The organism is Marinobacter fuscus (assembly GCF_003007675.1).
In the GTDB taxonomy this organism is placed as follows: Bacteria; Pseudomonadota; Gammaproteobacteria; order Pseudomonadales; family Oleiphilaceae; genus Marinobacter; species Marinobacter fuscus.
Map to the genome: position 1 here is coordinate 1 of NZ_PXNP01000009.1, position 113,912 is coordinate 113,912.

103 protein-coding genes, 1 tRNA gene and 5 pseudogenes (1 of these 109 running past the window's edge) are annotated in these 113,912 nt (G+C 58.9%); 56 read left to right on the forward strand and 53 right to left on the reverse strand.

Annotation, left to right across the window (positions count from 1 at the left end; all coding sequences use genetic code 11):
* From C7H09_RS20090 to C7H09_RS01085, 3 genes and pseudogenes are all read right to left on the reverse strand, one after another.
* A pseudogene (locus C7H09_RS20090) lies at positions 1 to 154 on the reverse strand (IS5/IS1182 family transposase); the annotation flags it as partial.
* 244 nt (positions 155 to 398) lie between these two features.
* A pseudogene (locus tag C7H09_RS20505) lies at positions 399 to 877 on the reverse strand (putative molybdenum carrier protein).
* 1 nt (position 878) lies between these two features.
* Positions 879 to 1,319, reverse strand: coding sequence for a metal-dependent hydrolase (locus C7H09_RS01085; protein WP_106760819.1), 441 nt, complete (start codon positions 1,317 to 1,319; stop codon positions 879 to 881).
* A 559-nt stretch (positions 1,320 to 1,878) separates the two neighbouring features.
* Between C7H09_RS01085 and C7H09_RS01090 the strand changes: the two genes are divergently transcribed.
* The 4 genes from C7H09_RS01090 to malK all read left to right on the forward strand — a co-directional run bounded on the left by C7H09_RS01090 (position 1,879) and on the right by malK (position 8,301).
* Entirely contained in the window at positions 1,879 to 2,604 is a 726-nt protein-coding gene (locus tag C7H09_RS01090) for a glycerol-3-phosphate dehydrogenase C-terminal domain-containing protein (protein ID WP_240616469.1), read from the forward strand.
* Positions 2,604 to 5,357, forward strand: coding sequence for an HTH-type transcriptional regulator MalT (gene malT / locus C7H09_RS01095; protein ID WP_106760820.1), 2,754 nt, complete (start codon positions 2,604 to 2,606; stop codon positions 5,355 to 5,357). Before C7H09_RS01090 ends, malT begins: the two co-directional genes overlap by 1 nt.
* A gap of 182 nt (positions 5,358 to 5,539) precedes the next feature.
* On the forward strand, positions 5,540 to 7,153 hold the full coding sequence (locus C7H09_RS01100) for an alpha-glucosidase family protein (protein ID WP_106760821.1): 1,614 nt from the start codon (positions 5,540 to 5,542) through the stop codon (positions 7,151 to 7,153).
* Between the two features lie 32 nt (positions 7,154 to 7,185).
* The gene (malK, locus tag C7H09_RS01105; protein ID WP_106760822.1) at positions 7,186 to 8,301 is read left to right on the forward strand and encodes a maltose/maltodextrin ABC transporter ATP-binding protein MalK; all 1,116 of its coding nucleotides are present in this window, start codon (positions 7,186 to 7,188) and stop codon (positions 8,299 to 8,301) included.
* A gap of 257 nt (positions 8,302 to 8,558) precedes the next feature.
* Here the strand turns inward: malK and malG are convergent, their stop codons facing one another.
* From malG to malE, 3 genes are all read right to left on the reverse strand, one after another.
* Positions 8,559 to 9,449 (reverse strand): maltose ABC transporter permease MalG, encoded by an 891-nt coding sequence (malG, locus tag C7H09_RS01110; RefSeq protein WP_106760823.1) that lies wholly within the window; start codon positions 9,447 to 9,449, stop codon positions 8,559 to 8,561.
* Between the two features lie 10 nt (positions 9,450 to 9,459).
* Complete coding sequence (malF, locus tag C7H09_RS01115; RefSeq protein WP_106760824.1) at positions 9,460 to 10,953, reverse strand: maltose ABC transporter permease MalF; 1,494 nt, start codon at positions 10,951 to 10,953, stop codon at positions 9,460 to 9,462.
* Between the two features lie 153 nt (positions 10,954 to 11,106).
* Positions 11,107 to 12,306 carry a maltose/maltodextrin ABC transporter substrate-binding protein MalE gene (gene malE, locus C7H09_RS01120; RefSeq protein ID WP_106760825.1) on the reverse strand — a complete coding sequence of 400 codons (1,200 nt, stop codon included), beginning with the start codon at positions 12,304 to 12,306 and terminating at the stop codon, positions 11,107 to 11,109.
* 263 nt (positions 12,307 to 12,569) lie between these two features.
* Between malE and C7H09_RS01125 the strand changes: the two genes are divergently transcribed.
* Together C7H09_RS01125 and C7H09_RS01130 are read left to right on the forward strand one after the other, a co-directional pair.
* A complete protein-coding gene (locus C7H09_RS01125; protein ID WP_206074246.1) occupies positions 12,570 to 14,423 on the forward strand; it encodes an alpha-amylase in 1,854 nt (617 codons plus the stop codon).
* Positions 14,420 to 15,304: an aldo/keto reductase gene (locus tag C7H09_RS01130; protein WP_106760827.1), complete on the forward strand. Its 885-nt coding sequence runs from the start codon at positions 14,420 to 14,422 to the stop codon at positions 15,302 to 15,304. Before C7H09_RS01125 ends, C7H09_RS01130 begins: the two co-directional genes overlap by 4 nt.
* An 11-nt stretch (positions 15,305 to 15,315) precedes the next feature.
* Here the strand turns inward: C7H09_RS01130 and C7H09_RS01135 are convergent, their stop codons facing one another.
* Genes C7H09_RS01135 through edd form a run of 3 tightly spaced genes read right to left on the reverse strand, consistent with a single transcriptional unit; the run spans position 15,316 to position 18,694 of the window.
* Positions 15,316 to 15,915, reverse strand: a complete 600-nt coding sequence (locus C7H09_RS01135) for a uracil-DNA glycosylase family protein (RefSeq protein ID WP_106760828.1) — start codon at positions 15,913 to 15,915, stop codon at positions 15,316 to 15,318.
* On the reverse strand, positions 15,912 to 16,877 hold the full coding sequence (locus C7H09_RS01140) for a glucokinase (protein WP_106760829.1): 966 nt from the start codon (positions 16,875 to 16,877) through the stop codon (positions 15,912 to 15,914). The genes C7H09_RS01135 and C7H09_RS01140 overlap by 4 nt, the downstream gene beginning before the upstream one ends.
* A complete protein-coding gene (edd, locus tag C7H09_RS01145) occupies positions 16,874 to 18,694 on the reverse strand; it encodes a phosphogluconate dehydratase (RefSeq protein ID WP_106761167.1) in 1,821 nt (606 codons plus the stop codon). The genes C7H09_RS01140 and edd overlap by 4 nt, the downstream gene beginning before the upstream one ends.
* A gap of 198 nt (positions 18,695 to 18,892) precedes the next feature.
* Between edd and gap the strand changes: the two genes are divergently transcribed.
* Both gap and pyk (C7H09_RS01155) read left to right on the forward strand, forming a co-directional pair.
* Positions 18,893 to 19,897, forward strand: coding sequence for a type I glyceraldehyde-3-phosphate dehydrogenase (gap, locus tag C7H09_RS01150; protein ID WP_106760830.1), 1,005 nt, complete (start codon positions 18,893 to 18,895; stop codon positions 19,895 to 19,897).
* Between the two features lie 46 nt (positions 19,898 to 19,943).
* The gene (pyk, locus tag C7H09_RS01155) at positions 19,944 to 21,392 is read left to right on the forward strand and encodes a pyruvate kinase (RefSeq protein WP_106760831.1); all 1,449 of its coding nucleotides are present in this window, start codon (positions 19,944 to 19,946) and stop codon (positions 21,390 to 21,392) included.
* Positions 21,393 to 21,520: 128 nt separating this feature from the next.
* Here pyk (C7H09_RS01155) and C7H09_RS01160 read toward each other — a convergent pair whose 3' ends face one another.
* The 3 genes from C7H09_RS01160 to zwf are packed head-to-tail and all read right to left on the reverse strand — an operon-like array spanning position 21,521 to position 24,406.
* Positions 21,521 to 22,168 (reverse strand): bifunctional 4-hydroxy-2-oxoglutarate aldolase/2-dehydro-3-deoxy-phosphogluconate aldolase, encoded by a 648-nt coding sequence (locus tag C7H09_RS01160; protein WP_106760832.1) that lies wholly within the window; start codon positions 22,166 to 22,168, stop codon positions 21,521 to 21,523.
* Between the two features lie 56 nt (positions 22,169 to 22,224).
* A complete protein-coding gene (gene pgl / locus C7H09_RS01165) occupies positions 22,225 to 22,944 on the reverse strand; it encodes a 6-phosphogluconolactonase (protein WP_106760833.1) in 720 nt (239 codons plus the stop codon).
* Positions 22,931 to 24,406, reverse strand: coding sequence for a glucose-6-phosphate dehydrogenase (gene zwf / locus C7H09_RS01170; protein ID WP_106761168.1), 1,476 nt, complete (start codon positions 24,404 to 24,406; stop codon positions 22,931 to 22,933). The genes pgl and zwf overlap by 14 nt, the downstream gene beginning before the upstream one ends.
* A gap of 218 nt (positions 24,407 to 24,624) precedes the next feature.
* Here zwf and C7H09_RS01175 point away from each other — a divergent pair, with 218 nt between their 5' ends.
* From C7H09_RS01175 to C7H09_RS01190, 4 genes are all read left to right on the forward strand, one after another.
* A complete protein-coding gene (locus C7H09_RS01175; RefSeq protein ID WP_106760834.1) occupies positions 24,625 to 25,497 on the forward strand; it encodes a MurR/RpiR family transcriptional regulator in 873 nt (290 codons plus the stop codon).
* 275 nt (positions 25,498 to 25,772) lie between these two features.
* Positions 25,773 to 27,110: a maltoporin LamB gene (gene lamB / locus C7H09_RS01180; RefSeq protein ID WP_106760835.1), complete on the forward strand. Its 1,338-nt coding sequence runs from the start codon at positions 25,773 to 25,775 to the stop codon at positions 27,108 to 27,110.
* Positions 27,111 to 27,330: 220 nt separating this feature from the next.
* Positions 27,331 to 30,489 (forward strand): pullulanase-type alpha-1,6-glucosidase, encoded by a 3,159-nt coding sequence (gene pulA, locus C7H09_RS01185; protein ID WP_106760836.1) that lies wholly within the window; start codon positions 27,331 to 27,333, stop codon positions 30,487 to 30,489.
* 61 nt (positions 30,490 to 30,550) lie between these two features.
* A complete protein-coding gene (locus tag C7H09_RS01190) occupies positions 30,551 to 30,979 on the forward strand; it encodes an early set domain-containing protein (protein ID WP_106761169.1) in 429 nt (142 codons plus the stop codon).
* Between the two features lie 71 nt (positions 30,980 to 31,050).
* Here the strand turns inward: C7H09_RS01190 and C7H09_RS01195 are convergent, their stop codons facing one another.
* Positions 31,051 to 31,392, reverse strand: coding sequence for a hypothetical protein (locus C7H09_RS01195; protein ID WP_240616470.1), 342 nt, complete (start codon positions 31,390 to 31,392; stop codon positions 31,051 to 31,053).
* Positions 31,393 to 31,526: 134 nt separating this feature from the next.
* On the opposite strand from C7H09_RS01195, the gene ovoA reads away from it, so the two are divergent.
* Positions 31,527 to 33,680: a 5-histidylcysteine sulfoxide synthase gene (ovoA, locus tag C7H09_RS01200; RefSeq protein ID WP_106760837.1), complete on the forward strand. Its 2,154-nt coding sequence runs from the start codon at positions 31,527 to 31,529 to the stop codon at positions 33,678 to 33,680.
* 58 nt (positions 33,681 to 33,738) lie between these two features.
* Here ovoA and C7H09_RS01205 read toward each other — a convergent pair whose 3' ends face one another.
* Complete coding sequence (locus C7H09_RS01205; protein ID WP_106760838.1) at positions 33,739 to 35,421, reverse strand: class I SAM-dependent methyltransferase; 1,683 nt, start codon at positions 35,419 to 35,421, stop codon at positions 33,739 to 33,741.
* Between the two features lie 67 nt (positions 35,422 to 35,488).
* Positions 35,489 to 36,805 (reverse strand): protein NO VEIN domain-containing protein, encoded by a 1,317-nt coding sequence (locus C7H09_RS01210; RefSeq protein ID WP_106760839.1) that lies wholly within the window; start codon positions 36,803 to 36,805, stop codon positions 35,489 to 35,491.
* A gap of 323 nt (positions 36,806 to 37,128) precedes the next feature.
* On the opposite strand from C7H09_RS01210, the gene C7H09_RS01215 reads away from it, so the two are divergent.
* The 9 genes from C7H09_RS01215 (at position 37,129) to C7H09_RS01255 (ending at position 47,840) form a co-directional block, all read left to right on the forward strand.
* Positions 37,129 to 37,917 (forward strand): uracil-xanthine permease family protein, encoded by a 789-nt coding sequence (locus C7H09_RS01215; RefSeq protein WP_206074247.1) that lies wholly within the window; start codon positions 37,129 to 37,131, stop codon positions 37,915 to 37,917.
* An 11-nt stretch (positions 37,918 to 37,928) separates the two neighbouring features.
* Positions 37,929 to 38,339 carry a solute carrier family 23 protein gene (locus C7H09_RS19920; RefSeq protein ID WP_240616490.1) on the forward strand — a complete coding sequence of 137 codons (411 nt, stop codon included), beginning with the start codon at positions 37,929 to 37,931 and terminating at the stop codon, positions 38,337 to 38,339.
* 320 nt (positions 38,340 to 38,659) lie between these two features.
* Positions 38,660 to 41,734: a formate dehydrogenase-N subunit alpha gene (gene fdnG, locus C7H09_RS01225; RefSeq protein ID WP_165794765.1), complete on the forward strand. Its 3,075-nt coding sequence runs from the start codon at positions 38,660 to 38,662 to the stop codon at positions 41,732 to 41,734.
* 2 nt (positions 41,735 to 41,736) lie between these two features.
* Positions 41,737 to 42,666: a formate dehydrogenase subunit beta gene (fdxH, locus tag C7H09_RS01230; RefSeq protein ID WP_106760842.1), complete on the forward strand. Its 930-nt coding sequence runs from the start codon at positions 41,737 to 41,739 to the stop codon at positions 42,664 to 42,666.
* On the forward strand, positions 42,656 to 43,291 hold the full coding sequence (locus C7H09_RS01235) for a formate dehydrogenase subunit gamma (protein ID WP_106760843.1): 636 nt from the start codon (positions 42,656 to 42,658) through the stop codon (positions 43,289 to 43,291). The genes fdxH and C7H09_RS01235 overlap by 11 nt, the downstream gene beginning before the upstream one ends.
* 121 nt (positions 43,292 to 43,412) lie before the next feature.
* A complete protein-coding gene (fdhE, locus tag C7H09_RS01240; protein ID WP_106760844.1) occupies positions 43,413 to 44,375 on the forward strand; it encodes a formate dehydrogenase accessory protein FdhE in 963 nt (320 codons plus the stop codon).
* Between the two features lie 15 nt (positions 44,376 to 44,390).
* Complete coding sequence (gene selA / locus C7H09_RS01245; RefSeq protein WP_106760845.1) at positions 44,391 to 45,806, forward strand: L-seryl-tRNA(Sec) selenium transferase; 1,416 nt, start codon at positions 44,391 to 44,393, stop codon at positions 45,804 to 45,806.
* Complete coding sequence (selB, locus tag C7H09_RS01250) at positions 45,803 to 47,728, forward strand: selenocysteine-specific translation elongation factor (protein ID WP_106760846.1); 1,926 nt, start codon at positions 45,803 to 45,805, stop codon at positions 47,726 to 47,728. Before selA ends, selB begins: the two co-directional genes overlap by 4 nt.
* A gap of 16 nt (positions 47,729 to 47,744) precedes the next feature.
* A tRNA-Sec gene (locus C7H09_RS01255) sits at positions 47,745 to 47,840 on the forward strand.
* A gap of 30 nt (positions 47,841 to 47,870) precedes the next feature.
* On the opposite strand, the gene C7H09_RS01260 is transcribed toward C7H09_RS01255, so the two are convergent.
* Together C7H09_RS01260 and C7H09_RS01265 are read right to left on the reverse strand one after the other, a co-directional pair.
* The gene (locus C7H09_RS01260) at positions 47,871 to 48,338 is read right to left on the reverse strand and encodes a glycine cleavage system protein H (protein WP_106760847.1); all 468 of its coding nucleotides are present in this window, start codon (positions 48,336 to 48,338) and stop codon (positions 47,871 to 47,873) included.
* Complete coding sequence (locus tag C7H09_RS01265; protein WP_106760848.1) at positions 48,335 to 48,721, reverse strand: DsrE family protein; 387 nt, start codon at positions 48,719 to 48,721, stop codon at positions 48,335 to 48,337. Before C7H09_RS01265 ends, C7H09_RS01260 begins: the two co-directional genes overlap by 4 nt.
* 134 nt (positions 48,722 to 48,855) lie before the next feature.
* Here C7H09_RS01265 and C7H09_RS01270 point away from each other — a divergent pair, with 134 nt between their 5' ends.
* A complete protein-coding gene (locus C7H09_RS01270; protein WP_240616471.1) occupies positions 48,856 to 49,854 on the forward strand; it encodes a lipid A deacylase LpxR family protein in 999 nt (332 codons plus the stop codon).
* A gap of 281 nt (positions 49,855 to 50,135) precedes the next feature.
* On the opposite strand, the gene uraD is transcribed toward C7H09_RS01270, so the two are convergent.
* On the reverse strand, positions 50,136 to 50,651 hold the full coding sequence (uraD, locus tag C7H09_RS01280; RefSeq protein ID WP_106760851.1) for a 2-oxo-4-hydroxy-4-carboxy-5-ureidoimidazoline decarboxylase: 516 nt from the start codon (positions 50,649 to 50,651) through the stop codon (positions 50,136 to 50,138).
* Positions 50,652 to 51,062: 411 nt separating this feature from the next.
* Between uraD and C7H09_RS01285 the strand changes: the two genes are divergently transcribed.
* Positions 51,063 to 51,815, forward strand: coding sequence for a GntR family transcriptional regulator (locus C7H09_RS01285; RefSeq protein ID WP_106760852.1), 753 nt, complete (start codon positions 51,063 to 51,065; stop codon positions 51,813 to 51,815).
* 34 nt (positions 51,816 to 51,849) lie between these two features.
* Here C7H09_RS01285 and pyk (C7H09_RS01290) read toward each other — a convergent pair whose 3' ends face one another.
* The 6 genes from pyk (C7H09_RS01290) to C7H09_RS01315 all read right to left on the reverse strand — a co-directional run bounded on the left by pyk (C7H09_RS01290) (position 51,850) and on the right by C7H09_RS01315 (position 58,491).
* A complete protein-coding gene (pyk, locus tag C7H09_RS01290) occupies positions 51,850 to 53,307 on the reverse strand; it encodes a pyruvate kinase (protein ID WP_106760853.1) in 1,458 nt (485 codons plus the stop codon).
* Entirely contained in the window at positions 53,304 to 54,605 is a 1,302-nt protein-coding gene (locus C7H09_RS01295) for a glycerate kinase type-2 family protein (protein WP_106760854.1), read from the reverse strand. The genes pyk (C7H09_RS01290) and C7H09_RS01295 overlap by 4 nt, the downstream gene beginning before the upstream one ends.
* 61 nt (positions 54,606 to 54,666) lie before the next feature.
* Entirely contained in the window at positions 54,667 to 55,554 is an 888-nt protein-coding gene (locus tag C7H09_RS01300) for a 2-hydroxy-3-oxopropionate reductase (protein ID WP_106760855.1), read from the reverse strand.
* A 31-nt stretch (positions 55,555 to 55,585) separates the two neighbouring features.
* The gene (gene hyi / locus C7H09_RS01305) at positions 55,586 to 56,365 is read right to left on the reverse strand and encodes a hydroxypyruvate isomerase (protein WP_106760856.1); all 780 of its coding nucleotides are present in this window, start codon (positions 56,363 to 56,365) and stop codon (positions 55,586 to 55,588) included.
* 75 nt (positions 56,366 to 56,440) lie between these two features.
* Positions 56,441 to 58,216, reverse strand: coding sequence for a glyoxylate carboligase (gene gcl, locus C7H09_RS01310; RefSeq protein WP_106760857.1), 1,776 nt, complete (start codon positions 58,214 to 58,216; stop codon positions 56,441 to 56,443).
* Between the two features lie 65 nt (positions 58,217 to 58,281).
* Complete coding sequence (locus C7H09_RS01315) at positions 58,282 to 58,491, reverse strand: ureidoglycolate lyase (RefSeq protein ID WP_240616472.1); 210 nt, start codon at positions 58,489 to 58,491, stop codon at positions 58,282 to 58,284.
* On the opposite strand from C7H09_RS01315, the pseudogene C7H09_RS01320 reads away from it, so the two are divergent.
* The 4 genes and pseudogenes from C7H09_RS01320 to C7H09_RS01335 all read left to right on the forward strand — a co-directional run.
* A pseudogene (locus C7H09_RS01320) lies at positions 58,474 to 58,947 on the forward strand (molybdopterin cofactor-binding domain-containing protein); the annotation flags it as partial. The gene C7H09_RS01315 and the pseudogene C7H09_RS01320 overlap by 18 nt on opposite strands.
* Positions 58,932 to 59,804, forward strand: a complete 873-nt coding sequence (gene xdhC / locus C7H09_RS01325; RefSeq protein ID WP_106760858.1) for a xanthine dehydrogenase accessory protein XdhC — start codon at positions 58,932 to 58,934, stop codon at positions 59,802 to 59,804. The pseudogene C7H09_RS01320 and the gene xdhC, both read left to right, overlap by 16 nt.
* A gap of 94 nt (positions 59,805 to 59,898) precedes the next feature.
* Entirely contained in the window at positions 59,899 to 60,330 is a 432-nt protein-coding gene (locus tag C7H09_RS01330; RefSeq protein ID WP_106760859.1) for a GlcG/HbpS family heme-binding protein, read from the forward strand.
* Between the two features lie 44 nt (positions 60,331 to 60,374).
* The gene (locus C7H09_RS01335; RefSeq protein ID WP_338064006.1) at positions 60,375 to 60,806 is read left to right on the forward strand and encodes a hypothetical protein; all 432 of its coding nucleotides are present in this window, start codon (positions 60,375 to 60,377) and stop codon (positions 60,804 to 60,806) included.
* 10 nt (positions 60,807 to 60,816) lie between these two features.
* Here the strand turns inward: C7H09_RS01335 and C7H09_RS01340 are convergent, their stop codons facing one another.
* Together C7H09_RS01340 and C7H09_RS01345 are read right to left on the reverse strand one after the other, a co-directional pair.
* Positions 60,817 to 61,440 carry a cytochrome b/b6 domain-containing protein gene (locus C7H09_RS01340; protein ID WP_106760860.1) on the reverse strand — a complete coding sequence of 208 codons (624 nt, stop codon included), beginning with the start codon at positions 61,438 to 61,440 and terminating at the stop codon, positions 60,817 to 60,819.
* On the reverse strand, positions 61,437 to 63,038 hold the full coding sequence (locus C7H09_RS01345) for a tetrathionate reductase family octaheme c-type cytochrome (RefSeq protein WP_106760861.1): 1,602 nt from the start codon (positions 63,036 to 63,038) through the stop codon (positions 61,437 to 61,439). The genes C7H09_RS01340 and C7H09_RS01345 overlap by 4 nt, the downstream gene beginning before the upstream one ends.
* A 208-nt stretch (positions 63,039 to 63,246) precedes the next feature.
* On the opposite strand from C7H09_RS01345, the gene C7H09_RS01350 reads away from it, so the two are divergent.
* On the forward strand, positions 63,247 to 63,687 hold the full coding sequence (locus C7H09_RS01350) for a DsrE family protein (RefSeq protein ID WP_106760862.1): 441 nt from the start codon (positions 63,247 to 63,249) through the stop codon (positions 63,685 to 63,687).
* A gap of 49 nt (positions 63,688 to 63,736) precedes the next feature.
* On the opposite strand, the gene C7H09_RS01355 is transcribed toward C7H09_RS01350, so the two are convergent.
* Positions 63,737 to 64,285 carry a rhodanese-like domain-containing protein gene (locus tag C7H09_RS01355; protein ID WP_106760863.1) on the reverse strand — a complete coding sequence of 183 codons (549 nt, stop codon included), beginning with the start codon at positions 64,283 to 64,285 and terminating at the stop codon, positions 63,737 to 63,739.
* Between the two features lie 248 nt (positions 64,286 to 64,533).
* Here C7H09_RS01355 and C7H09_RS01360 point away from each other — a divergent pair, with 248 nt between their 5' ends.
* From C7H09_RS01360 to C7H09_RS01375, 4 genes are all read left to right on the forward strand, one after another.
* Positions 64,534 to 65,583, forward strand: a complete 1,050-nt coding sequence (locus C7H09_RS01360) for a cytochrome-c peroxidase (protein WP_106760864.1) — start codon at positions 64,534 to 64,536, stop codon at positions 65,581 to 65,583.
* Between the two features lie 154 nt (positions 65,584 to 65,737).
* Positions 65,738 to 66,475 (forward strand): oxygen-insensitive NADPH nitroreductase, encoded by a 738-nt coding sequence (gene nfsA / locus C7H09_RS01365; protein ID WP_106760865.1) that lies wholly within the window; start codon positions 65,738 to 65,740, stop codon positions 66,473 to 66,475.
* A gap of 341 nt (positions 66,476 to 66,816) precedes the next feature.
* On the forward strand, positions 66,817 to 68,019 hold the full coding sequence (gene pcaF, locus C7H09_RS01370; protein ID WP_106760866.1) for a 3-oxoadipyl-CoA thiolase: 1,203 nt from the start codon (positions 66,817 to 66,819) through the stop codon (positions 68,017 to 68,019).
* Between the two features lie 105 nt (positions 68,020 to 68,124).
* Entirely contained in the window at positions 68,125 to 69,309 is a 1,185-nt protein-coding gene (locus tag C7H09_RS01375; protein WP_106760867.1) for an acyl-CoA dehydrogenase, read from the forward strand.
* Between the two features lie 253 nt (positions 69,310 to 69,562).
* On the opposite strand, the pseudogene C7H09_RS20470 reads toward C7H09_RS01375, so the two are convergent.
* Positions 69,563 to 70,339 (reverse strand): annotated as a pseudogene (locus tag C7H09_RS20470) (MFS transporter).
* Between the two features lie 323 nt (positions 70,340 to 70,662).
* On the opposite strand from C7H09_RS20470, the gene C7H09_RS01390 reads away from it, so the two are divergent.
* The gene (locus C7H09_RS01390; RefSeq protein ID WP_106760870.1) at positions 70,663 to 71,226 is read left to right on the forward strand and encodes a PadR family transcriptional regulator; all 564 of its coding nucleotides are present in this window, start codon (positions 70,663 to 70,665) and stop codon (positions 71,224 to 71,226) included.
* Between the two features lie 188 nt (positions 71,227 to 71,414).
* A complete protein-coding gene (locus tag C7H09_RS01395) occupies positions 71,415 to 71,864 on the forward strand; it encodes a MarR family winged helix-turn-helix transcriptional regulator (protein WP_106760871.1) in 450 nt (149 codons plus the stop codon).
* A gap of 15 nt (positions 71,865 to 71,879) precedes the next feature.
* On the opposite strand, the gene C7H09_RS01400 is transcribed toward C7H09_RS01395, so the two are convergent.
* The 6 genes from C7H09_RS01400 to C7H09_RS01425 form a co-directional block, all read right to left on the reverse strand.
* Complete coding sequence (locus C7H09_RS01400; RefSeq protein WP_106760872.1) at positions 71,880 to 72,551, reverse strand: LutC/YkgG family protein; 672 nt, start codon at positions 72,549 to 72,551, stop codon at positions 71,880 to 71,882.
* On the reverse strand, positions 72,548 to 73,990 hold the full coding sequence (locus tag C7H09_RS01405; RefSeq protein ID WP_106760873.1) for a LutB/LldF family L-lactate oxidation iron-sulfur protein: 1,443 nt from the start codon (positions 73,988 to 73,990) through the stop codon (positions 72,548 to 72,550). The genes C7H09_RS01400 and C7H09_RS01405 overlap by 4 nt, the downstream gene beginning before the upstream one ends.
* Positions 73,987 to 74,814, reverse strand: a complete 828-nt coding sequence (locus C7H09_RS01410) for a (Fe-S)-binding protein (RefSeq protein WP_106760874.1) — start codon at positions 74,812 to 74,814, stop codon at positions 73,987 to 73,989. Before C7H09_RS01410 ends, C7H09_RS01405 begins: the two co-directional genes overlap by 4 nt.
* A 208-nt stretch (positions 74,815 to 75,022) precedes the next feature.
* On the reverse strand, positions 75,023 to 76,549 hold the full coding sequence (locus C7H09_RS01415) for a tripartite tricarboxylate transporter permease (RefSeq protein WP_106760875.1): 1,527 nt from the start codon (positions 76,547 to 76,549) through the stop codon (positions 75,023 to 75,025).
* Positions 76,549 to 76,995 (reverse strand): tripartite tricarboxylate transporter TctB family protein, encoded by a 447-nt coding sequence (locus C7H09_RS01420; protein WP_106760876.1) that lies wholly within the window; start codon positions 76,993 to 76,995, stop codon positions 76,549 to 76,551. Before C7H09_RS01420 ends, C7H09_RS01415 begins: the two co-directional genes overlap by 1 nt.
* A complete protein-coding gene (locus tag C7H09_RS01425; protein ID WP_106760877.1) occupies positions 76,992 to 77,969 on the reverse strand; it encodes a Bug family tripartite tricarboxylate transporter substrate binding protein in 978 nt (325 codons plus the stop codon). The genes C7H09_RS01420 and C7H09_RS01425 overlap by 4 nt, the downstream gene beginning before the upstream one ends.
* Positions 77,970 to 78,209: 240 nt before the next feature.
* Here C7H09_RS01425 and C7H09_RS01430 point away from each other — a divergent pair, with 240 nt between their 5' ends.
* Complete coding sequence (locus C7H09_RS01430) at positions 78,210 to 79,823, forward strand: ATP-binding protein (protein WP_240616473.1); 1,614 nt, start codon at positions 78,210 to 78,212, stop codon at positions 79,821 to 79,823.
* Positions 79,820 to 80,512: a response regulator gene (locus tag C7H09_RS01435; RefSeq protein WP_106760878.1), complete on the forward strand. Its 693-nt coding sequence runs from the start codon at positions 79,820 to 79,822 to the stop codon at positions 80,510 to 80,512. The genes C7H09_RS01430 and C7H09_RS01435 overlap by 4 nt, the downstream gene beginning before the upstream one ends.
* Before the next feature lie 24 nt (positions 80,513 to 80,536).
* Here C7H09_RS01435 and C7H09_RS01440 read toward each other — a convergent pair whose 3' ends face one another.
* Positions 80,537 to 81,295, reverse strand: coding sequence for a putative 4-mercaptohistidine N1-methyltransferase (locus tag C7H09_RS01440; protein ID WP_106760879.1), 759 nt, complete (start codon positions 81,293 to 81,295; stop codon positions 80,537 to 80,539).
* A 309-nt stretch (positions 81,296 to 81,604) separates the two neighbouring features.
* Here C7H09_RS01440 and nadN point away from each other — a divergent pair.
* From nadN to C7H09_RS01475, 7 genes and pseudogenes are all read left to right on the forward strand, one after another.
* Positions 81,605 to 83,311: pseudogene (gene nadN / locus C7H09_RS01445) on the forward strand (NAD nucleotidase); the annotation flags it as partial.
* Positions 83,312 to 83,514: 203 nt separating this feature from the next.
* Entirely contained in the window at positions 83,515 to 84,519 is a 1,005-nt protein-coding gene (locus tag C7H09_RS01450) for an LLM class flavin-dependent oxidoreductase (RefSeq protein WP_106760881.1), read from the forward strand.
* A 13-nt stretch (positions 84,520 to 84,532) separates the two neighbouring features.
* The gene (locus C7H09_RS01455; protein WP_106760882.1) at positions 84,533 to 85,060 is read left to right on the forward strand and encodes a YqiA/YcfP family alpha/beta fold hydrolase; all 528 of its coding nucleotides are present in this window, start codon (positions 84,533 to 84,535) and stop codon (positions 85,058 to 85,060) included.
* A 151-nt stretch (positions 85,061 to 85,211) separates the two neighbouring features.
* Entirely contained in the window at positions 85,212 to 86,240 is a 1,029-nt protein-coding gene (locus C7H09_RS01460) for a TRAP transporter substrate-binding protein (protein ID WP_106760883.1), read from the forward strand.
* Positions 86,241 to 86,349: 109 nt separating this feature from the next.
* Complete coding sequence (locus C7H09_RS01465; RefSeq protein ID WP_106760884.1) at positions 86,350 to 86,943, forward strand: TRAP transporter small permease; 594 nt, start codon at positions 86,350 to 86,352, stop codon at positions 86,941 to 86,943.
* A 34-nt stretch (positions 86,944 to 86,977) separates the two neighbouring features.
* Positions 86,978 to 88,264, forward strand: a complete 1,287-nt coding sequence (locus C7H09_RS01470) for a TRAP transporter large permease (protein ID WP_106760885.1) — start codon at positions 86,978 to 86,980, stop codon at positions 88,262 to 88,264.
* Between the two features lie 30 nt (positions 88,265 to 88,294).
* Entirely contained in the window at positions 88,295 to 88,738 is a 444-nt protein-coding gene (locus C7H09_RS01475) for a universal stress protein (protein WP_106760886.1), read from the forward strand.
* Between the two features lie 61 nt (positions 88,739 to 88,799).
* Here the strand turns inward: C7H09_RS01475 and C7H09_RS01480 are convergent, their stop codons facing one another.
* The 4 genes from C7H09_RS01480 to C7H09_RS01495 are packed head-to-tail and all read right to left on the reverse strand — an operon-like array spanning position 88,800 to position 92,676.
* Positions 88,800 to 89,648 carry an ABC transporter permease gene (locus tag C7H09_RS01480; RefSeq protein ID WP_106760887.1) on the reverse strand — a complete coding sequence of 283 codons (849 nt, stop codon included), beginning with the start codon at positions 89,646 to 89,648 and terminating at the stop codon, positions 88,800 to 88,802.
* Positions 89,649 to 89,651: 3 nt separating this feature from the next.
* Complete coding sequence (locus tag C7H09_RS01485) at positions 89,652 to 90,512, reverse strand: ABC transporter permease (RefSeq protein ID WP_240616474.1); 861 nt, start codon at positions 90,510 to 90,512, stop codon at positions 89,652 to 89,654.
* Positions 90,509 to 91,603 carry an ABC transporter ATP-binding protein gene (locus C7H09_RS01490; RefSeq protein WP_106760889.1) on the reverse strand — a complete coding sequence of 365 codons (1,095 nt, stop codon included), beginning with the start codon at positions 91,601 to 91,603 and terminating at the stop codon, positions 90,509 to 90,511. The genes C7H09_RS01485 and C7H09_RS01490 overlap by 4 nt, the downstream gene beginning before the upstream one ends.
* Before the next feature lie 5 nt (positions 91,604 to 91,608).
* Positions 91,609 to 92,676 carry an extracellular solute-binding protein gene (locus C7H09_RS01495; RefSeq protein ID WP_420844163.1) on the reverse strand — a complete coding sequence of 356 codons (1,068 nt, stop codon included), beginning with the start codon at positions 92,674 to 92,676 and terminating at the stop codon, positions 91,609 to 91,611.
* A 190-nt stretch (positions 92,677 to 92,866) separates the two neighbouring features.
* Between C7H09_RS01495 and phnD the strand changes: the two genes are divergently transcribed.
* The 5 genes from phnD to C7H09_RS01520 are packed head-to-tail and all read left to right on the forward strand — an operon-like array spanning position 92,867 to position 97,227.
* Complete coding sequence (gene phnD, locus C7H09_RS01500) at positions 92,867 to 93,814, forward strand: phosphate/phosphite/phosphonate ABC transporter substrate-binding protein (protein ID WP_106760891.1); 948 nt, start codon at positions 92,867 to 92,869, stop codon at positions 93,812 to 93,814.
* An 18-nt stretch (positions 93,815 to 93,832) separates the two neighbouring features.
* A complete protein-coding gene (phnC, locus tag C7H09_RS01505; protein WP_106760892.1) occupies positions 93,833 to 94,651 on the forward strand; it encodes a phosphonate ABC transporter ATP-binding protein in 819 nt (272 codons plus the stop codon).
* On the forward strand, positions 94,651 to 95,469 hold the full coding sequence (gene phnE / locus C7H09_RS01510; RefSeq protein ID WP_029654270.1) for a phosphonate ABC transporter, permease protein PhnE: 819 nt from the start codon (positions 94,651 to 94,653) through the stop codon (positions 95,467 to 95,469). The genes phnC and phnE (C7H09_RS01510) overlap by 1 nt, the downstream gene beginning before the upstream one ends.
* Positions 95,466 to 96,275 (forward strand): phosphonate ABC transporter, permease protein PhnE, encoded by an 810-nt coding sequence (gene phnE, locus C7H09_RS01515; RefSeq protein ID WP_106760893.1) that lies wholly within the window; start codon positions 95,466 to 95,468, stop codon positions 96,273 to 96,275. The genes phnE (C7H09_RS01510) and phnE (C7H09_RS01515) overlap by 4 nt, the downstream gene beginning before the upstream one ends.
* A gap of 7 nt (positions 96,276 to 96,282) precedes the next feature.
* Complete coding sequence (locus C7H09_RS01520) at positions 96,283 to 97,227, forward strand: HAD-IIA family hydrolase (RefSeq protein WP_106760894.1); 945 nt, start codon at positions 96,283 to 96,285, stop codon at positions 97,225 to 97,227.
* Between the two features lie 6 nt (positions 97,228 to 97,233).
* Here C7H09_RS01520 and C7H09_RS01525 read toward each other — a convergent pair whose 3' ends face one another.
* From C7H09_RS01525 to C7H09_RS01550, 6 genes are all read right to left on the reverse strand, one after another.
* The gene (locus C7H09_RS01525; RefSeq protein ID WP_106760895.1) at positions 97,234 to 98,271 is read right to left on the reverse strand and encodes an extracellular solute-binding protein; all 1,038 of its coding nucleotides are present in this window, start codon (positions 98,269 to 98,271) and stop codon (positions 97,234 to 97,236) included.
* Positions 98,268 to 99,038, reverse strand: coding sequence for a spermidine/putrescine ABC transporter permease PotC (potC, locus tag C7H09_RS01530; RefSeq protein ID WP_106760896.1), 771 nt, complete (start codon positions 99,036 to 99,038; stop codon positions 98,268 to 98,270). Before potC ends, C7H09_RS01525 begins: the two co-directional genes overlap by 4 nt.
* Positions 99,035 to 99,892, reverse strand: coding sequence for a spermidine/putrescine ABC transporter permease PotB (potB, locus tag C7H09_RS01535; protein ID WP_106760897.1), 858 nt, complete (start codon positions 99,890 to 99,892; stop codon positions 99,035 to 99,037). The genes potC and potB overlap by 4 nt, the downstream gene beginning before the upstream one ends.
* Positions 99,885 to 101,006: a spermidine/putrescine ABC transporter ATP-binding protein PotA gene (gene potA, locus C7H09_RS01540; RefSeq protein ID WP_106760898.1), complete on the reverse strand. Its 1,122-nt coding sequence runs from the start codon at positions 101,004 to 101,006 to the stop codon at positions 99,885 to 99,887. Before potA ends, potB begins: the two co-directional genes overlap by 8 nt.
* 133 nt (positions 101,007 to 101,139) lie before the next feature.
* Positions 101,140 to 102,210 carry a TRAP transporter substrate-binding protein gene (locus C7H09_RS01545; RefSeq protein WP_106760899.1) on the reverse strand — a complete coding sequence of 357 codons (1,071 nt, stop codon included), beginning with the start codon at positions 102,208 to 102,210 and terminating at the stop codon, positions 101,140 to 101,142.
* 104 nt (positions 102,211 to 102,314) lie between these two features.
* The gene (locus C7H09_RS01550) at positions 102,315 to 103,088 is read right to left on the reverse strand and encodes a cation diffusion facilitator family transporter (RefSeq protein ID WP_106760900.1); all 774 of its coding nucleotides are present in this window, start codon (positions 103,086 to 103,088) and stop codon (positions 102,315 to 102,317) included.
* A 96-nt stretch (positions 103,089 to 103,184) separates the two neighbouring features.
* On the opposite strand from C7H09_RS01550, the gene C7H09_RS01555 reads away from it, so the two are divergent.
* Positions 103,185 to 104,066 carry a LysR family transcriptional regulator gene (locus C7H09_RS01555; RefSeq protein WP_106760901.1) on the forward strand — a complete coding sequence of 294 codons (882 nt, stop codon included), beginning with the start codon at positions 103,185 to 103,187 and terminating at the stop codon, positions 104,064 to 104,066.
* 10 nt (positions 104,067 to 104,076) lie between these two features.
* Here the strand turns inward: C7H09_RS01555 and C7H09_RS01560 are convergent, their stop codons facing one another.
* The 3 genes from C7H09_RS01560 to rarD form a co-directional block, all read right to left on the reverse strand.
* Complete coding sequence (locus C7H09_RS01560; protein ID WP_106760902.1) at positions 104,077 to 105,753, reverse strand: methyl-accepting chemotaxis protein; 1,677 nt, start codon at positions 105,751 to 105,753, stop codon at positions 104,077 to 104,079.
* Positions 105,754 to 105,955: 202 nt separating this feature from the next.
* Positions 105,956 to 106,180 (reverse strand): DUF3565 domain-containing protein, encoded by a 225-nt coding sequence (locus C7H09_RS01565; protein WP_106760903.1) that lies wholly within the window; start codon positions 106,178 to 106,180, stop codon positions 105,956 to 105,958.
* Positions 106,177 to 107,073 (reverse strand): EamA family transporter RarD, encoded by an 897-nt coding sequence (gene rarD, locus C7H09_RS01570; protein ID WP_106760904.1) that lies wholly within the window; start codon positions 107,071 to 107,073, stop codon positions 106,177 to 106,179. The genes C7H09_RS01565 and rarD overlap by 4 nt, the downstream gene beginning before the upstream one ends.
* A 90-nt stretch (positions 107,074 to 107,163) precedes the next feature.
* Here rarD and C7H09_RS01575 point away from each other — a divergent pair, with 90 nt between their 5' ends.
* Positions 107,164 to 107,544, forward strand: a complete 381-nt coding sequence (locus tag C7H09_RS01575) for a rhodanese-like domain-containing protein (protein WP_106760905.1) — start codon at positions 107,164 to 107,166, stop codon at positions 107,542 to 107,544.
* Between the two features lie 4 nt (positions 107,545 to 107,548).
* On the opposite strand, the gene C7H09_RS01580 is transcribed toward C7H09_RS01575, so the two are convergent.
* The 3 genes from C7H09_RS01580 to C7H09_RS01590 form a co-directional block, all read right to left on the reverse strand.
* Entirely contained in the window at positions 107,549 to 108,007 is a 459-nt protein-coding gene (locus C7H09_RS01580) for a YchJ family protein (RefSeq protein WP_240616475.1), read from the reverse strand.
* Complete coding sequence (locus C7H09_RS01585; RefSeq protein ID WP_240616476.1) at positions 107,988 to 108,791, reverse strand: substrate-binding periplasmic protein; 804 nt, start codon at positions 108,789 to 108,791, stop codon at positions 107,988 to 107,990. Before C7H09_RS01585 ends, C7H09_RS01580 begins: the two co-directional genes overlap by 20 nt.
* 240 nt (positions 108,792 to 109,031) lie before the next feature.
* The gene (locus tag C7H09_RS01590) at positions 109,032 to 109,457 is read right to left on the reverse strand and encodes a hotdog fold thioesterase (RefSeq protein ID WP_106760906.1); all 426 of its coding nucleotides are present in this window, start codon (positions 109,455 to 109,457) and stop codon (positions 109,032 to 109,034) included.
* A gap of 134 nt (positions 109,458 to 109,591) precedes the next feature.
* Between C7H09_RS01590 and C7H09_RS01595 the strand changes: the two genes are divergently transcribed.
* A complete protein-coding gene (locus tag C7H09_RS01595) occupies positions 109,592 to 110,053 on the forward strand; it encodes a c-type cytochrome (RefSeq protein ID WP_106760907.1) in 462 nt (153 codons plus the stop codon).
* Positions 110,054 to 110,072: 19 nt separating this feature from the next.
* Here C7H09_RS01595 and C7H09_RS01600 read toward each other — a convergent pair whose 3' ends face one another.
* Together C7H09_RS01600 and C7H09_RS19820 are read right to left on the reverse strand one after the other, a co-directional pair.
* Positions 110,073 to 110,753 (reverse strand): cytochrome b/b6 domain-containing protein, encoded by a 681-nt coding sequence (locus C7H09_RS01600; protein ID WP_106760908.1) that lies wholly within the window; start codon positions 110,751 to 110,753, stop codon positions 110,073 to 110,075.
* The gene (locus C7H09_RS19820; RefSeq protein WP_165794766.1) at positions 110,750 to 110,911 is read right to left on the reverse strand and encodes a hypothetical protein; all 162 of its coding nucleotides are present in this window, start codon (positions 110,909 to 110,911) and stop codon (positions 110,750 to 110,752) included. Before C7H09_RS19820 ends, C7H09_RS01600 begins: the two co-directional genes overlap by 4 nt.
* A gap of 25 nt (positions 110,912 to 110,936) precedes the next feature.
* Between C7H09_RS19820 and C7H09_RS01605 the strand changes: the two genes are divergently transcribed.
* From C7H09_RS01605 to pomA, 4 genes are all read left to right on the forward strand, one after another.
* Positions 110,937 to 112,262 (forward strand): DASH family cryptochrome, encoded by a 1,326-nt coding sequence (locus C7H09_RS01605; RefSeq protein ID WP_106760909.1) that lies wholly within the window; start codon positions 110,937 to 110,939, stop codon positions 112,260 to 112,262.
* Between the two features lie 207 nt (positions 112,263 to 112,469).
* The gene (locus tag C7H09_RS01610) at positions 112,470 to 113,051 is read left to right on the forward strand and encodes a tRNA-uridine aminocarboxypropyltransferase (RefSeq protein WP_106761174.1); all 582 of its coding nucleotides are present in this window, start codon (positions 112,470 to 112,472) and stop codon (positions 113,049 to 113,051) included.
* Between the two features lie 56 nt (positions 113,052 to 113,107).
* The gene (locus C7H09_RS01615; RefSeq protein WP_106760910.1) at positions 113,108 to 113,536 is read left to right on the forward strand and encodes a YkvA family protein; all 429 of its coding nucleotides are present in this window, start codon (positions 113,108 to 113,110) and stop codon (positions 113,534 to 113,536) included.
* A gap of 60 nt (positions 113,537 to 113,596) precedes the next feature.
* On the forward strand, positions 113,597 to 113,912 hold the 5' portion of the coding sequence (gene pomA, locus C7H09_RS01620; RefSeq protein ID WP_106760911.1) for a flagellar motor protein PomA. Its footprint extends 461 nt past the window's final position; only the first 316 of its 777 coding nucleotides appear in the window; its start codon is at positions 113,597 to 113,599; its stop codon lies off the right edge, out of view.

Genomic DNA, 113,912 nt, shown 5'->3' on the forward strand with positions numbered 1-113,912 from the left:
TGCCTTCGTAGCGGGCGTAAAACGCACTCAAATCCAGCTCCTCGACAACATCACTGACAAAATAGGCCAGGTGGCCATCAGGCAGCCACTCGTTCAGGCTTGGGGGAAGGAGCAATTCCTGGTCGGGCGAGTACGGGCGGAAAGTGGTTCCCATCAGACGTCCTGTTGCCGAAAAATTTTCGGTTTATTATGCCAGAAACGAGCTTCTGCCGCGCAGACTCCTAGGTCTTGATAGCCCTGTTTATGGAGTTCATGAATAGCAGCCAAAAGCCTAACGCATCTGCGGATCAAAGCATTCTCGATCATGGCATCCCATCTTTCACAACTAAACAAAGGGTGGCCTTAAGGGTTCGCCACCACGATCACTGAGGGCAAGCCGGCAAATCGTCTACTCCCCGTCAACTTTTTGCAGTCTCAAATAGCAACTGGGAGATGACTTCAAAGACGTAGGGGTAGATGTCAGGGCACTGCGAGGCCCTCGGACCTGCAACATTTAACACCCCTATCTCGTTCAGAAGGCAGAATTCACGGACTCTCCCTGCAGCAAGTACTGGATCCGCGAGAGAAATATCAATTAGCTTTACCGGTTTCCTCTCCTTCAAGGCTAAAGAAACAGTCAGCGCTGTACCGCCTTTAAGTTCGTCGCGATAAACGACGAGCGTGCCGTCGCCAGTCTGAACATTTTCCGAGTTCGCGCTCTATACCCCCCCGAGACTTCCGCAAGCGGGTACCGCTCTGGTATCTGCCCATCTTCTGCCAGGCGACCTTTCGGACAATAACCTGCGATCGGTTGATTCCGGTCTATAGCCGCATCAAGTGCCGCGCGGTCAGCACCAGTCTGACCACCACTAATGATTTTCGTTGGATACTGCTTCATATCAGACGTCGCCAATCTTCAATCCCTTGAACCGCCATAATATGCCACCAGCTTTAGCTGGACTGGGCCGATTTCCAACCTCTCCGTTCGCCCAGTCGAACCGGTCATTGATTCTGACGAATAGTCGAAACATAGGCTGCATTTCTGAATGCACCAGCATGTCCAGAAAGACATGAGTAACCCCGCCCAGATACGCCCCGATGACCCACTTGCGAGACCGAAAACCAATCGCCGCTAGAATGCTAGCCAAGATCAAAGATGCCAGCAGGCTGTGGGTGATTGGGCCGTGAAGCTCAGGCCGGCTCAGCCCGAAGCCATAATAAAGAATAGCATTGCCATCCATCCAGAGGTTAATCAGCGTGAATGAAACCAGGCTAACCTTGCCGGGTAAGAAGTGATTAACCGGAGCAAGAACCCCAAAGTGGAGGGGTGTTAGAGGCATAAACGACGACTCCTAGATGATCTCTTGAAGCGGCGAACCCACATTTTAGTCAACGGATGCTGCGATAGTTCTGGCGGCTACAATACCAAGACTTACCCTTCGATACTGTTCCAAGACGGAGCGAAGAGGACCTTCAACCCCTTGGAAAAGGCCTAGGATAAGTCGGTCACCAAGGTGGGTAATAGCATAAACGACTTTGTTAAGGTGAGACGCCACGTTGGAGCTGCATCTCCCCCTCGTAGTTTTTACTCACCAAACCTAATCGAAATTTAGGGACGAGAATGCTATTGTTTATTCAATTCAACAATCTAGGCCACCATGGATCCTGAAAGGGCGTCCGGTTTCCGGACACCGAAATCCTGACAATTCGGCACTGCCCGACCTGACGAAATCGGATCCAAATATCCATTTAGAATGCCTGGAGGGCACCGATCAAATGTCCTGTTTCCGGACATCGGTTACCTGACAGAGATGTGCCACACTTCGGTGCTAATTGGCTTAAAATGCTGATATATCGGGGTTTTGGAGGCTGGTGTTTTTTGCTTTAGGTATTTGATCTTTGAGACTTTTCACCGATTCAGACCGGTTGCTGCCTACCTTCGAAGGCGCACTCCGGAGGCAGAGGTCAGAGGTTCGAATCCTCTCTTCGCAGGCGCGGATTTCCCCAGAGGAAACCGACTATCTGCTGTCCATCGTCAACCAGTATTTCCGCTGGCAACTGTCCGCCACCGACGTGGTCTGGAGTTACTCCGGTGTCCGGCCATTGATGGACGACGAGGGCGGCACCGCCCAGTCCGCCTCTCGCGATTACTCATTCGAGGTTGATGATCAGGACGGACAGCCCCCTTTGATCTCGGTATTCGGGGGTAAGATCACCACCTACCGGAAACTGGCCGAAGCCGTCACCGATCAGGTCAGTCACTATTTCCCCGGTGCCAGCCGTTCCTGGACGCGAACGGCCGTTCTGCCGGGCGGCGACTTCGATACCCAGGAACAACTGGCCACCGAACTCGCGGCCGATTTCCCCTGGCTGGAAGATGCAGTGATCCATCGCTTTGTGCGAAGCTATGGCACCAGGAGCTACCTCATTCTGGAAGGCTGCCAGAACAGGGACGACCTCGGCCACTGGTTTACCGACACTCTGTCGCGTCGGGAGGTGGATTATCTGATGACCCACGAGTGGGCCATCACACCCGAGGATCTGCTCTGGCGGCGGACAAAACAGGGCCTGTATATCAACGATGAACAACAGCAGGCCCTCAGCCAATACATGCGGCAAGGTTAATGACAACAACAAAACTGAACCCCGAACTGACCTTCGTTGACGCCAAAACCACAGCGCCCATTGCCCCGGTGGGGCTGATGGCCAGAGAAAAGTTCAACGATTTGCTACACATCCCCGAGCCGGTGAGCCTGTTACTGGTTACTGCACCAGCGGGCTACGGCAAAACCACCAGTATTGCCGAACGGCTTGACGCCCTTGAGGCAAGAACGGCCTGGTACCGGCTGGAAGAAAGCGACAACGACCCAGGCCGCTTTGCTGCCTACCTGGCGCGAACGCTGAACCGATCCGTTGCCCCGGAGCTCTCTGTTCCTGGCCGGTTGCGGAATGCCGGCTACGATTCCCTTGAAAGCGTCCTGAGCGACCTGCTGGGCGAACTGCCTCAGGAAGAGGAGCCACTCTACCTGGTACTGGACGATTACCACCTGATCAGTAACCCGGATATCCATCAGGCAATGCGGTTCCTGCTTCGGCATTTGCCCCCGCATCTGACTCTGGTGATCATTTCCAGGACGATGCCGCCACTTGGCATCGCACAATTGCGAATGAAGGGCCAGATGACGGAGATCACCAGCAAACACCTGGCTCTGGACGCCGATGAAGCTCAGCGTTATCTGGAACAGCGTTTACCCTTTGAGGTGTCCCGTGAGCACATCGAACGGGCCGTACGACGGGTTGAAGGCTGGATCTCGGCACTGCAACTGCTTTCCGCGTCCTCCCATACCAGTGTTGAGTTCAGCGAGTTCGTTGATCAACTGGAACTGGGAAACCATCACATCTTCGAGTATTTCGATGAACTGGTTGGCCAGAGCCTGACCGAGCAACAGCGACGCTTCCTGCTCAGAACCTGCATTCTCGACCGTTTCAATGCCGCTATGGTGATGCGGGTGATGGACGACAACGATGGCCAGTCCCTGCTCAACAGCCTGCTGGCCATGGGCCTTTTTATCATGCCTGCGGATAACGGCGGGCTGTGGTTCCGCTATCATCAACTGTTTGCAGTGTATCTACGCCACCTGCTCTCCTGCACAACCCAGGAGAACCAGCGTTCACTGCACCAACGTGCAACCGATGCCTGGCTTGAGCTGAATCACGCCGAGGAAGCCGCCAGGCACGCCGTAGCGGCCGCAGACCCGGAGCGTATACGGCAAGTGCTGGACGAACATGGCCGGAAGTTCTTTACCGAAGGCCAGTTCAGCCTGCTACAGAAGTGCCTGGATGCCCTGCCCCAGTCGTTTATCTCTGAAAACCCGACCTTCACCCTGCTCCGCGCTTGGGTGGCCCAGGGTCAGTACAAATTTGATGAGGTCGAGGATTGGCTGTCCGCCGCTGAAAACCATCTGAAAGCCACCATGAGCGAAGAACAGCAGAAGGCCATCCATGGCGAATTCAGTGCCATCCGTGCCCAGGTTGCCATGAATTACGGCAATGGCAACCGGGCCCTGGCACTGGCCTCGGAGGCGGTGGAACAGGATGCACGCTATCTGCCCACCTCCCGGGTGGCCGCAGCTTCGGTGATGGGCGAAGCCCTGTTCGTTCAGGGCGAATTACAGGACGCCCTGGATCGCATGGAGGACACCGAACACATGGCCCGCAGCCAGTACGCCCACCAGAACGTGATCTGGGCGTTGTGCCAGCAAAGTGAGATCAGTGTTGCCATGGGCCTGCTGCAGAAGGCCTACAACATTCAGGAAAAGGCATTCCGGTATGCGGAAGAGAACCGGCTGAACCACCTGCCCATCCTGGAATTCCTGTTCCGCATTCGCAGTCAGATCATGTGGGAATGGCACCACCTGGAAAGCGCCGAACGCTGCGCCCTGCAGGGTATCGAGATTCTGGAAGCCCAGGGCGAGCGTTGGTTTGTCCAGAGTTACACCACCCTGGCCAAGATTGCCCAGGCCCGGGGCCGCCAAAGCCTTTGCGCCGACTACATTACCAAGATCCAGAAAATGCTGGCTGCCGGCGATTATCACCTTGACTGGGTCGCCAATGCCCACGCCACCATGCTCAGCTATTGGGACGCCGTGCGTGATCAGGATGCCATCCAGCGCTGGCTGACCATTGCCCCAGCCTTTGAGGCGGCCACGGCCACCAACCATTTCCATCAGTGTAATGGCCGCAATCGCGCCCGGGCGCTGATGAGCCTTGGCCAGCTGGCCCAGGCTGAACCCATCCTTCAGTCCCTGCGGGAAGTCGCCGAACGAACCGGGCTCAAAACCGACCTGAACCGCAACCACATTTCGATGGCGCTGCTGTACTGGCAACAGGAAGACCGTACACAGGCGTTGGAACACATGAAGCTGGCCCTTGAGTTGGCCAGCACCACCGGTGCTGTAGGCAGCTTCCTGCGCCTTGGCAAGGTTCTGATTGTTATGCTCAAGGCGCTGATCAACGATGGCCTGATTGAAGGCATGGAACTGCAGCGGGCCGAAAGGCTGATCCAACTGGCACAACAACAGCGGGATTTCAGCCGGGCGATCCGGATTTCCCTTGATGAGGCCATCATCCAGGACATTATCGACCGGCCGGATGTCCCGGAGCTCATCCGTACCTCACCTTTGACCCGGCGCGAGTGGCAGATTCTCAGCCTGATTCACGCCGGCCTATCCAACGACCAGATTGCCGAGCACCTGAAAGTGGCCTCCACCACCGTCAAAACCCACATTCGCAGCCTCTATCAGAAGCAGAACATCAGCCACCGTTCAGAAGCCATTGAATTGGCCCGGGATCTACTGAGCAAAATCCAGGGGGAGTAGCCCGCCACCTCGCTCCCCCTCCCTACGCCCCTCTCCTCCCCCCGCCTACGCCAACAAATATTCAGGCAGGAGGATGAAGGGGCGACGCCTCCGGCGCACCATTGATCGGGTGTTATCTGGTGGGACCCCATCTCCACCCCGATAAAAAGAATCCATCACCACCAGGGTGTAAGCGAGGCAAGATGATCAGAAATCCAGACTGGTGGCGTGGCGCCGTAATCTATCAGGTTTACCCACGCAGTTTTTACGACTCCAATGGCGACGGTATTGGCGATCTGCCGGGCGTAACCGCCAAACTCGACTACATCGCCAGCCTGAATGTAGACGCCATCTGGCTGTCTCCGTTCTTTACCTCTCCCATGAAGGATTTTGGCTACGATGTATCCGACTATCGAAATGTCGACCCCATCTTCGGCACCCTGTCCGATCTGGACAAGCTGATTGCGGAGGCCCACAAACGCGGCCTGAAAATCATGATCGACCAGGTCCTCAGCCACTCCTCAGACCAGCACCCATGGTTTGCGGAAAGCCGTCAGTCCCGCACCAACGCCCGGGCCGACTGGTATGTCTGGGCAGACCCCAAACCTGATGGATCCCCGCCCAACAACTGGCTGTCGGTATTTGGCGGCTCGGCCTGGGCCTGGGACAGCCGTCGCAAGCAGTATTACCTGCACAATTTCCTGACCAGCCAGCCAGACCTGAATTTCCATAACCCGGAAGTCCAGGAACAGGTGCTGTCGGACGTAAAATTCTGGCTTGACCGTGGTGTGGATGGTTTCCGCCTGGATGCCATCAACTTCTGTTTCCATGACCAGCAACTGCGGGACAACCCGCCCAGTAAGGCTGTCAAGGAAGGCTCCATTGGCGTGCGCAAAGAAAATCCCTACGCCTACCAACACCACAAGTTCGACAAGACCCGACCGGAAAACCTGCAGTTCCTGAAAAAGCTTCGGGCACTGCTGAACGAGTACCCGGAAACCACAACCGTAGGTGAGATCGGCGACGACGATTCCCTGCAGACCATGGCCGACTACACCAGCGGCGGTGACAAACTGAACATGGCCTATTCGTTCGACCTGCTGACCGAACAGCATGGCGCCGACTTCTTCCGCAAAACCGTTGATGGTATCGAAAAGAAACTCACCGACGGCTGGCCCTGCTGGGCAATCGGCAACCACGACGTTGCCCGGGTCGCAACCCGCTGGAAGGCAGAATCCGAGGAGCAGCTGAAAGCCTACATGGTCATGCTGCTGACCCTGCGTGGTAGCGTCTGCATCTATCAGGGCGAAGAACTGGGCCTGACCGAAGCGGAACTGCAATACGAAGACCTGGTCGACCCATACGGCATCACCTTCTGGCCGGAGTTCAAAGGCCGGGACGGATGTCGTACGCCGATGGTTTGGCACCACAAGGAAAGCCATGGTGGTTTTTCGGACGCCCGCCCCTGGCTGCCGGTTTATCATGAACACTACAGTGCCGCCGTTGCCCTGCAGCATGCCGAGGAGAATTCGGTGCTCACAGCCTACCGGGCCTTCCTCGGCTGGCGGCGCACGCAACCGGTGCTTCTGAAAGGTGACATCGAATTTCTCGACAGCCCGAAGGACACGCTGGTGTTCACACGAAGCCACGGTAAACAAACCCTGCTGATTGCCCTGAACCTGAGCAACCGGCCGGCCACCATATCCTTGTCGTCCGCGGCCGCACCGGTAGAAAGCACACCGGAGTTCATCGGCGGCCAGTGGCAAGGTAACGAACTTAAGCTGGAGCCCTGGGGCAGCGACATTGCCCGGCTCTGACTGGTGACTCTACCAACAAAAAGATTGACGTTATGGCCAGTGTAACTCTGAGAAACATCTGTAAAAGCTACGACGAAACCCAGGTTACCCGCAATGTAAACCTGGATATCCAGGACGGTGAATTTGTGGTTTTCGTCGGCCCCTCCGGCTGCGGCAAATCGACGTTGTTACGCATGATTGCGGGCCTGGAAGACATCACCTCGGGTGATATGTATATCGGAAACGACCGGGTCAACGACCTGCCACCCAAAGCCCGCGAAGTGGGCATGGTGTTCCAGTCCTACGCCCTGTACCCGCACATGAACGTGGCGGAGAACATGGCGTTTGGCCTCAAGCTCGCCAAAACCAGCAAGGCCGAGATAGACCGCCGGGTTCAGGATGCCGCCACTCTGCTCCAGCTCGACAAACTACTGGAGCGGAAACCCAAGGATCTGTCCGGCGGACAGCGACAGCGTGTAGCCATTGGCCGCACCATCGTGCGTGAGCCCGCCGTTTTCCTGTTCGACGAACCACTTTCCAACCTGGATGCCTCCCTGCGGGTACAGATGCGCATTGAAATCTCCCGCCTGCACAAACGCCTGGGCGCCACCATGATCTACGTAACCCATGATCAGGTGGAGGCCATGACCATGGCAGACAAGATTGTGGCGCTGGATAACGGCTGTATCGCCCAGGTAGGCAAGCCCATGGAGCTCTACCACTACCCTGCTACCCGCTTTGTGGCAGGTTTTATAGGCTCTCCGAAGATGAACTTCATCGACTGCCAGGTCGCCTCTGCCACCAGCCAGTCTGTTACCGTCACCCTTCCGGGTAATCACAAGCTGGAATTGCCCGTGAACGGTCACGGTCTGCTGGAGGGCGAGAACGTCACACTGGGTATTCGCCCCGAGCACCTGACTGAAAGCCAGGAAGCCGACATGTACCTGCAGGGCGAGGTGCACGTTGTTGAACGTCTGGGTTACCAGACCCTGGTCCATCTGGACGTGAACAACGTGGAGGGTGTGCTGACCATGCGCACCGATGGCGGCAATCCCGTTCAGGAAGGAGCTCCGATGACACTGGGACTGAATGCCAACAAGTGCCATCTGTTCCGGGAAGACGGCGCTGCCTGCCCCCGCCTCTACCAGGAGCCCTGTATTGATTTCTGAGGCCCTGCCCCGCTTCTGATCCGATCTGCAATACACTCTCTTTGGCCGGTATTCGTACCGGCCTTTTTTGTTTTCAGAAGGTCAGTACCCGGTAGTGCAAACAAAAAAGCCCGGTCAGCAGGGGGGGGATAAGCCTGACCGGGTCGCGAAATGGCATGCAGGAAGACGCAGTTGTCGCGGAAGGGCCGTTCGGGATCCAACCTTCTGGCCCGAGGGAACGGGCGGCGCCGGGATTGGGCACCGCCCCGGGTTTGACGTCAGCCTTTGACACCGCCAGCGGTAAGACCGCCAACAATCCACTTCTGGCAGTAAAGGAAAATCACGGTTATGGGCAGGCCGGACAACACTGCCGCAGCCGCAAAATCACCCCACAGGTAGTTCTGCTCATAGAGATATTGCTGGGCCCCCACGGCGAGGGTCAGCTTGTCGGTATCCACCAGCAGTACCGAGGCCATCGGGTATTCCATGATGGTCATGATAAACGCCAGGATGAACACCACCACCAGAATCGGCACCGAAAGCGGCAGCAGAATGTATCGGAACGCCTGCCAGGTGGTGGCACCGTCAACAATCGCCGCTTCTTCCAGAGAGCGGTCGATGGAATCGAAATAGCCCTTGATGGTCCAGATATGCAGGGCCATGCCACCCAGTGAGGCCACAATCACGGCCCCGTGGGTATTCAGCCCCAACCAGCTCACATGATTACCGATCTGATCGAACAGTGCGTAAAGCGCCACCAGAGACAGCACCGGCGGAAACATCTGGAAGATCAGCATAGACTTCAGCACAAAACCTTTACCGGCGAAGCGCATCCGGGCAAAAGCGTAGGCACTGGTGGTGGACAGGGCCAGAATGAGCACCGACGAAACCACCGCCACCTTGATGGAATTCCAGAGCCACAGCAGGACCGGGAACGGCGGCTGTGTGGTAACACCGGCTTCATCGGTGTAGGGAATCCCGAGCGCCAGATACCAGTGCTCCAGGGATGGATTCTCCGGCAGTAAGCTGCCGGAGGCAAAATTACCACTGCGGAAGGAAATGGAGATCACCATTAGCAGTGGGAACAGGATAATCGCAATGAACGCCAACATTCCCAGATGGGAGACCAGCACACGATACCTGGTGGAACGAGGTTGAACCATTGCCATGGAAAGCTCCTTACACCTTGATTTTGGACAGTTTCAGGTTGATCAGAGACAGCGCACCCACCACGATGAAGATCGCCGTGGCAATGGCCGCTGCCAGGCCAAAGTTCTGCCCGGAATCCTGGAATGCGATGCGGTAGGTATAGCTCACCAACAAATCGGTGGTACCTGCCGGTGTGCTGGCCCCAATGATGTCAGGGGCACCGCCGGTGAGCAGCGCAATCAGGACAAAATTGTTGAAGTTGAAGGCAAAGCTGGCAATCAACAGCGGCATCAATGGCTTGATGATCAGCGGCAGCGTGATGTTGAACAGATTGTTGATTGGCCCGGCACCATCCATTGCGGATGCTTCATACAGATCCCTGGGGATTGCCTGCAGCAGGCCCATGCACAACAGCATCATATAAGGGTAACCGAGCCAGGTATTCACAATCAGAATCATCGTTCTGGCCAGATCCGGATCACTGAACCAATCCGGGCGGACACCAAAAAGCCCTTCCAGTACCAGATTGATCTCACCGAAGTTCTGGTTGAACAGCCCCTTGAATACCAGGATCGAGATAAACGCCGGCACGGCATAAGGCAAAATCAGCATGGTGCGATAGAACCCTTTACCCCGTATCTGGTCCCATTGCAGCAGATTGGCCAACACCAGTCCCAAAGCCAGAGTAAACAGCACCGTGGCCAGGGCAAAAGACAGGGTCCAGACAAAGATCTGCAGGAACGGGCCACTGATGCTCGGGTCAGTGACCACTTTAACGTAGTTGTCCCAACCGATATTAACGGTCCAGCCCGGCACCAGCTTCTGACCCTCCGCATTCACATAGAAGCCCGTATCGTGATTGGGGAAGTAGGTTTCACCGGTCTGGTTGTTGGTAAGCGTGCCATTGTCATGGCGGGTAAACTGGGGGTGAATGGCCGCAAAGGAACGCAGGCTCGCCTGGCTCAGTTCACGGTTATCGTCGGTCACGAGTTTGAGTTCCGAGAGCGACTGCCGCAACTGGATGATGTCGCGGATCGCCAGCGGCTCTCCCTCAGGCATAGCGTCTGCGGGAAACACCGGGGCCCGGGTTTCTCCGTCAGCGAGGTCCACCGGCGGTGTCACCAGCGCCTGGTGCTCACCCTCCAGATAAAATACGTAGCCGCCCTCCCTCTCGAAGGCTTTGTAATCGTAACTAACGGCTTCCGACTGGTAGGTTCGGCTCAACAGGTTCTCGTTCACCTGTTCAAAGCTCAACAGATTACTGGCGCTGTAGTTAGTGAATCCGATACCGACGGTGTACATCAGCGGGAAAATCACAAATAACCCCATGCCAGCAATGGCAGGGAAAATATACCGGTGCGCATACAGACGTTTGCTGACAAATACAGCCACAGCCGAGGCCGTCAGCACCAGGAACAGCATGGCAAACACGAATTCGTGCTGCACATACAGGGCCAGAATCAGATAGAGCGCAGCGGCAACCAGAGCAGCCAGGGCGCCCCACTTCAGGAATACTCGAATCATGGAAGATCTGCTTTCGATTCCGGGAGAGGACAGGGTTTCCGTTATCATTGTAGTCAGCCCGATTGGCACCGTCGCCCGGCCGGCGACGGCAGGTTCTCAGTCACATCAGGTGTCGGGCGGGGCCTTCCCTGGCCCGTAACCCGAGCGCCGGTCTCAGCGGGTAATGCGCTGGGCGGCTGCGTTCAGGGCATCTTCAACCGGCTGGCGGCCAGAAGTCATGTTCTGGAGCGCGGGCCCCATGGATGACCAGAATGCCCCCATGGCCGGCACATTGGGCATGGGCTCGCCCAGCTGCGCATTCTCGAAGGTGGCCTTGATGTTGGGATCCGAAGAAAGCTCATCCATGAACGCCTTGTTGGCGACTGCGCCCAGGGCAACATCGTCGTTCACCATCTTCAGGCCCTTGACCGAGAGCGCGTAATTCTCCAGAAATTCTACCGCCAGATCCTTGTTCGGGCTCGCAGAGTTGAGCGTTGCTGCCATCACACCGACCATGGGCTTGCTCGGTTCGCCATTCACCGTTGGCAGTGTGGTCACACCGAAGTTGATACCACTCTTGCGAGCATTGGCCCAGGCCCAGGGGCCATTGATCATCATGGCGGTTTCGCCCTTGTTGAAGCTGGATTCCATGGCACTGTAATCCGCGCCACGAGGCATCACACCCTCTTCGATGAGCCGCACCAGCGCGTTGGCACCGGCCATGGCACCCTGGTTATTTACGCCGGTGTCACTGACGTTAACCGAACCATCGGCATTCTCGGCGAAAATATAGCCGCCATCGGCCGCCAGCATGGGCCAGGTGAAGTAGGTATTGTTGTAATCCCACAGAATCGCCCGTTTGCCGTCCTCCGCCAGGGTCTTGTGTACGGCGGGAATGTCTTCAAAGGCCGTTGGTGGCTCCGGCAACAGATCCTTGTTGTAGATCAGGCCTATCGATTCAACGGCCATCGGGTAGCCATACTTCTTGCCATCCACGGTGACGGCATCCCAGGTGAATTCGTAGTTGGCGTCGATCACCTTCTGGGACGGCTTGATCTCGGAAATGATGCCACTCTGGGCCCACTCGCCAAAACGATCGTGGGCCCAGATAAAGATATCCGGTCCATTGCCGGTAGCGGCAGACTGCTGGAATTTATCGGTGGCACTGTCCGGGTGAGCAACCTCAACCGGAATGCCGGTTTCCTCGGTAAACCAGTCACCGACTTGCTGCAGGCCGTCATAGCCCTTGTCGCCATTGATCCAGACAACCAGTTTGCCCCCCTCAATCTCGGCAAGAGCTGGCGCAGCCATGCCCAGGCTGGCGGCAACCACAGAAATGGCAAGGGTGCTGCGAATAAAGGTTCGACGATTCATCAGGTTATTCCTCTGTGTCTGATTACTTTTTTGTTCTTATCCGGCCTGCCACGAGGTTGCCTGGCCGGGTCTGACGCAAATCTTTCTTTTGCGAGTATCTGCACTGTGTTGCAAAACGGTGCTGCAGGCATCACCCCTTATATCATTCCCCGAGGCGTAGTATGGGGGAGTAGACCGGCGTAGAAAATTCCTTCTCCCGGTGCGGGCCGAAGTCTGGTTACATGGCAGCAACAACAACCAGAACCCGTCCGGAGTGTCGCGCCATGCAGCCATCCATTACAACTGCAGCCCTATCCACCGTTATTGCCGCACTTGTGCTGAGCGGTTGCACCAGTACCAGTACCAGTACCAGTACCAGTACCAGTACCAATAGCAGCACGATACCTGCAGGGCCACAGACTCGCCTGCAGGGGGATACCTTCTGCGAAGCGGCGACCACAGAACTGGTCATCCCCGTCGCCGGTACCTTTTCCGACGGCCAACGGGTTCGCGACTATTACACCGGCCGTACCGCCGTTGTCCGTGACGGCCAGGTCACCATGGCCCCCGGAGAACAGGCCGAAGGACTGGTACTGCTGGAGGCGGCCAACTCAGAAACCGGACAGTTTACCTGGGGTGGCGCGACGGTGTACTTCGCCGTCACTGACCGTTTTGCCAATGGCAACCCGGACAACGACAATAACTATGGCCGAAAACCGGACGGGAAAAACGAAATTGGCACCTTCCATGGCGGCGACTTTGCAGGCCTGGCACAACGGCTCGATTACCTGCAGGCACTGGGCGTAAATGCTCTTTGGATTACACCACCGTTTGAGCAGATCCATGGCTGGGTGGGCGGAGGTGACCGTGGTGATTTCCGGCATTACGGCTACCACGGCTATTACGCCCTGGATTTCACCGTGCCCGACGCCAACTTCGGTACCCGGGAAGAATTCCGGACTCTGGTGCAGCAAGCCCACCAGCGGGGCATTCGGGTGGTAATGGATGTGGTTATGAACCACCCCGGCTACAGCACACTTCAGGATATGCAAACCTTTGGCTTCGGCTCACTTTACGACGGATTCGAAAAGCACCTGCCCGAGCGTTGGGGAGACTGGAGGCCGGAATCCTGGGAGAACTTCCACGCCTACCACGCGTTCATTGACTATGACCACCCGGACTGGTCCGGCTGGTGGGGCAAGAACTGGGTGCGGGCCGGTATTGCCGACTACGAAACGCCGCCGAGGGCCTCCATTGATGAAGTGCGCGGGTCACTGGCTTTCCTGCCAGACTTCAAGACCGAATCTGACCAGGCCGTTGGCCTTCCCGAGTTCCTGAAAAACAAACCGGCCACCCGGGCCACAGAACTGGAAGACGCCACTGTGCGTGACTATCTGATCACCTGGTTAACGGATTGGGTCCGGGAATTTGGTATTGATGGCTTCCGCGTTGATACCGCAAAACATGTGGAGCCAGAAGCCTGGGCCGAACTCAAGGCAGCCGCCCAACAGGCCCTGGAGGATTATCGTCGAGCTAACCCGGGCGAGGCCCTGCCAGCGGAGGAGTTCTGGATGGTGGCCGAGGTGTTTCCACATTCCGTTCAGAAAAGCAGCTACTTTGATGCTGGCTTCGACGCTGTGATCAACTTCGACTTACAGGAAGAGGCTGCCGCCGGGGCCCGCTGCCTGCCGGCCATGGAATCGGTCTATGCCGATTACGCCAACCGCTTGAATGGCGACAATCCCTTCAATGTCCTGAGCTACATTTCCTCTCACGACACGACCCTGTTCAGCCGTATTGCCGATAGGGATCCACAGTTGCAGAAACGCGCCGCTGCGGCCCTGTTGCTGACGCCCGGCGCTGTTCAGCTGTATTACGGCGATGAATCCGGGCGCGAGTTCGGACCCACCGGTTCGGATGCGCACCAGGGCACCCGTTCGCCCATGAACTGGCAGGCCATCGATTCAGGCCAGGTAAACAGCATCCTGGAACACTGGCGCATCCTGGGACAATTCCGGGAGCGCCATCCGGCCATCGGTGCAGGCAGCCATCGCATGATCAGCAAGAGCCCCTATGTGTTTTCCCGACAATACGGCGATGACCGCGTTATCATTGCCTTTGGAGCCCACCAGCCATGAGTACAGAACACGGCACCTGGTTACCCGATACACCCCTGATACTTGGCACGATGCGCCTTCTCGACCACCCGGAACTGCTCCGCGCCCGGACTCTTGCGGGCTGGATCAGCCATCAGGTCGACCAGGGTCTTGACGTGTTTGACCACGCCGATATTTACGGCGATGGCGCTTGCGAGCGCCACTTCGGGAAAGCGCTGGCCACAGCGCCGGGCCTGAAACAGAAGGTACGTGTTGTCACCAAGGCGGGCATCGTACTGGGCCATCTCGACACCAGCCGCTGGCAGACCAAGCATTACCAGGCCGAGGCCGACTACTTGCGGCAGGCCATTGATGGAGCCCTGCAACGATTGCAGCTGGAACAGATTGATACCTTTCTGATTCATCGTCCGGACCCACTCATGGATGCCGGGGCGGTTGCGAGCATACTGGAGCAGGCCGTCGCGAACGGAAAGATCAGCCATATTGGCGTGTCCAATTATCTGCCGGATCAATGGCGATGGCTGCAACAGCACACCTCGCTACCACTGGTCTGTAACCAGTCCGAGCTGTCGCTGGCCCATGCCGATGCGCTCTTCAACGGCCAGCACGACGCCATGCTCTGCGACCGGCTGAGGTGGCTTGCCTGGTCACCGCTGGCCGGCGGACAACTGGCGAAAGCCGTGCCGGAGGAGCTGGTGAGCGAGGCGAGAGAGCAAACCGGCCTTTGCCTTAACGGCCTGGCCGTCGCCTGGATCCGTCAGTTACCGGGTAGCCCGATACCGGTGCTGGGCTCCCTGAAACCGGAAAGAATTGCGGCGGCTTCCGCCGGGGCATGTACATCGCTGCCCCGCCCCTTGTGGTATCGACTACTGGAAGCGGTACGGAGCGCGCCGGTGCCCTGATCGAACATGAATTACCCGGCGAGCACCTCGGCCACTCGCTCCTGCAGGGCTGGTACCACCTCCAGTTCAAACCAGGGATTCTTTCGCAGCCAGAGGTTATTCCGCGGGCTGGGATGGGGCATGGGAATGATCGCAGGCCAGAACTGCTGCCAATGCCGCACATTCTCGGTTACCGCACGCCTTGCGCCTGGAATATGCCAGGCATGAGCGTATTGACCGATCAACAAGGTCAGGCGAATCTCCGGCAAACGATCGAGCAACGCCTGGCGCCAGGCCGGCGCACACTCCGGGCGCGGTGGAAGATCTCCGGATTTGTCCGTCCCCGGATAACAGAACCCCATGGGCAGGATGGCGAGTTTCTGTTCATCGTAGAAGGTATCGCGGGTAATGCCCATCCATTGGCGCAGCCGGTCGCCACTGGGATCGTTGAACGGCAGACCGGTTTCATGAACCCGTCGGCCCGGCGCCTGCCCGACGACCAGAATACGGGAAGATTCACTGAGCTGGACCACCGGCCTGGGCTCGTGCGGCAAGGCACCGGCGCAAATCCGGCAGGCCCGGACCTGCCGGACCAGCTCATCAAACGACAGCTCCGCCAGAGTTCTGGTCATACCTCGGGATTGCCCAGTGCTTCGGCAGCCCCCAGCAGACCGGTATAGGCCTCGGTTACCACATAGACTGGTGTGAATTCCAGTAACGGGCGCATGCGCCCCTTGTCTTCAAAGCCGTTACGGAACGGGCTCTCCAGAAAAAACTCGATGAATCTGGGCAGAATGCCGCCACACAGGTACACGCCACCCAGACTTCCCAGCGTCAGCACCGCGTTGCCTGCGGTACGCCCAAGAATCTCGCAGAAGTGCCGAAGGGCTTCCCTGGCCAAGGCATCGGAGGCGTCCACAGCCGCTGCTGTGATCTTCTCCGGAGCATCCAGCGGCGCCGCCACACCACGGATTTCGGCGTGGGCCTGATAAAGGTTCAGCAGACCCTGGCCGCACAGAATGCGTTCCACCGATACCCGGCCAAAGCGGGCGCGCAGTATCTGCAGTACCTGCATTTCGAGATCATCCGTTGGCGCATAGTCGACGTGACCGCCCTCAGTCATCAGCGGAACCCAGCCGTTATGGATGGGCACCAGACCCGACACACCAAGGCCGGTACCCGGCCCCATCACCAACCGCGGGCGGCGGGGGTCGCCCGGGCCACCGCAGACATGCACCAGATGGGATTCCGGCACATGGGGCACGCCCAGGGCCATGGCGGTGAAGTCGTTGATCACCTTGAAAGCCGACCAGCCAAACTGCTGACGGACGTCTTCGATGTCAAAACGCCAATGGTTGTTGGTCATCCGTACCTGGGTACCCTGTACCGGCGATGCCACCGCCAGGCAAGCCTGCCCGACCGCCTCAACACCCGCGCGGCGCAAATAGTCAACAATTGCCGCATCCAGATTCTCGTAGTCACTGCAGGGCAGCACTTCGATGGCCTGCGGCTGCACCTCGCCCTCGCGGACCAGCGCAAAGCGGGCGTTGGTGCCGCCAATGTCGCCAACCAGGGAATAGGATGTTGCGGTCATGCGTCATGATTCCAGAAAAAACTCGCCCCTTCTTCGGGGTTGCTGGACGACCGGCGCAGCCAGCCAAACAGCTCCCGACCAAAGCCATGATGATACGCGCTCAGGTCCGCCTTTTCAGCTGCCCGTGCGGCAAATTCCTGATCGCTGACGGCGATGCTCAGGTTGCCAGCGACGGCGTCCAGGCGGATCACGTCACCGTCCTGTACCCGGGCCAGTGGCCCGCCGTCCAGCGCTTCCGGATACACGTGAATGGCCGCCGGCACCTTGCCGGAGGCCCCCGACATACGACCATCCGTCACCAGGCCAACTTTGAATCCGCGGTCCTGCAGCACCCCCAAATAAGGTGTCAGTTTATGCAGCTCGGGCATACCGTTGGCTTTCGGCCCCTGGAAACGAACCACTACGATGCAGTCCCGGTCCAGATCGCCCGCCTCAAACGCCGCCTTGAGATCATTCTGGTCATTGAATACCACGGCGGGCGCTTCGATCACGTGGTGTTCCGGCGCAACCGCCGACACCTTGATGACGCCCCGGCCCAGGTTACCGTCCAGAACTTTCAGGCCTCCGTTCTGGGCGAAAGGCTCGGCGGCGCTGCTCAACACATCCGGCGCAAGGCTCTTTTCAACGGCCGGTTTCCAGACCAGGCGTTCGCCGTCCATCTCCGGCATCTGGGTATAACGCTCCAGGCCATGGCCCACCACCGTGTTGACATCGTCATGCAGGAACCCGGCGTTCAGAAGTTCACGAATCAGGAACGGCGTGCCGCCGGCTTCGTGGAAGGCGTTGATATCTTCCTGGCCGTTCGGGTAGATGCGGGTCATGGACGGCACGGCTGACGACAGTTCGGAGTAATCGTCCCAGTTGATGATAATGCCCGCAGCCCGGGCAATGGCGATCCAGTGGATGGTGTGGTTGGTGGAGCCACCGGTCACCAGAAGCGCTACCAGCGCGTTGACGATGGATTTCTCATCCACCATGTCCGCCAGCCCCAGTTCGCCGCCGTGGGGTTTGGACAGCTTGATCACCTGTTCAGTGGCCGCGCGGGTCAGCGCCTCGCGCAGCGGAGTGCCCGGATTGACGAAACCAGAGCCCGGAAGGTGCAGCCCCATGACTTCCACAAGCAGCTGGTTGCTGTTGGCGGTGCCGTAAAAGGTGCAGGTACCCGGGCTGTGGTAGGACTTGCTCTCCGCCTCCAGCAGCTCATCACGACCAATTTTGCCTTCAGCATAGAGCTGGCGGATGCGCTGCTTTTCTTTATTGGGCAGGCCAGAAGGCATGGGGCCGGCGGGCACCAGAATGGTCGGCAGGTAGCCGAAGCTCAGGGAGCCAATCAACAGGCCCGGTACGATCTTGTCACAGACACCCAGAAGCAGTGTGGCATCGAACATGTTGTGGCTGAGCGCCACAGCGGTGCTCATGGCGATGGTGTCCCGGGAGAACAGGCTCAGCTCCATGCCCGGCTGACCCTGGGTCACACCATCACACATGGCTGGGGTGCCGCCGGCAAACTGCGCCACCGAACCCATGCCGTGGGCAGCTTCGCGGATGATATCCGGGAACTTTTCATAAGGCTGGTGGGCCGAAAGCATATCGTTGTAGGCCGATACGATGGCCACATTGGCCTTGTTCATGAATTTCAGGGTGTCTTTGTCCGCCTGACTGCAGGCGGCAAATCCGTGGGCCAGATTACCGCAGGACAACGTGCTGCGATGGGGCGATTGCGCCTTGAGCGCTGCCATCCGGGCCAGATAGTCCTGGCGGGTGGCACGGCTGCGCTCGATGATGCGCTGGGTGACCTTGTCTACGATGGGGTGCATGGCGAACTCCATATGGGTTGTTGCAGTGATCAGGCACTGCAATCCGTTTGTTATGACTGTCGTCTTTGTGAATGTAATTTTACCTATTTATTTTGAACTTTGAACCCGAATAACGTTCATTTTTCGTTTTTTTGTTGTTATATTTACTACATCGCAAGCCGTAATCGAACAAAAAACAGCCAATACAGGAGTCGAGTCATGACCATCCGCATTGCCATTAACGGTTTTGGCCGCATCGGCCGCAACGTACTCCGCGCCCTTTACGAAAATGACTACCGCAAACAGATGCAGGTGATTGCCATCAACGACCTGGGTGACGCCGAAACCAACGCTCATCTATTAAAGTACGACAGCGTTCATGGCCGCTTTGACGGCGTTGTCAGCCATGACGCCGAGTCTCTGACGGTGAATGGCGATCGCATTGCCACCACCGCCATTCGCAACCCCGAAGACCTGCCCTGGAAAGACTACCATGTGGATGTGGTGTTCGAATGCACCGGACTGTTCACCAAGCGGGACAAAGCCGCCGCCCATCTTAAAGCGGGCGCACGCAAAGTCATCATTTCTGCACCCTCACCCGATGCAGACGCCATGGTAGTGTACGGCGTTAACCACGATATTCTGAATGCCGGGCACGACGTGATCTCCAACGCTTCCTGCACCACCAACTGCCTGGCGCCGGTGGTTGAGGCCCTGCACAAAACCGTGGGCATCGAGAGTGGCCTGATGACCACCATTCACTCCTACACCAACGACCAAAAGCTGAGTGACGTCTACCACACCGACCTGTACCGTGCGCGCTCTGCCACCCAGTCGATGATCCCGACCAAGACCGGCGCTGCTGCAGCCATTGGCAAAGTGATACCGGACCTGAACGGCAAGCTCGACGGCCTGGCCGTGCGGGTGCCCACCATCAACGTGTCTCTGGTGGACTTCGGCTTTATCGCCGGCCGCGACACCACCGTTGAGGAAATCAACGAGGCCGTCAAAGCCGCGGCAGAGAACAACCCGGTACTGGGCTACAATGTTGAGAAACTAGTCAGCGTTGATTTCAACCACAATGCCCTGTCCAGCGTCTTTGACGCCAACCATACCCGGGTCATTGGCCGTCACGTGAAAGTCATGGCCTGGTACGACAATGAATGGGGCTTCTCGAACCGGATGCTGGACAACGCGATCGCGCTCATGAATGCCAGCAAGTAACCGGGCAAGACCGGCCGCATTTCACCGGAACAAAAGGAACATACACATGCTCAGGCGCACCAAAATTGTCGCCACCCTCGGCCCCGCTACGGATTCCCCGGAGTCACTGGCCTCCATCATCAAGGCCGGGGTTGACGTTACCCGGCTGAATTTCTCCCACGGCAGTGCTGACGAGCACATCGCCCGGGCCCGCCGGGTTCGGGAAGCGGCCGCCGCCCAGGGCCGTTTTGTCGCTCTGCTGGCAGACCTGCAGGGTCCGAAACTGCGGATTGCCCGCTTCACCGACAACAAGGTGTTTCTCGAAGCCGGCCAGACCTTCGTACTGGACGCGGCCATGGACAAGGAAGCCGGCAATGCCGAGCGGGTTGGCATTGATTACGAGCAACTGATCAATGACGTCAAAGCCAGCGATATCCTGGTGCTGGACGACGGCCGCATTGAAATGGAAGTGCAAGCGGTCGATAGCCAAAGCATTACTTCGAAGGTGCTGATCGGCGGCCCCCTGTCCAACAACAAGGGCCTGAACAAGCGCGGCGGCGGCCTCTCTGCCGAAGCGCTGACCGAGAAAGACAAGCAGGACATCGTAACCGCCGCCCGCCTGGGTGCGGACTACGTGGCGGTGTCGTTCGTGCGCACTGCCGAAGACATGCACACCGCCCGCCGGTTGCTGAAAGAGGCAGGCTCGGAAGCCGGCCTGGTGGCCAAGATCGAGCGGGCCGAGCTGGCCCACGACGATGCCGCGCTGGACGCAGTGATTGAAGCGTCGGACGCCGTTATGGTGGCCCGGGGCGACCTGGCGGTGGAAATCGGCGATGCGGAACTGGTGGGCGTGCAGAAGCATATCATCAGCCGCGCGCGGGTGCTGAACCGTGCCGTGATCACCGCCACCCAGATGATGGAATCGATGATCACCAACCCGATGCCGACCCGAGCTGAAGTATCAGACGTGGCCAATGCGGTGATGGACTACACCGATGCGGTGATGCTGTCCGCCGAGACGGCCGTGGGCGACTACCCCACCGAAGCGGTGGAAGCCATGGTGCGCATCTGCCTGGGGGCTGAACGCCACCCCACCATGCACCAGTCCAAGCACCGGATTCACGAAAGCATGGAACAGGTGGATGAAGCCATCGCACTGTCTGCCATGTATGCGGCCAACCACCTGAACGGCGTCACGGCGATTATCTGCATGACGGAAACCGGTGCAACGCCCCGGCTGATGTCCCGCATCAAATCCAGCCTGCCAATCTTCGCGTTCTCCCGGCATCACACCACCCAGCATCGGGTGGTGATGTATCGCGGTGTTCAGACGGTTCCGTTTGATTCCGCCAAACTGCCAAACGAGCAGACCAATGCCGAAGCCATTGCTGAGCTGCAACGGCGTGGTGTGGTGAAGGATGGTGATCTGGTGGTCATCACCAAGGGCGATTACGTCAACGCCCAGGGCGGCACCAACACCATGAAAATCGTTCGCGTGGGCACTGACATCCGCTAACGAAAAAGCGGGCCCTGCGGCCCGCTTTTTCCCTCTGGCTCTCACCAGAATTCATGTTGACGACACATGACCGTTTGCCAGTTACCTCCCGGTAACTGGCTTTTTTGTGCCTATCGCTCAGACCGGATTCAAAGATCCGCCAGGCTGGCGCGGGCAATATCGGTGATCTCACCCCAACGACCTGCGGCAATAGCGTCAGCGGGTGTCAGCCAGGAACCGCCTACCGCTTTTACGTTCTTCAGCGCCAGGTAATCCGCGGCTGTCTTGCGGTTAATTCCGCCGGTCGGGCAAAAGGTCACATCCGGGAACGGGCCGCTGAACGCCTTGATGGCCGGTATACCACCAGACACCTCCGCCGGGAAAAACTTGAATTCCCGGTAGCCAAAGGCGTAGCCCATCATCAGTTCCGATACGGTGGAAATGCCGGGCAACAGTGGGGCCTCAGAGGTCACACCAAACTCCAGAATGGCCTCAGTCACGCCCGGCGTGATGACAAACTGGGCACCGGCGGATTCCACCTGGCGATACTGCGCGATACTGGTCACAGTACCCGCGCCTACCCAGGCCTCGGGAATGGCTTTGCGAATCTGCTCGATGGCGCGCACGCCATGCTCTGTGCGCAGGGTGATCTCCAGAACGCGAATGCCGCCGTCTACCAGAGCGCGGCACAGGGGCAGCGCGTCCTCGGCATTCTGGATGGCAATGACCGGCACCAGCGGCGATGCGGCCAGCACCGCCTGCACCCGGTCGCGGTGGTAATCAGACAATTGATTCATTGAAGTCTCCAAACTGTATCTCTGTTGGTGGGCTGGACAATCGTCAGTGTGTGGGCTCAGGCGCTCCAGAACACCTTCAGGCCGGGCTTGAGAAAGCCACGAATCGGCATCGCATTCACCTGATCAACCGCCGATGCCGCTTTCGCCAGGGTATCCAGCTTGTCGTCGCCTTTCAGATGCAGGGCGGTCATTCTGGCCTGGCTCAGCAACGGGAACGACAGCGTGATACGGCTCTGGGGCTGGGAAGGCGGGTGTACGGCAACGGCCGGCTCACCTTCAGCGGCGGTCATGGCCCGGTGCAGTTCCGGCGCATCCGGAAACAGCGAGGCGGTGTGGCCATCGTTGCCCATGCCCAGAATCAGCACATCAATGGGCTGGGCCAGATCGCCCAGGGCCGCCACAACCGCGGCCATGCCCTCTTCCGGCGTGTCACCATCCTGCTTCAAAGACACGAACCGGGCAGCCGCCGCCGGCCCCGCCAGCAAATGCTGCTTCACCAGCGCGGTGTTGCTGGCCGGGTCGGACTCCGGCACCCAGCGCTCGTCCGCCAGCGCCACGTCTACCCGCGCCCATTCCAGAGGCTCCTGGCTCAGCACCTTGAAAAACGGCAGCGGCGTGGACCCACCGGATACCACCAGGCTGGCCCGGGGCGCTTCGGCAAGCCGCCGGCCCAAAGCGGCCGCCACGGCTTTCGCCAACTGTCGAGCCACCGCATCGGCGTTACTGCCGGCGATCAGCTCAATGCCTTCCGGCAGGTTCAGCTCAGGCGTCTTCATACCAGCTCCTCCCGTCCCGCGTGATCATGGCGATGGAGGCCACCGGCCCCCAGGTGCCTGAGGCGTAACGCTTCGGCGGCTCGTCGCTGTCGTGCCAGTTCTGGATCACCTGATCGACCCAGCGCCACGCGTACTCCACCTCGTCCCGGCGCACGAAGAGGTACTGGTTGCCCTTCATCACTTCCCAGAGAAGACGCTCATAGGCGTCCGGAATGCGATCGCTCTCGAAGGTTTCCGAGAAGGTCAGCTCCAGCGGCCCCTGGCGCAGGCGCATGCCTTTATCCAGACCCTGGTCCTTGGTGAGAATTTTCAGCGCCATGCCTTCATCCGGCTGCAGGCGGATGATCAACTTATTATTGGCCAGATGCTTCTGGTCGGAATCAAAGATGTAGTGTGGCGCCGGTTTGAAGTGAATGATGATCTGGGACATCTTCTCCGGCAGGCGTTTACCGGTGCGCAGATAAAAAGGCACGCCCGACCAGCGCCAATTGTCGATCTCCACTTTCAGGGCGACGAAGGTTTCGGTTTCGCTGCCGCGATTGGCGCCGTCCTCTTCAAGATAGCCCGGCACCGGCTTGCCCATGATGGTGCCCGCTGTGTACTGACCGCGCACCACGTGGGTTTCCATCATATTGGGGGTGATCCGTTTCAGCGCTTTCAGCACTTTCACTTTCTCATCGCGAATACTGTCCGCCGAGAGATCCGCCGGCGGGTCCATGGCAATGAGGCAGAGCAGCTGCAACAGATGGTTTTGCACCATATCCCGAATCTGGCCGGCCTTGTCGAAGTAGCCCCAGCGGCCTTCAATACCGACACTCTCGGCAACGCTGATTTCCACGTGGGAAATGTGGTTCTGGTCCCACTGGGAAGCAAACAGGTTGTTGGCAAAACGCAGGGCGATCAGGTTCTGGACCGTCTCCTTACCCAGGTAATGATCAATGCGAAACAGCTGGTTTTCGTTGTAAACCTCACCCAGCTCGTCATTGATCACCTTGGAGGATTCCAGGTCGTGGCCGATGGGCTTTTCCACTACGACCCGGGTGTGTTCGTTGCAGCACTGGGACGATTTCATGTTGCGGGCAATCACGCCATACATGGAGGGAGGCGTGGCCATGTAGACAATCAGTTCGTTGTTGACCGCATCCCGCCATTCATTGAGAACCTGATACCCTTCCTGATCTGCAAAATCCAGGCAAAGATAGTCCACTCGCTGGAGGAAGTCGTTCGCGATGTTTTCGTCGAACTCCGCCGGCTTCACGTGCTGGCGCAGCTTCTCCAGCAGCTTGTTTCGCACCTCATCGGTGCCGGCCTCACTTCGGGCAATAGCCAGAATCCGGCTGCCGTCCGCCAGCAGGTTGGCACGCTCCAACTGATACAACGCTGGGAACAGCTTGCGCTGGGCCAGATCGCCCAGAGCGCCAAAAAGCATCAGGTCACAACGGGTGTTGGTTTGGTTGACCATGGGTTCCATCTCTCTTTTTTATTCAGGCACCGGACGAGCGGCACCAGGCTCCAATCATTAATGTAGTAATTTTAGCCAAATAATGACATTCAAACCGCAAAAATCCAAGTCAAACTTCCGTTTATTGATACTTTTACTACGGCACGAGTTTCGAAAGCGCGTTATAATCCATCCGGTTTTCTAATAGCGATCGCACAAGATGCAGGGAGTACCCACCCATGGCGACAAACCAGGCGCACCGGGACGACAACCTTCTGGAAGATATCCAGTCCCGTCTGGACACCTTAAACAAGTCCGAGCGCAAAGTGGCCGAAGCCATTCTCAAGGACCCGACCGCCGCCACTCGCTACAGCATAGCGGCGCTGGCCCGTGCTGCCGATGTCAGCGAACCAACCGTAAACCGGTTCTGCCGAGGGTTTTCCGCCACGGGCTTCCCGGACTTCAAGATTCGCCTGGCCCAAAGCATCGCGACCGGCACCCCCTACGTCGGGCAAAATGTTGAGCCAGACGACACCGTTGCAGAGTTCGCCGACAAAATAATGCTCAGCACCATCGCCAGTCTCGACAAGGCACGCCAGTCGCTGGACCCAAAGGCCCTGGCGACCACCATCGACTATCTGATCCAGGCCAAGCAGATCAATTTCTTCGGCATGGGCGGCTCCGCGTCGGTGGCCCTGGATGCCCAGCACAAATTCTTCCGCTTCAACATTCCTGTCATGTCTTACGATGACGCTCTGATGCAACGGATGGTGGCGGCCGGCGCCCAGGTTGGCGATGTCATCGTGCTGATTTCCTACACCGGCCGGACCCGGGAAACGGTTGATATTGCCCGATTGGCTCGCGAAAACGGCGCCACGGTGATCGGTATCACCAACCCTGAGTCACCCCTGGCCGAGTGCTGCACCACGGTACTGGGGGTAACCGCTCCCGAAGACACCGAGGTCTACATGCCGATGTCGTCACGGATTATCCATCTGACCGTCATCGACATTCTGGCCACGGGGGTCACGCTGAAACGGGGCGCGGACTTCCTGGGCCACCTGAAAAAGATCAAGGAAAGCCTGAAAGCCACCCGCTTCCCGCAGGCCTGAAGGCCATAACGTCTGCTGCCTTTTTTCAAGGTAGCAGACACTTTCCGGAAAAAGATCATCCATCTACGCCCCTCCTCCCCCTGAAAACTCACCCCCCAAATTCTTCAAGGCGGAGGATGTACTGACTCCCGCGTTACAACACCATGAAATCCGGTTTCCCAATGTCTGATTGGCAGAAGCTGCAATCCCGGGAACCGGAAGCCTGAACCGGGCGGACATCCCGGGGGTTCCGTCCCCTGACATTAGAAAATGACAAAAAGCACAGGACACAAACGATGCAAAACAACAAGCGCTTCTTCGGTAACAAGCTACCTCTTGCTGCAGCGGTTACTGCTGCGGTGATGACCACGCCTGTCATGGCCATCGATTTTCACGGTTATGCGCGTGCTGGTGTGAGCACAACCTCTGACGGCGGAGAGCAGCTGTGCTATGGCAGCGGTGGCAGTGCGCACTTTGCAGGTCGCCTGGGTGACGAGTGTGATACCTACGGAGAGATCAGCCTGGGGGACGAACTGTTCAACCAAGATGGCAAGGTTTTCCGGTTCGATACCATGTTGGCTTATGAAGCCCAGAACCAAGGTAATGACTTCCAATCCCTGAGCGGCCCAAATGAAGTAACCGACATCAACGGCAATCTCGAGACTACAAAATCCCAATCCGAACCCTGGGCGGGTGGCGACTGGGCGTTGCGCCAGGCCTACGGTTCAGCGAAGGGCGTTATTGGGTGGGCCCCCGAAGCAACCTTGTGGGCAGGCAAACGTTACTACCAGCGTAAAGACGTTCATATACTTGATCTGTATTACGTTAATAACTCAGGCTACGGTGCCGGTCTCGAAGGCATAGATCTGGGAGCAGGGAAATTCTCCTTAGCCTTTACCAACTTTGACACCCCGGCGCGCCACAGCGGAACCGAAACTCAGGTCCAGAACAACAAGCTGGATCTGCGCTACGCCTTCCCTGTCGGTTCCGGCAACCTGGAGCTTATCGGTATCTATGGATACGCCGACCTGACCGACGCCCAGGATGACGCTCAAGCGAACGCCGGCAAGGACATCGACCGTGATGGTTACTTTCTGACCGCCGAGTACTCCCAGGGCATCATGGGCGGCTTCAACAAATTCGTCGTACAGTATGCCGAAGGCTCCATGGGGCATCAGGCTTATGCCGCGCATGGTGGCGGAGAGTCATTGAACAGCACCTGGTGGGAAGGCACCATGGAAGAGTCCTGGCGGATTCTGGACTGGGGTGTGGTCAAACTGAGTGACAAAGTTGAACTGGGTTACTCCGCGCTTTATCAGCAGGGTACCGCCTATGGCCCTCTCGCCGATGAGGACGCCGACAAGCTGAGCGTCGTGCTTCGCCCCCAGTACAACTGGACCAACTTCATGAAAACTTCGCTTGAAGTCGGCTACACCTCTGAAGACGGCGTAAACACTACGGAAAGCAGCGATCTATCCAAAGTCGTTATCGCTCAGGAATGGAGCGCAGGCCCCAGCTTCTGGGCACGTCCGACTATCCGCCTGTATGCCGGTTCATTCTTCGGCGACCGGGCAGAAGACAACGATGACGACGGCAATATCCGAGTAGGCGCCCAGGTTGAAGCCTGGTGGTAATGCCCTGAGCACCACACTCTCTTGTTGGACCTCCCCTGGGCCGGCTTTTGCCGGCCCTTTTTTGTCATCCCCTACCAGAACTACGCCCCTCTGCCACGCCTGACTACGCCCTGGAATACCAGGCCTGGAGGGATGTCCTCTGTTTCGCTTCACGCAACCATGAAGGTGATCCGGAGAGGATCATCTACCAACAAAAACAAATGGAAAGAGGACTTTGACCATGTCTGACCAAACGAGGCTCTTGGGCGGCCTGATCTTCAGCCTTGCACTGACTCTTACCGGTTGCAACTCCGACAGCGGCAGTGATTCTCCCGACAGCGGCGGAGAACCTCCCAGCAATGAACTACTCGAACCCGGCCCCAATGAAGCTCTGCTCTATTACAAACGACCGGATGCCAGCTACGACGGCTGGGGCCTCCATCTCTGGAACGATTCAGGCGCCGGTTGTGACGGCCTGGCCCAAGGCGTAGCTACCGAGTGGGACAGCCCGCGGCCTGCTGACGGTGTCAGCGATACCTATGGCGCCTGGTACCGGATTCCCATGCGGGAAGCCGGCAATTGTTTCCACTTCATCATGCATAAGGGTGACGACAAAGATCTTGGCGGTCTGGACCACCGTTGGCACTTTGAGGCACTGGGCCAGCGGGTTTTCACAGTCAGCGGCAGCCCGGAGTTGTCCCGCACACCCATTGAAACAGACAGTGTGGCCATCACTGGTGCGAGTGCCCACTGGGTTGATGAGAACACTCTGGTCTTTGCAGAGACAGAAAACCTGCCCCGGGTTGAGCTCCGTTACGATCACGGCGCGACCATTACCGTGAACGAATCCAGTACTCTGAGCGGCGGCAGCAGCCTGACACTCACCCCCACGACCTTGTCGCCAGCGACGGCAGAAAAGTTTCCGCATCTGGCAGACTGGCCCGCCTATGAAATACAGGCTGATCAAAATACCATTCGATCGGCACTGAAAGGCCAACTGATCGCGGCCGCCTGGAACAGTAATGACGAGCTCGTGGTCGCCACGGGCGTTCAGATTCCGGGAGTTCTGGATGACCTGTTCGCCTACACCGGTGAACTGGGCGCCGTCGTTGAGGGAAGTAACGTCAACTTTGCCGTCTGGGCACCCACCGCTCAAACCCTGAAGCTTCATGTCTTTGATGACAATGGCACCCTGCTGCCCGGATATCCGGTTGGGATGACCGAAACCAACGGCGTCTGGACTCACTCCGGTAGCCGGAGCGACTTGCTGGAGATGTACTACCAGTACGAGATCTCGGTTTATCACCCGAGAACCGGCAGCATAGAGACCACTCTGGTGTCTGATCCCTACGCCCTGAGCCTGTCTCGCAACGGCCAGTACGCGCAGGTGGTGGATCTGGCCACCAGCTACAAGCCTACGGGATGGGACAACCTGAACCCGCCCGCGCACCCGGCACCGGAAAACACCGTGGTGTATGAGGTTCATGTCCGCGATTTCAGCGCCACCGACGAAACCGTTGAACCAGCCCTTCGCGGCAAGTTCAAGGCCTTCACCGGGCCCGCCGATGGCAGCGTCGACAGCGTGGCACACCTAAAGGCTATGGCCGATGCCGGTGTGACTCACCTGCACCTGCTGCCGGCCTTTGATATTGCCACGGTGAACGAAGATCCGGCCGGGATCGTGGATATTGACGATAACTTTGGCCAGCTGTGCGATCTGTCCGAGACTGCCGCCAACGATTACGCCGACAAGTGCCAGAGCGGAAAAACCATTCGTCAGGTACTTGAGAGTTTCGACCCACTGACAGGCGATGCCCAGGCTCTCTACAACACGTTCCGTAGCCTGGACAGCTTCAACTGGGGCTACGACCCGGTGCACTTCACCGTCCCGGAGGGAAGCTACGCCACCGAAGCCCAGGGCCCGGCACGCATCACCGAATTTCGTGAGCTGGTGATGGCAGCGGCCAACCTGGGACTCAATGTGGTTCTGGATGTGGTTTACAACCACACCAATGCCTCGGGCCTGGCGAACAACTCAGTGCTCGACAAGCTGGTACCCGGCTATTACCACCGCCAGAACCCCGAAACCGGGGCAGTCGAACAGTCCACCTGCTGCGAGAATACAGCCTCTGAGCACGCCATGATGGAAAAACTGATGATCGACTCGCTGGTCACCTGGGCCCGGCACTACAAGATCTCAGGATTCCGGTTTGACCTGATGGGCCACCACATGCTGAGCAACATGGAAAATGCTCTGGCAGCGGTGCAGAGTGTCGACCCCGACACCTATTTCTACGGTGAGGCCTGGAATTTCGGCGAAGTTGCCAACAATGCCAGAGGCGAAAACGCCATTCAGGCCAACATGGCCGGAACGGGTATCGGTTCCTTCAATGATCGCCTCCGGGATGCGGTGCGTGGTGGTGGGCCGTTTGATGAAGGCGCCGCCATCAGAGCCAACCAGGGCTTCGGCAACGGTCTGTTCACGCTCCCCAACGATCGCAACAGCGGCAGTGACGAAGAGAAGAACCGCCTGCTGCAGGTGAGTGACTGGATTCGGGTGGGTATTACCGGCAGCCTTTCGGATTTCAGGTTCGAGACGGCCACCGGCGAAGTGAAATCCGGTGCCGAAATCGACTACAACGGCCAGGCCGCGGGATACACAACGGACCCTCAGGAAATCGTCAACTACGTGTCCAAGCACGACAACCAGACTCTCTGGGACAACAACCAGTACAAAGCCGACTACGCCGCCAGCACCCAGGAGCGGGCGCAAATGCAGGTTGTTGGCCTGGCCGTTCCGATTCTCAGCCAGGGCATCCCGTTCCTGCATATGGGCTCTGAACTGCTGCGTTCCAAATCCATGGAACGGGACAGCTACGATTCCGGGGACTGGTACAACGAGGTGGATTTCAGCTTCCAGGCCTCCGCCTGGAATCGCGGCCTGCCCCGCCAGGATAAGGACGGCTCGAACTGGAACCTGATCACCGAGGTCATCACCTCAGCTGGCAGTCACGCCAACCCCACGCCTGCGACGATCAGCTACACCAGGGACCAGGTACTGGAGCTACTCAGGGTGCGCAAGGAAAGCCCTCTGTTCCGGCTGCAGACGGCCGAAGACATCAAGAGCCGCCTCAGCTTCCTCAACACCGGCTCGCAGCAAACCCCGGGGCTTATCGCGTTCAGCCTGCTGGATGACGGTACCGCCGGTTTGCCGGAGCTGGACCCTGCCAATAACGAGATTGTGGTGGTGATCAACGCCAGCAACACCACACAGACCCTGAACCACACCCTGGAAGGGGATTTCTCTGTCAGGGCCGATAGCTCCCCTGCTCAGTCTGCGGCGGCCGATGCTGGTGAGTTCCAGGTGCCCGGGCTCTCGGTTGCGGTATTTGCCCGCTGACCGGCGGGCCTCAACACAGCCGGCCATGCTGGCTGTGACCATTGATAACAAGGAGAACAACATGAAAAAAGTACTTGGCAATCTGGCTCTGATATCTGTGCTTGCCATGACCGGTTGTGCCACCACCGGTGGTGAGCGTGACTACAGCCAGTCACTGTATCTGCGCGGGCAGTTTGCCTGGTGGGATGCCCTGCCAGAATACAAGGTCAAAAAGGTCGACACCGGCGTCTACCGAACGGAAATCGAATTAAAGGCGGACGGCCAACCCTATGAATTCAAGTTTGGCGATGCCAACTGGAGCAATGGGAGCAACTGCGGTTACCTGTCCGAGAAAGACGACAAGGAGGTAACGCTCAACACGCCGGTTCGAGCGAACTGCTCAGCCGTGTTTGAGAACTTCCGTTTCACGCCGCCGGAATCGGCGGTGTACGGCTTCTATTTCGACGTAACCGGCGAGACTCCCACGGTGTATATCAAAAAAGCCAACTGATGCCATGACGCGCACAAAAAAGGGTGCCTGATCGGCACCCTTTTTTAATCGCTTTTCATCACACCCGGGAATCAATCCCTGTCGACCTCCGCGGTGTTTCTCAGGTATTGCTGATAAGCCATGTACTCACGCTGGCCCTCGAGCTGGGTCAGGAATTGACGCAACTGCTGGTATTCCGCACCATCCTGATCAACCTCACCCTCGTTGACGCTGGTCAGGACAATAACAGTTGCCTGGTCAGCCGTTACGGCGCGGCCAACGGTGGGCGTGTCGCCGTCCGGGCGAGCCATTGAAAACACTTCCTGCACAACGCGGGGGCTCAGGCCCGAGGCATTCCGGCCCTGGTCCTCGAACTGCTGCCATTCACCAGCACCAAGTTCTTCGACACTGGCACCGGATTCAAGCTGAGCCACGAGCTACACAAGCCGATACAGTGAATAAAGGCGCAACGACGAAAAAACACTTTCCCTTGCCCCAACCTGAACCACTTACCTATGGTTAAGCGTATTGTTCAAGAACAACAGCCACAGGAAGGAACACCTCCACCATGGACTCAACAGCCAGCACCACAGCCCACACACGGCAACACACCATCAGCCTGACCCGCACCCCCAACCTTTCGGAGGGCAGCCCGGAGGCAAAACGTCAGGAAATCGCGCGCTACTTCACCGACACCTTTGATACCTACACGCGCCTGTTCGATTGCCTGGCCGACGACGCCGGTTACTTTCAGAAAGCCATTCCGCTGCGGCACCCGCTGATTTTCTATCTGGGCCATACCGCTACTTTTTTTGTGAATAAGCTGGTGCTGGCCAAAACCTTGAAAGAACGCATCAACCCGAACATGGAATCCATCTTCGCCGTCGGTGTGGATGAAATGAGCTGGGACGACCTGAACGACGACCATTACGACTGGCCCAGCGTTCAGGCCGTGCTGGATTATCGGGCACAGGTACGGGAGACCGTGCTGTACCTGATCAATACCCTGCCGCTGGCCCTGCCCATCGACTGGGACAGCGACTGGTGGCCGATTGTGATGGGCATCGAACACGAGCGGATTCACCTGGAAACCTCGTCGGTGCTAATCCGCCAACATCACCTGGATCGGGTACAGAGCCAGCCCGAATGGGCGCCCAATCGGGAGACCGGCGAGGCGCCGGAGAACGAGTTGATCACGGTTCCCGCGGGCACGGTGCGTATTGGCAAGCCCTACAACGATGCCTACTACGGCTGGGACAACGAGTACGGTGAGCATCAGGCCGAGGTGACAGAGTTCAAAGCGAGCCAGTACCTGGTCAGCAACCAGGAGTTTCTGGCCTTCGTGGAAGCCGGTGGCTATCAGCAAGACAGTCTCTGGAGCGAAGAAGGCCTGGCCTGGCGGCAGTTCACCAAAGCCAAACACCCCACCTTCTGGCGCTGGCACAACGGCTGGCAGCTGCGACTGATGACCGAAGAAGTCGAAATGCCCTGGGATTGGCCGGTGGAGGTCAACTACCACGAAGCCAAAGCCTTCTGTGAGTGGAAGCGCGAACAAACTGGCCAGCCCATCCGGCTGCCGACAGAAGATGAGTGGTACCGTCTGTGCGATGCGGCGGGCGTACAAGAAGTCGGCCCGGGCACAGCCAACGCCAATTTGCACCTGGATCATGGTGCCTCGTCCTGCCCGGTCACGCGCTTTCGCCACGGCCAGTGGTTCGATGTGGTCGGCAACGTATGGCAGTGGACGGAAACGCCCACCTACCCGTTCGATAACTTCAAGGTGCACCCGCTGTACGACGACTTCACCACCCCCACCTTTGATGGCCACCACAACCTGATCAAAGGCGGTTCCTGGATTTCCTGCGGGAACGAAGCCCGGCTGGCCTCCCGCTATGCCTTCCGCCGGCATTTCTTCCAGCACGCCGGGTTCCGTTACATCACTTCCGAGGCGGAAGCGGTTCAACCCAACGCCTATTACGAAAGCGACCGCCTGCTCACGGAATACGCCGAATTCCACTACGGCGACCAATGGTTTGGTGTCGCCAACTTCCCAAAAGCCATGGCAGACCTGGCACTGGACGCCATGGCGGGCAAATCAACCGGCAAAGCACTGGATCTGGGCTGTGCCTGTGGCCGTTCGAGTTTTGAGCTGGCACGCCAGTTTGATGAAGTCGAAGGCGTGGATTTCTCCGCCAACTTCATCCGCCTGGGCGTGGAAATGGCCGAACAAGGGGCAATTCGCTATTCACTCACCGAGGAAGGTGAACTGGTGAGTTACCACACCCGCACCCTGGTCGAGCTGGATCTGGCCGACACCGCCAGCAAAGTCGCCTTCTATCAGGGCGACGCCTGCAACCTGAAGCCTCAATACACCGGGTACGATCTGGTGCTGGCCGCCAACCTGATCGACCGCCTGTACCGCCCGCGCCGGTTCCTGGAGACCATCCACGAGCGCATCAATCAAGGCGGCCTGCTGGTGATTGCCTCGCCCTACACCTGGCTGGAAGAACATACGCCAAAAGAAGAGTGGCTGGGCGGCTTTAAAAAGGACGGCGAAAACCATCGCACACTGGATGGCCTGAAAGAGCACCTGGGCCAGCATTTCCGGATGGTAGGCGAGCCACGGAAAGCGCCCTTTGTGATTCGGGAAACCCAGCACAAGTTCCAGCATACGCTGTCTGAGGTGACGGTGTGGGAGCGCGTGCCCGAACAAGACCACTGACAGAGCAGTGGCGCGAGAGGTTGGCGAGTTTGCGCGGCGCACCTTCCGGTGTCTCGACTCAGGCTCCCAGCCACTCCGCCAGCTGCAAGTTCATCTTCAACCTTAGTCGTTGCTGCAACATCCCTTCAAATACCGCGTCAGCCGTTCGGCACTGTCCCAGCAGGGGCAGTGCCGCCTCAGCCTCAGAAAAAAACTGTTCTTCGCGCTCGGTATTCATAATGGCGTGTTGCCACCACTCGATCACTCTGGGGCGGGCCTGCTTTAGTAAGGCATCTGCAGGCAACTTTTCAGATTTTGCCGCGTTGGCTCTCTGAGACGCGGGCAGCAGGTTCCACAAGTCGTTGTTATTCCACCGAGACCAGGGGAAGCAGTGGTCAATCTCATACTTGGCCCGGGACAGATCTTTGGCTGTCCACACACAGGCCACCGGCCTGGCAGCCAACTGCTGTTCCACCAGCTTTCGCACTATAGATGTGTCGCGCCGCCCCTCTACCCATTGCAGCGCGTGATGATAGGTTTCCGTTGAATAACGGGCCTCCCAGCTCCCCATCAAGCTAACCCATTCATTCACAATAGCTGGCTCAACCCAGCAGGCGTAGCGGCTGAAGGTGTCCCAAAGCATGGCTGGCACCCGAAATCGACCAAACCGGGCCAGTGTTTCCTTATCCAACCGCACCGGCTCATTACGAATACTCAGCCGTTGGGCACCGCCCTCAAACACTGGCTGGTTGGTGCCTGGCCAGGTCGTAAAATGAGCGGGGTTCTTGAGTATATTCGATGCCGCAAGTTTGATTGCCCGCATCACCACTGGCGCATATTCCGCCGACAACGACAGGCCCACTCGAAAATCCAGCGGCGACAGCTTACCCAACCGATAAAAATCCTCTCCCGCAAAGCCCAACCCGCGAGAACCCGGCGCCTGCCGTAACCGATGTTTCAGCACCAACGGGTGATACAGCATTATCCAGAACAGCCCAACCGCCCCCAACGGCAATTCAACCCAGTCATCCGAGCGATTCAACACCAACCCCGGAGCGCTGTCTGCCATACGAACCAGAGTGCGCAACAACCCCAGCTTGTAGGTAGAGGATTTGTTGTCGTTGATAATGATATGGCGCAAGGTGGGCAGTGCGCCGGTACCATCGTCTGGCAACCGATAAACCACCGTCTCCCACCAAATCTCCGCGCGCTTAAGCTCATCCGCCCGGTGCGTATCCGGCAACGGCACAGGCATCACCGCGCGCTGGCGCGCGAAAGCATCCAGCTCTGCTTTGGATACCTCATAGAACTGGCGTTCACCATCCCCGGGGCCATGGCGCAAAGTAATCACCAGCATGCCCGAAGGGGCCAGCAACTCTGTGAGAATGCGAAACGCCCGCTCCCGGGCACTGGGTGGCAGATGCATCCACACCGCCGATACCAGAATCAAATCAAAGCGATAACTGAGTTTTCGGATGTCACTCAAATCCGGCAGAGCGTCGCCCAGCCATTGAACATCGCAATGGGCCGTCGCTGCCTGGCCCAACTGGCGTAACTCGCTGGCAGGCTCCACCGCCACCACATTCCAGCCCCGTTCCGCCAGAGCTTGCGCATCGCGGCCACTACCAGCACCAACATCCAGTGCCAGGCCGGTATTTTTGTGCAAATGTGGAAGCCAGTCCCTGTGCACCTGCTCGAAAGCGAGGGATTGGTACTGGCTAAAAAATTGTTGGGCGTGTTTGTTGTATGAGGAAATCGTCATAGACGCTCTTTGCTTTGAAACGGATAAAATACATCCTCAGCGAAAACATCCAGCACCATTGCCCGCCTTATTGCTGACTGAAGATGGCCTGATAGCTTTTGGGCAACAAGCTCACATGCCGCTCAATAGCGCCCGGCAAGATAAACAGCCGAGGAACGGTGCCAAATTGGTAAACGCGATAGAGCCGAAATGCTTCTGCAAAATCGTTGGAGAATGACCGCTCATTTTCACTGATAAAAAACGGCTGGTATTTGCCGGATTGTGTCGCTTTCACTTCCAGAAAACGCTCTTCATCCTTCACTCCATCGAACGACCGAATATCAAAGCCGAGACCATCACCACGCGCTTTGCTCGACCATTCAACTTCAGCAGCCAAATCGGAACGACCTAATGCACTCAGCCTTTGTTTTTCGAGCTGAAGCACGAATTCTTCGGCTCGTTCGCCGAGCAGGCGGTTTCGGCGTTCTTGCTCGCCAAAGTCGATACGCTTGGCCAGATAGCTCGGCCGCTGCTCCGCGACCTTGGGTATGCACTCTGGCGGCTCAGGGTCAAAGACCTGGTCCCACCCGGTCACTGCAACTCCCCGCTTTCCTGTCTCAGCTTCCGCAATCTGGGACACATCATCCAGCAGCTGCTGGTGCCCCGCAAGATACGATAGAACGACTTGCTTTAGCTGTTGCTGAAAATTAAACGCTGGCTTGTAGCCGGGTATGTAAGGAAGACCCAGCTCCAACAATGCGGCACTTACATTTTGGTGCTTGTACTCAATCGACCCTTCAGAACGATTGTGGAGCTTGGGCAACAATGCCCGGCGGTGCTCGGCTTTGCTGTAGCGAATACCCGCCAAGTCCTTTTCCAGCATCGCCACATAGTCACTAACTAGAAACTCACATTCCAACCAATCCCAACCGCCCCTTTCAGGCTGGAGAATGTCTCGAATTCGTTGACTGTCCAAGTTGTTCATCAGCGCCGATTTCAGAAGCTCCCGTGCAAATTGATTGCCGAGCAACTCGAACAGCTCATCATCAAGATAGGCATAGTCAACGTGCTCACCCAAGACTGCGGGCGATGTCGCGGTGGTCAGGCGCTGATAACTCTCGCGTTTTCCTGGCTTCACTTGGTGGTGCCAAAACTTCTCGCTGCGCAGATGAAAAAATGGCAGGTGAGGGTTATTTCGATCCAATGAAGAAGCAAGCTGTTTAAAATGATAGGTAAAGCACTCTTTCAAGCTTTCGTCGAAGTAAAAGCGATTGCTGGTAACCTGCCCTCTTTCTACCCGTTCGATTACAGCCTGCAGCATAGCCACTTTGTGAGGGCTCTTACGGCCACCACCACTATTCAGGCGCAACGCAGAAAAACGCTTCTCATAATCAAGCAAGCTCACTGACTACTCCAACAGTCGGCTCTCCTTGAGAACATCTAACCCTGTAGCCACCTATTTTTCAATGAGTTATTCCTTCTCGGCCACTTTTCGGTCCGAAAATCCCCAGTACCGGGAATAGAGCCAGATACCAAGATTCAATCAAAAGCCTGTAAACCACCGATTACGCGTGAATTTTTTATTTCGTCCCACTTTTTCAACCTAACTGTAAACATTACAACCCAAAATTTTCGGATTATTTTGCATACAATTACGTATAGGATTTGACACAATGCAACATCCGATCACACGTTAGACAAACGAAAACAAGAAAGAGTGAGCTTCAAATGAGTGAGTCCAACGTTTCAAAAGCGCTCGGCAAGAACGGGCAACCGGTCAGTACGTCTCTGTTCGAATTCGACAGCAGACCTCCGATTTCCAAGGCCCAGCCTTTGGGCCTGCAGCATTTGCTGGCGGCGATCGCCGGCATCATTACACCACCCATTATTGTGGCTGGTGTTGTCGGGGCGTCAGTTCCCGATCGACTACTGCTGATTCAGGCGGCCATTCTGGCCGCCGGTATCTCTACCCTTTTTCATCTATACGGTGTGTGGAAGCTCGGTGCCCGGGTGCCGGCCTTGTTCGGGGTGGGTTTTGCCTATGTTCCAACACTGATTGCGGTGGGCAACCAGTACGGTATTGAAGGCATTCTTGGCGCCCAGTTAATTGGCGGCATTTCGATGATGGTGGTGGGCTACTTTATCCAGTACATCCGCCACCTGTTCCCGCCTGTTGTTGCGGGTACCGTGGTGCTGGTGATTGGCCTGTCCCTGTACGATGTGGCCATCAAATACATTGCCGGTAGCGGCAACGTGGCGGCGGATGGCTTTGGCGACCCGAAAAACTGGGCCGTGGGCATGGTCACTATGCTAACGGTCTTGATTGCCGCCCAGTTCGGAAAAGGCGTAATCAAACTTGCCGCGGTTATCGTAGGTATTGTGGTGGGTTATCTGCTGGCCCTGTCACTGGGCATGGTGAACTTCTCGAACATCGGCCAGGCAGAAGCCGTGGCGATTCCGGGCTTCATGCCCTTCAAATCAGCCGGTTTGTTCTGGCCATCACCGGTGGCTTCCTGATCATCGCCGGTCTGAGCCCGAAATTCAGCGCCCTGATCACCACCATTCCCTTCCCGGTACTGGGCGGCGCCACCATTACGGTGTTTGGCATGATTTCCCTCACAGGCATTCAGCTGCTGATTAAAGACGAATTATCTTCCCGCAACATGACCATTGTCGGCCTGTCGCTGGCCCTGAGTATGGGCATTTCCTCTGTACCAGAGGCTACCGCGTTGTTCCCGGATGTACTGAAGAGCATCATCGGTGGCTCCCCGATTGTGGTTGCAGCCTTCGTTGCCTTCACGCTGAACATCATTCTGCCGAAGATGACCCTGGCCGACGAAAAGAAAGAACGTGAGGCCATGGAAGAGGAAGATCGTGAGGAGTCTGAAAACGACAGCCCTTCCATTCACCGCAGAACGGCCGCAACCAGCCGAGCCTGAATAACCTTCTACCCCCAACGCCCCGGCAGGTTATCGCCGGGGCTTTTTTGTTTCTGAACCTGCCTTTTTTCTGCGTACCTCCCCCGGCTTGCTCAGTGTCAAACCAAGACTCTGATCTCATGGTAAAAAGAATTCCCACTGCTACCCTAGCTAATAGGCACACGGAGGTGTGCCAGGCAAATTCCATTCTGCAGCTTTACCACCAACGGGTGCGTGAAGGCTGCGGCTACTGGTTTTTGTAGGGGCCATTGGCAGCAAGCCACCCGCTCAAAGAGGCGGCACCTGCCAGTGCGCGTAAGCATGATGAGGAGACAATCGCGATGGACATGAACCGTCGGGAATTTTTCAAGTTCTGTGGGGTGGGCCTGGGTGCATCCAGCCTGGCCGCGCTCGGCATGACGCCCGAGCCGGCGTTTGCCGATTCCATTCGGCATTTCAAACTGACCGCCAGCAAGGAAACCCGTAACACCTGCCCGTATTGTTCGGTAGGGTGCGGCTTGCTGATGTACAGCCGCGGCAGCGGCGGCAAGAACGCCAAGCAGGAAATTTTTCATATTGAGGGAGACCCGGATCATCCGGTCAACCGCGGTAGCCTGTGCCCCAAAGGCGCTGGCCTGATCGACTTTATCCGCAGCCCCAACCGGCTGCACTACCCGCAGGTGCGAGAGCCAGGCAGCAACGAATGGAAGCGGGTGTCCTGGGATGAAGCTCTGGATCGCATTGCACGCCTGATGAAGGAAGACCGCGATGCCAACTTCGTTGAGAAAAACGACGCCGGGCAAACCGTCAACCGTTGGCTGACCACCGGCTTCCTGGCGGCGTCTGCCGCGTCCAGTGAAGCGGGTTACATGACACATAAAGTGGTGCGCTCCACAGGTATTCTGGGTTTCGACAACCAGGCGCGCGTCTGACACGGACCGACGGTGGCAGGTCTTGCCCCGACGTTTGGCCGTGGTGCCATGACAAACCACTGGAACGACATCAAGAACGCCAACCTGGTGCTGGTGATGGGCGGCAACGCCGCAGAAGCACACCCGGTCGGGTTCAAATGGGTAACGGAAGCAAAAGCCCACAACCAGGCAAAACTGGTGGTGGTCGACCCCCGTTTTACCCGTACCGCCTCGGTGGCCGATCTGTACGCGCCTATTCGTACCGGTTCGGACATTGCGTTTCTTGGTGGTCTGATCCACTACCTGCTGGACACCGATCAGATCCAGCACGAGTACGTGCGCAACTACACCGACATGCCGTTTATCGTGAAGGAAGGCTTCTCGTTTGCAGACGGCCTGTACAACGGTTACGACGCCGACTCCCGCAGCTACCCGGACAAAAGCGAATGGGATTACGAGCTGGATGAAAACGGCCACGCCCGCGTCGACCCGACCCTGAGCCACCCCCGTTGCGTGTACCAGCTGATGAAAAAGCACTACAGCCGCTACACCCCGGAACTGGTTAGCCAGATTTGTGGTACGCCGCTCAAGCGTATGATGCAGGTATGGGATACCATCGCTGAAACCGCGGTGCCCGGCAAAACCATGACCATTCTGTACGCCCTGGGCTGGACACAGCACTCGGTGGGCTCGCAGATGATCCGTGCCGGTGCCATGCTGCAGTTGTTGCTGGGTAATATCGGCATGCCAGGTGGTGGCGTGAACGCCCTGCGCGGCCACTCCAACATTCAGGGCCTGACCGATCTGGGCCTTCTGTCCAACCTTCTGCCGGGTTACCTGACCCTGCCCCGGGACAACGAGCAGGATTACAACGCCTACATCGCCAAACGCGCACCCCAGGCCCTGCGCCCCGGGCAGCTGTCGTACTGGCAGAACTACGGCAAGTTCCACGTCAGCCTGATGAAAGCCTGGTACGGCGATGCGGTATCGGCCGAGAACAACTGGGGCTACGACTGGCTGCCGAAGCTCGACGTGCCGATGTACGACGTGCTGAAAGTCTTCGACATGATGTACGAAGGCAAGATGAACGGCTACTTCTGCCAGGGCTTTAACCCGATTGCGGCCTTCCCGAACAAAGCCAAGATCAGCGCGGCCTTGTCCAAGCTGAAGTACCTGGTGGTGATGGACCCGCTGACCACAGAAACGTCCGAGTTCTGGCGGCAGGTAGACGACTACAACGATGTCGATACCGCCAGCATTCAGACCACGGTGTTCCGGCTGCCCACCACCTGCTTTGCCGAAGAAAACGGCTCGCTGGTGAACAGTAGCCGCTGGCTGCAGTGGCACTGGAAAGGCGCCGAGCCCCCGGGTGAAGCCCGTCCGGATGTATTCATCATGGGTGGCCTGTTCCATCGCCTGCGGGCCATGTACCAGCAGGACGGCGGCGCCTTCCCGGACCCGATCCTAAACCTGGACTGGTCCTACGAGCGCCCGGACGAACCCACCCCGGAGGAAATCGCCCGGGAGTTCAACGGCAAGGCGCTGGTGGATCTGAAAGACCCGAACACCGGTGAAGTGCTGGTGAAAGCTGGCCAGCAGTTGTCCGGCTTTGGCCAGTTACGGGACGACGGCAGCACCGCCAGCGGTTGCTGGCTGTTCTGCGGCTCCTGGACCGAAGACGGCAACCTGATGGCCCGGCGCGACAACTCAGACCCCTACGACATGGGGCAGACCCTGGGTTGGGCCTGGTCGTGGCCAGCCAACCGGCGCATTCTGTACAACCGCGCCTCGGCCGATCCGTCTGGTCAGCCGTGGGATGACGAGCACAAACGCCTGGTGTGGTGGGATGGCAGCAAGTGGACAGGCACCGACGTGCCGGACTTCGCGGCCCGCTCGGCGCCAGAAGACAACATGAACCCGTTCATCATGAACCCGGAAGGTGTGGCCCGGTTCTTCGCCCGGGGCAATATGGCCGAAGGCCCGTTCCCCGAGCATTACGAGCCGTTCGAAACGCCCATCGGCCGCAATCCGCTGCATCCGAATTCGGCGGCAGTCACCAGCAACCCGGCGTCTCGGGTGTTCCGCAACGACATGGAAGTCTTCGGCCGTGCCGATGAATTCCCCCATGCCGCCACCACCTACCGGTTAACGGAGCACTTCCACTACTGGACCAAGCACAACCGGCTGAACTCCATCGCGCAGCCACAGCAGTTTGTGGAACTGGGCGAGGTGATGGCTTCGGAGTTAGGTATCAAGGCCGGAGACCGGGTGCGGGTGTCTTCCAACCGCGGCTTTATCGAAGCGGTTGCAGTGGTCACCAAGCGGATTCGCCCGCTGCAGGTAGACGGCAAGACCGTTCACCACGTGGGTATTCCGTTGCACTGGGGCTTTGTGGAGGTAGCTAAAAACGGCTACATCACCAACACGCTGACGCCGTTCGTGGGGGATGGCAACACCAACACCCCCGAGTACAAGTCGTTTCTGGTTAACGTGGAGAAGGTGTAATCATGGCTACCCAAGACATCATCGCACGCTCCGCCACCACCACGCCCAGCCCGTCGGTTCGCCAGACCGACGAGGTGGCCAAGCTGATCGACACCACCGTGTGCATTGGCTGCAAGGCCTGCCAGGTGGCCTGTTCGGAATGGAACGACCTGCGGGATGAAGTGGGTGACAACGTGGGGGTGTACGACAACCCCACGGACCTCACCGCCGATTCCTGGACGGTCATGCGCTTTGACGAGCACGAGACCAGCGAGGGCGATCTGGAATGGCTGATCCGCAAGGACGGCTGCATGCACTGTGAGGATCCGGGCTGTCTGAAGGCCTGCCCGAGCCCCGGCGCCATCGTCAAATACGACAACGGCATTGTCGACTTCGACCAGGACAAATGCATTGGCTGCGGCTACTGCATTACCGGTTGTCCGTTCGATGTGCCGCGCATCTCCCAGAAAGACAACAAGGCCTACAAGTGCACCCTGTGTTCCGACCGGGTGTCTGTGGGCCTTGAACCGGCCTGTGTCAAAACCTGCCCCACTGGGGCGATTGTTTTCGGCACCAAGGACGACATGAAGGAGCATGCCAACTGGCGTATCCAGGATCTCAAGGGCCGGGGCTATGAAAACGCCGGTCTGTACGATCCCCCGGGCGTGGGCGGTACCCACGTGATGTACGTTCTGCACCATGCCGATAAACCGCAGCTGTACAGTGACCTGCCCAGAGACCCGGCCATCAGCCCGCTGGTGGGCGCCTGGAAAGGCGTGGCCAAACCTCTGGCCATGCTGGCCATGGCGGCCACCGCCGCCGCAGGCTTCTTCCACTACATCCGGATCGGACCGAACCGGGTAAGTAAAGAAGACGAGGCAGCGGTGGAGCAGGACTCGGCACAAGCGGGTAGCAACAGCCCGGAGGCGGGAGGAAAGTCTGATGAACAGTAACCAAAACCAGGATCTTCAGCGCTACAACGCCAACGAACGATCCAACCACTGGGCGGTCGCACTGCTGTTCGTGATGGCTGCACTCTCGGGCCTGGCGCTGTTTCACCCGGCTCTGTTCTGGATGACCAACCTGTTTGGTGGTGGCCCCTGGACCCGCATCCTGCACCCCTTTATCGGGGTGGCCATGATGCTGTTCTTCCTGGGGCTGGCGTTCCGCTTTGCCGGGCGTAACCGGTTCAAGGCCCACGATCGCCAGTGGTTGTCCCAGTGGCGGGATATGATCAGTAACCGGGAAGAGAATCTGCCCCGCATCGGCAAGTACAATGCCGGGCAGAAACTGCTGTTCTGGGTACTGGTGGTGAGCATGCTGGCGCTGTTGTTCAGTGGCATCGTGATCTGGCGCGAGTACTTCAGCGGCTTCTTCGGCATTGGCGTTATCCGCTTTGCCAGCTTGCTGCATGCGGTGGCGGCCTTTGTGCTGATCAGCAGCATCATTGTGCACATCTACGCGGCTATCTGGGTGAAAGGCTCGGTGGGCGCCATGACCTCTGGCAAGGTCAGCCGTGCCTGGGCGCGCAAGCACCATGCCCTGTGGTACGACGAAGTGCGCAAAAACCAGCGCTGATAACCACGGCGGGCTCCCGGCAACCGGAGCCCCGCCGTTGTTATACACTGTTAACAGATAACAGATTCAGGCAGCGCCCCCGGGCGCTGTTTGTTTATTACAACCCTCAAGGAGCCACACGGTGTCCTCGAAAATTATTGAACCCGGGCAGATAGAAGCATCTGCAACCACGCCACCGTTTGTCTTGCTGCCGCCAAAAGACGTATTTGCGCGGCGCGCCGAACGCTTGGTAAGTCTGGCGGAAGGCCACCCCCTGGGCGCTTACCTCAGCCTGATGGCCCGGGTAAGCAAGGCCCAGGATGCAGTACTCGAAAACCCGCCCGAACTGCCCACGCTGGACGCGCAGGCCCTGAGCACAGCGCTTAAGCACGATATGCCACCCCTGTCGGTGGATACGCTGCTGCGGGACAATCACTGGCAACCCCTTCTGGAAGCCTGGCTGGGGCGTTTCCGCGAGCAGAATCCGGAGTTACCCGATCCAGTCAATCAGGCCCTGGAGCAACTGCAACAGGCCAGCGCCAAGCAACGGTTGGACTGGGCCGAGGCTCTGGTAGGAGGGCGCTTCAGCGAACTGCCCGGCGCCCTGGTGCCGTTTCTCGGCGCCAGCCTGCAACTGGCCTGGACACTGTGGCTGGGGCAAGTGGATGGCAAGGCCATTCGCGAACGGGAAGACCAGACCGAATGCCCCTGCTGTGGTTCGCTGCCGGTGGCAGGCGTTATCCACCACCGCCGCCCCGCCGACGGTGTGCGCTATCTGGTGTGCTCCCTGTGCGCCACCCAATGGCACTACGTACGCCTGAAGTGCAGCCATTGCCTGGGCACCAAGGGCCTGGAATACCTGCACTTCGACGACAGCCCCTACGGCATTCGCGCTGAAAGCTGCCCGCAATGCCACACCAGCCTGAAGCAGCTGTATCTGGAAAACGCCCCCAACAGCGATGCGGTGGCTGCCGACCTGGCCAGCCTGGACCTGGACATGAGCCTGGCCGAACAGGGCTTCCACCGCCGGGCGCCCAACCTGCTGCTGGCACCGGGCGGTGATGGCGCCAGCGCCGACGCCCCCGCCACCCGGGATACTCACTAACGGAAGGTTGAGAACATGAATGCGCCACAGCAACCACGCCCGCCCTCGGTAGATCAGCTTCTGGGTAGCCCGGGTATGGACAGCCTGCAGGAGCTTTACGGCCGGGCCCCGGTGCTCGCCAGCGCCCGGGCGGTACTGGCCGAACTGAGCGAAGCCTACCGCCAAGGCGAGCTGCAGCCGACAGCACTGGCGGAATCTGCCCTGCTGGCCGCGGTAACCGCCCGGCTTGAGGCCGCCCAGACGCCCAACATTCGCCGTATGTTCAACCTGACCGGCACGGTGCTGCACACCAATCTGGGGCGCGCCCTGCTGCCGGAAGAAGCGATAGAAGCAATGGCACTGGCGGCGCGCCACCCGGTCAATCTGGAGTTTGATCTGGACAACGGCCAGCGGGGCGACCGGGACAGTCTGGTGGAAAACCTGATCTGCGAACTCACCGGCGCCGAAGCAGCCACCGTGGTAAACAACAACGCGGCGGCTGTGTTATTAACCCTGGGCGCTTTAGGCGCGGGTAAAGAGGCCATTATTTCCCGGGGTGAGCTGATCGAAATCGGCGGTTCCTTCCGCATTCCCGACATCATGGCTCAGGCCGGGGTAATGCTGCATGAAATTGGCACCACCAACCGCACCCATTTGCGGGACTACGAAAACGCCATCAACGAGCAGACCGGGCTAATCCTGCGGGTTCATCCCAGCAACTACAGCCTCCAGGGCTTCACCGCCAGCGTGAAAACCCGGGCACTGTCCGAACTCGGCCGTGCCCACAAGCTGCCGGTTATGGAAGATCTGGGCAGCGGCAGCCTGGTGGATCTGTCCCGTTATGGCCTGCCCCGGGAGCCTCTGGTGCAGGAATCCCTGGCCGAAGGCACCGATGTAGTCACCTTTAGTGGCGACAAGCTTCTAGGGGGCCCGCAGGCTGGTGTGATTGTCGGCCGTAAAGACCTGATCAAACGCATCAAAGCCCACCCCTTGAAACGGGCCCTGCGGGTGGACAAGGTGACCCTGGCTGCCCTGGAAACCGTGCTGCGGTTGTACCAGGATCCAGACCGCCTGCACACCCGGCTAACCAGCCTACGCCTGCTGACCCGGCCGGAAGCCGACATCCGTGCCCAGGCCGAACGGCTGGCGCCGCTGCTGGCGCGCCAGCTGGGTGAACAATGGCAGATAGAGGCGGTGCCCGCCCTTGGCATGATTGGCAGTGGTGCCCAGCCGGTGGCCCGGCTGGCCAGCGCCGCCCTCTGCCTGCGGCCAGTGGGCCCCCGCAAGGAACATAACCGCACCCTCATCGCCCTGATGACGGCCCTGCGCAGCCTACCCATCCCGGTGGTTGGTCGCCTGGACGACGGCGCGCTCTGGTTGGATCTGCGCCAACTGGACGACGAAACCGCGTTTGTCGAACAACTGCCAGCTCTGGTGGTGCCCGGCGCATGATCATTGCCACCGCAGGCCATATCGACCACGGCAAAACCGCCCTGCTGGCGGCACTCACCGGCCAGGCCGGTGATCATCGCCGCGAGGAACAAAGCCGGGGCATCACCATCGACCTGGGCTACCGATACGCCTCGTTGGGCGATGGCGACACTCTCGGTTTTATCGACGTACCCTGCCACGAGCGCTTTGTTCACAACATGCTGGCCGGTGCCGGCGGGGTAGATCTGGCCCTGCTGGTGGTGGCCGCCGACGACGGCGTGATGCCCCAGACCCGGGAACATCTGGCCATTCTGGCGTTACTGGGCATTCCCCGGCTATGGCTGGTGCTGACCAAATGCGACCGGGTGGATGCCGCCCAACAGGCAGCGGCCGAAGCCGATATACGTAACCTGCTCGCCACCACCACCTATCGGAACGCACCGGGTTTCCGGGTTTCCAGCATTACCGGCGAAGGGGTGGACGAGCTGCGCCAGGCACTGGTGGCGGAAGCCGGGCAAAGTGCCCGGAGCAACCCGGGCACCTGGTTCCGACTGTCGGTTGACCGGGCGTTCAGCATCTCCGGCGCGGGCACGGTCGTCACCGGCACGGCATTGGCTGGCCGGATTGCGGTCGGCGACAGCCTGTTGCTGGCCCGTGCCAGTGGCGAACATCAAACGGTGCGGGTGCGCGGCCTGCACGCCCAGAATCAGGTAGCGGAACAGGCCCGCGGTGGCCAGCGGGTCGCCATCAACCTGGCTGGCGACCGCCTGAAAGCCGAGCAGATTGAGCGGGGCAGCTGGCTGCTGCAGCCAGAATTGCTCAATCCGAGCCGTCGGCTGGATATTCAGCTGAGTCTGCTGCCGGATGCACCCAAAGCGCTGGCGCACTGGAGCCCGGTACACATTCACCTGGGCGCACAGCATCTGACCGGCCGGGTAGCGCTGCTGGAACAGCAGAGCCTGTCCCCTGGCCAAACAGGGCTGGCACAACTTGTGATGAATGGCCACTGCCAGGCAGTGTGGGGCGATCGGGTCGTGATCCGGGATCAATCCGCCCGGCAAACCCTCGGTGGCGGGCCGGTGCTCGATCCCGCCGGGCCAACCCGTCAACGGCGCAGCGAAGCAAGACTGGCCCAACTGCGGGCCCTGGCCAGTGGCGGGCTGGACAACGCCCTGCCATCGCTGCTGGCGCAAGCTGACAATGGCCTGGCGCCAGACACCCTGCAACGCCAGTTCAACCAGTCACCAGAGCACTGGCACTCCCCATCCGGAACTCTGGAGAAAGCCACCGCCCGAGGCCCCCGGCTGTTCAGCGAAGCGATCTGGCAAAACCACCAGGCGGCGCTGACCGACGCCCTGAGCCGCTTTCATCAGGAACACCCCGACGAGCCTGGCCCCGACCGCAGTCGGTTGCGGCGCTACGGCGTGCCTTACCTGGAACCGGCAGTGTTTGCTGCCCTGCTGGATGAAGCCCTGGCAGACAAGCAGATCCTCACCAGTGGCCCCTGGCTGCACCGGCCAGACCATCAGGTGCGATTGAGTGATGAAGAAGAAGCTCTCAAAGCCCGGCTCTGGCCGCATCTGGAACACGGCGGTATCAACCCGCCCTGGGTGCGGGATCTGGCCCGACTGGAAGACGTGGGCGAAGATCAGGTGCGGGCGTTGCTGCGAAAGCTGGCCCGGCTGGGCCAGTTACATCAGGTGGTGCGGGATCTGTTCTACCCGGAATCGGGCATCGAACAACTGGTACGACAAGTGCTGGTTCTGTCGGGAGACGACAACCAGTTTGAAGTAATCGACTTTCGCGATGCCGTCGGCCTGGGCCGCAAACGCTGCGTGCAATTGCTGGAATATCTGGATCGGCTGGGGGTGACCCGGCGCTTTGGCAATCAGCGCCGGATACGCCACGAAAGCAGCATGGTTTCCCGTGTAAAAACAGACTAGTATCTTGGCATCTGCTGGAGGGCAATCACATCCGGTGGTGTGGCCGGACTTCAAATCCGGTTGGGGACGGCAGCCGTTCCTGGGTGGGTTCGACTCCCACTGCCCTCCGCCAATTCAGCAGGCACCGGGCGTTCTGACTGGCTCAGGATTTCCACTTCAGCGCCTGAACGCTTTCGTCCTGCGGATCAAAACCATCCAGCTCCGCCTGCCGGTTAAACGCAGCCACCGCCTGCTCGCCCCGCAGTAACTGCTGGCAAGCCCCGGCCCAGTCATCCGGCTGCATCCGGATCATCCAACCATCACCGTAACAATCCCGGTTGATCAACACCGGCCGACCCGACAACGCCTCATTGTGGGCAGTCACCGTTCCGGCAATGGGCGATTTCGCCGAGGCCGCCGCCTTGGCAAACTCCACCACGCCAAAACTGCGATCCACCGCCACCGACACCCCCACCCGCTTGGGGGTAAACGCAAAAATATCGCCATACAAGGCCACACCATAGGCACTCAGGCCCAGAGTTACCTCGCCGTTTGTCTCTTCCCGCAACCACAGATTATGGCCAGGGGCGTACCAGAGGTTGTCCGGAAAACTCAAACCCTCAAGCTTCATAACGAAAGCACCCGCTCGTATTCCAGAATCATCGCCGCCATTTCACCACCACTGCCGTACTCATCCACCTCCGGAATCAACGGCTGATCCTCAGGCATCGCCTGGCCGGGCACCGGCGGCTTGCGGCAAAGCAGCAACCGGGCGCCCATCTGCTTGGCCTGGCGAATAAAGTGAATCACCGGCTGCCCCCCCTCCTGGGCAAACAGCTGCTCCGCCACCCCCGGCCGGGCTAACTCCGTGGCTTCGCCGGTCAGGTACAGCGTCACCTCCGCATCCAGGCACGCCAGTAAGGTGGCGGTGTGAAAAGGCGCGGCACAGCGGGCTGGCGTGCTCGGGCCACTGGTCACCAGAATCAGAACGCGCTGCTGCGCTGGCTCAGACACTTCGATCTCCTGAATGAACGCGTAAACCTGTGCACGCAATCTATCACAGTGGCCGGAATAGCGGGAAACCCGCTGGCAGCCAACTCGAAATCTGATAGAGTAATTCGCAACCTATTCTCAAGGAGTCGCGGCGCTTGTCGAACCACAAACGTGCAAGATTTATGGGTTCTATTGTGCTGGCCCTGAGCCCTCTGGCAGCACAGGCGGATGTCTTCAATGTTGCCTGGGATAATGATTTGTTTACCGGGCAGGACAAGGGCTATACCAATGGCGTTCGGCTGTCCTACCTGACGGACTCTGCCGAACAGGGCTCCGGCGCGTCTGGTGCGTTCGCCCGCAGCGTTAAACACAGGCTGTCCTGGCTGCCAGGAGTAGGGAACCAGGGCGATGAACACGCCCTTACCCTCAGCCTCCGGCAGCTGATGGTCACCCCGGCCGACATTACCAACCCCGAACCCCAGCTGGACGACATCCCCTACGCCGGGCACCTGTCTCTGAGCGGCACCCTGTGGCGCTGGAACGCTGACAGCATTACCGGTTATGGCGCCCACATCGGGATTGTCGGCCCGGACAGCGGTGCCGAATCGGTGCAGGAGTGGGTACACAAGGTTACCGGCAGTGAACGTCCGGCAGGCTGGGACAATCAGCTGGGCACCGATATTGTGGGTGGTGTGCAGCTTGCCCACGGCCAGAAACTGGGCCATTGGGGCCAGCCAGGGCAAATTGAACAGCGGGTTGCCCTGGTAGGGTCTGCCCTGCTCTCCAGCTTTCGCACCACCGCCACCACAGGCCTGATCTGGCATATGGGCCGCAACCTGCCGATGAATTTTGTGCCGGATTACGCAGGCGCTTCCTCCGCCATTGCCTTACCCGGTTCCTTTAATGACAGCGGCAGCGGCTGGTCGGTATTTGTCGGCCTTGGCGTGGACTACGTGGCCTACTCCTACCTCGAGGATAATTCCGGCCCGTATCGTTTCAAGGAGAGCCCCGTGCTCGGCCAGATTGGCCTGGGCGCTACCTGGCAGTGGGACAGGCTGCAGGCCGCCATGATCTTCCGGGCCACCACCGGCGAAGAGCAGCGCAATAAAGACAACTTCAGTTTCGGTACCCTGTCTTTGTCCTGGGCGCTGTGAAGCCACAGGCCCGCTGGCCACCATACACAGTAGTCTGATAAGACGATGCAAACGCCCGGCTGCGACCACGGCAACGATGACCAGGTACGTGCCTTGTTCCAGCAGGTTGAACAGGAACAGGGCCAGCTGGATCTTCTGGTGAACGGAGACCGTGTTTCACCGGCTCTCCGTGGTGGAAGGCCGCGTTTCATCCGGTTGATCGTCCGCTGGCCTCGCCTCGGGCGGGTGAAAAAACACCGCAGGCAGCCAAACGAATACGGCCTGCGGTGCCCGGGCGTTACTTACATATCCTGCAAACGGAACATCGCAATCTTATTGATTTCCGCCAGCGCCCGCTGGAATTCCTGCTCCTGAGAGTTATTCAGGCGCTCCTCGAACGACGCCAGAATCTGGTGCCGGTTGCTGCCTTTCACGGCCATGATAAAGATGAAGCCGAACTTGGCTTTGTACGCCTCGTTGTACTCGGTGAAACGATCAAATTCTTCCGGCGTACACTCCTGGATGCCCGCTCCGGCCTGCTCGTTGGTGCTGGCCTCGGTCAGCTCGCCTTGCTTGGCAGCCTTGCCTGCCAGATCCGGGTGAGCGTTGATCAGCGCCAGCTGGGTGTCGCGGTCGGCCGCGAGCAGGGTGTCGGCCATGCGCTGGTGCAGCACTTCGATGGTGTTCAGGGAATCGTCCACGCCCTGGTCGTAGACCCGCTCGGCAACCCAGGGGGAGTGCTCATAAATATCGGCAAAGGCCGCGACAAATTCATCCCGGGTAAGGGTTGAGGGGGTCAGGGTTTTGAATTGGCTCATACAGTACTCCTTGGCAATGGACAGTTCCGGAATGGCTGGCAGACGCCGTCGAAAGCGCGAGAAACAATCAATCGGACACCAACCAGATCAATTTCGTATACATTTTTATATCACAAATGTATCGGATTTGAATTTGTTGTGCTAGATTATATCCAGCCTGATTTGTCAGTCAGTCACACTTTGCAGCGGGGATCACGCAGACCCTCAATGCAGTCAGGCTAATCGTGTCATCACACCAGCCTTGTCTCGGTGTAATTTAACCGCCCCTCCGGCGGTTTTTTTTGGTTTTGTGCTTCACATTAGCGGCCTATCTGTGAACAATAATGCTTTAGCACTGGTATTCAATTAAGGATACTACTGTCGCTTTCAAAGGCCTTGTTTGCCTGCCACGCTAGCCAGTCGCGAGTAATTATGAATAAAAAAACAGACTCCGCCCCTATGTCCGACAAAACCTTCAAGAAGCGCAGCGGAAGCAAAAGTGACACCATCTACGCTCACATCTTCGACGCGATTCTGGAGCACCGTCTGGCGCCAGGCACCAAACTCAGTGAAGAAGCCCTGGGCGAAATCTTCGGTGTAAGCCGCACCATCATCCGCCGTGAGCTGATGCAGCTGGCCCACGAAGGGGTTGTCTCCATTCGCCCCAATCGCGGTGCCATTGTCGCTAACCCCAGCGTAGAAGAAGCCCGGCAGATTCTCTACGCCCGCCGGCTGGTGGAACGGGCCATCACCGAACTGGTGGTGCAAAACGCCACCGACAAGCAACTCAAAGCCCTGCGGGAACTGGTAAAAGAAGAGCAGGACTGCTTTGCCGAAGGCGAAAGCGGTACCGGCATCCGGCTGTCCGGTGAGTTTCACCTGAAACTGGCGGAAGTGGCCAATAATATGCCGCTGGTCGGTTTTCAGCGCAGCCTGGTGTCGCAAACCTCGCTGATCATTGCCCAGTACGAGAAAGTCACCCGCTCCCACTGCTCTTTCGACGAACACAACGAGTTACTGGATGCCATCGAAGCCCGGGATACCGACAGGGCAGTGTCGCTGATGATGCACCATATGGATCATATCGATGAGAAGCTGAGCTTCGAGAACGACGGCGCAACAGACGATCTGCACGCGATCTTTTCCCACATTGGCCAGTCACGGGCCAAGACTGGCAGCAAGTAGCCGCCAGCCTTTTGCGCACTGACCGCGAGTGGGCTTAAGCGCCCACCTCGACAATCTTCATAGTATTGGTGCTGCCATCCACGTTTACCCGGTCGCCGTAAGTCAGAATCACCTGATCACCCTGGGCAGCGATGCCTTTGGATTTCAGCAGTTCCACCGCCCGGGTCGCCAGTTCTTCCACCGGCACATCACCTGGCTCGAACAAGACCGACACCACACCACGGAACAGAGCCATGCGGCGCTGGGCCAGGGTGTTGTGGGCCAGGCCAACAATCGGCAAGCCGGAGCGAATGCGTGAGGCGATCAGCGGCGTGCGGCCGGTGGCGGTCATGCAGGCAATGGCAGCCACACCCTTCAAGTGATTGGCCGCGTACATGGCAGACAGCGCGATGGCTTCGTCCGGGCGGGCAAATCCCTGGCGCATCCGGTGGCCGGATTCCTGGGCACTTTTCTCCCGCTCGGCACCCAGGCACAACCGGTTCATGGCCTGCACCGCCTCCACCGGGTAATCGCCCGCTGCGGTTTCTGCCGACAACATCACCGCATCGGTGCCATCCAGTACCGCGTTGGCCACATCGAACACTTCGGCACGGGTGGGTAGCGGCGCAGAGATCATGGTTTCCAGCATCTGGGTGGCGGTAATCACCGCCCGGTTTAACTGCCGGGCCCGGGTAATCATGCGTTTCTGTACGCCAATCAGCTGGGCATCACCAATTTCGACGCCGAGATCGCCCCGGGCGACCATTACGGCCTCAGAGGCCCGGATGATGTCGTCCAGCACCTGGTCGTCGGCCACGGCTTCAGCCCGCTCTACTTTGGCCACCAGGCCGATGTTGCGCCCAGCCTCACCCAGCAATTCCCGGGCCTCGCGCATGTCATCGGCACTGCGCGGGAAGGATACCGCCAGGTAATCCACGCCCATGGCCACAGCCGCTTTCAGGTCGTCCCGGTCTTTGTCGGTCAGAGCAGCGGCAGACAGCCCGCCGCCCTGTTTGTTGATGCCCTTGTTGTTAGAGAGCTTGCCGCCCTCTACCACGGTGGTGCGGACTTCGCTGTCGGTAACGGCATCGACGGTCAGTACCAGGCGGCCGTCGTCCAGCAGCAGGCGGTCACCAGCGGAGACATCCTCTGCCAAAGACTTGTAGTCACAGCCCACACGCTCGCTGTTACCGACGTTGCTGTCCATGGCCATGTCGATCACGAACGGCTGGCCCTTTTTCAAGGTAACCGCACCCTCGGCAAAGCGGGCGATGCGGATTTTCGGGCCCTGCAGGTCGCCCAGGGCCGCTACGGTTCGGCCCAGCCGGTCTGCCACGGCGCGCACCTCTGCCAGGCGGCGGCTGTGGTCTTCCTGGGTACCGTGAGAGAAGTTCAGGCGCACGACGTCTACGCCTGCCTTGATCATGGCTTCAAGTACGCCCGGCTGATCACTGGCCGGGCCCAGGGTCGCCACGATTTTGGTGCGGCGAATCGGATGTTTGCTGGTTGTCATGGGTTCCTCGGGAGCACCAGTATGGCGCGGAAGTCGTTAACGTTGGTGCGAGTCGGCCCGGTGAAAATCAACCGATCCAGCTGCTCGAAAAAGCCATAGGCGTCGTTGCGGGCCAAATACTGCTCCGGGCTCAGTGAGGAAGACCAGTCTTCCGGGCCAAAGCTGGCGCCCGCGTTGTCCTCGGAACCGTCGATGCCGTCGGTATCAATGGCCAGCACGTGAACCCCGGGGGCACCTTTCAGCGCAGTGTAGGCGCCCAGAAGGTACTCGGCGTTGCGACCACCCCGGCCCTCACCGAGCACGGTCACGCTGGTTTCGCCACCGGAAAGAATCAGCAGCGGCTTGTCGATCTGCTGCTGCAGCTCCAGCGCCATGGCCACGTGGCTGGCGCCCAGCTCGCGGGATTCGCCTTCCAGGTTATCACCCAGCACGCGGACGTCCAGGCCCGCCCCACGGGCGGCCTCGGTGGCGGCATCCAGGGCGTCGCTGGCCTTGGCCAGCATAATGGTTTCATCCCGGGCAAACCCCGGAGAGTCCGGTGCCGGAGCACTGTCATCACTGATCAGATGCTGACGCACCTCATCGGGAATCTCGATGCCGTAACGCTCCAGAATCTCCAGGGCGTCCCGGGGTTGGGTGTTGTCCGGCAGTGTCGGCCCGGAGGCAATCAGTGTCGGGTCGTCCCCCGGCACGTCGGAAATCAGGTAGGTCACCACTTTGGCCGGATGGGCGGCAACCACCAGGCGGCCTCCCTTGATGGCCGACAAGTGGCGCCGAACGGTGTTGATCTCCCGTATCGGCGCGCCGCAACGCAACAGGGCGCGGTTGATGGCCTGTTTCTGCGGCAGCGTCAGGCCTTCGGCGGGCAAGGTCATCAGGGCGGATCCGCCCCCGGACACCAGCGCCACCACCAGGTCATCTTCCCCCAGATCCCGAACCGCTTCCAACATTTGCCGGGCGGCTTTTTCACCGAGTTCGTCGGGCATCGGATGAGAGGCTTCCAGCACCTGGATGTGGCGGCAGTCCGCGCCGTGGCCATAACGGGTAACCACCAGCCCGGTCAGCCCGGCATCGTTGCCGGCGGCTTCCCAGGCCCGTTCAAAGGCGGCAGCCATGGCGGCTGCCCCTTTGCCCGCGCCAATGACAACGGTCCGCCCGGGTGGGCGTGCCGGGAGCTGGTCTGGCGAAAACAGTGTGTCGGGGTGTACCGCAGACACTGCCACATCGGCCAGTTGCTTGAGCCAACCACTCACGCTTGCCGGATCCTTCACGTCCGGTTTTTCAGGCAAGACACGCATTGGCGGGTCCTCATACTTTAATAACGTCAGGGAAATACACGCGGTTCAGGTGTACTTCCGTTTAGCTGCCAATCTCGTGGTTGGCCAGTTCTTCCAGCGCCCGGACAAGACCGGCGTGATCCCAGTCTGCACCACCATTAGCAGCACAGCCCTGGAACAGTTGCTGGGCGTTCGCGGTGCCCGGCAGCGACAGATCCAGGGTGCGGGCGCTTTCCAGGGCCAGGTTCAGGTCTTTCTGGTGCAAGCGAATGCGGAAGCCCGGGTCGAAGGTGCGGTTGATCATGCGCTCGCCATGCACGTCCAGAATCTTGGACTGAGCCAGACCGCCCAGCAGGGCTTCGCGTACCTTGCTGACATCGGCACCGGCCTTGGAGGCGAACAGCAGGCCTTCCGCGGTGGCCTGGATGGTCAGCGCCACCACGATCTGGTTGGCGACCTTACAGATCTGGCCCGCACCGTGATCGCCAATCAGGGTGATGGTCTTGCCCATCACTTCCAGTACCGGCAGCGCACGCTGGAAGCTGGCTTCCGGGCCACCGACCATGATGGTCAGCGCGGCATTGATGGCGCCGCCTTCTCCGCCGGAGACCGGGGCATCCAGAAACTCACCACCGGCGTCGGTAATGCGCTTGGCAATGGCCTGGGTGGGAATCGGGGCAATGGAGCTCATGTCGATGACCAGAGTGCCCGGCTTCAGGCCTTCGATAACACCCTGCTCACCCAGCAGCACCTCTTCCACGTCGGGGGTGTCTGGCACCATGGTGATGATGATTTCAGCCTGCTCTGCCACCGCTTTTGGCGAATCCAGAGCTACCATGCCTTTTTCGGCCAGCTCGTTGTTCAGGCTGCCGCCTTTAACATAGGTCACCAGCTCGTGACCCGCGGCCATCAGGTGGCCGGCCATCGGGCGGCCCATAATTCCGAGACCAATAAATCCGATCTTGCTCATGATTCTCTCCTTCTGGATCGTTTCCGGTTGCTTATTGTTTTGCCTGATCCAGCCAGCCGAGGCCTTCTTTGGTGGTGGCCGCCGGCTTGTATTCACAGCCTATCCAGCCCTGATAGCCAAGCTTGTCCAGGTGCGCGAACAGGAACGGGTAGTTGATTTCCCCGGTACCCGGTTCGTGGCGACCCGGATTGTCAGCCAGCTGGACATGATCGATCAGAGACAGGTTTTCTTCGATGGTACGGGCCAGATCGCCTTCCATAATCTGCATGTGATAGATGTCGTACTGCAGTTTCAGGTTGTCGCTGCCCACTTCTTCAACAATCGCCACCGCCTGGTCGGTGCGGTTCAGGAAAAAGCCGGGGATATCACGGGTGTTGATAGCTTCCATCACCAGCACAATACCGGCCGCTTTCAGCTTGTCGGCGGCGTAGCGCAGATTGTCTACAAAGGTCTGGTGTGCCTGCTCCTGGCTGACACCTTCAGGCTTGATACCGGCCAGGCAGTTCACCTGCTTGCAGCCCAGTACCGCGGCGTAATCAATGGCGCGTTCAACGCCTTCCTTGAACTCCTGTACCCGGTCCGGGTGGCAGGCAATACCGCGCTCGCCGGCACCCCAATCGCCCGCTGGCAGGTTGTGCAGTACCTGGGTCAGGTTGTTGGCGTCCAGCCGCTGTTTGATATCAACTGCCGGGTAATCGTAGGGAAACAGGTATTCCACGCCCTGAAACCCCGCAGCTGCGGCGGCTTCAAAACGGTCGAGAAAGTCCACTTCGGTGAACAACATGCTGAGATTTGCTGCAAACTTGGGCATTCCGAATCTCCTTTGTCCGTTGTTGTACTTGCCCTGTCAGCGGTTTGCCGCCGCTGGCAGGGCCGGATGCTGCACTCAGGTCAGGCTGGCGATGGAGGTAGGTGCATCGGCGGCGTTTTCAATCAACGCTTCAAACTCGTTCACGCCGTCCAGATCTGTACCCATGGCGATGTTGGTTACCCGCTCCAGAATGATCTCAACCACCACCGGCACCTGATACTCCTGCATCAGTGACTTGGCCTTTTCAAAGGCACCGGCTATGTCGTCCGGGCTGGTGACCCGAATCGCCTTACAGCCCAGGCCTTCAACCACCGACACATGGTCTACCCCATAGTCGTTGATTTCCGGACAGTTGACGTTCTCGAACGACAGCTGTACGCAGTAGTCCATGTCAAAGCCACGCTGTGCCTGGCGAATCAGCCCCAGGTAGGAGTTGTTTACCAGAACGTGCAGATAAGGCAACTTGAACTGGGCACCAACCGCCAGCTCTTCGAGCATGAACTGGAAGTCGTAGTCGCCCGACAGCGCCACCACATTGGCGTCCGGGTCTGCCCGGCGCACCCCCAGGGCGGCAGGAATGGTCCAGCCCAGAGGGCCCGCCTGGCCACAGTTGATCCAGTGCCTTGGACGGTACACGTGTAGGAACTGGGCACCGGCAATCTGCGACAGGCCAATGGTGGAGACATACCGGGTGTTCTTGCCGAACGCCTTGTTCATCTCCTGATACACCCGCTGGGGCTTGATTGGCGAATCGTTGAAGTCGGTTTTGCGCAGCAGGGTACGCTTGCGCTCCTGGCACTCTTCCACCCAGGCACTGCGATCTTTCAGCTTGCCTTCGGCGTGCCATTCGCGGGCCACTTCAACAAACAGTTTGAGCGCCGCCTTGGCGTCGGAAACGATACCGTAGTCTGGCCCGAAAATGCGGCCGATCTGGGTGGGCTCGATGTCCACGTGCACAAACTTGCGGCCCTTGGTGTAGGTTTCGATATTACCGGTGTGGCGGTTCGCCCAGCGGTTACCCAGCCCCATCACGAAATCGGATTCCAGCATGGTGGCGTTGCCGTAGCGGTGCGAGGTTTGCAACCCTACCATCCCGGCCATCAGGCGGTGATCATCGGGAATGGAACCCCAGCCCATCAGCGTCGGAATCACCGGTACACCGGTAATCTCGGCAAATTCCACCAGCAGGTCGCTGGCGTCGGCGTTGATCACGCCACCACCGGCCACCAGCAAGGGCTTGTCGGCCTCGTTCAGCATGGTCAAGGCTGTTTCGGCCTGCGCTCGCGTGGCTTCCGGCTTGTAGGCAGGCAGCGGCTCGTACGTGTCGATGTCGAATTCGATCTCGGCCATCTGTACGTTGATGGGCAGGTCGATCAGCACCGGGCCCGGGCGCGAGCTGCGCATTATCTGGAAGGCCTGTTGGAAAGCGCGGGGTACCTGGGCGGGTTCCAGTACGGTAACCGCCCACTTGGTCACCGGGCCGCCGATGGCCTGAATATCAACCGCCTGGAAGTCTTCTTTGTGAAGCTTGCCGGTCGGCGCCTGGCCGGTGATGCACAGAATGGGAATGGAATCGGCACTGGCCGAATAGAGCCCGGTGATCATGTCGGTACCGGCAGGCCCGGAAGTGCCGATACAAACCCCGATGTTGCCGGGCTTGGTGCGGGTATAGCCTTCGGCCATGTGCGACGCACCTTCTACGTGGCGCGCCAGCACATGGTCGACACCGCCGATTTTACGAAGGGCGGCATAGAAGGGGTTGATGGCGGCTCCGGGAACCCCGAAAGCAACGTCAACACCTTCTTTTTTCATTACTGCCACTGCGGCTTCAGCTGCGGTCATACGAGCCATAAGACTTTCTCCTGCTAAATTGTTTTTATTGTCAGACGAAATACTTGTTCAGCCTGGCGATGTATTTATAGGGTTACGCGAACCTCCAACGGATGTTCGTCACAGTTGTGCCCGGCACCGCCGCGGTCAACAACCAGGAATTCGCCTTCACGTTCCAGCACTGACTGGATGGCGTGCCAGGTACCGGCCCGGTAGTTCACGCCCTGCTGGCCATTGGTCACGAAGGCGCGCACCTCGTCCGGATTAATGCTGTCACCCGGGTGGATATCCTGCATGACGTCGGCCAGTCTCTGAACCCGGCCATCGACATCGGCCAGATTGAAGGCGGCTTTATTCAGGGCATGGGCTGGCTGACCACCGAAGAGCTGGTCTTTAATGACGAAGGGCGACTGCTGTCGAATGGCCCGGCCACCTACAAGATTCCGGCGGTCTCGGACACACCTCCGGATTTCCGGGTGAACCTGCTGGCCCACAGCCCGAACCCGGAAGCCACCGTGTTCCGCTCAAAAGCCGTGGGTGAACCGCCCTTCATGCTCGCCATCTCGGTGTGGTCGGCATTGCGCGATGCGGTCGCCAGTGTCGCTGACTACCAGATCAGCCCGGCCCTGGACACCCCGGCCACGCCGGAGCGGGTGCTGGCAGCGGTTACCGAAACCCGTCGCTGGGTGGAAAGTCAGGCCCGGGCGGGTGCGCCCGATGTCCGGGAGGAAACGGTATGCGCGAACGACTGAACTGGGTTGAAGCCGTGGCCGACTGCGAACGCAGCGGCCAGCCCTATGTGCTGGTAACGGTGCTGGGCGTCACCGGCTCGGTACCCCGGGAACCCGCCAGTAAAATGGTGGTGACCCGGGAGCACACTTACGACACCATTGGCGGCGGGCATCTGGAATACCGGGTGATCGCCCGGGCCCGGGAACGCCTCGCCGAGCAGGACTACACTTACGAACTGGCGCACTTTCCACTGGGCGCCAGCCTGGGCCAATGCTGCGGTGGCAGCGTGGCGGTGTTACTGGAAGCCCAGCCCGGCAGTGATGCCCGGCTGGTAGTGTTTGGCGCAGGGCACGTCAGCAAAGCGCTGCTCACCATCATGGGCGAGTTGCCCTGGCAGATTATCTGGGTAGATTCGCGCCCCGAGTGCTTTCCGGCCCAGGTACCGGCCAACACCACCGTACACTGCACCGACGACCCGGTAGGCGACGCCCCGGCCCTGTGCCGCAACGCGCACGTGTTGATTCTTACCCACAACCACGCTCTGGATTTCGAGTTGTGCCAGGCGCTGCTGAAACAGCAGGACATACTCAGCCTGGGTCTGATCGGCTCACAAACCAAAGCCGACCGATTCCGCCAGCGGCTGGAGCATCGTGGTTACACCGATACCGACATCGCGCAGCTGCGCTGCCCGGTCGGCCGTTTGGATGTGCCCGGAAAGCGGCCGATGGAAGTGGCCGTATCCATGTCTGCAGAATTGCTTGCGCTGGCCGCCAACAGCGCCAGTAGCAAGCCTTTGCGCCGAGGACTTTCCTGGTCGGCACTGAAGGACTTGACCAGGGAAACCGTGGAGGCCTCGCCAAAGCCTGTGCATAAATGACATGCTCCGGGCTTCAATTAGCCCGGAATCGCCCCAGGGCGATCGAGCAACTCCGGATCATAACGTTTAACAAAAACTCACCGGAACATCTATTATGAATACGAAAACCGTACTGACTCTGGCGGATGCAGAGTTCATTCTTGACCGTGCCCAAGCAGAAGCTGAAGCGCACGGGTGGGCCGTGACTATTGCCGTTGCCGACGATGGAGGCCATCTGCTGGCCCTGCGGCGGCTGGACAATGCTGCGCCATTCACCACCTTCGTTGCTACCGAAAAGGCCCGCACCGCGGCCATTGGCGGCAAGCCCACCTCCTTCTTCGAGGACGCCATCAACAATGGCAGAACCGCGTTTCTGTCTGCGCCCATGCAAGGGCTTTTGAAGGGTGGTGTACCGGTGATGATACGGGGCCGGGTAGCTGGCAGCGTAGGTGTATCCGGCGTAGCCCCGGATCAGGATGTCCAGGTTGCCGAGTCCGGCATTTCGGCGCTTTCCAAGAACCCAGCATGGCGTAGAAGCGGCAAGTGACCGCAACACTGCGGCCATACATTCAAGCCTACAGTGGAGCTTTCGTGAAATATTTTATGCCTTCGCTGGCGCTGTTCATCTCGATGAACTGCAGCGCAGAAACCTACACCATCGGCGTTGAACAAGCCGACTTTCTGCCCCACTACGGCGTTGATGAGCAATCCAGCTATCAGGGTTTTGCCCGGGATGTGCTGGATATGTTCGCCGAGCACGCCGGGGTCACGCTGGTGTATAAACCACTCCCGGTTCCGGATCTGCCCCATGTGCGCAGCTCATTCCGGCTGTCCAGCAAGACCGAACCGCAGGTGCTGGCACAGTTCGACGAGTTCCTTGCCTCCCGCCGTGCCGACATTGAGCAGCTGAAAAACGAATACAAGATCGAAGACAGCATCAATTCCGAGTATTTCGGGCTGGAGCAGTGGAAAATCGATTTCCTCAAGCGCCAAAAGGCCAAACAGCAAGCCGAAGGCTCCTGAACAATCCCGGCTATCGCCGGGGTGTACCGTGGTTTTCGGGCGTTTCCAGCTCCTCGTAGCCGGTAATCATCGGCTTGATATAGGCCGTCACCGTTTTGCCCATGGTGGCCATGTACACGTGGGCAATGACAAACACCAGCATGGCGAAGGCGGCGGCCGTGTGCACCAGGGCCACTGCCTCCAGGCTCAGAGCACCCGCCAGGGTTGCTGGCCAGTCGTTGTAGAACAGGTACAGCAAACCAGACGCCCAGATCACCGGCGAGATCACCAGTTTGAAGAACAGATAGGCCAGGCGTTGCAGCGGGTTATGTTTGGCCTGACTGGTTTTCCGGTAAGGGTGTTCTGCGCCGGTAAAGGTGCCAATCAGATAATAGTGCATCACCGCGAACAGCCCCTGGCGCGTGGGGATGTACTGTCGCCACTCACCGGTGGTGAAGTGCCAGAAAATGGCAAACAGCCAGAGCACGATCAGTGCCCAGGCAGCCAGGGTGTGAACCTGCACTGCGGTGCTGAACCGCAGGGTATCGAGGCTGCCATGAATGTTGAACCCGGTGAATAGCAGGACAAAAATCAGCAGCGCCTGGGACCAGTGCCAGAAACGCTCGAACCGTTTGAACATCAGAACGCGGCTCATTTGGCTTTCCTCCCTCTGAAGATGATCCGGGCCATGGCATGCACCAGCACACCAAAAACGGTGGCTGCCACTGCAAACCAGCCAATCCGGCCAAGCCAGGGATTACCGCTGTGGCCCGGCACATAGATACCGCCCAGCCCCGCCATTCGACTGTCCGCACCGTGACAGGCACCGCAACGCACCGCATCCTCTGCAGGGGCGACCATATGGGTGATTGGCCAGTGCATGGTGGTCTCAATAAAGGCAAACTCACCGCTGTAGGGCATACCGGACAGATCACTGCCCGCCTGTAAGGCCTTCTCCCAGCAGAAGTTCCGCCACAACGAGGTGTCATCAGCACCAAACACATGAGTGGCCAGCAAGGTTTCCCGCTGCACATCAAATGGCTGCTTGCCCCGCATCACCTTGAACGGCCAGATGCGGGAGTCCCGGTCGGCACCACTGCCTGCAACCCGGTTGATCGCCACCGGCGGATTGCTGATATCCAGCGGCTCGCCCACCAGGGTGTACTCAACCGTGCCATTGAACCAGGCGTACTCAGGCACCAGGTTTTCGCCGTGCCGGAAATCACCCTTCTCACTCAAATAGCTCGGATGGCCGTGATCATCCAGCTCTTTGATGGGTTTGCCCTCTGCATCCAGACGCCCGGCCGTTGACCAGTCCCACCAGGTTTTGGTGGGCACCCCGCCCCGGGCAAATGCCGGGATGTGGCAGGTCTGACAGGCCACGCGATCGACGTGATCATTAAGCTTGCTCTGCGGGTGAGGCGCCAGGCCATGGCAGGATTCGCAGCTGGCCCGGGAAAGGTCGCTGTGGCCCGGCACGTCGATGCCCAGAGTATCTCTGGCGTTCACCTGATACCGGCTTCCAGCAACCGAATGCCCCCAACTGGTGTGGCAATCCGAACAGGCGAAATCCAGGCCATCCGGCGACATATGCACATCCAGCTCGGGAGATGGCGAGGCCAGGGACGAGTCCAGATCGCCATGTTTTACCCCATCGGCACCGCCACCGTAGAAGTGGCAGCTGCCGCAGTTGGCCCGGTCACTCGGGCCCACCTTGCGGGCGATATCGGCCAGATTCGGCGGCTGTACCATCTTGCCACTGCCTTTCGGCCATTCCCGCGGCACATAAGTCGGATGCCCCGCCAGGGTCGGGAATTTCCAGTAATCTCCGGTGGTGTCGTGGCACACCAGACAATCCACCGCGTTATTGGCCTGGGGCGGTGGCTGATTCATATCCTGCCAGCCATAACCGATGTGGCAGGACGTACACCGGGGCTCGTTGGTAATGGCCATACCGCAAAAACTGTTGATGACCTTGTTTTTGCCCAGGGTCTGGCCGGTCTCGGGATGGTCGTACAACCAGGTCCAGTGGGTGGTCTGGCGGAGCTGTTTACCGGCTTCGGTGTGGCACTCCAGGCACGCCGCCGTCACATCTTCGGCCCGTTCAAACGGCCCTTCCAGTGCGCGGAACTTGCTGTGATCTGCGGTAGCGGGGGGACGTTCGACAGCCGAAGTGTTGAGGGCCAGAAGTAAACCGATAGACACCGCCACAAGGCGCCAAAGGTATTTTCCGTGAAGACGATGGGGGTTCATAACCTATGCCCTCTCTCAACTGACAACCTGATGACCTGTCACCCGGAATCCTTGCACGAAGCGCCCCGTAATCTGCGCGCTTTTGGGGTATTGCCAAGACCTAACCTACAACAGCCCTGCCACAGGGACAGTGACATTGTCACTGAACAGGGCCAGAAAGCTTTTTAGGATGTCGTGGTTAGACCCTCAACTCGTACGGAGTTTTATAATGACAAACCTGTTAAAAACATTTGCACTGGCGCTACTGGTTGCAATTTCTCCCCTGACCACCGCATCTGAAAAGGCCACCAAAATGGACGAAGTGCTCGTTATTCTGACCAGCAACTCCCTGCAAACCCAGGGCATGGCCATGGTACTTTCTAACACCATGGCCAATCAGGGTGCGAAAGTGAATGTACTGCTGTGCGATAAGGCAGGAGACCTGGCCCTGAAGTCTTATCAGTCCGAAGCCCTAGCGCCCAAAAACCTCACCCCGGGCCAGATGCTCCGAGGCCTGATGAAAGCTGGTGGCACCGTAAATGTGTGCGCTCTTTATCTGCCGAACAGTGACCACACCAAAGACGACCTGCTGGACGGTGTAGGTGTTGCTACTCCACCCGCAATGGCCGAACAAATGCTGGATAGCAACATTCGGACATTCACCTTCTGAGCCATCCCAGTACCCCAAAGCCCGCCTGGGAACAGGCGGGCTTTGTCAGTTACGGGCGAAAGATTTTTTCCGGGTTAGCTTTAGGAGCCCAGGGCAGGCCGGAATTCTGCCAGCCGTTCTTCACCCTCATACCCTGCTTTTCACCTTGTTTGACCGTGCTGCCCTGAAAACCGTTTTCAACGTATTTAACGTTGGAAAACCCGCGCTCCAGCAGATACTCCGCACTCGGCTTGCCCCGCGCAGAACCAGAGCGACACATGGTAATAATCAGAGAATCCCGATCCAGACCTTTGTCCGCCAGCGCCTGATCCACCTGAGCCACAAAGCCGTCGTTGATCTCCATGGCAAACACGCCTTTTTTCTCGTTCCAGCGGGTGCGATCAACCAACTGGAACGGGATATTACGATCCACGGCATCAGTGAACCCAATAAACATGATTTCCACAGGGTCGCGAACGTCGATAAACAGCATGTCGCTGCTTTGCTCCTGAACCATTTGCCAGGTTTGTTGCGGAGTCACCGCAAGCGCTTCCTCCGCCTGAACGGTTGTGGCGGCAAGGCCGAACGCCAGTACCGCGGATGCCAGCAGGGTCTTCATAATGAACTTCCTCAGTTACTTGAAAAAGACCCAAAAAGAATAACCTTATAACCGGATTTATGTAAGATCCGGGAGACATAAATCAGGCGTGGCGAATTGTCGCTGCAACGTCCATAAACTGCAGCGCACAAGAAAACTTGACGGTCGTCAATTTCACTTTCAACTCTTTACCGAAACGGCTGCATACAAATGTCGATTTGGTAATGTGAGCCAAGAGAGACCAGACCTTCTCACAAGGAGAAAGCGATATGATCAAGCGTCCACTGGCAACCGCCCTTGCCCTCAGCCTTGGCTTCACCGCCGGGTCTGCCATGGCAGATTCTCTGATGGATCGCGCCAACGGGCTGTTTGAACCTGTTCCCAAATACCCACCGGTGATTGACGGTAATGAGCTGACTCAGGCCAAGGTACACCTGGGTAAAATGCTGTTCTTCGAACCTCGCCTGTCTTCCAGCCATCTGATCAGCTGCAATACCTGCCACAACGTTGGCCTTGGCGGAGACGATGAACTGGCCACCTCTATCGGGCATGGCTGGCAGAAAGGCCCACGCAACGCACCAACCGTGTTCAACGCCGTCTTCAACGCCGCCCAGTTCTGGGATGGTCGGGCCGCAGACCTTGCCGAGCAGGCCAAAGGCCCGGTTCAGGCGGGCGTCGAGATGAGCAGCACACCGGAGCACGTCGTGACCACACTGCAAAGTATGCCGGAGTATGTCGAGCGCTTTCAGGATGCCTTCCCGGGCCAGGACAACCCGGTAACCTTTGACAATATGGCGGTGGCCATTGAAGCCTATGAAGCCACGCTGATCACACCAGACGCGCCTTTTGACCGCTTTCTGAGAGGCGATGCCAATGCCCTCAACGACAACGAAAAAGAAGGGCTCGCGCTGTTTATGGATCGGGGCTGCACCGCCTGCCACAGCGGTGTAAACCTGGGTGGCCAGGACTACCACCCGTTTGGCCTGGTCACCCGACCCGGTGGTGACATCCTTCCCGAAGGCGACAAAGGCCGGTTTGCGGTTACCGAAACCGCGTCCGACGAGTATGTATTCCGCGCGGCTCCGTTGCGTAACATCGAACTCACCGCCCCCTACTTCCACTCCGGTGCAGTCTGGGATCTGGAAGAGGCCGTGGCTGTAATGGGCACCGCCCAGCTGGGTACGGAACTGAAGGACAACGAAGTAAAAGCCATCACCGCGTTTCTGAAAACCCTCACGGGTGATGTGCCAGAGGTACGCTACCCACAACTGCCGCCGAGCACCGCCGAAACTCCACGCCCCGTGGACATGGTGCCCTGAGACTCAGCTCCTGATGCGACCAACAGGCGTACTGCAGAGCGCGCCTGTTGTTCTAGGCAAACCCGTTACCGATTGCCCCTTCGACCTTCTTCCGCTTGTCTAACTACCCTCCAAAACGCTATCGTCCTCGCTTTACCCACACAGGCGAGAGGCTATGAATCCCACCATCGAACTGCTGAAATCCCACCGCTCCATTCGCAAGTTCAAGGATCAGCCGATTCCGAGGGCACTGCTGGAAGAGCTGGTTCAGGCCGGGCAATGCGCCGCCACTTCCAGCCATGTGCAGGCATACAGCATCATTCACGTGATCAACCCGGAGAATCGGGAAAAGATCGCCGAACTGGCGGGCGGCCAAAGCTATGTGGCCAGCGCCGGGGCCTTTCTGGTGTTCTGTGCCGATATGAAACGCGCCACCGAGGCCGCCGAGCGTGCAGGCGCCGAAGTTACCCGGGGCATGACCGAGCAATTGCTGGTGGCCAGCATCGACACCGCACTGATGGCCCAGAACCTGGCCGTCGCCGCAGAGTCCGAAGGCCTTGGCCTGTGCTACATTGGCGGTATTCGTAATAATCCCGAGGCGGTGAGTGAACTGCTGCAACTGCCGGAACACGTTTACCCTGTATTCGGCATGTGCCTGGGGTATCCCGATCAGAACCCTGAGGTGAAACCCCGCCTGCCGCTGGCATCGATCCTGAAGGAAGATCGTTACGACAGCCGCAACGATGAGGCGCTGGTTGCCGAATTCGATGACACCATGCACCGCTACTACCTGGAGCGCACCGGCGGCAACAAGAACACCAACTGGTCGGAACAGCTGAAACCGCTGTTTACCAGCAAACTGCGGGCGCATATGAAAGGTTTTCTGGAAGGAAGGGGGTTTGGGCGGAAGTAACACTCCACCCGATCTTGCCAGCATCCCGGCCTTCAACGCATCGTGAACAATCTGCCGTCGTTCAGCAGGCACAGCTTTGGGGGCAACAATGCCCATCGGATAGCTCACTGTGATGTTGATACCCACACCCCAGGCGAAGGGTACGTCGTGGTAAATCGGCGGTGTGAACCCCGCTAATGAAATGATCGATCGCTTTTACTTGTATCACGGCTCTTTATATACAACTATTTATATATCAATGTATTCCTGACACACGCCTTATTTGTGCAATTTTTGCGCAGACGTTTTGAAGTCGGCTTGACTATCATCAACGCTCTCATACAAGGATTCCGGTAACTGCCATGACCAACGTTTATCTCTGTCATCCCCGCCGCTCTGCCATTGGCCGTTTCGGCGGCACTCTGTCCGGCACCCGCCCGGACGACCTGGCCGCTCACATCTTCCAGGCTGTGCTGGCTCAGGCCTGGGATCTTGACCCTGCGGCCATCGATGAAGTGATCATGGGCTCCGCCAACCAGGCCGGAGAAGACAACCGCAACGTCGCCCGCATGTCGGCCCTGCTGGCCGGATTACCGGTATCGGTGCCCGGCACCACCATCAACCGCCTGTGCGGTTCTGGCATGGATGCGGTGGGTACTGCATTCCGCGCCATCAAGGCCGGTGAAATGGAGCTGGTGCTGGCCGGAGGCGTGGAATCCATGTCCCGTGCCCCCTATGTCATGGGCAAGGCCGAGTCCGGATTTTCCCGCAGCCAGGCCATTGAAGACACCACCATCGGCTGGCGCTTCGTCAACCCGCTGATGAAGAAACAATATGGCGTGGATTCCATGCCCGAAACCGCCGAGAACGTAGCGGAGCGCTACAAGGTCTCACGGGAAGATCAGGATCTGTTCGCGCTACGTTCCCAGCAGAAAGCGGCCAAAGCCCAGGAAGATGGCATCTTTGCCGAAGAAATCGTTCCGGTTGCCATTCCCCGCCGGAAGCAGGACCCATTGATGTTCGATACCGACGAACACCCCCGACAGACCACTCTGGAGAAACTGGCGGCTCTGCCCACGCCCTTCCGGGATGGCGGCAGCGTAACCGCAGGCAACGCCTCGGGCGTGAACGACGGTGCTGCTGCCATGCTGGTGGCCAGTGAATCTGCCGTCAACAGCCACAAACTCAAGCCCATGGCGAAGATTCTGGGTATGGCCACGGCCGGAGTTGAGCCCAGAGTGATGGGTATTGGCCCGGTGCCAGCCGTGCGCAAACTGCTGGACAAGCAGGGTATGTCCATCGACGACATTGATGTGATTGAGCTGAACGAAGCCTTCGCCGCGCAGGGCCTGGCGGTGATGCGGGAGCTGGGCATTGCCGATGACGACCCACGGGTAAACCCGAACGGCGGTGCCATTGCCCTTGGCCATCCGCTGGGCATGTCCGGCGCCCGGCTGATGATGACCGCCGCCCACGAGCTGCAGCGCCGGGGTGGCCGCTACGCCCTGTGCACCATGTGTGTGGGTGTGGGCCAGGGCATTGCGACCTTGATTGAAAGGGTCTGAAGAACCCACCGGTTAACCACGTCGCTGGTTGTTTTGCATCCACAACCAGCGACGGATCCGCTTCATGTTTTATTCGCCAAACTACAATAATGAGGTAATTAAACAATGTCCGCTGCCAATCACGACTTCAACTGGGAAAGCCCGCTGCTGCTGGACGATCAGCTGCTTGAAGAAGAACGCATGGTGCGGGATACCGCACGCCAATATGCCCAGGATCGCCTGGCCAGCCGGGTTCTGGAAGCCTTTCGCCATGAAAAAACCGACCCGGAAATCTTCCGTGAGATGGGCGAACTTGGCCTGCTCGGTGCCACCATTCCGGAACAGTATGGTGGTGCCGGCCTGAACTACGTGAGCTACGGCCTGATTGCCCGGGAAGTTGAGCGAGTGGACTCCGGTTACCGCTCGATGATGAGCGTGCAGTCGTCACTGGTGATGGTGCCGATCAACGAATTTGGCTCTGAAGAGCAAAAGCAGAAATACCTGCCGAAACTGGCCAGCGGTGAATGGATCGGCTGCTTCGGCCTGACCGAACCAAACCACGGCTCCGACCCCGGCAGCATGGAAACCCGCGCCAAGAAAGTGGACGGCGGTTATCTGCTGACCGGCAGCAAGATCTGGATCACCAACAGCCCGATTGCCGATGTATTTGTGGTCTGGGGCAAAACCGAAGACGGCAAGATTCGCGGTTTTATTCTCGACAAGGGCATGAAAGGCCTGAGCGCACCCGCAATTCACGGCAAGGTCAGTCTGCGGGCATCGATTACTGGCGAGATCGTGATGGACGATGTGTTCGTGCCGGAAGAAAACCTGCTGCCGGGCGTGACCGGACTGCGCGGCCCCTTCACCTGCCTGAATTCCGCCCGCTATGGCATTGCCTGGGGCGCCCTGGGGGCTGCGGAATTCTGCTGGATGGCCGCCCGCCAGTATGTGCTGGATCGGAAACAGTTCGGCCGCCCCCTGGCCGCCAACCAGCTGATCCAGAAAAAACTGGCCGACATGCAGACTGAAATCACTCTGGGCCTGCAGGGTTGTCTGCGTCTGGGCCGCATGAAGGACGAAGACACCGCCGCGGTAGAAATCACGTCCCTGATGAAGCGCAACTCCTGCGGCAAGGCACTGGAGATTGCACGCACCGCACGAGATATGCTCGGCGGCAACGGTGTATCTGACGAATACGGTGTAATCCGCCATATGGTGAACCTGGAAGCGGTGAACACCTACGAGGGCACCCACGATGTTCACGCCCTGATTCTGGGCCGGGCGCAGACGGGTATTCAGGCCTTCTACTGACCCTCACACAACTGGCACTGACCTACGGTAGCTAGCCAAAGGCGGCATAGTTGCAAGCGTGCAGTTGCCTACAGGCTCTGAGTAAAACGCCAACCAAACAACAAAGCTTGCCAGGAATCACTCCAGAGCAGGCTTCTTAACACTCCGGAGCGTTCCAGATCAAACAGACGCTTCGGAGCGGGGCGCCATGCGCGAGATGGGGTACATAAGCACCACCAGAACAACCGCCAGGAACAGCCAGGCCAGGCTGAACTCACCCAATGGCAAGCCGAGTAATCTGGGTACACTGCCACCGGTTTCGCACGTTCAGCAGAGGATGGGCGAGGCGACGCTGGAGCCAGACGAATATCAGTAGCGCAAGAACTGCGACAAGGGGAACCGTTATCCGACGCATCAATCCAAATTCTTCGTGTTGAAGACCGTTCAGCGCTTCAAGGCCGAATAACACCACCACACGTAGCAGCATCAATCCGGCCAGATCAAACCGGTAACGGGGCGGGCGCTCGGTTTTCACCGGCAGAAAACGCCCGGCCAGAACTGCGGCCAGTGCCGTAACCGGCACCGGGGCATAAAAGACATAGCGCCAACTCAGGGCATCAGTTAGAACACCTCCGATAACCGGCCCAAGAGCGGGCGCCAGAACCACTCCAAAGCCGTAATAACCCAGCATTCTGCCCCGCTGATTTATCGGAAAAATACGGAAAATCAGATACATAGCCATTGGCTACATCAACCCGGACAATGCCCCAAGCGCAAAACGCGACGCAAACAGCAACGAGACATCAGTACTAAGACCTCCAGCCACAGAGATCACAGAGAACGCCGTCATCACCAGCATGGTGGCGGCACGAACACCAATATGATCCAGCACCCAGGTAGAGCAAAGCATCGCCAGCGTCATCGAGGCAACATATCCGGTGGCCAGCCAGTGCACCTGCCCCTGCCCAAGATCGAATGCGACCATGATATCTGCCAGCGCGACGTTTATAGACGTCGCGCTGAGCACCGTTGCCATAGTAGCCACCATCATGGTGCCTACCGCGTACCAGCGCCAGCGCTCGCCATAGCTCTGCCTGAGCTCATCTACCCTGAGACCAGCCACAACACCTCCAGTTATGATTTACCTACAGACGATATCATTATTTATCTATGTAAATCTATTTATAAGAATGCGGATGCTGTAAACTGGAATCGATTCGACACGTTTACTCCATACCAGTCAGACTGACTGGATAATAACCACCCCAACTCATAACATGAGGGCTTTCAGCGGGAGGTCGAATCCGGACATCCAATGCGGCTCACCACTGAAAGCTGGTCAGGAAAGCCACGCAACTCATTTCAGGTGTATATATGATTTTCAACACTACAACTTACCTGGTTCTTGGCATTCTGCTTCGGGAACCCAAGTCCGGGTATGACATCGTCAAGGAGCTCGCCTCGTTCCGGCCTGCCAAATCCAGCCAGATTTACCCGATTCTGGCCAAGCTGGAAGCAAACGGCTTTGTCGACTGCACCCAGGTGCAACAAGATGGCAAACCTAACAAAAAGGTTTACTCCGTCACCTCAACCGGCAAGGCAAAGCTTGAAGCCTGGCTGGACACTGAGCCAGAGCCCCCTGTTATTCGAGACGATTTTCTGTCTATGGTGTACTCCGTCTGGATCAAAGAGCCCGAAACCCTTGAACGGCTGATCAAAGATCGCAAAACCTACATGGAACAACGCCTGGACTTTTTCACAGAAAAGCTGGCAGTAATGGAAGCCAGTTTTCCCGCAGATATCCATAACTTCTACAGCTGGCGCCACTGTACCCGGCTGCTCTACAGCCGCCGGATTGCCATGACCGCACAGGAAATTGAATGGTGCAACGACGTACTGAAAGACCATGCACTTGCCAGGCGAACAACTGAAGCCTGATCACCTGTCCACGGATCTTCTTGCCTAGATAACGGGTGTAAAAATCCTCAAAGACCTCGGTCTGATTTGACACACAGCCCGATAGAAAGTCTTATTGTGTAAACAATGGGATTGCACCGTAATACCCCTTCAGCCCCGATTTCGGGGCTTTTTTGGCTGTCCGCCATGAACGCCGAGGCAAAGTAACAATGAACCACGAACACGATCTTTTCCTGCAAGCCACCCGGATGCACCGCGCCGGCACCAAGATCTTTGGCCGTGGGCTCAAAGAGATCGGCATGACCCACGGACTGGCGGCCGTATTGCTGCACCTGGAGAAAATCGGTGAGGACTGCAACTGCCGGGAACTGGCCAGCAGCCTGGAAATCGAGCCCCCCACCCTGGTGGTGCTGCTGCAGAAGCTGGAACACCTGAAGCTGATTCACAAGCGGCCAAAACCCGGCGCCAAGCGCAACACCCAGATTTTCTTCACCGCCGAAGGCAAACGCACCCTGGTGCAGGTAAAGGACATTTACAACCAGCTGTGCGACATCCTGCTCAAGGGCGTAAACCCCGACCACCTGGCCCTGGCCACCGAAGTTCTGGAAGCTGTTTATGCCGCCCAGTTGACGGCCAGCGGGCTAACGCCCCCGGAGTAACCGGCCCCGGGTTACTCAGGCGTCCTCCAGTATCAGCACCACAAGCTCCTTTGGCCCGTGCGCGCCGTAGGCAAGCACCTGTTCAATATCCGCAGTTTTTGACGGGCCGGAAACCAGCAGCAGATTGGTTGGCATTTCACTCGCCCAGCCTTGCTCCTGCATCAATTCATAAAGATTATCCCGAATCTCGCTGGCCCTGAGCAGGGCAATATGCAGTGGCGGTAACAGACTCATCAATCGAGGTTCATGGCGATCCGGCCAGAGCACCAGCGAGCCGGTGGCGGCAATACCACCGGCGGTGCCGGTGAGGCTGGCCTCCACCTGCCAGAACAGCTGATCTTTCCAATCCTCAGCGGGGCGGTCATAGGCCAGCAGGGTTGGCCCGGCCGTCACCGCCTGCCAGTGCCGGGCAAGCTGCCTGCCGTGGGCCGTTTCTGGCGCATACAGCAGGTTGCCGACGTTCCGGGTCGCCAGTAGCTCCTGCACCTTTACCGGCCAGTCCGCCATGGTCACCGGATGCACTTCGGTGTGCACCGCCTCCATCAATGACCGCAACCGCGTTACCCGCTCCTGAGCAGAGTACTGCCAGGGCCGGGTAACCAGCGCTTCGTCAAAATCGTCGGGCCTTGGCCGGGTGCCGTTCAGGCCTGCGCGAAGCTTGTTCAGGATACGATCCCGTGCGCTCATGTTCTGCCCCCCTGTTTGTTGTGATCCCGCACCAGATCGTGCAGGGATCTGGCGGCGGGCATGGGTGGCGCATGATTTTCTGTCCAGGGCCCCAGTTGCCGGGGGGTCAGCTTACGCAACCGGGTGGCGGCCCACAAAAACCAACGGTAGAGCCGGGGCGAACGATTCAGCAAAGCCCAGCCCCACCACACGGCCCGCTCGCTGCGGGAGAATTTCGCGCCGCCATCTTTGACCCGGGACTGACCGGGCGCCACCACGTTTTCCTGCCGCAATCGTTGCAGCAACTCCGGTATCGGAATCTTCACCGGGCACACCTCACCACAGGCACCACACAAGGAGGACGCACTGGGGTGATCCGGCACCTTGTGCAGGCCCACCATGTGCGGTGTGACGATCTTGCCAATGGGCCCGGGGTAGACTTCGCCGTAGGTGTGACCACCCACCCGGGTATACACCGGGCAATGGTTCATGCAGGCACCGCAGCGAATGCAGTTCAGGGTCTGGCGCAGCTGGGCATCGGCAAAGGCGCTGCTGCGGCCATTGTCCAGCAACACCAGATGCACTTCTTCCGGGCCGTCCAGTTCACCCGGCTGGCGGGGGCCGGAGATCATATTCACATAGGTGGTGATGGGCTGGCCCAGTGCCGAACGGGTCAATAAAGACAGCAAAGGCACCACGTCGCGCAGATTTTCCACCACTTTTTCGATGCCGGTCACCGCAATATGCACCGGCGGCGCGGTGGTGCTCATGCGGCCGTTGCCCTCGTTTTCCACCAGCAGCAGGGTGCCGGTTTCGGCAATGGCAAAATTAACGCCAGATACGCCAACGTCGGCCTCCAGAAATTTTTGACGCAAGGCACGGCGGCCGATCTGGATCAGTTCGTTCACGTCGTCAGTTTCGTCTACGCCGAGCTTATCGTGGAACAGCCTGGCCACCTGAAACCGGTTTTTATGGATGGCAGGCATGATGATGTGAGACGGTTTTTCACCGTCCAGCTGGACAATGTACTCGCCCATATCCGACTCCAGGCACTCAATATTGCGCGCGGCCAGGTAGTCGTTCATCTCCATTTCTTCGCTGACCATCGACTTGCCCTTCACCACCTGCGAACCCTTCCGTTGCTCGATGATGCGGTGAACAATGCGGTTGGCCTCTTCGGTGGTTTCGGCCCAGTGTACCTGAACGCCGTTGTCGGTCAGTTTGGCTTCCAATTGCTCCAGTAAGTCGGGTAGCCGGGACAAGGCCCGGGCTTTGATGTGATTGCCCAGTTCCCGCAGGCCTTCCCGTTCCTGCTCATCGGCAAAGGCATCGGCACGCTTTTGCATCAGCGAGTCCATGGCCACCCGGAAATTGCTACGCAGCTGACCATCGGCCAGAGCTTCAGCGGCCCGGCTGCGAAAATCGCCAGTCAGATTCTGTGCCGGGATACGCTCACTCATGACCTTGCCTCCCCACTGATCCGATGCCACAGAAAGCTGGCCAGGTGCCGGCCCCGGAAGGTCTGTCGCTGCTTCTCCAGGGAGCCGTTGATGTTGAGCAGGCAGCCACCATCGGCGGTGACCATCTCGGCAGCTCCGGACTCCATCAGCGCGCGGGTCTTGTCCAGCACCATGGCACCGGACACTTCCGGCATCCGCACCGAGAAAGTGCCGCCAAAACCGCAGCACTCGCTTTCATGGTCATGATCCAGACGCTCGACATTGGCCAGTTTGGCCAGCAGGGCCCGGGCATGCCGATGGGTGTTCATTTCCCGGCGGGCCGAACAGGAAGTGTGCAACGCAACCCGGGTAGGCTCGCCAAGATCCTGCCAGTCCACCTTGCACACATGCAGCAGGAATTCGGTCAGCTCGAAGGTGCGTTCCGCCAGATCGTTTACCCGTACCAGGGTTTCAGGCTCATCGGCGAACAGTTCCCGGTAGTGCTGCCGGAACATGCCAGCACAGGAGCCGGACGGCACTACCACCAGCAGGCCATTATCCAGAAGCTCAAGCTGGGCCCGCGCCACCGACCGGGCCTCATCGGCATAGCCGGATGTCCAGGCGGGCTGACCACAGCAGGTCTGGGCCTGGGGATAATCTACGGCGATGCCCTCACGCTCCAGCAGGCGAATCGCATCCAGCCCGGCTTCGGGGAAAAACATGTCCACCACACAGGTGCCATAAAGAATCACCCGCCCGGGCTTGGCCGGATAGCGCCGCTCGGTCGGGCGCGCCGGGGCCACCCGGGTGGCATTAGGGGCGGCATCGTAAAACAGCTCACGCATGGGTGCTGGCCTCTTAGCCTCTTATTGTCTGGCCTACTTTACTGGCTCCGCAGGCCCGCCATCAGTCACCAATAGTATAAGGGCGCCGATGCCGGATTGCCGAGCGCATAAATAGTGGGGCCAGAAACACAAACACCGGGCCAGGCCCGGTGTTTGTGTTGGCGCCAGAGCGCCTTCTTCATTGCTGCTTCAACCGGCAGCGACTGGCTCAATCGCTGACCGGTGATTCCTTGATGGCATTGCGCATCCGGCGGCGCAAAATCGGGCCGACCAGGTACGGCAGAATCAATCCCAGGCCAGCCACCAGCCAGAGGCCTTTAGCCAGGCCACTCTGCCACAGAATGCTCCAGTCACCATCCGACAACACCAGGGCGTGGCCCAGGTTTTTCTCCATTTCCGGCCCCAGCAACAGGCCGAGGATGATCGGCACCAACGGGATTTCCAGCTTGCGCAGGAAGAATCCGGCCACGCCGAACACCACCATGAAATAGAGGTCGAAGGTGCTGTGGCTGATGGAGTAGATGCCAACAAAAGCCACCATAGTGACAATCGGCAGCAGGTACATCGGTGGCACCGACAGCAACTTCACAAAGAAACCCACCATCGGAATGTTCAGCACCAGCAACAACACGTTACCAATCAGCAGTGCCGCGATCACGCCCCAGACAATATCCGCGTTCTGAGTGAACATCAGCGGGCCCGGGGTAATGTTCAGCGAAATCAGCATCGCCAGCAGCACCGCGGTGGTGCCGCTGCCCGGCACACCCAGGGTCAGCATAGGTACCAGCGCACCCGATGAGGCACCGTTGTTACCGGCCTCCGGCGCGACCACGCCCCGGATGTCGCCTTCGCCAAACTTGCCCTTCTTGCCAAGCACCTGCTTTTCCAGGGTATAGCTGATGAAGCTACCCAGAGACGCGCCAGCACCCGGCAATACACCGGCGATAAAGCCCAGCACGCCGCCCCGGAACTGGGATGGCAAGGTGCTGACGATTTCCTTGAAGGTCAGGCTCAGTTTGCCCACGCTCACCTTGTCACGACCGCCACCCATCCGATGCTCAACAAAGAACAGCAACTCGGAAATGGCAAACAGCCCGACAATCGCGAGGATGAAATCGATGCCCTCGTACAGCTCCAGCACATTGAAGGTGTACCGCTGGGTACCGGTGGAAATGTCGATGCCCACGGTTGAAATCATTATCCCCAGCGTGGCCGCAATCACGGTCTTCATCGGGTTCTTGCCGGTAATTCCGCCAAGGGTGGCGAACGCCAACAGGAACAACGCAAAGTACTCGGCCGGGCCGAAAGTCAGCGCAAACCTTGCCAGAATGGGGGCCAGCATGATCAAACCAATGGTACCGATCAGGCTGCCGGTAAAAGAGGCAATGGCAGACGCGGCCAGGGCATCGGCCGCCCGGCCGTTGCGGGCCATGGGATAGCCGTCCAGGCAGGTCATCATGGCTGGCTCATCACCGGGAATGTTCAGCAGAATCGAGGAAATCCGGCCGCCGTACATGGCACCGGCATAAACCGCGGTCAGCAGAATCATGGCCGTTTCTGGCGGCAGGCCAAGGGTGAAGGCCAGCGGAATCAGAATTGCCACGCCGTTGGCAGGCCCCAGGCCCGGCAGACAGCCGATCAGAGTGCCCACGAAGGCACCGAACAGGGCAAACATCAGGTTGTACGGTGTAAACGCCACCGCAAACCCGTCCATCAAAAAGCCGAGGGTTTCCATCAATGCACCTCCAGCAGGCCAGCTGGCAGGCTCAGAGACAGCCCGTAGTTAAACAGCACAAACACCACCACAGCACTGATCAGCCCGGTCAGGAAGGCCCGCAGTGGTGCCGCCCCCATGCGCCAGCTCAGCACTCCCACCGCCAGAGTGGTGGAAATAATGAAGCCCAGCGGCTCCAGCAGGAGCGCATAGACCACCAGTACCACCACCGACACCAGCAGTTCCAGTGCGGACTTACCCACCGGCCAGTCGGCGTCCGGGTCGGGTTTGATCATCAGGTACAGACTGCCAGCCACCAGCACCACCGAGAGAATGGTCGGAAAGGTTTCCGGCCCCACCCCCTCGGCACCGCCGAAGGGCTCGGGCCACTGTTGGGCAGCCCAGCCGTAGGCCACGGCCAGGACCAGCAGGCCCAGGCCGAGAATGCGATCACCAAGCCCTGTCATTTCAGGAGCCCTATCTCACGGGACAGGTTTTCGATGTCCTGAACCTGATTTTTCACGAAGCTCTCAAACTGATCCGCTGGCGGATGGAACGGAATCAGCCCGTTGCTGGCCATGATCTTGCGCCATTCTTCGCTGTTGTACAGTTTGTCGACAGCTTCCACCCAGTACTTGCGGGCTTCCTCATCGGCACCTTTGGGCATATAGAAACCGCGCCAGTTGGGGCCAACGGCATCAATGCCCTGCTCTTTGGCGGTCGGCAGATCACTGAACTTACCCGGCAGGCGCTCGTCGGCCAGTACCGCCAGAATGCGCAGGTCACCAGATTCCATAAAACCGGTGGTTTCGGAGATGTCACCGGTGAAGGCATCCACCTGGCCACCAACAACCTGGGTCATGGCTTCGCCACCGTTGTTGTACGACAAGTAAGGAATGCGTGGCAGTTTGTCTGCCCCCGCTGCCTTGGCCGCAATCAGAACCTTCAGGTGATCCCAGCCGCCCCGGGCACTGCCGCCCGCAAACTTAACGGACCTCGGGTCGGCTTTCACCGCATCCATCAGCTCGTTCAGATTCTGATACTTGGAATTCTTACCCACTGCGATCACACCGTAGTCGGCACCCAGCGCGCCCACCCAGGTAACCATATCGGCGGTCATCTTTGGAAACTGCTTCTGCGCCAGACGGGTGGTGGTAGCGGTTGATGCAGCCACCAGCAGCTTGTTGTCGTCGGCGCGCTTGCTCACCGTGTGGGCGTAGGCAACACCACCGCCCGCACCGGCCATGTTTACGGTTTGCACGCTGCCGTCCACCAGCCCGAGCTCCTGCATCACATTACCAACGCTACGGCAGGTAAAGTCCCAACCGCCGCCGGGATCTGCCGGTGCCAGGCACTCAACCTTGCCAGACGGTTGCCAGGCCATGGCCGACATGGAAAATACGGCCGCAGCCGCAAAACACAGGGATCGTTTAATAAACACGGTTGTCACCTCTCAGTTTGTTTTTGTGTTTCACTCGGAAACTGGTACCCCACGGCAAATCGGCCGTAAGGGAGATCGACTATTGACAGCGTAGAAGTTAAACAGCGTCAGGTTGAAGTTTTTGATCTTAAATCGATTAAATGACATATCCTGCATTTTGTTCATAATGTTCACGAGCAGGAAAACCCTTGTTTGGCTACTCTAACGCGACACAAAATAACGACACTTCAAGCCCGGCTGATGCGTAAACTCAAGCTCAAAACCCGGATGATTCTGACTCTGGGCCTGCTCGGAGCTCTGCAGACCACTCTTATTGGCGGGTTCGCGGGCTACTACCTGAGCAACTCCCTGTACGAGGAAATTGGCCAGCGGGCACTGATGGTCGCCAAGACCGTCGCCGCCTCACCCGCCATCATCGACGGCATCCGCAGCCGCGATGTGCCCGGCCTGAACGCCCTGGCCCGGCGCCTGGCACAAACCAACCAGGCGCTGTTTATCGTGATTGGTGACGACCAGGCCATTCGGCTCGCCCATCCAGACGCCGCACGCCTCGGTTTCTCGATGGGCGATGACGATGGCGACTACGGCGAGGAAGCCCTGATTCATGGCCGGGCCTATGTGGCCCGGGCCATGGGCAGCCTGGGGGAATCCATGCGCGGCAAGGCACCGGTGATCGATCCGGCCAACCAGAGAATTCTGGGCATTGTCTCTGTGGGCTACAGCCTGTCGCAGGTGGAGAACACCATTGGCCGCTACAACCTGGTGCTCTACGGCGTGGTGGGGCTGATGCTGCTGGTAACCGCCATTTCCGCCATTGTCATTGCCGGACGCTTCAAAAAAGCCATTTTCGGGCTGGAACCGGAAGAAATCGCCCACCTGTTTCGGGAACGGGACGCCACCCTGCAGTCGGTGCGCGAGGGCATCATCGCCATCAACCGGGACGGCGTGATCACCACCGCCAACCGGGCCGCCTGCGACACCCTGGGCCTGAGCCCGGACACGCGCCTGGCGGGCCAGCATATCCTCGATGTGTTGCCCGACAGCACCCTGCTGTCGGTGCTGGAATCCCATCAGCCGGATTTCGACCATGAAGTGTGGCTGCAGGGTCGGCAGATGGTAGTCAACCGGCTACCGGTGCGCCAAGGCGACGAGGTCATCGGTGTGGTGGCCAGTTTCCGGCGCCGGGACGAACTGGATCTGGTCAGCCGCCAGCTCACCCGCATCCAGCAGTACGCCGACACCCTGCGTAGCCAGACCCACGAATACTCCAACAAGCTGCACACCATCGCCGGGCTGATCCAGATCGGTGCCCATGACGAGGCGCTGGCGCTGATCAGCAGCGAAACCAGCGACCACCAGTCGCTGCTGCACTTGCTGCTGGAAGCGGTGCCCGACCCGATCATCGCCGGTTGCCTGCTGGGCAAGTACAATCGGGCCAGAGAACTGGGCCTGCACCTCGACATCGATCCGGACAGTGCCATGGAAGACATTCCCGATGCCATGCCGCGGGATCAGCTGGTGAGTGTGCTCGGCAACCTGATTGAGAATGCACTGGAAGCCACCCGCAAACACACCGGCCCTGGCGGCCAGGTGCGGCTGTCGATGACCGGCCTGGGCGAAGAACTGATTTTTGAAGTGGAAGACCAGGGGCCAGGCGTTCCCGAGGCAGCGCAACAGGCCATTTTCGAACGCGGGGTCAGCAGCAAGGGCGAAGACCACGGCATCGGCCTGCACCTGGTGCAGCAGTTCCTGAATCGCTGGGGCGGTTCGGTGACGGTCGAAAACCTGCCCGAAGGCGGCAGCCGGTTTACACTGTACCTGCCCAAACAACCCGATGAGACCAGCAACCTGTGACGCCGATACGTTTACTGATCGTGGAAGACGACCGCAAGATTGCCGAAATCCAGCGCCGGTTTGTCGAGCGCCTGGATAACGTGGAACTCTGCGGCATTGCCCATACCCTGGCCGACGCCCGGGATCTGGCCGATGTGATGGCACCCGACCTGATGTTGCTGGATGTGTATTTTCCCGACGGCAACGGCCTGGACCTGCTGCGGGAGTTGCGGGCCAACGACAGCCACACCGATGTGATCCTCATTACCGCCGCCAAAGAAGTGGACACCCTGCGCAGCGCCCTGCGTGGTGGCGTGTTCGATTACATCCTCAAACCCCTGGTGTTCGAGCGTTTGCAAGAAGCCGTCAATCGCTACCGTGAGCACCTGCAACAACTGGCCACGCTCAATCAGCTGGCCCAGAAAGAAGTCGATGCCCTGTTGCCCCGGGGCAGCCGGGAACAGGATGCCCCGGAAACACAGGCACGCCTGCCCAAGGGCATCGATGCCCTGACCCTGGAAAATGTACGGGAGATTCTTACCGAGGGCGGTCGCTGGAGCGCCGACGACATGGGCCGGCGCATGGGTGCCTCCCGCACCACCGCCCGGCGCTATCTGGAATTTCTGGTAGGCACCGGCGAGCTCAGCGCAGAGGTGCAGTACGGCTCGGTCGGGCGCCCGGAGCGGTACTACCTGCTCAAAAAACCCTGACGGTCAACACGGGATCATGCCGGTTTAAAGCCGCCGCTTTTCCCAGAGCGTCAGCTCTGAAAAACTGTGCTGGAACTTGTTGCGGGTCTCGCGAATCACAAACGGCAGACTGCGGGGCTCGGCCAACAGCCGGAAATGCGGGCTCAGGCACTCCTTCAGACCATCCAGTGTGGACACCGGCTGGCCATCGCGTAGGTAACCGCCCAGCCACTCGGCTTTGGGTGTGTACTCCTCCAGCCAGGTATAGGGCGAGGCGATCAGCAGTAACCCCAGGTCGTTGATGCGTTCGTGGATCTGCTCCAGAAACAGCCGGGGCTTGTACAAACGGTCAATCAGGTTGCCCGCCAGCACCAGGTCATAGTCCCGGTAATCATCACCCAGATTGCAAGCGTCGCCCTGATGGAACGCCACCCGCCTTGCGGCATCGTCCAACTCCAGACTGGCCAGGGAACGCGCCTGATAGCTCACCAGCTCGCCCTCCTCCGGGCGGGCATACCGGGCCACGCCTTGCGTGATCACATCGCGACACTGGCGGACAAACGCCTCCGAGTAATCCACGCCATCCACATGGTCAAACTGGCGGGCCAGTTCCAGCGAGGTTCGCCCCACAGCACAGCCAATATCCAGTGCCCGACAGGTCGGCCGGCCGTCCAATGCCTGCAACGCGGCATCGGCCAGCTCCTTCGGGAAATTGCCTTCACCGTGCCAGCGCTCGCCGTAATGGAATTCCAGGTACTGGGCAAGGGTGGTGTCGTTCTCGTAATAGCCAGACGGCTCAGTCATCATGGTCTCCTGGCGCAGCGGCTTCCGGCGTGCGCCCTGTCCGGGTTGGGTAAAACGGTTGCATCAGGGGCGCAAGGCCCCTGGCATGATTATCTCAACGCCCAAGCTCAGGCAACTTCGCTTGTCATTTTGCCGTCACAAAACACTCACCTCACCGTCATACAACTCCGGCAGATTGTGGCCTGAAAATTCCATGCGCCGGAAACAGGATAACAACCAAGTGTTGAGCAATGCCTGCCGGCTACGGACAACCGGAAAAGGAGCAAACCCATGATGAAAAACGGACTCTGGCTGGCAATCTCGCTGGCCATGCTGACCGGCTGCAACAGCGACAGTGATAACACTCCCGCCACCGAGGGTGAACGCCTGACGGTGAATATCCTTCATATCAACGATCATCACTCGCACCTGGAAGCCGGGAAGCAAACCCTGACTATTGCTGGCCAGGAAACCGAATTCAGTGCCGGTGGTTTTCCCCGGATAGTCAGCAAGATCAATGAGCGGGCCGCCGAACTGGACAACGTACTGAAGCTGCACGCCGGTGATGCCATCACCGGCACCCTGTACTTCACACCCTTTGAAGGCGAGGCCGATGCAGCCCTGATGAACCAGGTCTGCTTCGACGCCTTCGCCCTGGGCAACCACGAGTTTGACCGCGGCGATGAAGGCCTGGCCGGCTTTCTTGATGCGCTGGCGGCAGGCGGCTGCAACACGCCGGTGCTGGCCGCCAACGTAAAACCGAAAATCGGCACACCGCTGGCGCCAACAGCCCAGAACGACTACCTCCAACCCTACACCCTGCAGGAAGTTGACGGACAGCAGGTGGCCATTATCGGGATCGATATCGCCACCAAAACCAAAAACAGCTCCAGCCCCCTGGCAAGCACCGAGTTTCTGGATGAAGTAGAAACCGCCCAGCGCATGATCGACGACTTGTCCGCCCAGGGCGTCAACAAGATTATTCTGCTGACGCATTACCAGTATGCCAACGACCTCGCCTTGGCCCAGAAGCTCTCCGGGGTAGATGTCATCATCGGTGGCGACTCCCACACTTTGCTCGGCGACTTTGAGGCCTATGGCCTGACCGCATCCGGGCCCTACCCCACGGAAGTCACCAATGCCGACGGTGACAAGGTCTGTGTGGCCCAAGCCTGGCAATACGCCCGGGTGGTGGGTGAACTCAATGTCACCTGGGACGAAAATGGCCGGGTGGCCTCCTGCTCTGGCACACCGCACCTGTTGCTGGGTGACCGCATCACCCGGGAGGACAGCAGCGAACAGGAGTATCAGCCAGAGGGTGAAGAACTGGCGGCCATCGAAGCCGCCATCGCCAGCGATTCACAGCTCAGCATCGTTAATGACGATCCCACGGCTGCCGGAATTCTGGCCAGCTACACCAGCCAGCTCGACAGCTTCCGCAACCAGGTGGTAGGCACCGCCACAGACGACCTGTGTCTGGCCCGGATTCCCGGGCGCGCCTACGGCGATGCCAGCTGCAGCAATGAAGACCCAATCCGGGGCGGGGACATCCCCAACCTGGTAGCCCAGGCCTTTCTGTTCCTGAGTAAAGACGCCGATGTCTCGATCCAGAATGCGGGCGGGGTGCGCACCGATATCTTCCAGGGAGACATCACCATTGGCGATGCCTACACCCTGTTGCCCTTTGCCAATACCCTTACTGACCTGACCATGACCGGCGCCGAAATTCGCCAGGTACTGAACGAAGCCATAGACTACGCCCATGCCGAGGGCGGCTCCACCGGCGCCTACCCCTATGCCGCTGGCCTGCGCTGGAACGTCGATATGAGCAGACCGGCCGGTGAGCGCCTGTACGCTATCGAAGTCCGCCCCCGGGATGGCGCAACCTGGCGGGCACTGACGGACAGCGAAACCCTCAAGGTGGTCAGTAACAGCTTCACCGCCGGTGGCCGGGACGGTTACCTGACCTTCGGCACCGTCAGCGCTGATGGTCGTGCCACCGATACCTACCTGGACTATGCCCAGTCGTTCGTCGACTACGTAAAGGAAAAAGTGACCCTGGGCAAACCCGCACAGGGCGAATACTCCACCCAGCTCTACCTGCCAGCGCCCTGACCTGGCCAGGGGAATCCGGTATGCCGGGTTCCCCTGCATCCACAGACATTACCCTTGAAGAAAACCGCCACAGGCATCATTGTGAACAGCCAACGCAATGACTTCTTCACAGGTATCCAAGCCCCATGGCATCCACACCCGAATACTCCCTGCTGGAACTGGCCTCTGTGCGCGAGGGCGATTCCGTAGCCACCACCCTGGCCAACAGTGTACGTTACGCGCAGCACGCCGAAGCCCTGGGCTTCCGTCGCTTCTGGCTGGCCGAGCACCACAACATGGAAGGCATTTCCAGCTCGGCCACTTCGGTTCTGGTGGGCCATATTGCGGGCCAAACCGAGCGCATCCGGGTCGGCTCCGGCGGCGTAATGCTGCCCAATCATCCGGCGTTGGTGATTGCCGAGCAGTTCGGCACCCTGGAATGCCTGTATCCCGGGCGCATTGATCTGGGCCTGGGCCGTGCCCCGGGTACCGACCCCATGACCGCCAGGGCCCTGCGCCGGGATGGCCTGGGCGCCGAGCAATTCCCCGAAGACGTTGCCCGCCTGCAACATCTGCTGGGGCCCTTGCAACCCGGCCAACCGGTGAAAGCCATTCCCGGCGCGGGCACAGAGGTGCCCATCTGGTTGCTGGGCTCCAGCCTCTACAGTGCCCAGCTGGCGGCCGCCCGGGGCCTGCCCTACGCCTTCGCCGGGCACTTCGCGCCCCGGCTGTACCGGGAAGCCTTGCGAGTCTACCGCGACAACTTCCAACCCTCGGCCCAGCAAGCCACGCCCTATGCGATGCTGGCCATTCCGGCCATTCCCGCCGAATCTCTCGATGAAGCCCGCTATCTGGCGACCACCAGCTACCAGCGTATTCTGGCCCTGTTCCGCGGCCAGCCGTTGTGGATGAAGCCGCCAGTTGAGTCGATGGACGGCCTCTGGAACGCCGCCGAACAGGCCAGTGTCCGGGACTTCCTGAAACTCCAGATCATGGGCGACGCTGCGGCGTTGCGCCAGCAACTGGACGAATTACTGGCGGATATCCAGGTCGAGGAACTGATGTTCACCGTCGATATTCACGCACCGAAGAAGCGCCGTCAGGCACTGGATATTCTGGCCGCCACCCGGGCTGCCACAGCCATTCATTGAAGGACGCCGTTTTATGCCCGCAACACCGTTTCATGTGTTTCTGTCCCACGGCCTGGAAAGTGGCCCCGGCGGCACCAAAGTCCAGGCCCTGAAGGCGGTAGCCGAAACCTTTGAGGGCGCGGTGGTGCAGGCGCTGGATCACCGCAACACCCGCGATCCGGCGCAGCGTCTGCAGCAAATGCAAAATGCCATGATCCGGGCCGGTGCCCGGCCGGAGCGCACCCTGCTGGCTGGCTCAAGCATGGGCGGCTGGGTGTGCGCCCGAACCAGCGAACTGACTCCGGTGCTGGGGTGTTTTTTGCTGGCTCCAGCACTGGCTCTACCGGATTACCCGGAGTCCAAGCCGACAATCGGTGCTACCCACACCCGCATCATTCACGGCTGGAACGACGAGGTGGTACCGGTGATGCCGGTGCTGGAACTGGCCCGCCAGCAGCAGCTCGAAACCCTGGTTCTGGCCGACGGTCACCGGCTCGAAGACAGCGTGCCACGCATCGCTCAGGAGTTCCGGAGTTTCATTGAACGCTGCCTTGGCGAATAGAATCCAGATTGATTTCATAAACTTGCAATGTCGTTTATTCCGCCGAACCCGATCCGCTTATTTCCCCCGTTTCCTTGCGAAAACGACTCAGTTTTGCCAGTCTAAAAATACGTAACAATGGGTTAACGTAAAAAAAAGCGGAGACAACCCGATGAGCAGCACAAGTAAATTCAAGAAGCTGGCTGGTATTTCAGCGCTGGCACTTGCTGGCCTGACGGCGGCAAACGCCGTGAATGCAGCCAACTGGCGCTACGCCCATGAAGAATACGAAGGCGACGTTCAGGACGTATTCGCTTACAAGTTCAAAGAATACATCGAAGACAATTCCGACCACACCCTGCAGATTTACCGCTTTGGTGAGCTGGGCGAGTCTGACGACATCATGGAGCAGACCCAGGCCGGTATCCTGAACTTCGTCAACCAGTCCCCCGGTTTCACCGGCTCACTGATTCCCGAAGCCCAGATTTTCTTCATTCCCTACCTGATGCCCACCGACATGAGCACGGTGATCGAATTCTTCCGTGAATCCGAAGCCATCAACGAAGATTTCCCTGAGCTCTATTCAGAGAAAGGCCTGGAACTTCTGAAGATGTATCCGGAAGGGGAAATGGTGGTGACCGTGGATGAGCCGGTGACCACGCCAGAAGAGTTCAGCAACAAAAAGATCCGGGTAATGACCAACCCGCTGTTGTCTGAAACCTATTCCGCGTTTGGCGCGACGCCCACGCCGCTGCCCTGGGGCGAAGTGTATGGTGCGCTGCAGACCAACATGATCCAGGGCCAGGAAAACCCGATCTTCTGGATCGAGTCCGGCGGCTTGTACGAAGTGTCACCGAACCTGGTGTTCACCGGCCACGGCTGGTTCACCACCGCCATGATGGCCAACCAGGACTTCTACAACGGCTTGTCTGACACCGACAAGAAGCTGGTTCAGGATGCCGCCGACTACGCCTTTGAGAAAATCATTGTGCACATTGACGGCCTGGCCGACAAAGCCCTGGAAAAAATCAAGGCTGGCAGTGACGAGGTCACGGTTACCCGCCTGAACGACGAACAGATCGAAGCCTTCAAGGCCCGCTCTCCGCAGGTTGAGAAGAAGTTCATCGAGATGACTGGCGAGCGCGGTAAAGAGCTGCTGGGGCAGTTCAAGGAAGACCTGAAAGAAGTTCAGAACGACTGAACCGAGCCAAACGACGGCTGCCTGCGTTCGCGCTGGCAGCCGTTCAGCTTTAACCCCGCCCCGCCGGGGGTTCTTCCCGCCGGGAGCGACATGTTCTGGAGCAGAATCCATGTCCGAGAAATCCCCGGAGATCGAAGACGACACCGGACACTATGAATCGGGCCTGCCCGGTTTTCTGGGTACCATTGATGTCTGGATTTCCAATGTAGAGGCCGTCATGCTCGCCGCAGGCGTGATCCTTATGGCCCTGAACACCTGCGTGAACGTTATCGCGCGTTTTGTTTTCGGTGAAGGCCTGTTTTTCACCGGAGAGATCAACCGGATACTCATTATCCTGATCACCTTTGCCGGCATCGGCTATGCAGCCCGCCACGGCCGACACATCCGTATGTCTGCCCTGTACGATGCCTTCCCCACCAAAGGACGCAAGGTGCTAATGATCATCATCGCCCTGTTCACCTCGGTGGTCATGTTTTTCCTGTGCTACTACTCCTATGAGTACATCCAGACGCTCTACAGCCGTGGCCGGATTCTGCCAGCCCTGGGCTTCGAGATCTGGTGGATCTATATCTGGGCGCCCGTAGGCTTTGCCATCACCGGCATCCAGTATTTGCTTACCGCCATCAAGAACTTCACCACCCGGGATGTCTACCTCTCCACCGGGGTGGTTGATGGTTACGCAGATACCGAATCGGAAGTCTGAAGCAGCACACACCTGACAGGTCAAGGAAATAACCATGGCAACTATTATGATGATCATCATGATCGGGCTGCTGCTTCTGGGCTTCCCGATGATGATTCCCCTGACCACCGCAGCCGTGGTCGGTTTTGTAATGATGTTCGACGGCTTCGGCCAGATGGGCACATTCATTCAGCAGATGATGGGTGGCATCCGGCCGGCGTCGTTGATTGCCGTACCCATGTTCATACTGGCGGCCGATATCATGACCCGCGGCCAGTCCGCCGACCGGCTGATCAACATGGTGATGGCCTTTATCGGCCACATCAAAGGCGGCCTGGCAATCAGCACCGCCACCTCCTGCACCCTGTTCGGGGCAGTCTCCGGCTCCACTCAGGCCACCGTGGTCGCGGTGGGCTCGCCACTGCGCCCGAAAATGCTCAAGGCAGGCTACTCCGATCCCTTCACCCTGGCGCTGATCATCAACGCCAGTGACATCGCCTTCCTGATTCCGCCCAGCATCGGCATGATCATCTACGGGGTGATCTCGGAAACCTCCATTGCCGAGCTGTTCATTGCCGGCATCGGGCCTGGCATCCTGATTCTGTTCATGTTCTCGATCTACTGCCTGATTTACGCCTACAGGAACAATGTACCCACGGAAGAAAAGGCTACCTGGAAAGAACGCGCCCTGTCGGTAAGGGATGCCTCCTGGCCGCTGATGTTCCCGGTAATCATTGTCGGCGGTATTTATGGCGGCATCTTCAGCCCCACAGAGGCAGCCGCGGTGTGTGTGCTGTACGCCTTCCTGCTGGAGTTTGTGGTGTTCCGCTCCCTCAAGCTGACCGATATCTACAAGATCGCCAAGTCCACCGGCCTGATCACCGCCGTGGTGTTCATCCTGGTGGCTGTGGGTAACGGTTTCTCCTGGATCATTTCTTTCGCCCAGATTCCTCAGGCAATTCTTGAGGCGGTGGGTGTTAACGAAGCGGGCCCGGTGGGTGTACTGATCGCCATCTGTGTGGCCTTCTTTATTGCCTGTATGTTTGTCGACCCGATCGTGGTCATCCTGGTGCTCACGCCAATCTTCGCGCCCGCCATTCAAGCCACCGGCCTGGACCCGGTGCTGGTGGGTGTGCTGATTACCCTGCAGGTGGCCATCGGCTCGGCCACGCCGCCGTTTGGCTGCGACATCTTTACGGCCATCGCGATTTTCAAACGGCCCTATCTGGAAGTGGTGCGCGGCACCCCGCCGTTTATTTTCATGCTGGTGGCCGCAGCCGGGCTTATCATCGCATTCCCGGACATTGCCCTGTTCCTGCGGGATGTGGCTTTCGGTGATTAACCCCACAGCAACCTGACCAAGGAGAAAATCATGTTCAAACGGATACTGGCGGCTGTGGATGGCTCCAAGACTTCACTCAAGGCTCTGGACAAGGCCATAGATCTGCAACGGCTGATGCCTGAGGCGGAAATTTACATTCTCTGTGTTTACAAGCACCACAGCCTGTTCGAGGCGTCGCTATCGATCGGTCGGCCCGACGAAATGGACATTCCGGATAAAGTCCTGTCGGAGTATGCCAAGGGGGTAGTGAATCACGCCAAGGAGCTGGCCAAGGAGCACGGCGCCACTAAGGTGCGGGGCTTTGTGAAAGCCGGCCGCCCCTCCAAGGTAATCGTCAAGTTTGCCCAGGACAAGGAAGCCGATCTGATTGTGGTTGGCACCAAAGGCACCAATACCGACAAGGACGGTGTCTTTCTGGGCAGTGTGTCGCACCGGGTGGCCTCCCAGGCCAAGTGCCCGGTGCTGGTGGTGTAATCCCACCTTTCCATACCGCACCCCCGTAGCGGGGTGCGGACACCCGGGCTACCTTAGCCCCTCAGCGCTTCTGCCTGAGGGTGGTCACCGCCAGCAGCGCCGACACCAGCATCAGGAACAGCGCTACGGCGTTCAGTACCGGTGTCGAGCCTTCCCGCAATCGGTTAAACAAAGCCACAGTCAGCGGCGTATCGCTGCCGGTCAGCATTACCGTGGTGTTGAAGTTCTCGAAGGACATCAAGAACGCCATGGCCGCGGCACCCAGAATGGACGGCATCAGCCAGGGCAAAGTCACGGTAAACCAAGCCACCAACGGTGTCGCGCCCAGGTTCAGTGCCGCTTCTTCCAGTTGCCGGTCGAACTTGCGCAGGCGGGCGGCGATCACCAGCGTGGCCAGGGTGGTGATGAAGGTCACCTGCCCCATCACCACCAGTGTCAGGCCCGGGCGGAACACGTCCAATTCCAGCCCCCAGAGCCGCGACACGTCATTAGCCATTCCGCTGTAGAACACCAGGATCGACACCCCCAGAATCACCCCGGGAATCACCAGCGGCAACAGCATCAACAGATACAGGAATTCCTTGCCTCGAAACTCCAGCCGCTCGAACAGCACCGCGTTGACACAACCCAGCGCCACGCTTACCAGGGTCACCCAGAAGGCAATCTTGGTGCTCACCCAGAGCGCCGACAGCAGGGCATCGTCGTGGAACAAGCCGGTACGGCCCTCCGTACCATCCGCCAGATACCAGTCGAGGGTAAAGCCCTTCCAGGGCAGTGACGGAAACGGCGCGTCGTTAAAGGCGAAGGCCGCAGTCACCAGCAATGGCAACGCCAGATACACGAAGAAGAACACCAGATAGGTCAGATACAGACCATCAAAAAGTCGGGAACGGGGTACGGATCGAATCATGAGTTACCCCATCACTTTGCGCAGCGACTGGCCGGTGAGCTTCAACCCCAGCCAGACCATCAACGACGACAGGAACAGCAGCAACACCCCCAGCGCCGCCCCCTGCTCCCAGTTGAAGCGGGTGATGAACTGAGTAAAGATTTGCTGGGTAAACCAGGCGCTGTCCTTGCCACCCATCAGTATCGGCGTAAGGTAGCTGCCAAGGGTCAGCATGAACACTACAATGCAGCCGGACACCACGCCGGGCATGGCCCAGGGCACCACCACTTCCCGCAACACCGTCAAATGCCCGCCCCCCAGGTCGTAACCGGCTTCCACCAGGTTCTCGTCCATGCCATCGAGGGTGGTCACCAGTGGCACCACCATAAACAGCAGGCCGTTGTAGACCAGCCCGATAATCACGGCGATATCGTTGTAGAGCATCTCCACCGGGCCATCGACCCAGCCGAGCGCCTGCAGCCAGGTGCTGAACAGACCGCTCTCGCGCAGCAGGATCATCCAGCCGTAGGTACGCACCAGTTCGCTGGCCCAGAACGGAATCAGGCAGGCCAGAAACAGCAGGCCCCGGGCTCTGCCCCGGGCAAGCCGGGCAATATACCAGGCGATGGGAAAGGCAATCAGCAAGGTCAGCAGGGTGGTGAATACCGACATCACACCGGTGCGGACAAAGGTGCGCCAGTAATAGGACTCACTGAAGAAGTTCTGGTATTGCTCGACACCCCACACCAGCGTGTCCCAGCTCTCCCTCACCTGAAAGGAGACCCGCAACATTTGCAAGTGCGGCAGCAGTACCAGCAGCACAATCCACAGCAAAAACGGCGTTAATAAAAGAATCAGCGACAAACGACCAGCAGAAGATCTCACAGCGCTTCGGCTCCAAAGACCCGCGCCAGTTGCGGATCCCAGGCCAGTTGCAGTCCACGCCCTTCGGCCAGGCCCGGGGCGGAGCCATCCTGAGGCAAACGGGCATAGACCGGTTGGCCATTGATGTCCGCTTCAATCCGGCTGTTGGCGCCGTCAAAGAGGGTAGAGCGTACGGTGGCATCCAGGCGTGAGAAACGCTCATTCAGTCCGTCGCCGGTAAACACCAGGGACTCAGGGCGAATGTAGAGGTCAGCCCGGCCACCAACGGCCAGCTGACTGCCAGCCACCTGGCCAGCCACCAGCGCCCCGTGATCCAGTCGCACCTCGGCCAGGTTGTCCCGCAGCGACACCACTTCTCCGGACAACCGGTTGTTGTCGCCCACAAAGCCAGCGACAAAAGGTGTGGCCGGTTCCCGATACAGGGTTTCCGGCGGCGCCACCTGATCGAAGCGCCCCTGGCGCATGACCGCCACCTGATCGGACATCACCATGGCCTCGGATTGGTCATGGGTGATGTACACGAAGGTGGTGCCAAACTGCTTCTGCAGGTGCTTTAACTCCACCTTCATCTGCTCCCGCAGTTTCAGATCCAGCGCCCCCAGCGGCTCATCCAGCAACAACAGCGTGGGCTCCAGCACCAGACAGCGGGCCAGTGCCACCCGCTGGCGCTGCCCTCCAGAGAGTTCCTGGGGGTTTCGGTGAGCCAGCCCCGGCAGGCCCACCTGCTCCAGCACCCGTTCAATTTTTTTCTGGCGTTCCGCCAAGGGCACCTTGCGCCGTTTCAAGCCGTAAGCAATGTTGTCGCCCACCGACATGGTGGGAAACAGCGCCAGGTGCTGGAACACCATGTTCACCGGGCGTTTGTTGGGGGGTACGTCGTTCATCCGTTGACCACGAATGACAATATCCCCCTGGTCTGGCCGGTCAAACCCGGCCAGCAGCCTCAGCAGCGTGGTCTTGCCACAGCCAGACGGCCCCAGAATGGAGAAGAACGTGCCCGCAGGCACGTCCAGGGAGATATCGTTGACAGCAATGTTGTCGCCAAAACGGCGAACCAGATGGTGACAGGATAAATCAGACGCTACAGCCATAGTAATCAGTTTGCCGCCTGTACCCTGTCCAACACCTGGCCTTCCATGGTTTCCAGCCCCGGTGGCACCGGCGGATACCATTTGATGTTATTGATGGCGTCGTCGTTAAAGCTGACCCGGTAGGCATCCCTCAGCTCCGCACGGACAAACTCGTCGGCCCCTTTGGAGGCGGTGAAATTACCCGACGCGTTGGTGATTTTTGCGGCAATTTCAGGCTGCATCACGAAGTTGATCCACTGGTAGGCCGCCTCCTCGTTTTCACTGCGCCGGGGAATGGCAAAGGTATCAATCCAGCCCAGAGCACCGGACTCCGGGGCCACAAAGCGGATATCGGCATTCTCGGCGTTGAGTTTCCAGCCACCGGCATCCCAGGCCATGGCGGCAGTCACCTCACCGGTGCGCAACAACGACAGCAACTGGTCGCCGCCGGTCCAGTAGGTTTTTACGTTGTCCTTGCAGTCAATCAGGGCGCCTTCTACTTTCGCCATGATGCTCTGGTATTCATCCCGGTCGCTGTAGGCGGCAAAGGGGTCCATGCCCAGAGCGAAGGCAAAGCCAATCAGGGTCGGGCGCTTCAAACGGTAACTGACCTTGCCCGCCACTGCCGGGTCGCACAGATCGGTGTAATCGGTCACCGTATCTGCCACAGAGGCGTGAACAATCAGGCCACTGGTGCCCCAGACCGACGGCACACCGTAGGATTTGCCATTAAGCGCGGTGGACTCCTGGGTGGCCTTCACCATGGACGGCTGCAGCTGATCGGTGTTGATCTTGCTGTAATCAATGGGCTTGTAGATGTTGAACTGGCGCTGAACGCCCACAATACGATCCTGGCTTGGCTGCGCCAGATCAAACCCGGCCCCACCCGTGGCCCGGAGCTTGGAAATCATGTCTTCATTGTTCGACAGGGTGATCTTTACATCAATCCCGGTTTCTTTTTCGAACTGGGCCACCACCTCGTCCGGCGCATAACCGCCCCAGGTAATCAGCCGAAGTTCTTCGGCATTCACCGCACCGGACAATCCCAGCGCAGCCACCAGAGACCCAGTCAACAGCAGCGTCTTTCCCTGCATACCTTCCATATCAAATCCTTGTAGAAAGAATGGTGTAAAGCGACCGCCATCAGGCAGACCCAAGCACGTTATAGACCATAAATGACCGTTTTGTGAAGCCTCCAGCATTCAGAGCACTGTCATCAAATCATCATAAGTCCATCCTAGTGTACCGCCAGATTCATCCGAAACTCAGCTTGAGGCTACAATCATGAACAAGGTTCTGACCCTGACCTGCGCGGTCATGCTCACTCCAGTTTTTGCACACGGCGCTTTCCAGCTCGATAGCCGCTATCAGGACGCAGACGGAGACCTGATCGCGGACATTCCCACCGAAGCCTCAAAACTGATAGACCCATCCACGCTGGTGTTTGCCTACACCCCGGTCGAAGATCCGGCGGTTTACAAAGAAGTCTGGTCGGAATTCCTGGATCACCTGGCAGAAACCACCGGCAAGAAGGTTCAGTTTTTCCCGGTTCAGTCCAACGCGGCCCAGATTGAAGCCATGCGCGCCGGGCGCCTGCACATTGCCGGTTTCAACACGGGTTCAAACCCGCTGGCCGTTGCCTGCGCTGGCTTGCGTCCGTTCGCCATGATGGCGGGCGCTGACGGTTCCTTCGGCTACGAGATGGAGATTCTCAGCTACCCGGGCTCCGGTATTGAAACGGTGGAAGACATTCGCGGTGGCAAGCTGGCATTCACCTCTCAAACGTCCAACTCAGGCTTCAAGGCCCCGTCTGCCATTCTGAAGGCCGACTACAACATGGTCGCGGGTGAAGACTTCGAACCGGTGTTCTCCGGCAAGCACGACAACTCGATCCTGGGTGTCGCCAACAAAGACTACCCGGCGGCAGCGGTTGCCAATTCTGTGCTCAAGCGCATGCTGCGCCGTGATGTGGTGAGCGAAGACCAGCTGGTCAGCCTGTACAAATCCCAGACCTTCCCGACCACCGGTTACGGCATTGCCCACAACCTGACCCCGGAACTCCAGCAGAAGATCCAGAACGCCTTCTTCTCCTTTGAGTGGGAAGGAACCGCACTTGAGGAAGAGTTTTCCAAGTCCGGTGAGGCCCAGTTCGTGCCCATTACCTTCAAGAACCACTGGGAAGTGATCCGTAAGATCGACGCTGCCAATGGCGTGGAATACAACTGTCGTTAATCAGTCAGGCGGTACTACGTGCTAAAACTGGATAAGGTTTCCAAAACCTATAAAACGGGTGACAAGGCCCTCCACCATGCCTGCTTCGAAGTTCCCGCCGGGCAGGTGGTTGGCCTGATCGGCCCTTCGGGCGCCGGTAAGTCCACGCTGATCCGATGTATCAACCGTTTGGTGGAGCCCTCATCGGGCTCCATTCAGTTGGGTGACACCGAGCTAACCGGCCTGAACCGGCGAGAGCTGCGCCGGGCACGGCGGCGAATCGGCATGATCTTTCAGGAATACGCTCTGGTCGAACGCCTGACCGTGATGGAAAACGTGTTATCAGGCCGGCTTGGATACCTGCCTGCCTGGCGGTCGTACTTCCGCAAGTTCACCGGCGACGATATTGCGCAGGCCTTCTCACTGCTGGACAAGGTCGGCCTGGCCGACTACGCCGACAAGCGGGCCGATGCTCTGTCAGGTGGGCAGCGGCAACGGGTGGGCATTGCCCGGGCTCTGGAACAGAATCCGGAGCTGCTGCTGGTGGACGAACCCACCGCCTCCCTCGACCCGAAAACCTCCCGGCAGATCATGCGGCTGATCCGCAGTGCCTGCCAGGAACGCAACCTGCCCGCCATCATCAACATTCACGACGTTCTGCTGGCCCAGCAGTTCTCTGACCGCATCATCGGCCTGCGGGCCGGTGAAATCGTGTTTGATGGGCCCCCGGACGCCCTGACGGACGACGTGCTGACGACCATCTACGGTGATGAAGACTGGACTCAACTGCGGGGTGAGAATGGTTCCGGAGATCAAGGCGAGGACGCCTCCGGCGTTGATCTGATGGAGAGCGCGTGATGCCCGGCAAGTCCACTGCACACACCTACCCCAGACATTGGAAACGCCCCCCACTGCTTCTGACTCACCCGTTCTGGCGCAAGGTTATCCTGCTGGGCGGGCTGGTTTACCTGATTCTGGCCATCCAGACCATCGAGGTAGACTGGCAGCGGGTGTACCTCGGGCTTGAACGGGGCTGGCGCTTTGTTCAGGGCTTTCTGGTGCCCGACTTCACCTCCCGCTGGAACGACATCTACGCAGGCCTGCTGGAAAGCCTGACCATGACTGTCACATCCACGGTCGCCGGCATTCTGGTGTCCGTGCCGATCGGGATTGGCGCTGCCCGGAACCTTGCACCGGCACCGGTTTACCTGGCCTGCCGGGGCATTATCACCGTGTCCCGGTCGTTTCAGGAGGTGATCATCGCCATCCTGTTGGTGGCCATGTTCGGTTTCGGCCCCTTCGCCGGTTTTCTGACCCTGGCCTTCGCCACCATCGGCTTTCTGTCGAAACTCCTGGCCGAGGAAATCGAGGACTGCGACCGCAGCCAGATAGAAGCCGTGCGCGCCACGGGCGCCAGTTGGTGGCAAGTGGTGAACTACGCCGTTCAGCCACAGGTAATGCCGCGTCTCGTAGGGCTGTCGCTGTACCGTTTTGACATCAACTTCCGGGAGTCCGCGGTCATCGGGATTGTCGGCGCCGGAGGCATCGGGGCCACCCTGAACACCGCCATCGACCGCTACGAGTATGACTCAGCCGGTGCCGTGCTGATCATCATCATCGCCATCGTTCTGGTGGTGGAGTATTCATCTTCTTACATTCGCAGGTGGGTTCAGTGAACCATTCATCCCTCAACCCACAATGGCACTACCGCACCCCCGGGCAATCCCTGCTGCGCTGGCTTGGCTGGTTCTGGCTGGTGGCCTTTACGGTCGTGTGCTGGCAGATCATGAACGAGAACACCATCTGGGCGTTCGTCAGCGATGCGCCGCAACAGGCCGCCGACATCGGCGGGCGGATGTTCCCTCCCGCCTGGGGCTACATCAACAACCTCTGGCATCCGTTGTGGGATACTCTCAATATCGCCACCCTGGGCACCCTGCTGGGCGTTCTGTTCGCGATTCCCGTCGCTTTCATGGCCGCCACCAACACCACCCCCAGCGTCCGTTTCGTCCGGCCACTGGCCCTGCTTATCATTGTCTCGTCCCGGTCCATCAATTCGCTGATCTGGGCACTGCTGCTGGTCGCCATCATCGGCCCGGGCCTGCTGGCCGGCATCGTTGCCATTGGCCTGCGATCCATCGGTTTCGTCGCCAAGCTGCTCTACGAGGCCATTGAGGAAATCGACGAAAAGCAGGTCGAGGCCATCCGGGCCACTGGAGCCTCCGGCGCTCAGGTGATTGACTACGCGGTGGTTCCCCAGATTCTGCCCGCGTTCTGGGGCATCAGCGTGTTCCGCTGGGACATCAATATTCGCGAGTCCACCATTCTCGGTCTGGTCGGCGCAGGCGGATTGGGCATTCAGCTCAACGCGTCCCTGAGTACACTGGCCTGGAACCAGGTAGCCATGATTTTCATCGTGATCCTCGGGACCGTCGTGATTTCCGAGTGGGTTTCTGCGAGAGTGCGACAAGCAGTACTCTGAGGTAAGCATGGATAATCATCCGACGTCGTTTGCCGGCGTTACCCCCACACCCGCCTGGGCCTTTGCCCAGTACCAACGCGTCCGCGCCACCCTGCCGGAGGGCCTGCCCGCGCACCGACAGCCGAAAACCCAAACACTGGATTCACTCGCTCCGCTCCTTGAGCAGTTCCGGGTGTTTGTATTTGATGCCTTTGGCGTGCTGAACACTGGCAGCCGTGCGTTTCCCTCCGCCATTGAGCGTATCCGGCAGCTGCAGTCGCTGGATAAGACGGTCATGATCCTGTCCAACGCGGCCACGGCCAGCCACGCCGCCCTGGTCAGGAAATATCAGCAGATGGGGTTCGCCATTGCTCCGGAAAACCTTGTCTCCAGCCGCTGGGTACTGGAGCAGCGGCTGCGTTCAGCACCGGTGCCCGGTCGGTATGGCGTCCTGGCGCCAGCGTCCTCAGAGCCCGACACACTGCCGGTGGACGGACATCCGGTACTGCCCGAAACCACAGGCGGACAGCTGGATACTTTCGACGGCTTTATCTTCCTCAGCAGCGAAGGCTGGAATGAAACGGACCACGACACGCTGGCGGACAATCTGAAACGACGGCCTCGCCCGGTGATTGTGGCCAACCCAGACCTGGTCGCCCCCCGGGGTGATTGCCTGACTCTGGAACCCGGGTTCTTCGCCCACCGGCTGATGGACCAGTGCGACACCCTTCCGGAGTTTTTCGGCAAGCCCTATCAGCCCGCCTTCCAGGCGATACTGGATAAAGTTCCGGGAATCCCGGCCGGGGACATCCTGATGGTAGGGGACACCCTGCACACCGATATTCTTGGCGGTCAGGCAGCGGGCATGAAAACCCTGCTGGTTACGGAGGAAGGATCGTTGAAGGGAATGGACATTCCGGACTGCATTGCGCAGTCCGGAATCGCACCGGACTATATGGCTCCGGCCATTTGAGCCCGGTTACTGACCGGACTTAAGCATTTCCCAGTACTTTGCATAAACCTGCAGGGCTTCATCGCCAATGTCGGTCTGGAACTCCGCGTTGACCATATCCTCCGGGGTCGGGTAACTGGCCCGGTCGTTGGCGACTTCCTCGTCCAGCAGTTCACGGGCAGGGACAACCGGTGTGGCATAGCCAATGTCTTCGCTGATCAGTGCGGCAATTTCCGGGCGCAGCACAAAGCTGATGAACTGGTGAGCAGCGTCTGGGTTCTTGGCGTTTTTGGGGATCACGAAGCTGTCGAGCCAGACAATCGTGCCTTCCTCAGGATACACATATTCCAGCGCTGGCAGTGCTTCCCGGCCCATCACCGCTTCACCGTTCCAGATCATTCCGACATCCGTCTCGCCTTCAAGGTATGGCATACGCGGCGCGTCGGAGTTGAACGTGCGTACCGACAGCATCAGCTCGGTCAGCTTGTTATAGGCCGCCTCGATCTCTTCCGGATTGGTGCTGTTGCCGGAATAACCCAGTACCCGCAGGGCAACGTGGAATACTTCGCGCATATCGTTCGTCATCATTAACCGGCCCTGAAAACGCTCATCCCAGAGGTCGGCCCAGGCGGTTACGTCGCCCTCAACGTCGGCGGTATCTACCGCAATGCCGGTGGTGCCCCAAAGGTAAGGCACACTGTACTTATTCTCAGGATCGACCGGCAGATTGACCAGCTCGGGGTCGACACTGTCAAAGCCTTCAATCTTACTCGGGTCGACGGCCATCAGCAGGCCTTCGTTGCTCATCTTGCTGACGTAATACGTGGACGGAACGGCCAGATCGTAGGCGGCACTGTCGTCCAGCAGTTTCAGGCGGGCATACATAGCCTCGTTGCTGTCATAGGTGGTGTACACCACCTGGATGCCGGTTTCATCGGTGAACCGATCCAGCACTTCCTGGGGCATGTACTCCGACCAGTTGTACAGGTTCAGAACCTGCGGTTCTTCCGAGCTGCACCCGGACAATCCCAGCGCAAGCACGCCGGCCAGTACCAGTCTCTTCATCGTTTGCTCCTTAGCAGTATCCATTGAGACAAGATCAACATAACCAGCGAAAACGCCAGCAACAGCGTGCCCAGGGCATTCACCTCGGGCTTGAGGCCCACCCGCACCATGGAGTAGATGCGCAGGGGCAGAATTTCATAACTCGGGCCACTGACAAAGGTGCTCACCACCACGTCGTCCAGCGACAGGGTGAAACCCAGCAGCCAGCCCGCCAGCAACGCGGGCATGATCACCGGGATCAGCACGGTGCGGGTCATGGTGAAGTCGTTAGCGCCCAAGTCCCGGGCGGCCTCCGGCAGCCGTTCATCAAAACCACTGAGCCGGGCCATCACCGTGATCACCACAAACGGCAGGCAGAAGGTCACGTGGGCCAGCAACAGCGAGACGTAGCCCAATTGCAGCCCCACCAGCAAGAACACCGCCAGCAGCGAGATGGCCAGCACAATTTCCGGCGACATCATCACCACAAACAACATGCCATTGAGCACATTCTTGCCACGGAACCGGTAGCGGTGCAGGGCCAGGGCGGTCAGCGCACCGATCAGGGTGGACACCGTCGCCGCCGACAACGCCAGCCACAGCGAATTCCACATGGCGCGCACCATGGCCCGGTTGTTGAACAGGGCCTCGTACCAACGCAGGCTCAGCCCCCCCCACTCGTAACCGGTACGGGAATCGTTGAAAGAGAACACCACCAGCACGGCGATGGGGATGTACAACAGCAGATACACCAGCGTCAGGTAGGTACGGGGCAGCCAGCGGTTCATACGCCGTCCTCCCCGATGCGACGCTTACTGAGCTTGTGGGCAAACATCAGAAGTGCCATGGCCAGGGTCAGCATGATGCTGGCCGCCGCACCGAAGGGCCAGTTGCGGGCATCCAGAAACTGATTCTTGATCACATTGCCCACCAGCAGGTTGCGGGAACCGCCCAGAATATCCGGCACGAAGAACAGCCCCATGGCTGGCAGCAGCACCAGCATGACACCGGCCAGCACGCCCGGCAGGGTCAGCGGCACGATCACGTGTACAAAGGTGGCCAAACGCCCGGCCCCCAGATCGTGGGAAGCCCGCAAAAGGTCTTCCCGCAGATCCTCGAACACCGAGTACAGAGGCAGGATCATGAACGGTAATAACAGATAGACCAGGCCAATAATGACCGCAAACTCGGTGTACAGCAGCTGCACCGGCTCATCAATCCAGCCCAGGGCCATCAGGCCATTATTCAGCAAGCCGTTGGTGGCAAGAATCAGCTTCAGGGCGTAGGTACGCACCAGGGAGTTGGTCCAGAAGGGCACCACCAGCAGGAAAATCAGCAACACCTGATGACGCTTGCCCACCTTGGATAAGGCCCAGGCAAAGGGATAGCCAACCAGCAAACAGATCAGCGTGGTCATCGCCGCCATGTACAGGGAGTTAAGGAATACATCCAGGTACAGCGGATTGAGCAACTGGCGGTAGGCATCCAGCGTCAACGGCAAGGAGATGAAGGTGGCCGGATCCCGGGTCATCAGGCTGGCGCCAACCACCAGCAGGTTCGGGGTCAGCACCAGAAACAGCAACCAGCCCCAGACCAGAACCAGCACCGCCGTGCGAAACGGCTGCTGCATCAGGTTACGCATCGATCGCATCTTCCTCGGGAACGTCTTCCGGTTCCGCCGGCAAAAGCCATTCCCAGCCGTCCACCCAGCTCACCCGCACGGGTTCACCCAGCCGGTAGTCGAAGGTGGGGTCGTCTTCGTCAAAAAACTCCGACGCCAGCACTTCGGTGCCATCGTCCAGATGTATCACCGAATCCAGGGTGCTGCCCTTGTAGTTACGTTCCACCACCTTGCCGGCCACGCCATCCTCATCGCTCGGCGCCAGCACCCGGATATCCTCGGGGCGCAACAGTACGTGCAGAGGCTGCCCGGGCGACACCGAAAAATCCGGCTTGCGGAAAGTCCGCTTAAGCCCGAACACGTCTACGGTAATGGTGTCATCATCGTTGGTGTTATCGACCGTGCCCGGGAAGAAATTGGTCTCACCCACAAAGCGTGCGGTAAACAGGTTGGCGGGGCGTTCGTAGACTTCCCGAGGCGTGCCCAGTTGCTGGATCAGGCCATCTTTCAGCACCACCACCCGGTCGGACATGGACAGGGCTTCTTCCTGATCGTGGGTCACGAAGATAAAGGTGATTCCCAGCTCCCGCTGCAGGCGCTTGAGCTCCACCTGCATGGTTCTGCGCAGCTTGTAGTCGAGCGCCGACAGGGGCTCGTCCAGCAACAATACCTTCGGCCGTTTCACCACGGCCCGGGCAATGGCCACCCGTTGCTGCTGGCCACCGGATAACTGATGAGGTTTGCGGCGCATGAAATCTTCCAGCTGCACCATCGCCAGAGCCTCTTCTACCCGCTGGCGAATTTCGTCTTTTGGCCGCTTCTCCATTTTCAGGCCATAGGCCACGTTGTCGAACACCGACATGTGAGGAAACAGCGCGTAGTTCTGGAACACGGTGTTCAGTGGCCGGTACTCCGGTTCGGTATAGGTCAGATCCTGGCCGCCCAGGGTGATCGACCCTTCATCCGGGTGTTCAAAACCGGCCATCATCCGTAGCAGCGTGGTTTTACCACAACCGGACGGGCCCAGCAGCGTCAGGAATTCGCCGTCAAAGATATCCAGATCCAGTGCATCCAGTACCTTTTTGCCGTCGAACTGTTTGGTGAGGTTTCGCAGTGTTAGCAGTGTCTGTTTCATTGGCCCGGCCCAAAAAAAGAGCGGCGTATTCTTCCAGAAACCGCCGTAAACAAAAAGAGGCGTCGGGATATTCCCTCATCCCGCACGCCCCTTGCCCTGCAGCCGGATTTACAACCGCTTCCCGGCGCCGGTTTTACTGGTCGGCCACACTGTTCAGATAGGCCTTGTCGGAGATGTTAGTCCACTTGCGGACCTTTTTCAGGTAATCCCGCTGGGAGGTAATGATTTCCCTGGCCAGCGGGTCTTTCGCGGCTTCTTCCTCAAGCAGGCGGTGGGTGGTCTCACGCAGGGCGTCGATCACCTCTGGTGGGAATACCTTGTGGGTTACCTGGGGGTACTGTTCTTTCATCTTGTCCCAGGCTTCGGCACTGTCATTGGTGCTCTGAATGTACATATCATAGGCGGCGGTGCGCATGGCCACTCGCACAATTTCCTGCAGGTCTTCCGGCAGCTTGTTCCAGGCCTTGGTGCTGATCAGGAACTGGACTTCGGCACCCGGCTCCTGCCAGCCGGAGTAGTAATAGTTGGCAATCTGGTGAAAGCCCATGGGGAAATCCAGGGCCGGAGCCACCCACTCCAGAGCGTCGATGGTGCCGCGCTCCAGAGCCGTGTAAAGCTCGCCCGGCGGCAGGTTAGTCACCGCCACACCCAGCTCGGACATTACCTCTCCGGCAAAGCCCGGAGTGCGCATTTTCAGGCCCTTGAGGTCATCCAGTGATTTGATTTCCTTTCGGAACCAGCCACCCATCTGGTTACCGGTGTTGCCGCCCGGGAAGGACATAAGACCAAACGGCTCATACACTTTCTGCATCAGCTCCATACCGCCGCCATGGTAAAACCAAGCGTACTGTTCCTGTGCCAGCAGGCCAAACGGAATGGTGGTGAAGTACATGGCGTTGGGGATGATGCCCTTGTAGTAATAGGACGCCGTGTGGCCCATGTCGTACTGGCCGTTACGCACCATGTCGAAAATACCGAAAGGAGCCTTGTGCTTGTTGGCGGAATCGATACGCACTTCAATCCGGCCGCCAGACATGGTTTCGACCAGGTTCTCGAAGTGTTTGGTGGTTTCACCCAGAATCGGGGAGTTCGGCCCCCAGGTTTCCGCCAGGCGAAGGGTGTAGGTTTTGTCTGCCAAAGCCTGAACGCTGAATGCGGACGCGGCCACTGCGACAGCCGCAAGTAGGGTTTTGCGAAGAGTCATGGTACGGGCTTCCGTTTGTTATCGTTTATATCGATTGTCACTAACGGTAGCCATGATAGCGGGCTGTCAGCGCTTCTGAAAGCCCGCAGCCCGCGGCTTTGTTTCTACATTCGTACCATGCGTGCTTCCAGCAGAAGCGTGGGACCAATTTTGGCCACCTTGACCCGGTCAGGATCCAGCCCCAGGCCCTCAAGCGCTTCCTGCACTTCATCCATGGCAGTCTCGGCGGGGGCGGCCAGCAGCAGCTCCTGAATCGACTCAAGAATCATCCTCACTGGCACGGTAATGAAGTACACAGAGATCACCAGCATCATTGCCGGGTCGGCATACACCGACAGATGCGACCAGCGGCTCTGCTCCAGTAACCAGGCGCCCGCAAAACCCAGCATTACCGCCACACTCAAAGCGGTATCCATCAGCCACTGGCGTTTTTCCGCGTTCACCAGGCCAGAACCCGAACGTTGGCTACTCCAGTGCAGGTAAAACCAGACCAGACCACAGCCCACGACATTCACCAGGCCGAACAGTACCGCCATGCTGGCCTCAACCGGCCGGCCGCCCTGCACCAGGGCGACAATGGCTGAACCCAGGGACAGTACGCAAAGAACCGCAATCACCAGGCCCTTGACGGCAATCACCAGGGGCTCAACAGCACCGAATCCAAACGGGTACCGGGCATTGGCCGGGCGGCGCACCAGACGGGCGGCGTAGAGAGAAAGAAGGGACAGCACCAGGCTGATCAGGGAGTAGGCACCGTCGAACAGAATCACCATGGATTCCACCCAGAGCCCCCACACAATTCCGGCCACTGCAAACATCGCAGCACCGGCAGCAGAAATTGTCAGCGCCATATTTTCCCGCGCCAGAGAAGTAAACATTTTGACCTCCTGAGAAGAGGAAGCCATATTATGGCCATTCGATCATTTCACTAAGTCAGTGAGCGCCGGTCATTCCGTCGCTACGGAGTACCCCCTATGAAAACCTCCCAGATCCGGACATTCCTGGCCGTGGTTCAAAACGGCAGTGTTGCCGCCGCCGCACGGGAGCTGAACCGCAGCCGGACGACCGTCAGTACGGTACTGGCGGCACTGGAAGATGAGCTGGGCGTGGCGCTGTTCGAGCGCTCCGGCAACCGACTGGAGCTGACCACCATTGGCCAGTCGATACTGACCGACTGCCGGCGACTGGATCAGGTCGCCGGGCAGATCATGGCCCGCTGCCAGCATCACCTCAGCGGCGCTGAATCGGTATTGCGCATCGCCCGGGACGACTCCATTCCCGAAGAAATCTGGCGGGATATTCTGCGCCGCCTGAAACAGCGGTTTCCAAAAACCAGCCTGTCGGTGTACCTGGCGCCACCCCGGGAACTGACCTCACTGGTCAGCAACCAGGCGGTCGATGTGGCTTACGGCCTGATGCCAGAGTTGCTGAGTGAGGGCTATCAATGGTTCCGGGAACTGGCGGATGTGCGGATGTTAACGGTGGCCGCCCCGGAGCATCCGCTAAGCCAGCTGAAACGGGTGGGACAGGACGATCTGATTGGCCACACCGAGGTGACTCTGGCCTATATGGACGAATCCGGGCTGGTGGCAGAATCGCCGGAAACCGCCAACTACCTGGCGTTCACTCAGTACGAACTGATTCGGGATGCGGTGATTGAAGGTGCGGGCTGGGCCGATCTGCCCCTGCCTTTGATTGCCGAGGCGCTACGCAAAGAACAGCTGAAAACCATCCACCACCGCAGTGCCCAGTGGTGGAAGGTGTTCAGTGCCCTGGAGTCTGAACAGGCCCAGGGCGGCGCGGTGGTAGGCTGGCTGGCCAATGAGCTGGAGGCCTATCTGGAGCCCCACGCCTGATCTGCAAGCTTTATACCTTGAACTGCGCCACCAGTTCCCGCAAGTGCTCACCCAGTCGCGCCAGCTCATGGCTGGCCTCGTTGGTCTGGGTAACCCCGGTATCACTGCGCTGGGCGGCATCCACAATGCGCACCACGTTCTGGTTGATCTCTTCCGCCACCTGGCTTTGTTGCTCCGCAGCCGTGGCAATCTGAGTCACTTGATCGTGAATCTGCGTGATGGAGGTGACAATGGTGTTCAGAGCCGTGGTTGCATGGTTGATCCGCTCCACCGTCGCTTCCGAGCTCTGTCGGGAGTGGTTCATCCGTTCCACCGAGGCTTTTGATTCGGTAACAAATCCGTCAATCATCTCACGGATCTGGTCAGCGGATTCCGCTGAGCGCTTGGCCAGTTGCCGAACCTCGTCTGCCACTACCGAGAAGCCCCGGCCGTGCTCACCGGCACGGGCAGCTTCAATCGCGGCGTTCAGTGCCAACAGGTTGGTCTGCTCGGTCACCGCATGGATGACATCCAGCACCTGCTGGATATCATTGGACTTCTCCGCCAGCGCGTTGATACTGAGGGCGGTTGCCTCCATTTCTTCGGACAACTGATTCACAGAACCTTGGGCACTGCTGATGGTTTCTCCACCTTCCTTGGCCATCCGGTCCGCATCGGAGGCTGCGCCTTCCACTTCGTTGGCATTGCCGGAAATCTGCTGGATCGTTGCCGCCATCTCATTGATCGCAGAGGCAATCTGATCAGTTTCAGAGCCCTGCTCCTGCACCGACTGGCGGGTTTCATTGGCCACCCGGCTGAGCTCCTCGGCCGCCGAAGCCACCTGGTCGGTGGTGGAGCCCACCTCGCGGATCGTGTTCTGAATCTTGATCACGAAATGGTTGAAGCGCCGGCCCAGCTCCGCCAGTTCATCGCGGCCATCTTCGGGCAGCCGCTGGCGCAGATCGCCATCGCCCTCGGCAATTTCCTGCATCATGTCGCTGACTCGGGCCAGAGGTGCGGTTACGGTGCGGCCAACGATCAGGCCGATCACCAACGCCACCAGCACAACCAGTACCGACACCGCAAAAATAACCGTCAGGGCAGACGCCATGGATTCATCAATCTTGTCCCGGGCGCGCTCAACCTGAGTCTGAATGTCGGTTACGTATACCCCGGCGCCAATCATCCAGTCCCAGCCAGGAATAATGCTGGAATAAGAAACTTTGGGCTCGATCTGGCCAGACGCCGGGTTCATCCAGTCGTAGGGCATAAAGCCGTCGCCAGTGGCGGCATCAAACAGACCGAATACCAGCTTTCGTGTATTCGGGTTGGTGGTAGGGCCCTCTTTGGAGGGATCCGGGGCATAGGCCAGGTTATCTGCCTGCCGCGTATAGGCAAACACATAGTTGTTCTGGCCGAACTTGATAGAACGCAATCGATTGCGGGCTTCTTCTTTTGCCTCGACTTCTGTCAGGCCGGGCCTTGCTTTGGCTTCCAGCACCACGGATCGGGCACTTTCGATGAGATTTTTCAGGCCTTCCTTACGAGACTCAAGCAATCCTTGCTCCAACCGACGAAGCTCCGCCTCACCGTTCGTCCTGATCTGGTTCGCGGTTACCAGCGCAATAACCACGGCCGTGACAATAACCGGCAACAATACACCGATCAGCAACCGGGTTCGGATTTTCAACTTGCTTATGAAGGTCATGAATTCTGCTCCGGAGTTCCACTACCTGGCGACCTGGGCGGCCAATACAGGGGCAACATGCATACGCAACTATACTTATCGGCAGCGCAAGCACCCGCTTGAGCCGGTGACCGTTTGTATATGAAGCCCTTGGCCCAGTCAAAGACTTGCACCCGGAGAAGCAAAGGTCTATTACGGTTACTGCAAAAGACAGGAGATAGCGTCAGCAACGTTCGGATGCGGGCTGTGGATCCCGGGGCACCCCCTCATCGCACTTTTTGCAATCCAGCTCAAAACCCAACATCGACTGGCGCCCATCGGGCGTGATCACCCAGGGCCGGTTTACCCAGGGCGGCTGGTGACGAACGTGCTGATTATGGCCACAGGCCAGCTGGGCCACCCAGTGATCTTCTTCGTCTTTGTGGTATCCGGTAATCGGCTGCTTCATGCCTGAGCCACCTTGCGCTCCCGCCCCGCCCAGGCTGACCAGGAGTAGATAGCGAGCGCGATCCAGATCAGCACAAAACTGATCAGTTTGCCGGTGCTGAGCGGCTCATCAAACACAAACAGGGCAATCAGAAACTGAATGGTCGGATTTATGTACATTAGAAAGCCCACAGTCGAGAGTTTCAGCCGCCGGGCCGCTCCGGCAAACGCCAGCAAAGGCACCGCAGTAACCACGCCACTGGATGCCAGCAGCAGGGCATTTGAGGCACTGCCCGAGAAATGGGACAGCCCCATGGAAGAAATCACAGCCAGGGTCAGCAAACCCAGCGGCAACAGCAGCAGGGTTTCCACAAACAAACCGGACAAGCCGTCCAGCTCCACCTTCTTGCGCAACAGGCCATAGGTGCCAAAACTGAATGCCAGCACCAGAGTAATCCAGGGCAGTTCGCCCAGCAAAACCAGCTGAAACAGAATGGCCGCGCCCGCCAGCACCACCGCCACCATCTGCAGTTTCGAGATACGTTCCGACAACACCACCATGGCCAGACCCACGTTTACCAATGGGGTCAGGAAGTAGCCCAGACTGGCCTGCAATACATGCCGGGTTTCAACAGCGTAAATATAGATCCCCCAGTTAATGGCAATAAACACGGCACAGCCAAGCACAAAACCCAGCCGCTTCGGTTGTTTCAAGGCCGCCAATACCGGTGGCCAGCGCTTCAGCAGGCTGATCACCACTGCCAGGAACAGGCAGGACCAGATCACCCGGTGGATCAGAACTTCCCACGCAGGGATGCCGCCAAACAACGCGAAATACAGGGGAAAACAGCCCCACAGGGTATAAGCGCCCAGCCCGTAAGCGACACCCCGGGTGGATTCGTTGGTTACTTTCATAGCTTCCTCATCAAACGGGCATGTAATCTAGCACAGAGCACCGGAAATGGCTTAACCTCTGGTATCAACTTGCCATGAACAGGAATCGCCATGAAAACCGCACAAGACCTAGTTGCCCAGGCCAAACAGGAGATCCAGGAAGTATCGCTGGCCAATGCCGATGCAGCCATCAAAGACGCCGACCTGTTGCTGGATGTTCGCGATGCCGATGAATTTCGCGCCAGCCACATTCCGGGATCCGTCAATATTTCCCGGGGTATGCTGGAATTCCGTTTCACCAACGAACCATCCCTGGAAGACCGCCAGCTCAAGATCGTGCTGTACTGCAAATCCTCCGGGCGAGCAGCCCTGAGTGCCCGGGCGCTGAAAGAAATGGGCTATCTGAACGTGCAGTCTATTGAAGGCGGCTTTGATGCCTGGGTGAATGCCGGCAAGCCCGTGGCCAAGCCGGATCTCCCCAGCTTCGGCTGACCCGCTACAGGCAGCAGGCTTTGTGCTTGCGGCCACTGCCACAGGGGCAGGGTTCATTGCGGCCGGGTTTCAACCGGCCCTCGGTGGTTTTGCCCGCCAGGTAAAACCACCGCCCATCCAGTTTCCGGAAGCCGGACTCTTCCTCCAGGTAGCCCCAACCCGACTCCAGCGAATACACGGCACGAAAATGTACCTGCCCGAGGTCACCCCGTTCGCTCGCCGACAGAACCTGTAGCGACACCCAGCCGGGCCCGTCATCCAGCCCCAACTCTTTGGGCCGGGTATCCGGATGCCAGGTTGATAGCAGGTACTCACTGTCGCCAAGAACAAAGGCCGTGTAGCGAGAGCGCATCAGGGCTTCGGGAGTGGGCGCACCGGTGCCTTTGTGAAAGGGCTGACAGCAGGCCTGGTACAAGGCATGACTGCCGCAGGGGCATAGCTGGTCAGCGGACTTCCCGGACATATTTCTCGGCATACTCATCAATTAACTGCTCAAATCGCCCCGCTCGCTTCAGTGCCAGCAGCTCATCCATAAACGCTTCGCGCAATGGCTCGTTGTTACAGCGGGATTTCTTTGGAAAGGCAAAAAACAGTCCTTCCTTGCTAACCGGCGGGGCAAGCGCAACAAAATCCGCCTCAAGGCCCAGGCGTTCGAGCTTTACCTTGCCCTGAAGCAACTCGTACAGAACAAAATCCACGCGCCCGATTTCTGCCATCAGATAGGACTGTTCAATGGAGCGAACCCCGAGGATATCCAGGTTCTCCTCGGCAAAGCTGTCAAAATTCTGTCCGAAACTGTTATTGATCAGGGTCGAACCGCGTTTACCTACCAGATCCGGCCAGTGCCGGTACTGGAAAACCTTGTCCCGGCGCACCCAGACGTTGGTGGGCAGTTGCACCATCGGCGGCAGCACGTAATCCATGTACGTTATCCGCTCGCTGGTAATGAATGCACCCGCCACCAGGTCTAATTCGCCGAGCTCTGCCAGGCGTTGCACACGGGCCCAGGAGCCAATGTTGCGAACCTCGACCTCGAGGCCAAGCGGTTTGACCACTTCTTTCAGAAATTGCGGCACTGCGCCGACCAACACTTTCGGCGTGTCTCTGGGCACCCACAACAAGGGCGGATACTCGGGGTTACCACTGACCACCAGTTTGCTGCACTGAACGGCATCACCGGGCTGCGAAAACACCGTGGCGGGCCAGCAAACCAGAGCCGCAAGCAGCCCTGCAATCGCGAAACACAATGGGCTACGCCTGATTCTTATCGCCAAATGCACTCCGCTGTTTCACCTTGCAGATTGAAAACGTCTAATCAATCAGAAACATCGAGTATAGCAGAGGGCCGGGAAAAGCTGCGGTCGATCCTTTGATATCCGTCAAATCAGGGGTGAGCAATTGTGCGGATGTGTCCGCTGGCAGGTCAGCCTGAATGGGGACAACGGCACAACCACAGAGATATGCCGTTGCAACCGGGCCACCGCGGATCAGCGGCGTTTGGTTACCGCCATGGTCAGGCGCGAGATGCAGGTGAGTTTGCCCTGCTCGTTCTCCAGCCGGATTTCCCATACCTGGGTGGTGCTGCCAAGGTGCTGGGGCCGGGCCGTACCGTATACCCAACCGCCACTGACCGGTCGGATATGGTTGGCGTTGATATCCAGCCCCACAGCCATGGTGCCCGGCTCCCGCAGGCAGCAGTTGGCCGCCATGCTGCCCAGGGTCTCCGCCAGAACCACCGAAGAGCCGCCGTGCAGAATGCCGAAAGGCTGCTTGGTGCGATGGTCCACCGGCATCCGCCCGCGAACAAAGTCGTCCCCGATTTCCAGGTATTCGATTCCCATGTGGCTGACTGCCGTATTCTTGCTTGACTCGGCCATGGCTTCCAGGCTCGGGGTTACCGTCCAGATCGACATCGTGCATTTCTCCAGATTGAACTTTAGTCGTTTATAACTGTCGGATATGAGCCTATGCAGGTAGCATGCTCACCGCCATGCCTTTATAGAGCATTTTTAAAACAGAACCAATGACCATGAGAGAGGAACAAGGAATGAAAAAAGGATTCATCACCGCCGGTGTGCTGGCAACTGTCCTGGCAATGCCCGCTGCCGCCCAGATGAGCGTGGAAGATCAGATCAAAACCCGCCAGTCGGCTTACCAGTTTGCCGCCTGGAACATGGGTAAGATCAAAGCCCAGGCCATCGATGGCGAGGTTGCCTTTGACGAAAAGCAGATGCTGGCAGCGGCCAACGCCATTGCTGCGGTTGCCAATTCCGGCATGAGTGTTCTGTACAGCCGTGACAGCGCCAACGATCGGGCAGAAAACACTCGTCTGAAGCCAAATTTCTTCGAAGAACCCATGAAGGTTCGCGAAATTGCCGTGAGCTTCGTGCGCGAAGCCAACGCGCTGCAGGAAGTTGCCGCAGGCGGTGATAAAGCCGCAATCGCCCGCCAGTTCGCCAAGGTTGGCGAAACCTGCAAGGCCTGCCACGACAACTTCCGGGCCAAGTAAACTCAGCCCTCTTTGTCCGTCACCATCCCAGATCCTGGGGTGGTGGCGGAGGCGGCGGCAACAGCCCGCCATTGGCCGCCCAGACCACTGCAATCGCCACCGCAACGGCCACCACAAAGGCCAGCGGGCCACCGCCCCGGGCGCTTTGCGCCTGTTCATCCGCCACGTCTTTACGGCCAGTAATCATCGGGCGCACCAGGTTGTCTTTTCGAACATGACTGTAAAAACCAACGGCCAGTATGTGCAAGGCAACCAGGCCATACAGAAACCATTCGGTCAGCCGGTGCCAGCTGCTCGCGGTATCACTGCCACTGGAGGTAACCAGCGAATACAAAGGCCCATTGAAGGCAATGTCATCGTTGGCAAACAGCCCGGTGACCGCCTGAAAACCAAATAGCCCCAGCAAGGCCAGCACCGACAACGCCCCCAGCGGGTTGTGGCCCACGCCCCGCCACTGGCCGCGAAAATACCCCGCCACCGCGGCAGGGCCCTGCACAAACTGGCCGAAACGGGCATAGGTGGAACCAACAAACCCCCAGACAACCCGAAAGCTCAGTAAGCCCAGAATGGCCAGACCAAAGCGCTCATGCCACATCATCGAACCAGCAACCTTGACAGACAGCACTGCACCCAGCACAGCCGCCAGCAACAGCCAGTGAAACAGGCGGGTGGGCAGATCCCATAGCCGTATAGTTTTCATTCAGAATCCTTTTCTCGCTCAGACATCATTGTATTCCCGGCAAAACCGGCAACAACAGACAAACTAATTCCCCACAGGTTCCCGCCAACAACCATCGGCCCCGCAAGTGTGCCGTCTGGCACAATCTTTTCCCCTGTCTTTTGCGTATCTTCAACCATTGTACTGCCACAGGAGCCGAATGTTTTGGACACCCTTTACTGGTTTACCCGCGATCTGCGCCTGCACGACAACGCCGCACTGCTGGCAGCCTCCCGCGCCAACCGCCTGCTGTGTGTGTTTGTGGTCGACCCCCGCTGGTTTATTAGCAACCAGCACCAGTGCCGCCCCATGGGCGATCATCGCTGGCGTTTTCTGTGGCAGAGCCTGATGGCGCTGGAGCGCAGCCTGCGCCCCATGGGCCAGCGACTGTACATTGCCTGGGGCTACCCGGAGAAAGTCTTGCCCGGGCTGACCCGGGAACACAAGCTGAAGCGCCTGGTACGGTCGCGGATACCGGGCAGTTTTGAAGCCCGGCAGTGGCAAAGTATTCAGCAACAAGCACCAGAACTCACCTGCCAGGAATTTGAAACCCTCGGCTTGTTTACCGAGCATCAGCTGCCCATGGCCCTGGCGCAGCTCCCGGACACCTTTTCCCGGTTCCGCAAGCAGATTGAGCAGGCCGACGAATCGGCGCCGGAGGTGCTGCGCATCCGCACCCCCGGCGCCCTGCCACCCCCACCCGGGTTCATCAATGACAACCGGGGCGAGTGCCCGCCCATTCCGGAGCCGGAGCAACCGCCGTTCTTTACTGGTGGCGAGCTGGCGGGCCTGGCGCAACTGCAGGCCTTCCTGTTTGAACGACACGGCATTGCCTGCTACAAGGAAACCCGCAACGCGCTGGATGACTGGGACTCTTCCTCAAAATTCTCACCCTGGCTGGCCAACGGCGGCCTATCGGTGCGGGAAGTGGCCGCAGCCATTGAACAGTATGAACGGGAACATACCCGCAACGAATCCACCTACTGGCTCTGGTTTGAACTGCTCTGGCGGGAATATTTCCTGTGGTATGGTTTTCGCCACGGCAATCAGCTTTTCAAGCGCAGCGGCGTGCAACGCAACCCGCGCCCGGTGACCTTTTACGGTCACCGGTTCAAGGCCTGGTGCGAGGGCAACACCGAGTATCCCATTGTCAATGCTGCCATGAATCAACTGCGCGCCACCGGTTACATGAGCAACCGGGCCCGACAACTGGTGGCCAGCTGCCTGGTCAACGAACTGGAGCTGGACTGGCGGTACGGCGCCGCCTGGTTCGAACAGCAGTTGGTGGACTATGATGTCGCCAGCAACTACGGCAACTGGCAATATCTGGCGGGCGTGGGTGCCGATCCCCGCGGACTGCGCCGGTTCAGCCTGCAAAAGCAAACCGAACAGTACGACCCGGACGGGCGCTTTATCGAGCGCTGGCACGGCCAAAGTAGCCAGTCTGTGGGACTGCACACGGTCGATGCGGCGGACTGGCCGATTTACTGAGCACCGGCCATAACTGAGAACCGAGCACGGGCCACGAATTCCGCACGGAGAGAACTTGATCTGCCCCGCACCAACTTCTGGATTTACCCCAGTGCCGATCACGACGGCAACGTACAACGGTTTCTCGACAACCCCGAAACCGCCCCGTTCCCGGCCGCCAAAGACCCGGATTCCCGGGCCGGCCAAGCGAATTTTCGTTGGTTGAGCATGGCCAGACCCCTCTGCCCCTTGTGTGGCCAGCACCCGAACATCTGCGTCTGTGCAGACTGTGCCAGCGTTGCCAACCGGCGCCGGCTGCTGATTCTTCAGCACCCGTCCGAGGTGGGGCACAGCAAGGGCACCGTTCGGCTGTTGCAGCAGTGCCTGCAGAACATTGAGGTGCTGGTGGGCGAATCACCGGCATCGTTTGACGCTCTGGGGCTTGAGCAACGGCTGCAACACCCGGGCACCGGGCTGCTGTTTCCCGGCCCCGACAGTCAGCCGCTGACTGCCGAGAGTGCCCGTGACATCGAGCAGTGGCTGGTGCTGGATGGCACCTGGCGCAAGGCCGCCAAAATCCTCTATGGCAACCCGCCACTGGCAACCCTGCCGAGTTTTCATTTTGTCGATGCCCCAACCTCAGGCTACCGAATTCGCAAGGCACCGAAAGCCGGTCAGCTATCCACTGCAGAAGCCGTCGCCCACCTGCTGTCGGTGACGGAACCCGGGCTGAACACACAACCGTTATTGCAGGCCCAGCAGGCCCTGGTCGAGAAACTGCTGGCGTTCGTGCCGCCCGAGCACAGGTGACGGACAATGGCCTATCCGTTATTGTGGACAACAGATTCAAGCAACCGGTAAACGCTATGGCATTATTTTCTGAAAAAGCCGCTGCCCGACAGCTGAAGGAAGAGTCCGGCAAGGTTCACCAGGGTGACCTGGAAGGCCTTCTGGAGCGCCAGAAAGCCATCGAAGAAAAAGTCCGAAACAGTGGCCGTCTGCGCCGTTTTTCCACCGATGTCGGGCTAATGTTTTCGCTGATCCGGGATTACTGGCGGGGCCGATACCGGGCCATTCCCTGGAAATCCATTGCGGCCATTGCCGGTGCGCTGATCTACGTGATGAACCCGCTGGATCTGATTCCCGATCTGATTCTTGGCTTCGGTTTCCTGGATGACGCCGGTGTGGTCGCGCTCTGCCTTAAACTGGTGGAATCCGATCTTCACCGCTATGCTGCGTGGAAAGAAACGGTAGCAGAACCTGCCGCACAAGACCAAAACGGAATTGCTCAGTAATTCATCAGGCGCTATGCTCCGCGCACCCTGAATTTTTCTCTGCATTGAACGGGAGTCATTGTGGATTTTGCAACCCTGATAGGCCTGGTTGGCGCCATTTTGCTGATTGCGTCTGCCGTTATACTGGGCGCATCCCCCGGCGTGTTTATCAACGTACCCTCGATGCTGATCGTGGTGGTCGGCAGCTTGCTGGTGGTGCTGGCGAAATTCAGCATTGCCCAGTTCTTCGGCGCCTTCAAGGCAGCTGCGCGGGCGTTCAAGTTCAAACTGCCGGAAGTCCAGGCACTGATCAGCGAACTGGTTGATGTGGCCCAGGTGGCCCGAAAAGAAGGGGTGTTGGGGCTGGAAGGCCGCGAAGTCAGCTCACCGTTTCTCG

What these genes read in the sequence shown, in the direction of transcription:
- C7H09_RS01085 (WP_106760819.1), bottom strand. Translation starts at nt 1,319, where the DNA reads ATGCCTCTAACACCCCTCCACTTTGGGGTTCTTGCTCCGGTTAATCAC.
- malT (WP_106760820.1), top strand. Translation starts at nt 2,604, where the DNA reads ATGACAACAACAAAACTGAACCCCGAACTGACCTTCGTTGACGCCAAA.
- C7H09_RS01100 (WP_106760821.1), top strand. Translation starts at nt 5,540, where the DNA reads ATGATCAGAAATCCAGACTGGTGGCGTGGCGCCGTAATCTATCAGGTT.
- malK (WP_106760822.1), top strand. Translation starts at nt 7,186, where the DNA reads ATGGCCAGTGTAACTCTGAGAAACATCTGTAAAAGCTACGACGAAACC.
- malG (WP_106760823.1), bottom strand. Translation starts at nt 9,449, where the DNA reads ATGGCAATGGTTCAACCTCGTTCCACCAGGTATCGTGTGCTGGTCTCC.
- malF (WP_106760824.1), bottom strand. Translation starts at nt 10,953, where the DNA reads ATGATTCGAGTATTCCTGAAGTGGGGCGCCCTGGCTGCTCTGGTTGCC.
- malE (WP_106760825.1), bottom strand. Translation starts at nt 12,306, where the DNA reads ATGAATCGTCGAACCTTTATTCGCAGCACCCTTGCCATTTCTGTGGTT.
- C7H09_RS01125 (WP_206074246.1), top strand. Translation starts at nt 12,570, where the DNA reads ATGCAGCCATCCATTACAACTGCAGCCCTATCCACCGTTATTGCCGCA.
- C7H09_RS01130 (WP_106760827.1), top strand. Translation starts at nt 14,420, where the DNA reads ATGAGTACAGAACACGGCACCTGGTTACCCGATACACCCCTGATACTT.
- C7H09_RS01135 (WP_106760828.1), bottom strand. Translation starts at nt 15,915, where the DNA reads ATGACCAGAACTCTGGCGGAGCTGTCGTTTGATGAGCTGGTCCGGCAG.
- C7H09_RS01140 (WP_106760829.1), bottom strand. Translation starts at nt 16,877, where the DNA reads ATGACCGCAACATCCTATTCCCTGGTTGGCGACATTGGCGGCACCAAC.
- edd (WP_106761167.1), bottom strand. Translation starts at nt 18,694, where the DNA reads ATGCACCCCATCGTAGACAAGGTCACCCAGCGCATCATCGAGCGCAGC.
- gap (WP_106760830.1), top strand. Translation starts at nt 18,893, where the DNA reads ATGACCATCCGCATTGCCATTAACGGTTTTGGCCGCATCGGCCGCAAC.
- pyk (WP_106760831.1), top strand. Translation starts at nt 19,944, where the DNA reads ATGCTCAGGCGCACCAAAATTGTCGCCACCCTCGGCCCCGCTACGGAT.
- C7H09_RS01160 (WP_106760832.1), bottom strand. Translation starts at nt 22,168, where the DNA reads ATGAATCAATTGTCTGATTACCACCGCGACCGGGTGCAGGCGGTGCTG.
- pgl (WP_106760833.1), bottom strand. Translation starts at nt 22,944, where the DNA reads ATGAAGACGCCTGAGCTGAACCTGCCGGAAGGCATTGAGCTGATCGCC.
- zwf (WP_106761168.1), bottom strand. Translation starts at nt 24,406, where the DNA reads ATGGTCAACCAAACCAACACCCGTTGTGACCTGATGCTTTTTGGCGCT.
- C7H09_RS01175 (WP_106760834.1), top strand. Translation starts at nt 24,625, where the DNA reads ATGGCGACAAACCAGGCGCACCGGGACGACAACCTTCTGGAAGATATC.
- lamB (WP_106760835.1), top strand. Translation starts at nt 25,773, where the DNA reads ATGCAAAACAACAAGCGCTTCTTCGGTAACAAGCTACCTCTTGCTGCA.
- pulA (WP_106760836.1), top strand. Translation starts at nt 27,331, where the DNA reads ATGTCTGACCAAACGAGGCTCTTGGGCGGCCTGATCTTCAGCCTTGCA.
- C7H09_RS01190 (WP_106761169.1), top strand. Translation starts at nt 30,551, where the DNA reads ATGAAAAAAGTACTTGGCAATCTGGCTCTGATATCTGTGCTTGCCATG.
- ovoA (WP_106760837.1), top strand. Translation starts at nt 31,527, where the DNA reads ATGGACTCAACAGCCAGCACCACAGCCCACACACGGCAACACACCATC.
- C7H09_RS01205 (WP_106760838.1), bottom strand. Translation starts at nt 35,421, where the DNA reads ATGACGATTTCCTCATACAACAAACACGCCCAACAATTTTTTAGCCAG.
- C7H09_RS01215 (WP_206074247.1), top strand. Translation starts at nt 37,129, where the DNA reads ATGAGTGAGTCCAACGTTTCAAAAGCGCTCGGCAAGAACGGGCAACCG.
- fdxH (WP_106760842.1), top strand. Translation starts at nt 41,737, where the DNA reads ATGGCTACCCAAGACATCATCGCACGCTCCGCCACCACCACGCCCAGC.
- C7H09_RS01235 (WP_106760843.1), top strand. Translation starts at nt 42,656, where the DNA reads ATGAACAGTAACCAAAACCAGGATCTTCAGCGCTACAACGCCAACGAA.
- selA (WP_106760845.1), top strand. Translation starts at nt 44,391, where the DNA reads ATGAATGCGCCACAGCAACCACGCCCGCCCTCGGTAGATCAGCTTCTG.
- selB (WP_106760846.1), top strand. Translation starts at nt 45,803, where the DNA reads ATGATCATTGCCACCGCAGGCCATATCGACCACGGCAAAACCGCCCTG.
- C7H09_RS01260 (WP_106760847.1), bottom strand. Translation starts at nt 48,338, where the DNA reads ATGAAGCTTGAGGGTTTGAGTTTTCCGGACAACCTCTGGTACGCCCCT.
- uraD (WP_106760851.1), bottom strand. Translation starts at nt 50,651, where the DNA reads ATGAGCCAATTCAAAACCCTGACCCCCTCAACCCTTACCCGGGATGAA.
- C7H09_RS01285 (WP_106760852.1), top strand. Translation starts at nt 51,063, where the DNA reads ATGAATAAAAAAACAGACTCCGCCCCTATGTCCGACAAAACCTTCAAG.
- pyk (WP_106760853.1), bottom strand. Translation starts at nt 53,307, where the DNA reads ATGACAACCAGCAAACATCCGATTCGCCGCACCAAAATCGTGGCGACC.
- C7H09_RS01295 (WP_106760854.1), bottom strand. Translation starts at nt 54,605, where the DNA reads ATGCGTGTCTTGCCTGAAAAACCGGACGTGAAGGATCCGGCAAGCGTG.
- C7H09_RS01300 (WP_106760855.1), bottom strand. Translation starts at nt 55,554, where the DNA reads ATGAGCAAGATCGGATTTATTGGTCTCGGAATTATGGGCCGCCCGATG.
- hyi (WP_106760856.1), bottom strand. Translation starts at nt 56,365, where the DNA reads ATGCCCAAGTTTGCAGCAAATCTCAGCATGTTGTTCACCGAAGTGGAC.
- gcl (WP_106760857.1), bottom strand. Translation starts at nt 58,216, where the DNA reads ATGGCTCGTATGACCGCAGCTGAAGCCGCAGTGGCAGTAATGAAAAAA.
- C7H09_RS01315 (WP_240616472.1), bottom strand. Translation starts at nt 58,491, where the DNA reads ATGCAGGATATCCACCCGGGTGACAGCATTAATCCGGACGAGGTGCGC.
- xdhC (WP_106760858.1), top strand. Translation starts at nt 58,932, where the DNA reads ATGCGCGAACGACTGAACTGGGTTGAAGCCGTGGCCGACTGCGAACGC.
- C7H09_RS01330 (WP_106760859.1), top strand. Translation starts at nt 59,899, where the DNA reads ATGAATACGAAAACCGTACTGACTCTGGCGGATGCAGAGTTCATTCTT.
- C7H09_RS01340 (WP_106760860.1), bottom strand. Translation starts at nt 61,440, where the DNA reads ATGAGCCGCGTTCTGATGTTCAAACGGTTCGAGCGTTTCTGGCACTGG.
- C7H09_RS01345 (WP_106760861.1), bottom strand. Translation starts at nt 63,038, where the DNA reads ATGAACCCCCATCGTCTTCACGGAAAATACCTTTGGCGCCTTGTGGCG.
- C7H09_RS01350 (WP_106760862.1), top strand. Translation starts at nt 63,247, where the DNA reads ATGACAAACCTGTTAAAAACATTTGCACTGGCGCTACTGGTTGCAATT.
- C7H09_RS01355 (WP_106760863.1), bottom strand. Translation starts at nt 64,285, where the DNA reads ATGAAGACCCTGCTGGCATCCGCGGTACTGGCGTTCGGCCTTGCCGCC.
- C7H09_RS01360 (WP_106760864.1), top strand. Translation starts at nt 64,534, where the DNA reads ATGATCAAGCGTCCACTGGCAACCGCCCTTGCCCTCAGCCTTGGCTTC.
- nfsA (WP_106760865.1), top strand. Translation starts at nt 65,738, where the DNA reads ATGAATCCCACCATCGAACTGCTGAAATCCCACCGCTCCATTCGCAAG.
- pcaF (WP_106760866.1), top strand. Translation starts at nt 66,817, where the DNA reads ATGACCAACGTTTATCTCTGTCATCCCCGCCGCTCTGCCATTGGCCGT.
- C7H09_RS01375 (WP_106760867.1), top strand. Translation starts at nt 68,125, where the DNA reads ATGTCCGCTGCCAATCACGACTTCAACTGGGAAAGCCCGCTGCTGCTG.
- C7H09_RS01390 (WP_106760870.1), top strand. Translation starts at nt 70,663, where the DNA reads ATGATTTTCAACACTACAACTTACCTGGTTCTTGGCATTCTGCTTCGG.
- C7H09_RS01395 (WP_106760871.1), top strand. Translation starts at nt 71,415, where the DNA reads ATGAACCACGAACACGATCTTTTCCTGCAAGCCACCCGGATGCACCGC.
- C7H09_RS01400 (WP_106760872.1), bottom strand. Translation starts at nt 72,551, where the DNA reads ATGAGCGCACGGGATCGTATCCTGAACAAGCTTCGCGCAGGCCTGAAC.
- C7H09_RS01405 (WP_106760873.1), bottom strand. Translation starts at nt 73,990, where the DNA reads ATGAGTGAGCGTATCCCGGCACAGAATCTGACTGGCGATTTTCGCAGC.
- C7H09_RS01410 (WP_106760874.1), bottom strand. Translation starts at nt 74,814, where the DNA reads ATGCGTGAGCTGTTTTACGATGCCGCCCCTAATGCCACCCGGGTGGCC.
- C7H09_RS01415 (WP_106760875.1), bottom strand. Translation starts at nt 76,549, where the DNA reads ATGGAAACCCTCGGCTTTTTGATGGACGGGTTTGCGGTGGCGTTTACA.
- C7H09_RS01420 (WP_106760876.1), bottom strand. Translation starts at nt 76,995, where the DNA reads ATGACAGGGCTTGGTGATCGCATTCTCGGCCTGGGCCTGCTGGTCCTG.
- C7H09_RS01430 (WP_240616473.1), top strand. Translation starts at nt 78,210, where the DNA reads ATGCGTAAACTCAAGCTCAAAACCCGGATGATTCTGACTCTGGGCCTG.
- C7H09_RS01440 (WP_106760879.1), bottom strand. Translation starts at nt 81,295, where the DNA reads ATGACTGAGCCGTCTGGCTATTACGAGAACGACACCACCCTTGCCCAG.
- C7H09_RS01450 (WP_106760881.1), top strand. Translation starts at nt 83,515, where the DNA reads ATGGCATCCACACCCGAATACTCCCTGCTGGAACTGGCCTCTGTGCGC.
- C7H09_RS01455 (WP_106760882.1), top strand. Translation starts at nt 84,533, where the DNA reads ATGCCCGCAACACCGTTTCATGTGTTTCTGTCCCACGGCCTGGAAAGT.
- C7H09_RS01460 (WP_106760883.1), top strand. Translation starts at nt 85,212, where the DNA reads ATGAGCAGCACAAGTAAATTCAAGAAGCTGGCTGGTATTTCAGCGCTG.
- C7H09_RS01465 (WP_106760884.1), top strand. Translation starts at nt 86,350, where the DNA reads ATGTCCGAGAAATCCCCGGAGATCGAAGACGACACCGGACACTATGAA.
- C7H09_RS01470 (WP_106760885.1), top strand. Translation starts at nt 86,978, where the DNA reads ATGGCAACTATTATGATGATCATCATGATCGGGCTGCTGCTTCTGGGC.
- C7H09_RS01475 (WP_106760886.1), top strand. Translation starts at nt 88,295, where the DNA reads ATGTTCAAACGGATACTGGCGGCTGTGGATGGCTCCAAGACTTCACTC.
- C7H09_RS01480 (WP_106760887.1), bottom strand. Translation starts at nt 89,648, where the DNA reads ATGATTCGATCCGTACCCCGTTCCCGACTTTTTGATGGTCTGTATCTG.
- C7H09_RS01490 (WP_106760889.1), bottom strand. Translation starts at nt 91,603, where the DNA reads ATGGCTGTAGCGTCTGATTTATCCTGTCACCATCTGGTTCGCCGTTTT.
- C7H09_RS01495 (WP_420844163.1), bottom strand. Translation starts at nt 92,676, where the DNA reads ATGCAGGGAAAGACGCTGCTGTTGACTGGGTCTCTGGTGGCTGCGCTG.
- phnD (WP_106760891.1), top strand. Translation starts at nt 92,867, where the DNA reads ATGAACAAGGTTCTGACCCTGACCTGCGCGGTCATGCTCACTCCAGTT.
- phnE (WP_029654270.1), top strand. Translation starts at nt 94,651, where the DNA reads ATGCCCGGCAAGTCCACTGCACACACCTACCCCAGACATTGGAAACGC.
- C7H09_RS01520 (WP_106760894.1), top strand. Translation starts at nt 96,283, where the DNA reads ATGGATAATCATCCGACGTCGTTTGCCGGCGTTACCCCCACACCCGCC.
- C7H09_RS01525 (WP_106760895.1), bottom strand. Translation starts at nt 98,271, where the DNA reads ATGAAGAGACTGGTACTGGCCGGCGTGCTTGCGCTGGGATTGTCCGGG.
- potC (WP_106760896.1), bottom strand. Translation starts at nt 99,038, where the DNA reads ATGAACCGCTGGCTGCCCCGTACCTACCTGACGCTGGTGTATCTGCTG.
- potB (WP_106760897.1), bottom strand. Translation starts at nt 99,892, where the DNA reads ATGCGTAACCTGATGCAGCAGCCGTTTCGCACGGCGGTGCTGGTTCTG.
- potA (WP_106760898.1), bottom strand. Translation starts at nt 101,006, where the DNA reads ATGAAACAGACACTGCTAACACTGCGAAACCTCACCAAACAGTTCGAC.
- C7H09_RS01545 (WP_106760899.1), bottom strand. Translation starts at nt 102,210, where the DNA reads ATGACTCTTCGCAAAACCCTACTTGCGGCTGTCGCAGTGGCCGCGTCC.
- C7H09_RS01550 (WP_106760900.1), bottom strand. Translation starts at nt 103,088, where the DNA reads ATGTTTACTTCTCTGGCGCGGGAAAATATGGCGCTGACAATTTCTGCT.
- C7H09_RS01555 (WP_106760901.1), top strand. Translation starts at nt 103,185, where the DNA reads ATGAAAACCTCCCAGATCCGGACATTCCTGGCCGTGGTTCAAAACGGC.
- C7H09_RS01560 (WP_106760902.1), bottom strand. Translation starts at nt 105,753, where the DNA reads ATGACCTTCATAAGCAAGTTGAAAATCCGAACCCGGTTGCTGATCGGT.
- C7H09_RS01565 (WP_106760903.1), bottom strand. Translation starts at nt 106,180, where the DNA reads ATGAAGCAGCCGATTACCGGATACCACAAAGACGAAGAAGATCACTGG.
- rarD (WP_106760904.1), bottom strand. Translation starts at nt 107,073, where the DNA reads ATGAAAGTAACCAACGAATCCACCCGGGGTGTCGCTTACGGGCTGGGC.
- C7H09_RS01575 (WP_106760905.1), top strand. Translation starts at nt 107,164, where the DNA reads ATGAAAACCGCACAAGACCTAGTTGCCCAGGCCAAACAGGAGATCCAG.
- C7H09_RS01580 (WP_240616475.1), bottom strand. Translation starts at nt 108,007, where the DNA reads ATGTCCGGGAAGTCCGCTGACCAGCTATGCCCCTGCGGCAGTCATGCC.
- C7H09_RS01590 (WP_106760906.1), bottom strand. Translation starts at nt 109,457, where the DNA reads ATGTCGATCTGGACGGTAACCCCGAGCCTGGAAGCCATGGCCGAGTCA.
- C7H09_RS01595 (WP_106760907.1), top strand. Translation starts at nt 109,592, where the DNA reads ATGAAAAAAGGATTCATCACCGCCGGTGTGCTGGCAACTGTCCTGGCA.
- C7H09_RS01600 (WP_106760908.1), bottom strand. Translation starts at nt 110,753, where the DNA reads ATGAAAACTATACGGCTATGGGATCTGCCCACCCGCCTGTTTCACTGG.
- C7H09_RS19820 (WP_165794766.1), bottom strand. Translation starts at nt 110,911, where the DNA reads ATGGTTGAAGATACGCAAAAGACAGGGGAAAAGATTGTGCCAGACGGC.
- C7H09_RS01610 (WP_106761174.1), top strand. Translation starts at nt 112,470, where the DNA reads ATGGCCAGACCCCTCTGCCCCTTGTGTGGCCAGCACCCGAACATCTGC.
- C7H09_RS01615 (WP_106760910.1), top strand. Translation starts at nt 113,108, where the DNA reads ATGGCATTATTTTCTGAAAAAGCCGCTGCCCGACAGCTGAAGGAAGAG.